The organism is Nocardia sp. NPDC052566, assembly GCF_044547285.1.
GTDB lineage: Bacteria > Actinomycetota > Actinomycetes > Mycobacteriales > Mycobacteriaceae > Nocardia.
In genome coordinates this window covers 225,573-337,796 of the sequence record NZ_JBIUAF010000004.1, presented here as the reverse complement: position 1 = coordinate 337,796, position 112,224 = coordinate 225,573, and the positions used below count along the sequence as shown (strand labels likewise).

Annotated in this window: 117 protein-coding genes, 1 tRNA gene and 1 pseudogene (2 of these 119 running past the window's edge); 83 read left to right on the top strand and 36 right to left on the bottom strand. The window is 65.0% G+C overall.

Going from position 1 to position 112,224, the window contains the following annotated elements; genetic code table 11:
• From ACIG5A_RS21315 to ACIG5A_RS21305, 3 genes are all read left to right on the top strand, one after another.
• Positions 1-573: the 3' portion of a TetR/AcrR family transcriptional regulator gene (locus ACIG5A_RS21315; protein ID WP_397242527.1), read on the top strand. The gene continues 27 nt to the left of window position 1, outside the view; 573 of the gene's 600 nt are visible here — the last part of the coding sequence; its start codon lies beyond the left edge, outside the window; it ends in the stop codon at positions 571-573.
• 139 nt (positions 574-712) lie between these two features.
• Positions 713-2,134, top strand: a complete 1,422-nt coding sequence (locus ACIG5A_RS21310) for a DUF5685 family protein (protein ID WP_397242525.1) — start codon at positions 713-715, stop codon at positions 2,132-2,134.
• A gap of 57 nt (positions 2,135-2,191) precedes the next feature.
• Positions 2,192-2,419 carry a hypothetical protein gene (locus ACIG5A_RS21305; RefSeq protein WP_397242523.1) on the top strand — a complete coding sequence of 76 codons (228 nt, stop codon included), beginning with the start codon at positions 2,192-2,194 and terminating at the stop codon, positions 2,417-2,419.
• Positions 2,420-2,483: 64 nt separating this feature from the next.
• On the opposite strand, the gene ACIG5A_RS21300 is transcribed toward ACIG5A_RS21305, so the two are convergent.
• Complete coding sequence (locus tag ACIG5A_RS21300) at positions 2,484-3,350, bottom strand: MaoC family dehydratase (protein ID WP_397242521.1); 867 nt, start codon at positions 3,348-3,350, stop codon at positions 2,484-2,486.
• Positions 3,350-4,708, bottom strand: coding sequence for a 3-oxoacyl-ACP reductase (locus ACIG5A_RS21295; RefSeq protein WP_397242519.1), 1,359 nt, complete (start codon positions 4,706-4,708; stop codon positions 3,350-3,352). Before ACIG5A_RS21295 ends, ACIG5A_RS21300 begins: the two co-directional genes overlap by 1 nt.
• 280 nt (positions 4,709-4,988) lie before the next feature.
• Between ACIG5A_RS21295 and ACIG5A_RS21290 the strand changes: the two genes are divergently transcribed.
• Positions 4,989-6,311 carry an acetyl-CoA C-acetyltransferase gene (locus tag ACIG5A_RS21290; protein WP_397242517.1) on the top strand — a complete coding sequence of 441 codons (1,323 nt, stop codon included), beginning with the start codon at positions 4,989-4,991 and terminating at the stop codon, positions 6,309-6,311.
• A gap of 229 nt (positions 6,312-6,540) precedes the next feature.
• Here ACIG5A_RS21290 and ACIG5A_RS21285 read toward each other — a convergent pair whose 3' ends face one another.
• The 3 genes from ACIG5A_RS21285 to ACIG5A_RS21275 all read right to left on the bottom strand — a co-directional run bounded on the left by ACIG5A_RS21285 (position 6,541) and on the right by ACIG5A_RS21275 (position 9,453).
• Entirely contained in the window at positions 6,541-7,269 is a 729-nt protein-coding gene (locus tag ACIG5A_RS21285; protein WP_397242515.1) for a type II toxin-antitoxin system HipA family toxin, read from the bottom strand.
• Complete coding sequence (locus tag ACIG5A_RS21280; protein WP_397242513.1) at positions 7,266-7,466, bottom strand: helix-turn-helix transcriptional regulator; 201 nt, start codon at positions 7,464-7,466, stop codon at positions 7,266-7,268. Before ACIG5A_RS21280 ends, ACIG5A_RS21285 begins: the two co-directional genes overlap by 4 nt.
• A gap of 232 nt (positions 7,467-7,698) precedes the next feature.
• Positions 7,699-9,453, bottom strand: coding sequence for an SDR family oxidoreductase (locus tag ACIG5A_RS21275; RefSeq protein ID WP_397242511.1), 1,755 nt, complete (start codon positions 9,451-9,453; stop codon positions 7,699-7,701).
• Positions 9,454-9,849: 396 nt separating this feature from the next.
• Between ACIG5A_RS21275 and ACIG5A_RS21270 the strand changes: the two genes are divergently transcribed.
• The 3 genes from ACIG5A_RS21270 (at position 9,850) to ACIG5A_RS21260 (ending at position 14,118) form a co-directional block, all read left to right on the top strand.
• Entirely contained in the window at positions 9,850-11,169 is a 1,320-nt protein-coding gene (locus ACIG5A_RS21270; protein WP_397242509.1) for a lipase family protein, read from the top strand.
• Between the two features lie 359 nt (positions 11,170-11,528).
• Positions 11,529-12,794, top strand: coding sequence for a hypothetical protein (locus ACIG5A_RS21265; protein WP_397242507.1), 1,266 nt, complete (start codon positions 11,529-11,531; stop codon positions 12,792-12,794).
• Between the two features lies 1 nt (position 12,795).
• Positions 12,796-14,118: a lipase family protein gene (locus tag ACIG5A_RS21260; RefSeq protein ID WP_397242505.1), complete on the top strand. Its 1,323-nt coding sequence runs from the start codon at positions 12,796-12,798 to the stop codon at positions 14,116-14,118.
• A gap of 2 nt (positions 14,119-14,120) precedes the next feature.
• Here ACIG5A_RS21260 and gnd read toward each other — a convergent pair whose 3' ends face one another.
• Complete coding sequence (gnd, locus tag ACIG5A_RS21255; RefSeq protein WP_397242503.1) at positions 14,121-15,149, bottom strand: phosphogluconate dehydrogenase (NAD(+)-dependent, decarboxylating); 1,029 nt, start codon at positions 15,147-15,149, stop codon at positions 14,121-14,123.
• 312 nt (positions 15,150-15,461) lie between these two features.
• On the opposite strand from gnd, the gene ACIG5A_RS21250 reads away from it, so the two are divergent.
• Together ACIG5A_RS21250 and ACIG5A_RS21245 are read left to right on the top strand one after the other, a co-directional pair.
• Positions 15,462-17,360 (top strand): VanW family protein, encoded by a 1,899-nt coding sequence (locus ACIG5A_RS21250; RefSeq protein ID WP_397242501.1) that lies wholly within the window; start codon positions 15,462-15,464, stop codon positions 17,358-17,360.
• 221 nt (positions 17,361-17,581) lie between these two features.
• Complete coding sequence (locus ACIG5A_RS21245; RefSeq protein WP_397242499.1) at positions 17,582-17,821, top strand: hypothetical protein; 240 nt, start codon at positions 17,582-17,584, stop codon at positions 17,819-17,821.
• A 101-nt stretch (positions 17,822-17,922) separates the two neighbouring features.
• Here the strand turns inward: ACIG5A_RS21245 and ACIG5A_RS21240 are convergent, their stop codons facing one another.
• The gene (locus ACIG5A_RS21240; RefSeq protein WP_397242497.1) at positions 17,923-18,180 is read right to left on the bottom strand and encodes a helix-turn-helix domain-containing protein; all 258 of its coding nucleotides are present in this window, start codon (positions 18,178-18,180) and stop codon (positions 17,923-17,925) included.
• 142 nt (positions 18,181-18,322) lie between these two features.
• Here ACIG5A_RS21240 and ACIG5A_RS21235 point away from each other — a divergent pair, with 142 nt between their 5' ends.
• The 7 genes from ACIG5A_RS21235 to ACIG5A_RS21205 all read left to right on the top strand — a co-directional run bounded on the left by ACIG5A_RS21235 (position 18,323) and on the right by ACIG5A_RS21205 (position 22,256).
• Positions 18,323-18,544, top strand: coding sequence for a helix-turn-helix domain-containing protein (locus tag ACIG5A_RS21235; RefSeq protein WP_397242495.1), 222 nt, complete (start codon positions 18,323-18,325; stop codon positions 18,542-18,544).
• Positions 18,545-18,638: 94 nt separating this feature from the next.
• Positions 18,639-18,866: a hypothetical protein gene (locus tag ACIG5A_RS21230; RefSeq protein ID WP_397242493.1), complete on the top strand. Its 228-nt coding sequence runs from the start codon at positions 18,639-18,641 to the stop codon at positions 18,864-18,866.
• The gene (locus tag ACIG5A_RS21225) at positions 18,863-19,195 is read left to right on the top strand and encodes a hypothetical protein (RefSeq protein WP_397242491.1); all 333 of its coding nucleotides are present in this window, start codon (positions 18,863-18,865) and stop codon (positions 19,193-19,195) included. Before ACIG5A_RS21230 ends, ACIG5A_RS21225 begins: the two co-directional genes overlap by 4 nt.
• A gap of 121 nt (positions 19,196-19,316) precedes the next feature.
• Positions 19,317-20,066 (top strand): alpha/beta fold hydrolase, encoded by a 750-nt coding sequence (locus ACIG5A_RS21220; protein ID WP_397242489.1) that lies wholly within the window; start codon positions 19,317-19,319, stop codon positions 20,064-20,066.
• Entirely contained in the window at positions 20,066-20,839 is a 774-nt protein-coding gene (locus tag ACIG5A_RS21215; RefSeq protein ID WP_397242487.1) for a hypothetical protein, read from the top strand. Before ACIG5A_RS21220 ends, ACIG5A_RS21215 begins: the two co-directional genes overlap by 1 nt.
• 37 nt (positions 20,840-20,876) lie before the next feature.
• Positions 20,877-21,569, top strand: a complete 693-nt coding sequence (locus tag ACIG5A_RS21210) for a hypothetical protein (RefSeq protein ID WP_397242485.1) — start codon at positions 20,877-20,879, stop codon at positions 21,567-21,569.
• A gap of 468 nt (positions 21,570-22,037) precedes the next feature.
• Entirely contained in the window at positions 22,038-22,256 is a 219-nt protein-coding gene (locus ACIG5A_RS21205; RefSeq protein ID WP_397242483.1) for a hypothetical protein, read from the top strand.
• A 44-nt stretch (positions 22,257-22,300) separates the two neighbouring features.
• On the opposite strand, the gene ACIG5A_RS21200 is transcribed toward ACIG5A_RS21205, so the two are convergent.
• Positions 22,301-23,029, bottom strand: a complete 729-nt coding sequence (locus ACIG5A_RS21200; protein WP_397242481.1) for a helix-turn-helix domain-containing protein — start codon at positions 23,027-23,029, stop codon at positions 22,301-22,303.
• A gap of 925 nt (positions 23,030-23,954) precedes the next feature.
• On the opposite strand from ACIG5A_RS21200, the gene ACIG5A_RS21195 reads away from it, so the two are divergent.
• The 49 genes from ACIG5A_RS21195 (at position 23,955) to ACIG5A_RS20955 (ending at position 72,822) form a co-directional block, all read left to right on the top strand.
• Positions 23,955-24,152 (top strand): hypothetical protein, encoded by a 198-nt coding sequence (locus ACIG5A_RS21195; RefSeq protein ID WP_397242479.1) that lies wholly within the window; start codon positions 23,955-23,957, stop codon positions 24,150-24,152.
• A gap of 218 nt (positions 24,153-24,370) precedes the next feature.
• Positions 24,371-24,823 (top strand): hypothetical protein, encoded by a 453-nt coding sequence (locus tag ACIG5A_RS21190; protein ID WP_397242477.1) that lies wholly within the window; start codon positions 24,371-24,373, stop codon positions 24,821-24,823.
• An 86-nt stretch (positions 24,824-24,909) separates the two neighbouring features.
• Entirely contained in the window at positions 24,910-25,830 is a 921-nt protein-coding gene (locus ACIG5A_RS21185) for an Ig-like domain-containing protein (protein ID WP_397242475.1), read from the top strand.
• A 99-nt stretch (positions 25,831-25,929) separates the two neighbouring features.
• Entirely contained in the window at positions 25,930-26,100 is a 171-nt protein-coding gene (locus ACIG5A_RS21180) for a hypothetical protein (RefSeq protein WP_397242473.1), read from the top strand.
• A gap of 26 nt (positions 26,101-26,126) precedes the next feature.
• A complete protein-coding gene (locus ACIG5A_RS21175) occupies positions 26,127-26,453 on the top strand; it encodes a hypothetical protein (RefSeq protein WP_397242471.1) in 327 nt (108 codons plus the stop codon).
• Entirely contained in the window at positions 26,369-26,938 is a 570-nt protein-coding gene (locus ACIG5A_RS21170) for a hypothetical protein (RefSeq protein ID WP_397242469.1), read from the top strand. Before ACIG5A_RS21175 ends, ACIG5A_RS21170 begins: the two co-directional genes overlap by 85 nt.
• A 69-nt stretch (positions 26,939-27,007) precedes the next feature.
• The gene (locus tag ACIG5A_RS21165) at positions 27,008-30,367 is read left to right on the top strand and encodes a glycoside hydrolase family protein (RefSeq protein ID WP_397242467.1); all 3,360 of its coding nucleotides are present in this window, start codon (positions 27,008-27,010) and stop codon (positions 30,365-30,367) included.
• 29 nt (positions 30,368-30,396) lie between these two features.
• Positions 30,397-31,275, top strand: coding sequence for a phage tail protein (locus tag ACIG5A_RS21160; RefSeq protein ID WP_397242465.1), 879 nt, complete (start codon positions 30,397-30,399; stop codon positions 31,273-31,275).
• The gene (locus tag ACIG5A_RS21155) at positions 31,272-32,915 is read left to right on the top strand and encodes a phage tail protein (RefSeq protein ID WP_397242463.1); all 1,644 of its coding nucleotides are present in this window, start codon (positions 31,272-31,274) and stop codon (positions 32,913-32,915) included. Before ACIG5A_RS21160 ends, ACIG5A_RS21155 begins: the two co-directional genes overlap by 4 nt.
• A gap of 34 nt (positions 32,916-32,949) precedes the next feature.
• Positions 32,950-33,387, top strand: a complete 438-nt coding sequence (locus ACIG5A_RS21150; protein WP_397242461.1) for a DUF2744 domain-containing protein — start codon at positions 32,950-32,952, stop codon at positions 33,385-33,387.
• The gene (locus ACIG5A_RS21145) at positions 33,384-34,997 is read left to right on the top strand and encodes a hypothetical protein (protein WP_397242459.1); all 1,614 of its coding nucleotides are present in this window, start codon (positions 33,384-33,386) and stop codon (positions 34,995-34,997) included. Before ACIG5A_RS21150 ends, ACIG5A_RS21145 begins: the two co-directional genes overlap by 4 nt.
• Positions 34,994-35,212 carry a hypothetical protein gene (locus ACIG5A_RS21140; protein WP_397242457.1) on the top strand — a complete coding sequence of 73 codons (219 nt, stop codon included), beginning with the start codon at positions 34,994-34,996 and terminating at the stop codon, positions 35,210-35,212. The genes ACIG5A_RS21145 and ACIG5A_RS21140 overlap by 4 nt, the downstream gene beginning before the upstream one ends.
• Entirely contained in the window at positions 35,209-35,538 is a 330-nt protein-coding gene (locus ACIG5A_RS21135) for a hypothetical protein (protein ID WP_397242455.1), read from the top strand. The genes ACIG5A_RS21140 and ACIG5A_RS21135 overlap by 4 nt, the downstream gene beginning before the upstream one ends.
• 44 nt (positions 35,539-35,582) lie before the next feature.
• Complete coding sequence (locus ACIG5A_RS21130) at positions 35,583-35,945, top strand: hypothetical protein (protein WP_397242453.1); 363 nt, start codon at positions 35,583-35,585, stop codon at positions 35,943-35,945.
• 31 nt (positions 35,946-35,976) lie between these two features.
• Positions 35,977-37,149 (top strand): hypothetical protein, encoded by a 1,173-nt coding sequence (locus ACIG5A_RS21125; RefSeq protein ID WP_397242451.1) that lies wholly within the window; start codon positions 35,977-35,979, stop codon positions 37,147-37,149.
• Between the two features lie 56 nt (positions 37,150-37,205).
• Positions 37,206-38,408: a hypothetical protein gene (locus ACIG5A_RS21120; protein ID WP_397242449.1), complete on the top strand. Its 1,203-nt coding sequence runs from the start codon at positions 37,206-37,208 to the stop codon at positions 38,406-38,408.
• Between the two features lie 167 nt (positions 38,409-38,575).
• Positions 38,576-42,238 (top strand): hypothetical protein, encoded by a 3,663-nt coding sequence (locus tag ACIG5A_RS21115; protein WP_397242447.1) that lies wholly within the window; start codon positions 38,576-38,578, stop codon positions 42,236-42,238.
• Positions 42,235-43,095, top strand: a complete 861-nt coding sequence (locus ACIG5A_RS21110; protein ID WP_397242445.1) for an immunity 49 family protein — start codon at positions 42,235-42,237, stop codon at positions 43,093-43,095. Before ACIG5A_RS21115 ends, ACIG5A_RS21110 begins: the two co-directional genes overlap by 4 nt.
• A gap of 107 nt (positions 43,096-43,202) precedes the next feature.
• Positions 43,203-43,730, top strand: coding sequence for a hypothetical protein (locus ACIG5A_RS21105; RefSeq protein WP_397242443.1), 528 nt, complete (start codon positions 43,203-43,205; stop codon positions 43,728-43,730).
• Between the two features lie 139 nt (positions 43,731-43,869).
• Positions 43,870-44,760, top strand: coding sequence for a DUF6881 domain-containing protein (locus ACIG5A_RS21100; RefSeq protein WP_397242441.1), 891 nt, complete (start codon positions 43,870-43,872; stop codon positions 44,758-44,760).
• A gap of 192 nt (positions 44,761-44,952) precedes the next feature.
• Complete coding sequence (locus ACIG5A_RS21095; protein ID WP_397242439.1) at positions 44,953-45,561, top strand: hypothetical protein; 609 nt, start codon at positions 44,953-44,955, stop codon at positions 45,559-45,561.
• A 21-nt stretch (positions 45,562-45,582) separates the two neighbouring features.
• On the top strand, positions 45,583-46,020 hold the full coding sequence (locus ACIG5A_RS21090; protein WP_397242437.1) for a hypothetical protein: 438 nt from the start codon (positions 45,583-45,585) through the stop codon (positions 46,018-46,020).
• Between the two features lie 37 nt (positions 46,021-46,057).
• Positions 46,058-46,681, top strand: coding sequence for a hypothetical protein (locus tag ACIG5A_RS21085; protein ID WP_397242435.1), 624 nt, complete (start codon positions 46,058-46,060; stop codon positions 46,679-46,681).
• A gap of 127 nt (positions 46,682-46,808) precedes the next feature.
• Complete coding sequence (locus ACIG5A_RS21080) at positions 46,809-47,099, top strand: hypothetical protein (RefSeq protein WP_397242433.1); 291 nt, start codon at positions 46,809-46,811, stop codon at positions 47,097-47,099.
• Positions 47,060-47,476 (top strand): DUF5361 domain-containing protein, encoded by a 417-nt coding sequence (locus ACIG5A_RS21075; protein ID WP_397242431.1) that lies wholly within the window; start codon positions 47,060-47,062, stop codon positions 47,474-47,476. Before ACIG5A_RS21080 ends, ACIG5A_RS21075 begins: the two co-directional genes overlap by 40 nt.
• A 62-nt stretch (positions 47,477-47,538) precedes the next feature.
• Positions 47,539-50,055 carry a hypothetical protein gene (locus ACIG5A_RS21070; protein WP_397242429.1) on the top strand — a complete coding sequence of 839 codons (2,517 nt, stop codon included), beginning with the start codon at positions 47,539-47,541 and terminating at the stop codon, positions 50,053-50,055.
• Positions 50,052-50,951, top strand: a complete 900-nt coding sequence (locus ACIG5A_RS21065; RefSeq protein ID WP_397242427.1) for a phage tail protein — start codon at positions 50,052-50,054, stop codon at positions 50,949-50,951. Before ACIG5A_RS21070 ends, ACIG5A_RS21065 begins: the two co-directional genes overlap by 4 nt.
• Positions 50,951-52,573: a phage tail protein gene (locus tag ACIG5A_RS21060; protein ID WP_397242425.1), complete on the top strand. Its 1,623-nt coding sequence runs from the start codon at positions 50,951-50,953 to the stop codon at positions 52,571-52,573. Before ACIG5A_RS21065 ends, ACIG5A_RS21060 begins: the two co-directional genes overlap by 1 nt.
• A 21-nt stretch (positions 52,574-52,594) precedes the next feature.
• Positions 52,595-53,638, top strand: coding sequence for a hypothetical protein (locus ACIG5A_RS21055; RefSeq protein ID WP_397242423.1), 1,044 nt, complete (start codon positions 52,595-52,597; stop codon positions 53,636-53,638).
• A gap of 6 nt (positions 53,639-53,644) precedes the next feature.
• On the top strand, positions 53,645-54,721 hold the full coding sequence (locus ACIG5A_RS21050; RefSeq protein WP_397242421.1) for a hypothetical protein: 1,077 nt from the start codon (positions 53,645-53,647) through the stop codon (positions 54,719-54,721).
• Positions 54,718-55,773, top strand: coding sequence for a hypothetical protein (locus ACIG5A_RS21045; RefSeq protein ID WP_397242419.1), 1,056 nt, complete (start codon positions 54,718-54,720; stop codon positions 55,771-55,773). The genes ACIG5A_RS21050 and ACIG5A_RS21045 overlap by 4 nt, the downstream gene beginning before the upstream one ends.
• A gap of 75 nt (positions 55,774-55,848) precedes the next feature.
• Positions 55,849-57,153 (top strand): hypothetical protein, encoded by a 1,305-nt coding sequence (locus tag ACIG5A_RS21040; protein ID WP_397242417.1) that lies wholly within the window; start codon positions 55,849-55,851, stop codon positions 57,151-57,153.
• On the top strand, positions 57,153-57,440 hold the full coding sequence (locus ACIG5A_RS21035; protein WP_397242415.1) for a hypothetical protein: 288 nt from the start codon (positions 57,153-57,155) through the stop codon (positions 57,438-57,440). Before ACIG5A_RS21040 ends, ACIG5A_RS21035 begins: the two co-directional genes overlap by 1 nt.
• A 16-nt stretch (positions 57,441-57,456) precedes the next feature.
• Positions 57,457-57,900: a hypothetical protein gene (locus ACIG5A_RS21030; RefSeq protein ID WP_397242413.1), complete on the top strand. Its 444-nt coding sequence runs from the start codon at positions 57,457-57,459 to the stop codon at positions 57,898-57,900.
• Positions 57,901-57,986: 86 nt separating this feature from the next.
• Positions 57,987-58,385 (top strand): hypothetical protein, encoded by a 399-nt coding sequence (locus tag ACIG5A_RS21025; RefSeq protein ID WP_397242411.1) that lies wholly within the window; start codon positions 57,987-57,989, stop codon positions 58,383-58,385.
• Between the two features lie 85 nt (positions 58,386-58,470).
• Positions 58,471-58,869, top strand: coding sequence for a hypothetical protein (locus ACIG5A_RS21020; RefSeq protein ID WP_397242409.1), 399 nt, complete (start codon positions 58,471-58,473; stop codon positions 58,867-58,869).
• 23 nt (positions 58,870-58,892) lie between these two features.
• On the top strand, positions 58,893-59,417 hold the full coding sequence (locus tag ACIG5A_RS21015; protein ID WP_397242407.1) for a hypothetical protein: 525 nt from the start codon (positions 58,893-58,895) through the stop codon (positions 59,415-59,417).
• Positions 59,418-59,508: 91 nt separating this feature from the next.
• Positions 59,509-60,096, top strand: a complete 588-nt coding sequence (locus ACIG5A_RS21010) for a hypothetical protein (protein ID WP_397242405.1) — start codon at positions 59,509-59,511, stop codon at positions 60,094-60,096.
• Between the two features lie 69 nt (positions 60,097-60,165).
• Entirely contained in the window at positions 60,166-60,942 is a 777-nt protein-coding gene (locus ACIG5A_RS21005; protein WP_397242403.1) for an N-acetylmuramoyl-L-alanine amidase, read from the top strand.
• Positions 60,939-61,193 (top strand): hypothetical protein, encoded by a 255-nt coding sequence (locus tag ACIG5A_RS21000; RefSeq protein WP_397242401.1) that lies wholly within the window; start codon positions 60,939-60,941, stop codon positions 61,191-61,193. Before ACIG5A_RS21005 ends, ACIG5A_RS21000 begins: the two co-directional genes overlap by 4 nt.
• 1 nt (position 61,194) lies before the next feature.
• Entirely contained in the window at positions 61,195-61,491 is a 297-nt protein-coding gene (locus ACIG5A_RS20995) for a hypothetical protein (RefSeq protein WP_397242399.1), read from the top strand.
• 74 nt (positions 61,492-61,565) lie between these two features.
• Entirely contained in the window at positions 61,566-61,871 is a 306-nt protein-coding gene (locus ACIG5A_RS20990) for a hypothetical protein (RefSeq protein ID WP_397242397.1), read from the top strand.
• A gap of 142 nt (positions 61,872-62,013) precedes the next feature.
• Complete coding sequence (locus ACIG5A_RS20985; RefSeq protein ID WP_397242395.1) at positions 62,014-65,514, top strand: hypothetical protein; 3,501 nt, start codon at positions 62,014-62,016, stop codon at positions 65,512-65,514.
• Positions 65,508-66,107 (top strand): hypothetical protein, encoded by a 600-nt coding sequence (locus tag ACIG5A_RS20980; RefSeq protein WP_397242393.1) that lies wholly within the window; start codon positions 65,508-65,510, stop codon positions 66,105-66,107. The genes ACIG5A_RS20985 and ACIG5A_RS20980 overlap by 7 nt, the downstream gene beginning before the upstream one ends.
• A gap of 18 nt (positions 66,108-66,125) precedes the next feature.
• Positions 66,126-66,659 carry an SUKH-4 family immunity protein gene (locus ACIG5A_RS20975; RefSeq protein WP_397242391.1) on the top strand — a complete coding sequence of 178 codons (534 nt, stop codon included), beginning with the start codon at positions 66,126-66,128 and terminating at the stop codon, positions 66,657-66,659.
• A 95-nt stretch (positions 66,660-66,754) separates the two neighbouring features.
• Positions 66,755-67,294: an SUKH-4 family immunity protein gene (locus ACIG5A_RS20970; RefSeq protein WP_397242389.1), complete on the top strand. Its 540-nt coding sequence runs from the start codon at positions 66,755-66,757 to the stop codon at positions 67,292-67,294.
• A gap of 850 nt (positions 67,295-68,144) precedes the next feature.
• Positions 68,145-71,561 (top strand): hypothetical protein, encoded by a 3,417-nt coding sequence (locus ACIG5A_RS20965; RefSeq protein WP_397242387.1) that lies wholly within the window; start codon positions 68,145-68,147, stop codon positions 71,559-71,561.
• A 76-nt stretch (positions 71,562-71,637) separates the two neighbouring features.
• The gene (locus ACIG5A_RS20960) at positions 71,638-72,042 is read left to right on the top strand and encodes a hypothetical protein (RefSeq protein ID WP_397242385.1); all 405 of its coding nucleotides are present in this window, start codon (positions 71,638-71,640) and stop codon (positions 72,040-72,042) included.
• Positions 72,043-72,417: 375 nt separating this feature from the next.
• Positions 72,418-72,822 (top strand): hypothetical protein, encoded by a 405-nt coding sequence (locus tag ACIG5A_RS20955; RefSeq protein ID WP_397242383.1) that lies wholly within the window; start codon positions 72,418-72,420, stop codon positions 72,820-72,822.
• A gap of 63 nt (positions 72,823-72,885) precedes the next feature.
• Here the strand turns inward: ACIG5A_RS20955 and ACIG5A_RS20950 are convergent, their stop codons facing one another.
• Genes ACIG5A_RS20950 through ACIG5A_RS20940 form a run of 3 tightly spaced genes read right to left on the bottom strand, consistent with a single transcriptional unit; the run spans position 72,886 to position 75,019 of the window.
• On the bottom strand, positions 72,886-73,488 hold the full coding sequence (locus ACIG5A_RS20950; RefSeq protein ID WP_397242381.1) for a phosphatase PAP2 family protein: 603 nt from the start codon (positions 73,486-73,488) through the stop codon (positions 72,886-72,888).
• Complete coding sequence (locus ACIG5A_RS20945) at positions 73,485-74,537, bottom strand: hypothetical protein (RefSeq protein WP_397242379.1); 1,053 nt, start codon at positions 74,535-74,537, stop codon at positions 73,485-73,487. The genes ACIG5A_RS20950 and ACIG5A_RS20945 overlap by 4 nt, the downstream gene beginning before the upstream one ends.
• Positions 74,534-75,019, bottom strand: coding sequence for a hypothetical protein (locus tag ACIG5A_RS20940; protein ID WP_397242377.1), 486 nt, complete (start codon positions 75,017-75,019; stop codon positions 74,534-74,536). Before ACIG5A_RS20940 ends, ACIG5A_RS20945 begins: the two co-directional genes overlap by 4 nt.
• A gap of 605 nt (positions 75,020-75,624) precedes the next feature.
• Between ACIG5A_RS20940 and ACIG5A_RS20935 the strand changes: the two genes are divergently transcribed.
• Positions 75,625-75,861 carry a hypothetical protein gene (locus ACIG5A_RS20935; RefSeq protein WP_397242375.1) on the top strand — a complete coding sequence of 79 codons (237 nt, stop codon included), beginning with the start codon at positions 75,625-75,627 and terminating at the stop codon, positions 75,859-75,861.
• Positions 75,862-75,955: 94 nt separating this feature from the next.
• Here ACIG5A_RS20935 and ACIG5A_RS20930 read toward each other — a convergent pair whose 3' ends face one another.
• Both ACIG5A_RS20930 and ACIG5A_RS20925 read right to left on the bottom strand, forming a co-directional pair.
• Positions 75,956-77,041, bottom strand: coding sequence for a DUF4185 domain-containing protein (locus ACIG5A_RS20930; RefSeq protein WP_397242373.1), 1,086 nt, complete (start codon positions 77,039-77,041; stop codon positions 75,956-75,958).
• A 168-nt stretch (positions 77,042-77,209) separates the two neighbouring features.
• Positions 77,210-77,518, bottom strand: a complete 309-nt coding sequence (locus tag ACIG5A_RS20925; protein ID WP_397242371.1) for a DUF732 domain-containing protein — start codon at positions 77,516-77,518, stop codon at positions 77,210-77,212.
• Between the two features lie 326 nt (positions 77,519-77,844).
• Between ACIG5A_RS20925 and ACIG5A_RS20920 the strand changes: the two genes are divergently transcribed.
• Positions 77,845-78,957 (top strand): GGDEF domain-containing protein, encoded by a 1,113-nt coding sequence (locus ACIG5A_RS20920; protein ID WP_397242369.1) that lies wholly within the window; start codon positions 77,845-77,847, stop codon positions 78,955-78,957.
• Positions 78,958-79,029: 72 nt separating this feature from the next.
• Here ACIG5A_RS20920 and ACIG5A_RS20915 read toward each other — a convergent pair whose 3' ends face one another.
• Positions 79,030-80,865 (bottom strand): acyl-CoA dehydrogenase, encoded by a 1,836-nt coding sequence (locus ACIG5A_RS20915; RefSeq protein WP_397242367.1) that lies wholly within the window; start codon positions 80,863-80,865, stop codon positions 79,030-79,032.
• A gap of 411 nt (positions 80,866-81,276) precedes the next feature.
• Here ACIG5A_RS20915 and ACIG5A_RS20910 point away from each other — a divergent pair, with 411 nt between their 5' ends.
• Complete coding sequence (locus ACIG5A_RS20910; protein ID WP_397242365.1) at positions 81,277-81,873, top strand: alpha/beta family hydrolase; 597 nt, start codon at positions 81,277-81,279, stop codon at positions 81,871-81,873.
• Between the two features lie 55 nt (positions 81,874-81,928).
• Here ACIG5A_RS20910 and ACIG5A_RS20905 read toward each other — a convergent pair whose 3' ends face one another.
• The 8 genes from ACIG5A_RS20905 to ACIG5A_RS20870 all read right to left on the bottom strand — a co-directional run bounded on the left by ACIG5A_RS20905 (position 81,929) and on the right by ACIG5A_RS20870 (position 90,041).
• Positions 81,929-82,318, bottom strand: a complete 390-nt coding sequence (locus ACIG5A_RS20905; RefSeq protein ID WP_397242363.1) for a hypothetical protein — start codon at positions 82,316-82,318, stop codon at positions 81,929-81,931.
• 272 nt (positions 82,319-82,590) lie between these two features.
• On the bottom strand, positions 82,591-83,277 hold the full coding sequence (locus ACIG5A_RS20900) for a class I SAM-dependent methyltransferase (protein ID WP_397242361.1): 687 nt from the start codon (positions 83,275-83,277) through the stop codon (positions 82,591-82,593).
• 573 nt (positions 83,278-83,850) lie between these two features.
• Complete coding sequence (locus tag ACIG5A_RS20895; protein WP_397242359.1) at positions 83,851-85,104, bottom strand: erythromycin esterase family protein; 1,254 nt, start codon at positions 85,102-85,104, stop codon at positions 83,851-83,853.
• Between the two features lie 176 nt (positions 85,105-85,280).
• Positions 85,281-85,526 (bottom strand): hypothetical protein, encoded by a 246-nt coding sequence (locus ACIG5A_RS20890; protein ID WP_397242357.1) that lies wholly within the window; start codon positions 85,524-85,526, stop codon positions 85,281-85,283.
• Positions 85,527-85,766: 240 nt separating this feature from the next.
• Positions 85,767-86,876, bottom strand: a complete 1,110-nt coding sequence (locus ACIG5A_RS20885) for a DUF4185 domain-containing protein (RefSeq protein ID WP_397242355.1) — start codon at positions 86,874-86,876, stop codon at positions 85,767-85,769.
• A 167-nt stretch (positions 86,877-87,043) separates the two neighbouring features.
• Complete coding sequence (locus ACIG5A_RS20880; protein ID WP_397242353.1) at positions 87,044-87,808, bottom strand: crotonase/enoyl-CoA hydratase family protein; 765 nt, start codon at positions 87,806-87,808, stop codon at positions 87,044-87,046.
• A 51-nt stretch (positions 87,809-87,859) separates the two neighbouring features.
• A complete protein-coding gene (locus tag ACIG5A_RS20875) occupies positions 87,860-88,579 on the bottom strand; it encodes a MerR family transcriptional regulator (protein WP_397242351.1) in 720 nt (239 codons plus the stop codon).
• A 37-nt stretch (positions 88,580-88,616) separates the two neighbouring features.
• Complete coding sequence (locus ACIG5A_RS20870; RefSeq protein ID WP_397242349.1) at positions 88,617-90,041, bottom strand: serine hydrolase domain-containing protein; 1,425 nt, start codon at positions 90,039-90,041, stop codon at positions 88,617-88,619.
• Positions 90,042-90,422: 381 nt separating this feature from the next.
• Here ACIG5A_RS20870 and ACIG5A_RS20865 point away from each other — a divergent pair, with 381 nt between their 5' ends.
• The 3 genes from ACIG5A_RS20865 to ACIG5A_RS20855 all read left to right on the top strand — a co-directional run bounded on the left by ACIG5A_RS20865 (position 90,423) and on the right by ACIG5A_RS20855 (position 93,541).
• Entirely contained in the window at positions 90,423-91,955 is a 1,533-nt protein-coding gene (locus ACIG5A_RS20865) for a thiolase C-terminal domain-containing protein (RefSeq protein WP_397242347.1), read from the top strand.
• Positions 91,956-92,133: 178 nt separating this feature from the next.
• A complete protein-coding gene (locus ACIG5A_RS20860; protein WP_397242345.1) occupies positions 92,134-92,898 on the top strand; it encodes a crotonase/enoyl-CoA hydratase family protein in 765 nt (254 codons plus the stop codon).
• 4 nt (positions 92,899-92,902) lie between these two features.
• Entirely contained in the window at positions 92,903-93,541 is a 639-nt protein-coding gene (locus ACIG5A_RS20855) for a TetR/AcrR family transcriptional regulator (RefSeq protein ID WP_397242342.1), read from the top strand.
• A gap of 108 nt (positions 93,542-93,649) precedes the next feature.
• Here the strand turns inward: ACIG5A_RS20855 and ACIG5A_RS20850 are convergent, their stop codons facing one another.
• On the bottom strand, positions 93,650-94,438 hold the full coding sequence (locus tag ACIG5A_RS20850) for an alpha/beta fold hydrolase (RefSeq protein WP_397242340.1): 789 nt from the start codon (positions 94,436-94,438) through the stop codon (positions 93,650-93,652).
• Between the two features lie 172 nt (positions 94,439-94,610).
• Between ACIG5A_RS20850 and ACIG5A_RS20845 the strand changes: the two genes are divergently transcribed.
• The 3 genes from ACIG5A_RS20845 (at position 94,611) to ACIG5A_RS20835 (ending at position 95,601) form a co-directional block, all read left to right on the top strand.
• Entirely contained in the window at positions 94,611-94,835 is a 225-nt protein-coding gene (locus tag ACIG5A_RS20845) for a hypothetical protein (RefSeq protein ID WP_397242338.1), read from the top strand.
• On the top strand, positions 94,822-95,118 hold the full coding sequence (locus ACIG5A_RS20840; protein ID WP_397242336.1) for a hypothetical protein: 297 nt from the start codon (positions 94,822-94,824) through the stop codon (positions 95,116-95,118). Before ACIG5A_RS20845 ends, ACIG5A_RS20840 begins: the two co-directional genes overlap by 14 nt.
• Positions 95,119-95,262: 144 nt before the next feature.
• Entirely contained in the window at positions 95,263-95,601 is a 339-nt protein-coding gene (locus ACIG5A_RS20835; protein WP_397242334.1) for a hypothetical protein, read from the top strand.
• Positions 95,602-95,645: 44 nt separating this feature from the next.
• Here ACIG5A_RS20835 and ACIG5A_RS20830 read toward each other — a convergent pair whose 3' ends face one another.
• Positions 95,646-95,945 carry a DUF1905 domain-containing protein gene (locus ACIG5A_RS20830; protein ID WP_397242332.1) on the bottom strand — a complete coding sequence of 100 codons (300 nt, stop codon included), beginning with the start codon at positions 95,943-95,945 and terminating at the stop codon, positions 95,646-95,648.
• A gap of 153 nt (positions 95,946-96,098) precedes the next feature.
• Here ACIG5A_RS20830 and ACIG5A_RS20825 point away from each other — a divergent pair, with 153 nt between their 5' ends.
• From ACIG5A_RS20825 to ACIG5A_RS20805, 5 genes and pseudogenes are all read left to right on the top strand, one after another.
• Positions 96,099-96,602, top strand: a complete 504-nt coding sequence (locus ACIG5A_RS20825) for an NADPH-dependent FMN reductase (RefSeq protein ID WP_397242330.1) — start codon at positions 96,099-96,101, stop codon at positions 96,600-96,602.
• Positions 96,595-97,113, top strand: a complete 519-nt coding sequence (locus tag ACIG5A_RS20820) for a flavin reductase family protein (protein ID WP_397242328.1) — start codon at positions 96,595-96,597, stop codon at positions 97,111-97,113. Before ACIG5A_RS20825 ends, ACIG5A_RS20820 begins: the two co-directional genes overlap by 8 nt.
• Positions 97,114-97,317: 204 nt before the next feature.
• The gene (locus ACIG5A_RS20815; RefSeq protein WP_397242326.1) at positions 97,318-98,463 is read left to right on the top strand and encodes a methyltransferase; all 1,146 of its coding nucleotides are present in this window, start codon (positions 97,318-97,320) and stop codon (positions 98,461-98,463) included.
• A 43-nt stretch (positions 98,464-98,506) separates the two neighbouring features.
• Positions 98,507-98,689, top strand: a pseudogene (locus tag ACIG5A_RS20810) (SgcJ/EcaC family oxidoreductase); the annotation flags it as partial.
• Positions 98,690-98,705: 16 nt separating this feature from the next.
• Complete coding sequence (locus tag ACIG5A_RS20805) at positions 98,706-98,906, top strand: SgcJ/EcaC family oxidoreductase (RefSeq protein ID WP_397243930.1); 201 nt, start codon at positions 98,706-98,708, stop codon at positions 98,904-98,906.
• Positions 98,907-98,995: 89 nt separating this feature from the next.
• On the opposite strand, the gene ACIG5A_RS20800 is transcribed toward ACIG5A_RS20805, so the two are convergent.
• Together ACIG5A_RS20800 and ACIG5A_RS20795 are read right to left on the bottom strand one after the other, a co-directional pair.
• A complete protein-coding gene (locus ACIG5A_RS20800; RefSeq protein ID WP_397242324.1) occupies positions 98,996-100,288 on the bottom strand; it encodes an alpha/beta hydrolase in 1,293 nt (430 codons plus the stop codon).
• Between the two features lie 325 nt (positions 100,289-100,613).
• Positions 100,614-101,174, bottom strand: a complete 561-nt coding sequence (locus ACIG5A_RS20795) for a phosphatase PAP2 family protein (RefSeq protein WP_397242322.1) — start codon at positions 101,172-101,174, stop codon at positions 100,614-100,616.
• A 60-nt stretch (positions 101,175-101,234) separates the two neighbouring features.
• On the opposite strand from ACIG5A_RS20795, the gene ACIG5A_RS20790 reads away from it, so the two are divergent.
• Entirely contained in the window at positions 101,235-101,585 is a 351-nt protein-coding gene (locus ACIG5A_RS20790) for a hypothetical protein (protein ID WP_397242320.1), read from the top strand.
• Here ACIG5A_RS20790 and ACIG5A_RS20785 read toward each other — a convergent pair whose 3' ends face one another.
• Genes ACIG5A_RS20785 through ACIG5A_RS20770 form a run of 4 tightly spaced genes read right to left on the bottom strand, consistent with a single transcriptional unit; the run spans position 101,586 to position 104,783 of the window.
• Complete coding sequence (locus ACIG5A_RS20785) at positions 101,586-101,780, bottom strand: hypothetical protein (protein WP_397242318.1); 195 nt, start codon at positions 101,778-101,780, stop codon at positions 101,586-101,588.
• A complete protein-coding gene (locus ACIG5A_RS20780; RefSeq protein WP_397242316.1) occupies positions 101,777-102,985 on the bottom strand; it encodes a sugar ABC transporter permease in 1,209 nt (402 codons plus the stop codon). Before ACIG5A_RS20780 ends, ACIG5A_RS20785 begins: the two co-directional genes overlap by 4 nt.
• Positions 102,982-103,719 (bottom strand): ATP-binding cassette domain-containing protein, encoded by a 738-nt coding sequence (locus tag ACIG5A_RS20775; RefSeq protein ID WP_397242314.1) that lies wholly within the window; start codon positions 103,717-103,719, stop codon positions 102,982-102,984. The genes ACIG5A_RS20780 and ACIG5A_RS20775 overlap by 4 nt, the downstream gene beginning before the upstream one ends.
• Positions 103,716-104,783 (bottom strand): sugar ABC transporter substrate-binding protein, encoded by a 1,068-nt coding sequence (locus ACIG5A_RS20770; RefSeq protein WP_397243928.1) that lies wholly within the window; start codon positions 104,781-104,783, stop codon positions 103,716-103,718. Before ACIG5A_RS20770 ends, ACIG5A_RS20775 begins: the two co-directional genes overlap by 4 nt.
• Before the next feature lie 103 nt (positions 104,784-104,886).
• On the opposite strand from ACIG5A_RS20770, the gene ACIG5A_RS20765 reads away from it, so the two are divergent.
• On the top strand, positions 104,887-106,062 hold the full coding sequence (locus ACIG5A_RS20765) for an ROK family protein (protein WP_397242312.1): 1,176 nt from the start codon (positions 104,887-104,889) through the stop codon (positions 106,060-106,062).
• 44 nt (positions 106,063-106,106) lie between these two features.
• Here the strand turns inward: ACIG5A_RS20765 and ACIG5A_RS20760 are convergent.
• The 4 genes from ACIG5A_RS20760 to ACIG5A_RS20745 form a co-directional block, all read right to left on the bottom strand.
• Positions 106,107-106,180, bottom strand: a tRNA-Gly gene (locus ACIG5A_RS20760).
• A gap of 217 nt (positions 106,181-106,397) precedes the next feature.
• Entirely contained in the window at positions 106,398-107,936 is a 1,539-nt protein-coding gene (locus ACIG5A_RS20755) for a hypothetical protein (RefSeq protein WP_397242310.1), read from the bottom strand.
• Between the two features lie 323 nt (positions 107,937-108,259).
• Positions 108,260-108,796, bottom strand: coding sequence for a hypothetical protein (locus tag ACIG5A_RS20750; RefSeq protein WP_397242308.1), 537 nt, complete (start codon positions 108,794-108,796; stop codon positions 108,260-108,262).
• A gap of 77 nt (positions 108,797-108,873) precedes the next feature.
• On the bottom strand, positions 108,874-110,058 hold the full coding sequence (locus ACIG5A_RS20745) for a serine hydrolase domain-containing protein (protein ID WP_397242306.1): 1,185 nt from the start codon (positions 110,056-110,058) through the stop codon (positions 108,874-108,876).
• 157 nt (positions 110,059-110,215) lie between these two features.
• On the opposite strand from ACIG5A_RS20745, the gene ACIG5A_RS20740 reads away from it, so the two are divergent.
• Positions 110,216-110,395: a hypothetical protein gene (locus ACIG5A_RS20740; protein WP_397242304.1), complete on the top strand. Its 180-nt coding sequence runs from the start codon at positions 110,216-110,218 to the stop codon at positions 110,393-110,395.
• 35 nt (positions 110,396-110,430) lie between these two features.
• On the top strand, positions 110,431-111,030 hold the full coding sequence (dcd, locus tag ACIG5A_RS20735; protein WP_397242302.1) for a dCTP deaminase: 600 nt from the start codon (positions 110,431-110,433) through the stop codon (positions 111,028-111,030).
• Between the two features lie 84 nt (positions 111,031-111,114).
• Here dcd and ACIG5A_RS20730 read toward each other — a convergent pair whose 3' ends face one another.
• Entirely contained in the window at positions 111,115-111,525 is a 411-nt protein-coding gene (locus tag ACIG5A_RS20730) for a hypothetical protein (protein WP_397242300.1), read from the bottom strand.
• Positions 111,526-111,874: 349 nt separating this feature from the next.
• Positions 111,875-112,224, bottom strand: the final stretch of a protein-coding gene (locus ACIG5A_RS20725) for a helix-turn-helix domain-containing protein (protein WP_397242298.1). It continues 454 nt past the right edge of the window; the window shows 350 of its 804 coding nt (coding positions 455-804); the start codon falls outside the window, past its right edge; its stop codon occupies positions 111,875-111,877.

The following is a 112,224-nucleotide window of genomic DNA, read 5'->3' as shown; positions in this document are numbered from 1 at the left end:
CGTGCGGTTCGCGAGCAGCAGATGCTCGACGCGGCCGTCGAGGTCTTCTCGCGCAAGGGGTTCCACGATACATCGATGGATGCGATCGCTGCGGAGGCGAAGATATCCAAGCCGATGCTGTACCTGTACTACGGCTCCAAGGATGAGCTGTTCCGCGCCTGCATTCAGCGCGAGGGACTGCGCTTCATCGAGTCGGTGGCGCCGGCGGGCAACCCGCTGCTGAGCCCGCACGAGCAGGTCCGCACCGCATTGGAGGGCTTCCTCGGCTTCGTCGATCGCAACCGGCGGTCCTGGCAGGTGCTCTACCGTCAGGCGATCGGTCAGCAAGCGTTCGCCTCGGAGATCGAGAACGCGCGCGAACGCGTGATCGAGCTGACCGCCAAACTCCTGGAGTCCAGCGCCAAACACGCCGAGCCCGGCACCAACTTCGACATCGTCGCGGTCGCCGTCATCGGCGCGGGCGAGGCCATCGCCGACCGGGTCGCCGGCGGCCGTATCGAAGTCGGCGAGGCGGTAGACCTATTGGACGACCTAGCCTGGAGCGGTCTGGCCGGACGCAAGAAAGCGGAGTAACCCACCGAGCCACGCCGCTCCACCCACGCACCGTGGCCGTCCGCGATCGGGGCTTGCTGTTGCGTTAACGGACTGTCAGAGTTCGGGAGATCAACGAGTACGGACCGGTTGCGCCGCAGGCGGCCGGGGGTGGAACGGGGTGGAAGTGTTCGGGTTGCTCAGGCCGTGTGCGCACGGCGCGGGGAAATACGGAATCGACGCCGACGAGTGGCGGACCCACATGTGCGGGCTCTGCCTCGGTTTGCGCGACGGGCACGGCCAACTCGCCCGCGCCGCGACCAATACCGACGCGATCGTCTTGAGCATGCTCACCGAAGCGCAACTGGCACAACCGATGGCCCGCACCGAAGCGGGCCGCTGCGCCCTGCGCGGCATGCGGCGCGCCACCGTCGCCGCCGCTGATTCCCCCGGCGTGCTGCTGGCCGCCACCGCATCACTGTTATTGGGCGCGGCCAAGATTCGCGACCACGTCGACGACGGCGACACCTCACCACTCGCCCGCCACCCCATGTCGCGCGTGTCGACCCGCTGGGCCGCCCGCGCGCAAGCCCAAGCCGACCTCATCGGCCTGAACGTGGAACCCCTTGTCGCGGCGATAAATTCACAAGCCGACCTGGAGCGCCGCGTCGAGCTCGCTGGGCTGGCCGCACAACCTGGCAGGGGGTACTCGACGGGCGCCGACGTACTGAACTCGTCTCTGCTGAGCGGACACTTTTACGCGGCTACAGGGGATTTCGGTGCTGCCGAGGCGAAGAGTGTCCGCTCAGCAGCGTTGGCTCCGCTATCCGTCAATCTGGGCGAGCTGATTTCCCGGACGCGGATCGGCTCGAAGGCTGCCGTCTCTGCCGACGAGCAGCAGTTGCGCGCCGATCGGCCGGGTACCGGCGGCCGCGGCCTCGTTTCCCTGGACGAGCTGACGTCCCCCACGCAAGTCTGTGCGGCCGAATTGTTCGGGCACACCGCGATATTGGCGGGCCGGCCGGAGAATCTCACCGCATTGCGGGATGCGGGCAGGCAGTTCGGCCGGATCGCTCACCTCGCCGACGCCATCGAGGATTTCGACGACGACATGGCGCGGGGCAGGTTCAACCCGCTCGCGGCCACCGGTACCGGCATGCCGGAGGCATACGACCTGCTGCGGCAGTCGGATGCACAGCTGCGCAAGGCGATCGCCGAGGCCGGACTCGACCGCGTCCCGGTCGTTCGCTGGATGCTGCTCGACCCGCTGCGCGCGGTGGTCCGCCGCCTCGGCCGCGGGGTCGGCGCAACGGTCCACGCGTGCAGCGCTGCTCGGGACGGCATCGCGCCCCGGGACACCATGCACGACACCGGCACCGACCACCGCCCGCCCGTGCGCCCCGGCATCGGGGAGGCGCTGGCCCTGACCCTCGGCGTCTACTGCACCGGCTACGCCTGCTGTGCCGATCACACCAACCCATGCTCCGGCGAGCGCAAGGACGCCTGGATCAAACACGTCAACCCCTGCGACTGCTGCAATTGCGGTTGCGACGACTGTGACTGCTGCGACTGTGATTGCTGCGGTTGCGACTGCGGCTGCTGAGCTGCCCATACGTTTCGGGGCGGCTGATTGTCGGTGGGGCCTGGCACGCTCACAGGTATGGATGCTCTTGTGCCGCAAACCGATATCGTCCAGACGATGCACCTGCTCGCCACCGAGGGGTTCGGCACGCGGCACATCCTTCGAGTGATCCGGGAGTACCTGTGTGAACGCGCGGCGCGCGGCGGCGCGGACAACAGTGGCGCGGCGGCCGCGTTCGGCCGCGTCGAGGTGGACGAATTGCGCGCCCGCCTCGAGGTCCTGACAGCCGTCGACCCGGGCTACTGAGTGGGCCGGAACAGCAAGGGCCGCATCCGAATCACGGATGCGGCCCTTGGCCTTACGAGCTGACTCAGCGCAGGGTGGCGGTGAGGTGCGGGTACCCCTTCTTCGGGTTGCGCAGCGCCAGGTCCCAGCCGCCCTCGACCTGATCGGCGTACACGTTCACCGTGGACGGCAACAGGATCGGCTTGCCGAATTTGACCGTGTACGTGGTCTTTTCGGGGACGCGGCCCTCGATGTTGGCGAGGATGTTCGCGGCCGACCACATGCCGTGCGCGATGGGCTTGGCGAAGCCGAATGCCTTGGCACCCAATGCCGAGGTGTGGATCGGGTTGTGATCACCGGAGGCCGCGGCGTACCGGGTGATCGTCTTCTGATCCACCCGCAGCGTGCGCAACGGCGGCGGCGGAACCTCGTCCGGCTTGGACTCGGGCTTCGGCCCGCCCGACAGCGAGGTGCGCTGCTGGTGCAGGAACGTGGTGACCTGCCGCCACACCAGCTCGCGCCCGACCTTCACCTCGGTGATCGCGTCGACGAGCAGTCCCTTCGGATGCTCGCGCAGGTTCTCGATGTGGGTCTTGAAGTCCAGCGGCTCGCTGACCGAGATGTCGCGCGTGCGCTCGATGACGTTCTGCGCGTGCACCGCACCCACCGCGACGAACGGGAAGTCGCGCGCCACCACCAGCTGCATGGCCAGCGGGAAGCTGAGGATGAACGGGTAGGTCAGCGGCAGCGAGTCGCCGAAGCGCAGCCCGGTCGCCCGGCAGTAGGCGGCCAGGTGGTCCGGGTCGACCCGCAGGCCGTCGAGCTGGATGGCCCGATCGGGCAGCGTTGTCTTGCGCGCCGAAAGCAGCGGGACCGGAACCGCGGCGAGCGCGGCCTTGACGAACAGGCTGCTGTTCTTCGGCGGTTCGGTGAGCGTGATCAACTGGGTCATCACGCTCCGATCAGTGCCTGGCCGCAGACGCGAACCACGTTGCCGCTCACCGCGTTCGACGCCGGGCTGGCGAAGTAGGCGATGGTCTCGGCGACGTCGACGGTCTGGCCGCCCTGCAGCAGCGAGCTGAGCAGGCGGCCTGCCTCGCGGGTGCCGAGCGGGATGGCGGCGGTCATCGCGGTCTCGATGAAGCCGGGCGCGACGGCGTTGATGGTGATGCCCTTCTCGGCCAGCTTCGGCGCCTCGGCGTTCACCATGCCGATGACACCGGCCTTGGAGGTGCCGTAGTTGGTCTGGCCGCGGTTGCCCGCGACACCGGCGATCGAGGAAACGTCGATCACCCGGCCGCCTTCCTTCAGCGCGCCACGCGCCACCAGGCCCTCGGTGATGCGGTGCGGCGCGGCGAGATTCACGCCGATGACCGAGTTCCAGCGGCCCTCGTCCATGTTGGCGAGCAGCTTGTCGCGGGTGATGCCCGCGTTGTGCACGACGATATCGATGCCGCCGAAGCGCTCGGTGGCGAATTCGGCGAGCTTCTCGGCGGCGTCGGGCGCGGTGACGTCGAGCGCGAGCGCGGTGCCGCCGACCTTGTTCGCGGTCGCCGACAGCGCCTCGCCCGCGGCCGGGATGTCGGCGACGATGACGGTGGCGCCGTCACGGGCGAACACCTCGGCGATGGTGGCGCCGATGCCGCGCGCGGCGCCGGTGACCACGGCGACCTTGCCGTCGAGCGGCTTGTCCCAGCTGGCCGGCGCCACGGAATCGGCGGCGCCGACCCGGATGACCTGGCCGTCGACGAAGGCCGACTTACCCGAAAGCAGGAAGCGCAGCGTGGATTCCAGGCCGGACGCCGACGCGGACGCCTGCGGCGAGAGGTAGACCAGCTGAGCGGTGGCGCCGCGCAGCAACTCCTTGCCGACGCTGCGGGTGAAGCCCTCGAGCGCGCGCTGCGCGATCTGCTCCTCGACGCCGGACGTCAACTCCGGCGTGGTGCCGATGACGACGACGCGACCGGACGGGGTGATGCTGCGCATCGCGGGCTGGAAGAACTCGAACAGCTGCGAGAGGTCTTCGATCGAGCCGATGCCGGTCGCGTCGAACACCAGTGCGCCGTACTTGGTTCCGGCGCCGGCCGCATCGGCGAAGGTGTAATCCGACAGCAGGGCGCGCACCGGTTCGGCGACCCGGCCTTTGCCGCCGAGCAGTACCGGCCCCGGCAGGGGCGGCTCGCCCTTCACATAGCGACGCAGGGTCTCCGGCTGCGGCAATCCCAGCTTGCTCGCCAGGAACTGGCCCGGCGCGGAGTGTACGAACGATCCGTAGAGGTTGGGAGCACCCTTGCTCTTGCTGGCTGCCACGGTTCCTACCTTTTCTGTGTTGTATTGGCGACGTTCACCGGCCCTGCGTGGTTACGCAAGCTGCCTCCTCCTGGCCTGAGGTTCACGTCGCAGTTTCGGGTGTCTGGGCTCGCCCCGGCAGTCGTCTGGTGGCACACATTTGCGGGGTACGGTGTCGACAATAAACTTACTCCAGAGTAAGTTTAAAGTAAACCAACCGCGACGGGGCGCCGATCAGCGTGGAGACCTCCGCGCCGACACCGGGGCGCCGGACACCCCCTCACGAGACCTGGAGACTCGAGTGACAAGCAAAGCCCGTTCGGCGAAGACCACCGCCAAGACCGTGAAGACCCCGCGCCCGGTCGCGATCGTGGGCGGCAACCGGATTCCGTTCGCTCGCTCCGACAAGGCGTACGCGCACGCGTCCAACCAGGATATGTTCACCGCCGCCCTCGACGGTCTCGTCAGCCGCTTCAACCTGCAGGGCGAGCGCCTCGGCATGGTGGTCGGCGGCGCCGTCCTCAAGCGCGTCGGCGAGCACGGCATGATCCGCGAGAGCGTGCTCGGCAGCAAGCTGAGCCCATACACCCCGGCCCACGACCTCCAATTGGCTTGCGGCACCGGCCTTCAGGCGATCGTGACCGTCGGCGACGCGATCGCCGCAGGCCGCATCGAGGCGGGCGTCGGTGGCGGTACCGACACCACCTCGGACGCACCGATCGGCGTCAGCGAGGGCATGCGCGAGTGGATGCTCGACGCGAACCGCGCCAAGTCCAACAAGGACCGCCTCAAGCTGGTCGGCCAGCTGCGCCCGTCGATGCTCGGCATCGAGATCCCGCGCAACGCCGAACCGCGCACCGGCCTGTCCATGGGTGAGCACGCCGCGATCACCGCCAAGGAATTCGGCGTCGCCCGCGAGGCGCAGGACGAGCTGGCCTACCTGTCGCACAAGAACATGGCGGCCGCCTACGATCGCGGTTTCTTCGACGACCTGATCACCCCGTTCCTCGGCCTGACTCGCGACGACAACCTGCGTCCCGGCTCGACCGTTGAGAAGCTGTCCACCCTCAAGCCGGTCTTCGGCGTGAAGGCGGGCGACGCCACCATGACCGCGGGCAACTCCACCCCGCTGACCGACGGCGCCTCCGCGGTGCTGCTGTCCAGCGAGGAATGGGCCGCCGAGCGCAACCTGCCGGTGCTCGCGCACCTGGTGGACAGCGAGGTCGCCGCGGTCGATTACATCCACGGCCCCGACGGCCTGCTGATGGCGCCGACCTACGCGGTGCCGCGCATGCTGGCCCGAAACGGCCTGACCCTGCAGGACTTCGACTACTACGAGATCCACGAGGCATTCGCCTCCGTCGTGCTCGCGACCCTGCAGGCGTGGGAGTCGGACCAGTACTGCAAAGAGCGGCTCGGCCTCGACGGCGCGCTCGGCTCGATCGATCGCAGCAAGCTCAACGTCAACGGTTCGTCGCTCGCCGCGGGCCATCCGTTCGCCGCGACCGGCGGCCGCATCGTCGCCTCCACCGCGAAGATGCTGGCGGAGAAGGGATCCGGCCGCGCCCTGATCTCCATCTGTGCCGCCGGTGGCCAAGGCGTCGTGGCGATCCTGGAGCGTTAACCGCGAAAGTAGCCCGACAAGAAGGTGGCATTCGGCCGTTCCCCCGCCCGAATGCCACCTTCCGTCGTTTCACGCAAGTTTTCCGAGTTCTGTTCGCCGCAAACGGAGTTCGCGTTCGGCGTGCCGCAAGGGAGCTCCGCTGAACGGAAGCTCCGTGTAACTGAGAGCCGACGAGGCGCGCAGAGCGAGCTCGTTCGCCGAGGCGGCAGCCCGCTCAGGTAGCCCGATCTCAGCGGCGAACCCGGTCCAATCGCGTGCGCGAAGCCGTCGGGTGCGCGCTCATGCGCACGCGGTCGAAACGACCGACCAGCAAACCTGTTTCGCCATTGCGGTCGGTGACCAGTTGCGCATCGGCGACCGGCAGCTTGAGTTGCCGTGCGGCCGTCAGGTGTACGGCCTCGTTCTCGACGAGATAGGGATACTCCGGTTGCGACAGCTCGAGGATGAAGGGGCCGTAGTGCGCCGAGAGCGGCACGCTGATCATCGACGCGCTCGCTTTTCGCTGTACTCCGGGAATCGCATGCGGGTCGACGTCGTCCACGAGCGCGGCGAAGTCGAGTTCGCCCGGTGAATCGCCCTCGACCAGTGCGGCGGTGCCGACCAGCGGCTGGTTCGCTGGAACGACCTGCACATCGCCAGGCGCGTCCGCGCCGACGGCGAGCAGCAGGCTCAGTTCATCGTCGACGCTCGTCTTGACCGCGCGCCGCAACACGGTGAGCCGGTGCCCTTCGGGAAGCAAGTCTTCGAAGAACGGTGGAATCGAGCCGGCGATACTGTGAATCGGATCCGTTCCGAGTGGCAGTGTTGTCGCGACCGGTGCACCGCGTCCGGCCAGATATTCACTCCGGTAGCGGAATTCGGTGCCGCTGTCCGCGGTACGGGCGAGGGTCGCGGCCAGCTGCCCGGCTTTGTAGACGTCCGCGCGGGTGACATGCCGGAAGTCTTCGAAGCTGGTCAATCAAGAACTCCCAGCGTGAGTCCGACGACGCCTGCAACGTCGGCGACGGTGCCGATGCTGGTGGAGCCGTTGCCGCGTTCGATCTCACGGACCGTCCGGGTTGAGGTGCCCGCGAGCTCCGCGAGCTGCTCCTGCGTCAGTCGATGCCTGCGTCGCGCGGTGCGGATCGCCTGACCGATGCTGGTGATCGCTGACATGCGCCTCCCATAGCGGCAGGATTCTGCCGATTTCCGGGTCGTGCGGTCGAGCTTACCGGGACGACAGGCCATATCGGCAGAATCTTGCCGATATGGCCGATCGGTGGGTGGATCTGGTGGGTCCAACGCGCCAATCGGCAGAATTTTGCCGATATGGCCGATCGGTGGGTGGATCCGGTGGGTCCAACGCGCCAATCGGCAGAATTTTGCCGATTTGTTGCGGACCCAGCCCTCAGCGGATCAAACTGCCTCGGGCGATGGCGAAGCGGACTGCTCCGGGTGCTAAGCGGCCGAAGGTGTACTGCAGCCGGGCTTCGGGGGTTACCGGGACTATCTGTTTGTTCTTTTCGACGGCGCGCACGATTTGCTCGGCGACCTTGGCGGGGCCGTAGCCGCGTAGGCGGTAGAGGCGGTCGTAGAGCTGTTGGCGGCGGGCTTCTTCCTCGGGGGAGACGCCGGACATTCTGGTGGTGCGAACGATGTTGGTGTGCACGATGCCTGGGCAGATCGTGCTGACACCGATTCCGCGCCCGGCCAATTCGGCGCGCAGGCAGTCGGAGAACATGAAAACCGCTGCCTTGCTTGTGGAATAGGCGGAGAAACCCTGCTGCGGGGTGTAGCCCGCCATGCTGGACAGGTTGACGATGTGCCCGCCGAGGCCGCGTTCGGCCATCGCGCCCGCGAAGGCGCGGCAGCCGTTGACCACGCCGTTCAGGTTGACGTTCAGCACCCGCTGGAAGTCCTCGGACGAGGTATCGAGGAACTTGCCCGCCTGGCCGATACCCGCGTTGTTGATCAGCACATCGGGCACGCCGTGTTCGAGGATGACGCCCTCGGCATGTTTGCGCATGGCCGCCTCGTCGGCGACATCCAGTTCGTAGGCGTGCGCGCGGCCACCGGCTTGGGCGACGAGCGCGACGGTCGCCTCGGCCGCGACTCCGTCGATATCGGACACCACGATCTCCGCGCCCGCCCGCGCGAATGCCAGCGCGGTCGCCCGCCCGATACCACTGCCGCCGCCGGTGATCACCACCAGCTGGTCATCGAATCGCCTGCGCGGCACGCCCATTCGCGCACGGCGCAGGCCGCGGGACGGCACCTCGCCGATCGCCGCATCGATCAGTTCGACGGTGGCGGTGGCGAGCAGCCGCGGATGCGAAAACGGCAGCCAGTGCCCGCCTTTCACCACGCGCAACCACACCTCGTCGGCCCAGCGCGCCTCGTCGGCATAACTCGACTGCCGCACCGCGGGATCGCGGGTCCCGACGATGATCTGCACCGGGATGGCGGTGTATTCGTCGCGGGCCCGCAGCGGATTCGACGCCCAGGTGGCTCGGTAGATGCGCAGTCCGTTCGCCATATCCTGCCTGAACGTCGGTGCCAGATGTATCCGATCCGCAGGCGCGCCCTCGGCCGCGGAAAGCCCGCTGCGCCAGCGCTCTTCGGTGACCGCGAGCTTGATCGCCGCTTTCGGCAGTAGCGGCAGCGAGAAGACGGTCGAATAGGCGAACGACCCGAGCTGGGCCAGCGGCATCGCGATATTGCACGGCGTCGGGCGGGACAGCCTGTTGCGCGCCCAGCGGGCGGCATGCGCCAGGCTCGGGCCCGAAACCGAAGTGAACGACGCGACAAGACGTTTCGCGTCGGGGCGGCAGATGACCTCCCACATCGCGACGCTGCCCCAGTCGTGCGCGAGCACGTGCACCGGCTTGCCGTTGCCGAGCTGTTCGATCACCGCGACATAGTCCTCGGCCAGCGCCTGCACCGAAATCGCCATGGCGCCTGGCGGATTGGTCGACTCGCCGTGGCCGCGGTTGTCGACGCCCAATATCCGGAAGCGATCGGCAAGATCGGGAACCACGTTGTTCCACAGCCGGTGAGTGTCGGGCCAACCGTGCAGTAACAGCACTGTCGGCCCCGTGGGATTGCCCTGTTCGAACACCGCGATATCGACGTCGCCATTGCGGACGATGTGTTTGTCGACCATGGAGTCACCCCATCAGCTGCGGCCGCGGGCGCCGCCGTCCGCGGACACCGTTCTTCGATCCATTCTGTCTGAGACGGTGGAAGTAGGGTAGTTCTCGCCGGCGACTGTGACCCGCGCCACTTCTGCGAGATCGCGACCGATGTTATCGAGTTCCTCGAATGATCGTGAGAGCAGCAACTATTCGGCAAATTGCATGCTTCTCGAGTCCATCTCCGGTGCGCCGACTCGGCATTCGGGTCTTGTCACTCGGTTGAACTGTATGTTTAGGTTCTGGTCACGTGCTGGGCTGTCGGGGCTCAGGGAGCCGGAAACGCTCTCCTTCGCGTCTGGTCATGCCACATTCGAGCCATAGCTATCGGCGGGAAAAGAACCAGTCACAAGGAGGCGGAACGACTGATGCGTATTGTCGCGCTGGCTGCCGCGCTCACCGTCCTTGCGGGGTCCGCGCTGGCTGCCGCCGACCCCGCGCCGATCCAGACGCCGGGGCTGGACCGGGTATTCAACGGATTCGTGGTCGGCGCGATCCAGGGCGCGAACCCGGTCGATCCGATGCAATCGTTCCAGGCGCTGCTGGCCGATGACCCGTTCTATCAGGAGCCACCGCTGACCGGCGCCGAAAAGCCGGGCACTGTGCTGAAATCCAAGAGGGCCGACGTCATGTTCCTCGGCAGCACGCCGCCGAATGTGCTGGCCTACAAGCTGATGTACGTCACCACCGGCCTGGACGGGGTCACTCCGATCATCAGCACCGGCATTCTGATGATTCCCGTCGACGGCGAGCCGGTCGCGAGTAAGCCGCTCATCTCCTACCAGGAGGCCAACGACAGCGTCGGCTGGTCGTGTCACCCGAGCACCCAGTGGACCGGCGGTGATCCGCTCGACGGTTCGTCCTGGTCGGCGCTGGGCCCGCTGGCGCTGATGTTCGGCAAGGGCCACGCGGTGATGATCTCCGACGTCGGCAACGACGGGGACCGCCGTCCACACGGCGTCTTCGCGGGCAAATTCGCCGGCCATGCCCAATTGGACGGCGCCCGTGCCGCTGTGAATTTCCGCGAAGCCGGACTGAATCCGGAGGCGCAGATCGCGCTGTTCGGCATCGCGGGCGGCGGTGTCGGTGCGGCGTTCGCGGCCGAGATGCAACCCGGCTACGCGCCCGAGCTGAACGTGAAATCGGCGCTGCTGGAAGGCATGGTCGTGAAACCGCGGAACTTCATGCGTGTCGCCGACGGCTCGGTGGGCTCCGGATTCGCGCTGGCGACTCTGCTCGGGTTGGAACCCTGGTACCCGGAGATGCGGGTGAACGCCAAGATGAATCCCGTCGGCGCCGGTATCGCGAACCTGTTTCGCACCCAGTGTCAGACACCCGCCTACTTCGGCATGCCGTTCTTCCCGCTGAACACGCTGTTCAACTCGGGGCGAAGTCCGGCCGACGAACCCGACTTCCAGCGGGCATACGACGACAATGTGCTCGGCCGCACCGGCACGCCGAAGGCCAAGGTGCTCATCACCTCGTGTGCCGCGGACGATTCGCCGATGTCCCTCGTGCCCGCCGCCGACGCGAGGGAACTCGCCGAGACCTACCGCGCACGCGGCACGGACGTCACCTACCAGCCCTCCGACTGCAGCATGCAGCGCCTGATCACGGACCTCTACGGCTGGGGCACCGACCTTTTCGGCATGCAGACCATCGACTGGATCGACAGCACCTTCGACTGACGGGACGACATCACCATGGCGTTTGTGTACGGACTCGGCTATCTGCTCTTCTTCGGGCCATTGGCGGTGGCGAAGCTGGCGCTGCAGGCGCTCGGCATATGAGCGCTCAGCCGTTCATGGCAACCATATGGCGATCAGTCGCGGGCCTGGCGTGAAATCTTTCGCTGCGGACCAGCGCGTCTGGCTTGCTACTCGCCTGAACTCTGTGTTTACAGTGCATTCCACTGCTGTTGGGTCGGTTCTCCGGCCGCTGGATTCCGCTTCGTCGGCTGCTTCGTTCGATAGATAGCAACCGTCAGGTAAGCGCCTCGCTCCGAGCTCGTCGATTCGAACCAAGCCGAGGAAGGCTGAACAGCTTGATGCGTATGGGGATCTCGTTACGCGCGGTTGCCGTCGCGCTCGCCGCTGTCATCGGATGCGCGCTCGCCTTCGCCGCACCCGCCGCCGGAGCGGGCGAAGTGGACCGCTACCTGGATCTGCCGCTGGTGAACCGCAAAGCGGCGAACGGCCCCGGCGGAGTGAATCCCGAACTCCCCTACGATGCGGCGCACCTGCGCAGGTTGCTGGACGAGGCGCGCGGACAAGGCATCGCACCGACCCGTTACGCCGCACTGCTCTATCAATACTGGCTGGTGGACGCGACGAATCGCGCGGGCATCGATCTGAAGTCGTGGGATCCGCGCGCAGGTGTTCAGGCCAATCGCGACAACCTGATCAAGTCCTACCGCTACTACGAGGACCTGCAACTCGCACACCGCGAACTGCAGTGGGCGGGCATGGGCGGACAGGTCGGCGCCGATTTCGGTGGCGGCCTGGAGGATTTCGAGCTGATGACCACGCTCTACAGCCTGCCCGGCATGTCCGAATCCGCGCGCGGCGTACTCGCCGCGGTGAGCCAGGCCGCGGGACCGCAAGCGGTGGCCCAACTTCCACCGGGCCTGCTCGCCTTGGCCACCGCCGGACCGCTGATCACACCGGAGGACCTGCGCTTCCTCATCGGGCTGATCCTGGTGATGCAGAAGAACATCTTCTCCGACCTCATGCCGATGCACGACGCCTATGTCACCGAAGGCCTTCCGGCACTGGAGGAATTCCAAGCGGCCGGACTGTTCGGCGCCGACATCATGGACGCGTGGCGTGACGTCGCCTCCGGTGACCCGAATCGAATCGCCACGGGCAACGGCACTCTGCTGCGCAGGGAGCAGCAATGGGCGATCGGCAGCCAGTGGGACGAGGCCCGCGCCTACAAGGGGCCGGTCGGCGAGGCGATCACCTACGTGAGCGGCGCGGCGGGCTCACCCTCGGTGGCCGGTGTTGCCCCGCCCCGCGAATTCCGCCCGGTGCGAATACCTTTCACCATGTCCGACGGCAGGCCCGCAGTGCTGACCCTGCCACTGCCGGACTGGAATTGGTCGGTGCTCGACGCCCGCTGGGACTACATCACCTCCCAGCTGCTGCCGAAATACAAGTACCAAGTCGAATACAACTGGCCCGCATTGGAATCCGTGATGCGCACGCCCTACGACGTGCAGATGGAATCGCACCGGCCGCTGCTGAACATCCCGCAGCTCCTGGATTCGGCAGCCCGCGAAATACAGGTGACCCCGATTGCGGAGGTGCGCTGACATGAAACACCTACTGGTCGCCCTCACCGCGTCGGCGGCACTTCTCGCTAGCGCGGGAACCGTTGCGGCGGACCCGGTTCCGCCGCGCACCCCGGGTCTCGGCGAGGTCTTCAACGGCTACGCGGTCGGTGCGATCCGCGGCGGTACTCTCGGCTCGCCGCAGGAGATCTTCGAAGCACTGCAGGCCGACGACCCCTTCTATCGAGAACCACCGCTGACTGGGACGGAGCGGCCGGGGCAGGTACTGAAGGCGAAGAAGGTCGACGTGCTCTTCACCGGTCTCAAACCGGCCGATCTCGACGCATACAAACTGATGTACATCACCACCGGCATCGACGGCGTCACCCCGCTGATCAGCACCGGAATCCTGATGATTCCCCGCGACGCAACGCCGACCTCGGCCAAACACCTGGTCTCGTATCAGGAGGCCAACGACAGCGTCGGCTGGTCGTGCCACCCGAGCACCCAGTGGACCGGCGGAGATCCGCTCGACGGTGCGTCCTGGTCCGCACTGGGCCCGCTGGCGCTGATGTTCGGCAAGGGCCACGCCGTGATGATCTCCGACGTCGGCAACGACGCCGACCGCCGCCCGCACGGCGTCTTCGCCGGAAAATTCGCCGCGCACGCGCAACTCGACGGCGCCCGTGCCGCGTTGAATTTCCGCGAAGCGGGACTGGATCCCAAGGCGCAGGTAGCGCTGTTCGGCATCGCGGGCGGCGGCGTCGGTGCGGCGTTCTCGGCCGAGCTCCAGCCCGCCTACGCACCCGAGCTCGACGTGAAATCGACAGTGCTGGAAGGCATGGTCGTCAACCAGCGGAACTTCCTGCGGGTCGCCGACGGCTCGGTCGGCGCCGGTTTCGGCTTCGCCACCCTGCTCGGCCTGGAACCCATGTATCCCGAAATGGCCTTGGACAGCAAGCTCAACCCGGCCGGACTCGCGATCGCGAACATCTACCGAACCCAATGCCAGGACGCCTATTTCACACTGCCGTTCCTGCCACTGCGCGCCCTGTTCAACACCGGCCTCAACCCTGCCGACGAACCCGCGTTCCAGCGCGCCTTCGACGACAACGAGCTCGGCCGCGCCGGTGCACCGAAATCGAAGGTCCTCATCACTTCTTGCGCCCGAGACGATTCCTTCATGTCCCTGGTGCCTGCCAGGGACGCAAGGGAATTGGCCGACAACTACCGCGCACAGGGCACCGACATCACCTATCAGCCCACCGACTGCAGCATGCTGAAAATGCTCACCGACATGTACGGCTGGGGCACCGACCTTTTCGGCATGCAGACCATCGATTGGCTCGACAGCAACTTCGAATAGTCCTACTTACCGGGCAGCTCGTTGTGCCCGCCGAATGCTTTGCGCATCGCCGAGAGCATCTTGTCCGCGTACAGCGCCTCGCCACGCGAGGAGAACCGCGCGAACAGCGCCGCCGACAGCACCGGCGCGGGTACGCCGGTGTCGATCGCGGCGTCGACGGTCCAGCGTCCTTCGCCGGAATCGGAGACCCGGCCGTCGAACGAATCCAGGTTCGGGTCGGCGTACAGCGCGCCTGCAGTGAGGTCCAGCAACCACGAGGCGACCACCGAGCCGCGACGCCACAATTCGGTCACTTCCGGAATGTCGATGTCGTACTGGTAGTACTCGGGGTGCTCCAGCGGCGTCTCCTCCGCGGAGAACTCGCCGTCGTGCTCGGCGCCGTAGTTGGCCTTGTGCAGGATGTTCAGGCCCTCGGCGTAGGCGGCCATCGCGCCGTACTCGATGCCGTTGTGCACCATCTTCACGAAGTGCCCCGCGCCCGCCTTGCCGCAGTGGAAATAGCCCTGCTCGGCGGTCGACGGCTCACCCGTGCGGCCGGGGGTCCGCTCGGCGGCGTCGACGCCGGGCGCGATGGACTTGAGCAGCGGATCGAGGTACTTCACCTGCTCGGCCTCGCCGCCGATCATCAGGCAGTAGCCGCGGGTCCGGCCGAAGACGCCGCCCGAGGTGCCGATGTCCACGTAGTGGATGCCCTTCGGGGCCAGCTGCTCGGCCCGCTTGATGTCCTCGTGGTAGCGGCTGTTGCCGCCGTCGATGATGATGTCGCCGGGCTCGAGCACCTCGGCCAGCTGGTCGATCACCGCGCCGGTGGCGCCCGCCGGGATCATCACCCACACCACACGGGGCGTCTGCAGCTTCGAGACGAATTCCTTCAGATCGGTCGAGCCCTGGAAGCTGTCGCCCAGCTCGCCGCTCAGTTCTTCGATGTGCTTCTGCTGGCGTTCATAACCGACGGCCGTGTGCCCGTCCTCGACGATCCGGCGCACGATATTGGCGCCCATCCGGCCTAGTCCGATCATTCCCAGCTGCATGCCATCCATCTCCCTAGTTCGTCCGAGCCCGTGTGGTGAGAGTCGACTCGATTGTCCCGCGTCTTCCCCGACAGCTGACGTTCGGCATGTGTAACGCCACGGGCGCGGCTCCGATAGACAGATCGGCTCCGCGTAGTTGCCAGACCCCCGACCCGGCAACTGCGCGGAGCTCTTCCATGTGGCGCCGGGTTCTTTGCACGCGATTTGCTGCAAGTCTCGTGCTCTGCCGACGGTGGTCGGTAGCGGCCACTATCGTTGGCGGAGAGCGCGCGCCGTGCGAGCTCCACATCAACCGAGCGGGGAGGACGGTTCGTGACGAGCGAGTCGACTACCGAACGCCGCGGTCGCGGCCGAAAGCAGGGCGACGAAGTCGGACTGCGGCGGCTGCTCGAATCGAACCGGGTCGACGAACCCGAGGCCGCCACGGAATGGGATGACGCGTCGGCGCCGACCGTGCCGCTGGTGGTGCAGCAGCGCGCCGAGCCCGCGGACGGCCGCTGGGCCACCCGCCCTCCGAGGGAGGAACCCCCGAAATCCCGGCTGAGCTCGCCTGTTGTCAAGCGCGTCGGTATCGCGGTCGGCGTGCTCGTCGCGCTCACCGGGCTCGCGTATGTCGTCGATCTGGTGCTTTCCTCGGGTGAGGTTCCGCGCGGCGCGGTGGTGGCAGGCGTCGATATCGGCGGTATGAGCCCGGGATCCGCCGACGCCAGGCTGCGCGCCGCGCTGGAGCCGCGCGCGGGCCAGGAGCTGCCGGTCCAGATCGGCGATATGAGCTCATCGATCGTGCCGAACGCCGCCGGTCTCGAAATCGACTGGGAGACAACCTGGTCGCGCATCGGCAGTCAGCCACTCAACCCGATCACCCGGCTCGCCTCGTTCTTCACCACTCATGCGGTGCCGGTCGCGAGCACGGTCGACGATGTCGCGCTCAATCGCCAGATCAGCGCGCTGCGGGTGCACGACCGGCCGACGGTCGAGGGCACCGTCGTCTTCGAGAACGCCAAACCCGTTGCGGTACCGCCGGTTCCGGGTCGCGTGCTGGACGTGGACGCGGCCAGGCGGATGCTGATCGAGCAGTGGATGCTCGCGCGTCCGATCGACCTGCCGGAGACCGCGGCGCCGATGACCGTGCGGCCCGAGTCCGTCGGCAAGGCGCTGCGCGAGATCGCCGAGCCCGCGGTGCGCGCGCCGATCACCTTCGCGGGCAAGGGCGCCGCGGCGAAGCTGGAGCCCGCGCAGATTGCGACCATCCTGTCCTTCACTCCGGACGGCCAGGGCGGCCTCGCTCCGACCTTCGATCAAGATGTCGCTATCGGTTTGCTGGGTCCGCAGCTGGCGAGTTCCGAAATCGAGGCGAAGGACGCCACCTTCGCGCTGAGCAGTACCACGGCCAAGGTGGTGCCCGCCGTCGTCGGCGACAAGATCAATTGGCCGAAGACGCTGGAGCAGTTGCCCGCCCTGATCGTCGCGCCGCCGGACCGGACGGCGCAGGCGGTGTACGAGAAGGTGGAACCGAAACTCACCACCGAGGCCGCCAACGCGCTCGGGATCACCGAGGTGATGGGGACGTTCACCACCAGCGGCTTCAGCGGTCCGTCCGGCGTGAACATCCGCACGGTCGCCAAGAAGGTCGACGGAGCGATCGTCAAGCCCGGAGAAACCTTCTCGCTCAACGACTTCACCGGTCCGCGCGGCACCGCCGAGGGGTACGTCGAATCCGGCATCATCGATCACGGCAGGCCGAGCACCGCCGTCGGCGGCGGGATCAGCCAATTCGCCACCACCCTGTACAACGCCGCGTACTTCGCCGGGATGGAGGACGCGGGCCACACCGAGCACAGCTACTACATCTCACGGTATCCGGCCGCGCGCGAGGCCACCGTCTTCGACGGCGCCATCGATCTGCGTTTCAAGAACAACACCCAAACCGGTGTCTACATCGAGACTTCGGCCACCGGCTCCGAGATCACCGTGCGGCTGTGGGGCGTCAAGACGGTGAACGTCACCTCGGTGACCGGCGAGCGCACCAAGCCGACCGAACCGACGACGGTCAAACTGCCGAAGGGCAAGGACTGCATCGCCGCGGAGGGTGCGCCGGGGTTCACCATCTCCGACACCAGGGTGATCAGCGACCGCAAGACGGGGCGCGAAATCTCGCGCAGCACAAGGACAGTCAAGTACGACCCGATCCCTGTCGTGAAATGTGAATAGCCGCCGGAACTCTCGCCGCCAACCCCTAGGCGGCTAACATTCGGCAATCGCTTGTCGAGTCATGAGTTTGCTTGTGGCGCAATGAATCCCGATGACGCCGCGCAACTTTGGTGAGCAACCCCTTCGCCGATGGGATATAACTACGCCAGATTCCGGGACGTCCGTTCTGTTCTGTTCCGGAAGCTGGGCTCAAGGTAGAGCGAGTGAAGGGGAACTTGGTCGTGGACCAGAACAACTCAGTAGCAGAGTTCGTGCCGGCGCGAACCGCCAGCGCCGCAGCAATGCTGGGTACGGCTATGGGTGAAGAGGCAGCCCTGCGGGTTGTGCAGGGCAAGGCGACGCTGTGTGACGTGGTGTTGGCGGCGTGGTCGATGGAGGTGGATCCGGTGGAAGCTGTGCTCCAGTACGCGGAGGCAGCCGCGGGCATCGCGGACGTCGATGCCAGTGAACGCTGCGCGTAGCGCCGACTGATCGCACGGCCGTTTCGGCCGTCGCCGTTCCCGACACGGCCGTCAGTTCGCCGCGACCCATGGGGTGGCCGCGGCGTCTCCGCTGTGCCGGGCTAATCCTCGGGGCGTTCGACGTCGCGTAGCGCGAGCGATACGAAGTCGCGCATGGGGATATCCAATGCGGTGCACAGCGCGTGCAGCTGTTGCATGTCCGGCGAGCGGTCGCCGTTCTCGAAGCGTTGAATCGTGCTGACCCCCAACCCGGTCAGCGCCGCGAGTTGCGGACGCGTCAGATCGCGCCGCGCGCGTGCGGCCCTCAGTTCGTTCCCCACCGCGCGGTTGATGTCCGAAGCCACCTTTTTCACACCCATACGGACCATTCTGAGGTCCGAACGGCTACCTGGCAAACGACATGCCCGAAACCGGCGGGTTTTACGCAGCGTGTCGGCAATCTTCCGTTTGGTAGTCCGCAATGAGTTGCAACAGGTCCAAACGGACCTTAGTGTGCTCCGTATGGAACATCTCGACCGCTTGGTTGCCGAGAAGGTGCGGCACGCCATGCTCGAAGCGGGGCTCAGTCCGGACGAACTCGTGCGCCGGTCCGGTCTCCCGGCTTCCGCGCTACACAGACGGCTCGCCGCACAGGATTCGTTCGATCTCTTCGAACTCGTTCACCTTGCGGCCGTTCTGGATTGCCGCGTCGCCGACTTGGTGCCCGCCGAAGAGGAGCTGTGATGGTCATTCGTCCAGTCCTCCGCGCGGCGCGCCCGGCTTCGCCTAAACATACTGTGAGACAAATCACTTCTGATTTCCCGGCCGGATGGCGGTCATGAGCGACCTGTCAGCAACCGCCGCGAGCGCGGTGGATCGTGCCGCGCGGAGCATGCCGCGGCTCGACGGATTCGGGGAGTGGCGCGCGGGCGTATCGGGTCTGCCGTACCTATCCGGCACCGAGCCGCACGCCGTCGCGCTCGTCATGATTCACGATCCGCGCGATGCGCGGGTGCGCAGCACGACACTCGTCGCCCTGCCGTCCGGCGAACAGGGCGCCGAATGAAAGCCCGGTGGAGTCCGCCGCGCAGACGCGCCGTCGACCCCGCGCTCGAGCCGTTCCGGCATCGCATCGGCGAGCGGGTGGTGTTCGTGCCGCCGACGCCCGCGGGCGAGCGCGGTGGCATGGAGTACGGCGTCATCACCGACGTCGACCACCGGATGGTCTACGTCGACTACGGATATCCCAACCCCATCTGGGCAGAACTCGGTAATTCCATCGCCACCCATCCTGCCAATCTGCGATTCGAATCCGTTGTCCCGCAGTCCGGTTCGTGTGATCACTGCGGCACCCACGGGGCCAGCCACGGCCCGATTCTCAGCGCTGCTCGCTGAGCGCGATTCATCACTTCATCGAACCCGCGAGCGTTCACAGCTCGCCGGGTGAGTTCGTCATCGAAACGAAAGGCCCTGAGCCATGACAATTTTCGGGTCATTCAGTCGTCGCGTACGGGACTTGACCAGCACGGCCGAGGTTTTCGACGTCTTGATAGTCGGCGGTACCTGGAATCCGAATGGGGAGGGCGTCTCGCGCACCTTCGCCGACGCGCTGGATCCAAAACGCTTCGCGCCACAGATGGTTCCGTATCCGGCCGATTACGGTAAGCAGGTCACCTACCAGGACAGTGTCGCGGCGGGACGCCGCGCGCTGATCGAGGCCATCGAGGCGACGCCGAACCGGGTGGTGCTCGCCGGATACTCCCAGGGTGCGGCGATCGCTGGGAACGTCGCCGCCGAGATCGGCCGCGGCGAGCTGCCGCACCTCGAGGTCGTCGCCTGCGCGTTGATCGCCGACCCGCTGCGCCCGGAGGGCGCGTGCATCGATGCCGATCCCGGTGGTTTCGGCATCGTCGGCCAGCGACCGGTCACCGGGGTGCCGACGTATTGGGCTGCCGCGAAAGGTGATCCGATCACCGCGCTGCCCGCGGGCAACCCGCTGCGGCTGGTCGCCGACCTCACCGGATACTTCAGCATGGCCAGCCCGCTGGCGATGCTGCGCTGGGGGCAGAGCCTCGTCGACGTCGCGACCCGCCGCGAGCTGCAGCGCTGGTGGTCACCGGCGCACTGGCGCACCTGGGGTGGCGCCGTGGCATACGCGCGCGGTTACCTCCTGGACGGACGGCACACCGACGACTACATCCGGCACGGCCACACTCGGCGGCTCGCCGAGGTGATCAACCGTGAGGTGGTCGAGGGGGCACGCTGATGCCCTGGTTCCAAGTCGACGACCAGCTCGGCTTCCATCCGAAGGCGATCGCCGCCGGCAATGCGGCCATGGGGCTGTGGGTGCGCGCGGGGTCGTGGTCGATGCAGCAACTCACCGAGGGCTACATCCCCATCGCGATCGTGCGCGGACTCGGTTCCTCCGCACAGGCGAAAAAGCTTGTGGACGTGGGGTTATGGGTCACCGCCGACGGCGGCTACCGATTCCACGGCTGGGGCGAACGGCAGATGTCCAAGGCCGAAATCGAGGACAGGCGGCGCAAACGCGCCGAGGCCGGACGCAAGGGTGGGCAGATCTCCGGGCGGCTCCGGCAGCAGAAGGCGCAAGCACTTGCTTCACCACCTGCCGAAGCATCCGCTTCCGTTCGTGCCAAGCAAACGCCGAAGCGAAATCCAACCCCTGTCCCTGGCCCTGACCTTGGAAAAGCTTCAGGGGGCGCCGCGGCAGCCTTCGAACCACCTGCCCGCCGTTGCCCACAGCATCGCACCCACTCGGCGCCACCGCCCTGCGGCGCGTGCGCCGACGCTCGCCGTCACCGCGAGCGATGGGACGCCTTGCACAGCAGCGATATTCGCGCCGACGCGGTGCAACGCCGCGATGCCGCCCGCCGCTGCTCGATGTGCGACGACGCGGGCTGGCGGCATCCGCCCGCCGAACTGCTCGCCGTGAATCCGGACCCACCCGTCCTGCGCTGCGACCACCTCACCGTCACCTCGCTAGACCACTGGCATTCCACAGAAGAGGAAACATCATGACGACCACCACGTGCCGGGATGCCCACGGGGATCGGCGATGACCGAGAACCCCAACCACCTCTACATCGACCGCGCCGATCTGCGCGCCCTAGCCGATCTGCTGCGCGAGATCCCGGATCTGGCCGAGGATCTCGCCATCGCACGGACCAGACAGTCCCGGCTCTCCAGCCGCGGCGACTACCGGATGCACCGCAGGCCGAGCGAGCAGCCGCTGCCCTACAACCCAGCGGCAGCCCGCGCCGCCGAGGAGATGCACGCGGTGCTCGTGTCCTGGGTGCGGTTGGTGTGCGAGCAGCGCGCGCTCGAATACTCCGGTGCGTCATCGACTTCCGGGCTGGCACGCTGGCTGGATCGGAATCTGATCGCGCTGGCGATGACCGAGGGCGCCGATGGGGCGCTCGGCGAAATTCGTACGGTGTGCCGAGCCGCGCTGAACATCATTTGCCCGCCGCAGGCGCCGGTGGTGCTGGAGCAGTCCGAGGTCGAGCGGGCGCGGCGGCATCGTTTGAATGCTTCCGGGATCGCGGCGCTGGCAAAGGAATTGGGTGAGCCGTTTCGCAACCTCACTGTTCGCCGGATCCAGACATTGCGTGACGCGGGCAAGATCGCGCCGCTGCCCGGGCCGTGGGCGCTGGATTGGCCGGAGCTCTATGCGGTCGGGCAGGTGCTGGATGAGCATCTGGCACATCCGGTTCGGCGTCGCGGCCGCTCCGAGAAGCGTTCAGCCTGACCTCTATAGATGACTGGAAACCCCTGTGGGGCACAGTCTTACGGATTCGTCTATGAGGTTAATCACAGTTTAACCCATGGGTAGCTGCATCCGGACGGTTGTTCAACAAGGCGGTCGTCCCATGTATGTCGGCGCGGGGGTGGTTGCTCGCGGGCGCCGTAGCCGTGTTCGTGATGAACCGTGAAATCTGCTGAAGGTGGGTCGAATACGGCGCCGCCACGCGTCGGTTTCGTGGTGTGATCGCACGAAGCGCCCATGGAAATAGGGGCAGGGTGCGCACTTGTGCAGGCGTCAAGTCGATGGATCACACAGTGAGAGACCCGTTATCGGTCAGCAACGATCGCTGTTCACTTGGCGGGTGCGGTCCTTACTGCACGGTTAATTCGTGTGATAGAAAAAGTCGGTCGATCGCACCGCGGGCGTCGGCGGAGGGCAAATTCTTCGGCATACTTCTAGGGGAAGTTTTTTATGAGCAAGATTCGCGTGTTCGGTATTGCATTCGCCGCTACCGCAGGCATTGTTTTCGCTGGCGCGAGCGTGGCCAACGCCGCCCCGACGATCCCTCTCGATGAGGCTCCCGTGGCGACTTCGGTCGGCGATGACACCACCACCACCGGCTCGAGCTCGGCCATCACCGAGCTGGCCAAGACCCTTGTCTCCATTTCCGCGGGCAAGAAGACCGATTAGTTCGAATAGGCGGGCCGCCCCGGACATCAGGCGGGGCGGCCGGTTCAACCAGCGGGAATGACCCGATACAGCCACCACGGTCTGGTCGGAAATTCCGGACTGTACAACCGCATGATCATCCGCCGGATCTGTTTCGACACCGGGTCCTGAATCAGAACCCGATCTCGCACGATGTGCTCCGGCGGAACCTCGGCCGTCCACATGTAATTCCACTCCGGCGCCGCGCGGCATCGTTCCGCGATCTCCGCGACCCGCGAGGTCGGCACCAGCCCGGGTGCCAGCATGCGAAACGCGAAGACCATCAAATGCGCTTCCTTGTGCCACTCCGTCATGACGGTTTTCGCCACCGGATCCAGGAACATCCATTCGATGACATTCGATCCGGCCCCCAGGCCCGGGAATGTGCGAGCGAAGGCGGCGTTCACCGCGACCAGGTCATAGCTCGGCATCTTTTGTAAACAGGCCGGATGACCTAGGCTTTCGAGATCGGTGATGTCGTCGGGAGTCGGCACACCCGGCCCGGGCCCCATCGAGTTCTCGAACATATTCGGCATCGTCAGCGTAAGCACGTGCTTCCGATACGGGATCGGCACCAGCAACGCGTCGAATAGGTGCCCGAGCGCATTGATCGTCGGCTCCCGCGAGCCGAGCTCGACCTTCTCGATCAGCGATAGCGACAACTTCGTGCGATCCGCGAGCTGCTGACGGGTCAACCCGGACGCCTCGCGTCTCTCGCGGATGTACTTCCCGATCGGGGAACGCTGGTCAGCCACCCCGCTCACCTCCCAGCATCGATCCCGCACACTTTGTGCGGGTCGGCCGCACGGACTGTGGGGTTTAGGGCAGTTGACAGATGAACTACGCAAACTCGAAACTGATACCGCTCGCGAACAGTAATGGCTCCGAGCAAGGGTGTGTTGCACCTCCGGGGTGTCGTCTCCTACTTGTTATGGACGTCACCACGGAGGTCTTAGGTGCGTGGAGTTGCCAGGTGGATGAGAAGAGTGGGTTAGTGTTCGCCCATTTGTTTGATGCGGAGTCGTTGCACCGGGTGCGCGAGGGGTTGGGTATCGACGTGGAACGTCGAATTTCGCAGGATCGAGCCACACTGTGTGACCTCATCACAGCGGCCCTTTTGTTGGGCCGGGATCCCTGTTCGCTGTTTGCGTGAGAGTGTGCCGAGGCCCAGCCTCGGCACATTGCCTGTCTGCTCCTTTGTCGGGGAGGAGCAGCCGGGCTGTGAGCCGAGTCGAGTGCGCTGAAAAGTGCGTTCTACCTGCATATTTCCAGAGGTTTTGTATTCCGGGGTTGACATCGTGGCGCGCTTAGGTGAAGCTGAGTGCAGCGCCAGAGCTGCGCCCTCATCCGGTTTCTCCGGAACCCCCTGACTTCCAACATCTTTCATAGACACGTTCGGCTTCGGCCCCGTCTCACTCCGGTGAGCCGGGGCCGAAGCCGTTCCACGCCAGGGCATCTCAGCCCTGCCCAAAGACTGTGGCACGCCCCCGAAACCTCTTCGAAGACGATGAAAGCGGGCAAGAGCCTGCCACATACCCGCCCCGAAATCACCGCTCCCATCTCCCGCAGCAGCCAAGCGCGCGGTAGCAGAAGGACGAAGCGCTCGGGGCGTCGCGCCCCACCCCCGGTAACCCCTCACCGGGGGTGGGGCCACCTACCCCACCCACCCGAAGGGCTGCCATGGACGACGAGGTCCTCGAACTACTGGAAATGGGCAAGCACGCCACCCCCACGGCCCCGCTCACCATCGACCAGGCCCACCAGATCATGCGCGTCCACCGCGCCTGCGCCACCGACTACTGCCGCCGAAAAGACCTGGCCTTCAAGGCTTTGGTAGAAGCGGGCCGAGTCGTCCCGGATTCCTCTCGGCACCACTGACTTTCACGAACGAGAGGAGGTGAACCCGATGGGCACCGTCATCCTCGCCCTGCTCGAGCTGGTTATCAAGATCGCGCCCGTGATCTTCCCGCTGCTCGGCCTCTGACGTCTTCGTCCTCGATTCCTGGAGAGATCATGACCGAACACCACGACACCGAAGCCGACGACGAAGGCGATGCCAACTTCGGCACTCTGCACGTCGACGTGCAGGTGAAGCAGTGACCGCGCCGTATCCGGCGCCCGGCGAATTCCCCGATTTCGAGCAGCTACTCATCGATCTGCTCACCCCGATCGCGATCACGGCGGCATCGCTGCCCGCGACCGGCCCGCTGGTCGATGCCGCGTTGCCCATGATTTGGGTGCGCAAACTCAGCGGCAGCCACGACATCAACAAGGTCACTTACATTGCCAAGGTGCGAGTGGTCGCCATTGCGCAAACCCGCACCGCCGCCGCGAAACTCGCCGCGAAGGTACGGGAGGCGGTGCTCGGTTCACCTGGCACGCGGGTCAACGGCGTACTGGTCGACTGGTCCGAGGAACTCGATGTCGAGGGCGTCGCCTATCACCCGCCGACACTGCAGCGCAGCCAGGGCACCGCGGACTTCCCCAACCTCGATCCGCTCGACCGGATGGTCGAGCTCGGGTTCGTACTGCACGCCCGCCGCCAGTAGCGGTCGGTCGCACCCCCGTACCTCATGCGGGGGTGAATTCGTTTGTATCCACGCCCGGGGTTACCGGGCCCCTGAAGGAGATACCCTTGCCCGCCACCAATCTGTCGGACCTCAAGGCCGCGAAGAACTCGCTGCTGCTCAAGCCGCTCGACGCCGCCGTCTTCCTCGCGCCGTGGTACACCCCGGTGCCGTCGGCCTTCACCGACTCCACCGGCAAGCTGCAGACGCTGCCTTCGGATTTCCAGTCGGTGGGTCTCATCGACAAGAAGGCCGGTGTCGCTTTCGCTCGCGCTGTGACCGCCTCGCCGATCGAATCGTATGGCGAAATGCAGCCGACGCGCGACGATATCACCAGCGATATCACCACCATCGAGTTCGAGCCGCAGCAGACCAGCGCGCTCAACATCGCGCTGACCACCAACGCGAACCTCGCGCAGGTGCGAGCCGACGGCCAGTCGGGCGAGGTCCGCTTCGCCCAGCCCGCCGCCTCGCAGATCACCTACTACTCCGCGATCGTGATCGGCAAGGACGGCACCGACGCCGACCCGATCTACATCTTCAAGGTGATGCCGAAGGTCGCCGTCACCAAGTGGGCAGGTGAGCAGTGGAATCCGACTACCGTGCTGTCGCAGAAGCTCACCCTCACCGCGTTCAAGGATGACAACGCCGGCTACGCGGTGGCACACGGCTACGGCGGCACCGGCTGGAAGAAGCTGCTCGCCAAGTCGGGCATCCTGTACACCGTCAGCTCGATTGCCGTTGCCCCGAAGACGCTTTCGGTCGCGACCGGTAACAACTCGGCCCCGCTGACCGTCGTCGACCAGCTCGGCGGCATCCTGCCGACCTCGGCGGTGACGTTCAGCTCGTCGGCCGCGGCGAAGGCGACCGTCGCCGCGAACGGTGTGGTCACCGGCGTCGCCGCGGGTAGTGCGACCATCACCGCGTCCTACACCCCTGTTGGTGGCGGCGCGGCCCTCACCGATACGTGCAACGTCACCGTCAGCTAGCCCGAGGGGCTCGATCGTGACTGCGTGCCGCGCTTCTCCGGTCGCGGTACGCAGTCACTTCTTCCTGTACTCGCATCGGAGAGAGAGCTAAGGCATTCGATGTCCGCAATTCCAGTCAGCTACCCCGTCACCATGACCGACGGCACCGACGAGTACGAGGTGTTCGACGCCACGTCCTACGTCAATGCGGTCTACTCGCTCGGCCATCGCCAGGCGGAGACCACGGCCGCGCCTGCCGCGACCGGCAAGCACGCGCGCAACCGCGACTGACACCAGCACCGAACCGGAGATCCCCTATGGCAACTCGCAAGTCCGTCCCGTCCGAAGAAGTCGGCCGCTTCTATGAGCTACAACAGGAGCTGGCCGAGCGCCGCAGAGCACCGTATCGGTTGACGAAAGACATTGTCATCCAGCCGATGACCCGCAAACAGGCGCGAGCCATGCGGGACGCGGAGGGTGATGATGCCCAGCTGCGAATCCTGCTGGGTGACCAATTCGGAGCCGTCGAAGCCCTTTACGATGAACGGCCCTTCGACGAATGGATCGCCTTCCAGCGGGACTTGTACGCCTACTTCTACGGCGCGGGATCGACGGAGCTGCCGGGGGGATCCTCGGGCTCGTAGAGTTCTGGGATCGCTTCGGTGCCGCGCTCGACTACGACCTGCTCGAGCGCGGCATCGACATCCGAGACTGCTTCGGGCCCAACGACTTACGAACCCGTGACTGGCGCACGATCTGGCGCTTCAAGGATCGGCTGCCGCGGGGCTCGCAATACAAGACCGCGCTGGCGATGGATCGCGCGATCGCCGAGGAGATCATTGCACTCGAGCTGAACGGCGACGGTGAAGGCGAAACCTCCGCTGAGGAGCCGACACCCGACGGGTACACCCTCGACACCTACCTACTGCTCGGCATCATCGACGCGGTCCAGGGGGTGCAGGCCGCGGTGATCGCGGCCGCGGGCGCCGACCCGCCTGCCATCAGGCCGATGCCGCGTCCGATCACCGCGCTGGACACGGTGCGTGAGGAAGCGCGCCTGCGGTCGATGCAGAGCTTGATCGACGAATTCATCGTGCCTGCGTCGGTTGACGCGGACCGCGCCGTTTGACGCACTCCGCGTCGAAATCATCCACAACTCAATCGAATACCTGCGATCCGATCAGGCGGTGCGTAAATCATGGCGGATAACAACGGTACGCCGGATCCCGGCAAGATCATGGCGACCATCCAGCCGAAGCTGATGGACGGCTTCCGTGACGCGGTGCAGTCTCAGCTGAACGCCGTCGGTTCGACGTTCGAGGCGGATGTGCGGCTCGATACCACCAAGGCGCACGCGCAATTACGGCAGCTGCAGGCGGCCACCAACGAGCTCAGTGTCGGCATCGATACGAGTCACGCCGTCGCGCAACTCAGAGCGCTGTCGTCCATGCTCGACGAGGTAAGTATCAAGGCGCGCACCGCGATTCCGACGCAGTACGCCGTCGATGGATCACCCACAGCGCCTTTCGCGCAGGCAAGGGCCCTCGGCGGCGCAATCCAAGGGCCCGGCGGTCCGCGGGACGACATGATTCCCGCTTGGCTGTCCAACGGGGAGTACGTCGTGAACGCCGCGGCGACCGCGGCGAATCGTCCACTCCTGGAGGCAATCAACAGCGGCGCGGCGAAATTCGCCGACGGCGGGATGGTCGAATTCAAGTCCAACCCTCCGATCGACCAATCGATCGCCGCCTCGATGATTGCCTTGGTCAAGGAGAAGTTTCCGAATTTGCCTGTCAGCAGCGACTTTCGGGAAGGCGCGAGCGACTGGCACGGTAAGGGCCGGGCCGTCGACTTCTCGAATACCCCTGGTGGCAGGGACGCCAAAGACACACCCGAGATGAACGCTCTGGCGAACTTCATCGCCGACAACTTCAAGGGGCAGACGCACGAACTCATCCATGATCCGTTCGACCGCAATATCAAACAGGGGGAGTTCGTCGGCGACGGGAAGAGCTTCTACGGCGAAGGCATGATGGCCGACCACCGCAACCACGTGCACTGGGCGGCAACTGGACCGGTCACCGCTCCCGGTGGGGCGCAGGCCCCCGCAGCGCCCGCACCGAATCCACCGACGGAAGCGCCTAAAGAGGGCAAACCTGTCGAGCAGAAGCCGGATATAGGGACGGGAGCCAATCCTGGTGCACCGAAACAGGTGCCTGCCGCTCCCGCCGCTACCGCACCCGCATCGAGTTTCCGGACCAGCCAGAACGGCCGCGAATTCATCAAAGCGCACGAGGGCAACGGCAAGCCTGGGCGACCGTTCTACGCCTACCAGGACGATGGACAGTTCCACGCCTGGACCATTGGTTATGGCCATACCGGCGACGACTTCGAGCACAATGTCGACTACAAGATCACATCTGAGCAGGCCGACGAGTTCCTGCAGAAGGACCTTGTCCGGTTCGAGGCCGCGGTCAAAGACAACATCACGGTGCCGCTCAACCAGAATCAGTTCGACGCACTGGTGTCCTTCGCCTACAACCTCGGTGGTGGATGGCTGCTCGAGTCCAAGTCCGACCTCACCAAGGCGCTGAACCGAGGTGATTACGAGGGCGCGAAAAAGGAGTTCATGGGGTTCGAGCTGAAGCAGCGCCGAGCGGATGAAGCGGCGTTGTTCGGCACCCCTGTCGAGGCGGGCGGTCAACCGGCCGCTGCCGCACCGGCGCCGCCTGCCGCGCCCGAAAAGACCGCACCGGATGCGAAACTGCGGGGGAAGAACCTGAAGCCGCTCGAACGCAGCGGCCAGCCAACCGATCCGCCGCTCGGTGAACCGAAAAAGGATGAGCCCGCCGCAGGTCCGACAGGCATGGCGCCGGCCTCCGAGTTCAGCGCCAGTTCCAAACTCGTCGATCTGCTGAAGGGCTTCGAAGGCAACGGCAAACCGGGTCGCCCGTTCTACGCCTACACCGATACCAACGGAATCTGGACCATCGGCTACGGCCACACCGGAAACGATGTGCCGCACGATACCGAAGCCAAGATCACTCCGGAACAGGCCGAAGAGTACCTGCGCAGCGACACCGGCTGGGCGCAGGACGCGGTGCGCACCAAGGTGAAGGTGCCGATCAACCAGAACCAGTTCGACGCCATGGTCAGCTTCACCTACAACCTCGGCGCGGGCGGCTTCGGTGGATCCGATGTGCTCGCCAGGCTGAACGAAGGCGATTACGCGGGCGCTCAGGAGAAGTTCGGGCTGTTCGTCAACGATTCGAACGGTCGCGTCGAGGGACTGGTGAAGCGGCGCCAGGCAGAGGCGGATCTGTTCGGCAGCGCCGTTGTTGTCGCCGGCGACGCGCCACCCGCGCCGAATCCCGCGCCGCCCGCGCCTGCCGCCAACCCGGCTCCGTCGGCGCCCGCTGAGAAGCCGGTGGAAAAGGGCGCACCGCAGGCGAATCCAGCTCCGACCGGTTCGATCGGCGACGCCATCGTGGCGGCCGCACGTAGCCAGCTCAACGTCGACTATGCCTGGGGTGGCGGTGGACTCGATGGGCCGAGCCTGGGGACAACCGACAACGGCGGTGACGCAGACCGGAACCGGGACTTCGAGAAGACCGGTTTCGACTGCTCACACCTTGTCGAGTACGCCGTGTGGCAGGGTACGGGCAAGAAGATCGATCTCCGCCCCAACACCGTCAATCAGCTTGCGCAGTCGCGGGATTGGGCGGTCTCGATGGATGAGCTGCAGCCGGGCGACGTGATCTTCGGCGAATTCGGCCCCAACGGTCCGATGCATGTGGGCATCGTCGCGAGCGACACTGCGAATATCATCGACGCACCCGAATCGGGCAAGAAGATCCGAGAAGCCAAGCGATGGGGCGGATTCGACAAGCCTGCCCGCCCCGCCAAAGCTGTCCAGTTGGCCGACGGCGGCTTTGTTTCCGGTCCCGGTGGCCCACGTGAGGACAAGATCCCAGCACTACTGTCCAACGGTGAGTTCGTGATCAACGCGGCAGCCACTCAAGTGCACCGGCCGGTGCTCGAAGCGATCAACAGCGGTGACGTGGCGCGCCGTGCCGACGGTGGACCGGTCTACTCGAGCTGGTCGCAGCTTGCTTCCGCGGAGGCGAAGAAGGGCTTCCTCAACCTCTTTCCCGGCCTGGACAAGGAAAAGGCCGGGACGGCGGGCACATTGGAGAACGGCATCGGCAAATTCGGCGATGTGGTCGGCGCGTTCATCGGCGGAAACGCCAAGGATGCGCTCGGCTTGGTCGGCGCTGATTCGATTCCCTACGCGTTTCAGGCCCAAGCCCAGGCGACGAACACCATCAACAGCGCGTTGGCGAAGAAGGCTGCCGACGACGCCGCCAACCTGGCGGCGGTCAATCAGCAGCAGACGGTGGTGGAACGCCCCAGCGGTGCCCAGCAGGGTGGGGCACCCGGTGTGGTCGACCAGTCGATGGTCATCAACATCTCCACCCCCGACGTGGATACCGCATTCCAGAAGGCGAAGACGTTCGAGGCACAGCGGGCGCTGACCTATACCGGCCGCTGGACCTAATCTCAACAATCGAACAGAGGTGAAGTGACGTGGCCGAGGCCGCACTCATCGAAGTGGATGGCGTCGACGGGTCCCACTGGACGCTCTCCGGCGCAGGACAGGCCGCCGAGGGCGTCGAGTTGGCCAGCGCGCCGACCGGGCTGTACGACGCGCCGGTGAAGACCATCTGGAATTCGTCCGCTTTCCAGATCGGCGCCACCTACGGTGGCACGAATTGGCAGAAGCGGGACGTCGTCTTCGGTGTCAACATCTTCGAAACAGATTCGGCCAGTTGGGAATCGGTCGATTCGGCTTGGCGCAAGGCCTGGGCATACGACCGCGACTCGCGCCTGACGATCACGACCGAATATGGTTCGCGCACTCTGCATCTGCGCATGGCCGAGCAGCCGGAGTTCAAACCCAAGCTCGATCCGCATCTGAAGCAGTGGGGGCAGGTCGTGATGACTTGCACCGCGGGCGTGCCATGGTGGGTCGAAGCCGATGTGACGGCGACGGCGACGACCACCACCGACACGCAGGCCGCGGGCCGGTCCGAAACGTTGTGGTTGACGGTGTCGAATCCGACGGACCAGCCGTTGTGGCTGCGCTGGGTCGCGACCGCGCCGGGTGTGTGGACGCTTCCCGACTTCTCCTGGAAGAACGACGACTTCAAGAACCGAGTCATCACGCTGCCGACATTGGTTGCCGGGCAGCACGTTACGGTCGACACGGATCCGATGCAGGAGATGATCGTCGCGGCCGACAACACCTCGGTGTGGGCGCGGATGAACGGCAAGATGTTCCTGCACTCGGTGCCGCCGTGGACCCCGCCGACGAAGGTGCCGGTGACGGTGACGGGTGCGCCTGCCGGTGCGAAGGTCCAGGTGCGCTGTCCGCGCAACTGGTCGCGTCCGTGGGGGTTGCAGTGACGACCGACCTGGAGGTTGTCTACCGCGACGCGGTGGCGGCGCGAAAAGAACGCAAGGACCTGCGAATTCAGCCGCCGCTCATCCGGCTGTGGGATGGCGATTGGAACCTGCGCGGCATCTGCCGCGCCGAGTACGCCGCCGACTTCAAGTGGCTGCTCAACGAATCGGGCACCGGTCTGCTGGAGTTGCCCGCCGACCACTACCTCGCCAAATGGGTGATGGACGCACGCCATCGGACAACACAGAACGTGCACATCACGGTGGACAAGGACGGCGCCCGTTGGGGCGGCCGAATGAAGACCGCCACATTGCGCAAGACCGAGACCGGATTACACACCGTCGCAATCCAATTCATGCACGACTACCACGAGCTGAAGTTCATCCAGGCATGGAGCAACCCGTTTCTGCCCGCGGCCATTCAGTTTCCGCGGGTGTTCATGCTGGCGGGCCCGTCCCGCTGGTGTCTCAAGCTGGCGCTGTTCCTCAACGTCCTGCGCAAGGAGGCAAGCCTGTGGGCGCTGCCGGATGATCCGCTCGATCCGGCGCAGTGGTTCAACCTGGATCAGTCGACGTGGTCGATGGTGGTGGCGCCCAATGACTTCCTGTCCGACACCTCGGTCTGGACGGTGCTGTCCTCGCGCTGGAAGACCTGGCACGACATGGCCGCACCCACCTTGGACGACGCACAGCTCATGGTCACTTGCCGCCGCTATCTCGACGGCGACCCACCGCCCTGGCCCGGCGCGAACCTGCGGCACGGCTGCCTGATCTTCGACATCGTCGACAAGTCGGGGTTCTATGACGGGACTTCGCAAGGCGGCTCGGTGCTCGACGGTCTCCTGCACACATTCCAGAAGTTCACCAAGGACTTCCTGGAGCAGGACGAGAAGGAACTACCGAATCCCAATGCCCCGGCCGAATACAAGGAACCCGGCTGGTTGGGGACGCTGCCGAGCAGCCCGTGGGTGGTCTATCGCGAGTCGGAGTACACCGGCATCCAGACGTCCGAATTCACCATATCGCCCGCCACCGCGGTGCAGATCAATACCGGTGGCCACAGTGCGTACGGTGTCAACGAGGGCATCTCGGCGGCGGTGAACATCGCGGGCGACCTGATGGCCAATGCGATTCTCGGTGTCACCGGCGTTCCGCTCGGCGGTGCCATCGACGCGTTCCTCAAGCCACTGTATCGCGACACCATTCTCGCCTGGCTGTCGTTCAAATCCCCGCAGCGCGCCCCGCGAATGGGGTGGTCGCACTACTTCGAATACTTCCAGAAGGGCGCCGAATCGGGCTACTCGCTGTCCGGTCTGGTGGCGTTGCGTGCGGGCTTGTGGGCGACTCGGTCGTTCACCAGCCACAAGCTCACCGTCGCCGACGGGGCGCCGTACCTGATCGGGGAGAACGGCCAGGGCCATTTCTTCCTCGGTGACCGGGTCGGCGCGACCATCGCGGGCATGCCGTCGGGACAGATTTTCGTCGATCAGGTGACCGCGCTCGAGCTTTCATGGCGGCGCGGCGTGACGCCCGCGTGGTCGATCACCATCGGCGACGACAAGGCGCTCGAAGAGCCGGTGTCGCGCGGCTTGCGGCATATCCAGTCCATCATGAGCGACCTGCAAGAACTCGGCGTCATGTAAACCAGCGCAGCACAATTCGAGACGGAGACAATCGATGGCGCTTCCATTGCAGCACGAATGCGATCAAAACGATCCGCACGAGGCATTCGTCTGGGCACTGGTCGGTTTGCCCGGCCCGCGCAACGGGCCGCTGCTGCTGCCGCCCCAGGTGCTCGGCCAATGGTCCAAACACCTGTGGGACTTGGGCTTTCGGCACTATCCCGAGGATCAGACATTGGAATATCAACCGGCGGGCCGCGATGGTGAGCACTGGCTCGGCCAAGCGGGACGATGGGTGCCGATCGGCACACCGCCGCCGGTCGAGGTGACCACACCCTCGATCGCGGATATGTCGATCGATGAACGCCGTGAGCTGGTGCGGCAGTTGCGGGAGTCCGGCGAGCTGTCGCATCTGGTCGACGCGCGCGAGCTGGAACCCGATGTGGCGCAGGAGGGTACGTTCGAGCCCGGCGCGTCCGAGGCAACCCCGTGACCTCACCGAACCGCGAACTGCCGAAGGGTTCCTATACGGGCCGGACCGGCGAGCAGAACATCGGCGGCCTTTCGAAGGTCACCAAGGAAAACGCCATGGCGTCGATGCGCGCCGATGTCCTCAAGTCCTACAACCCCGTTCAGGTCAACATGGGCCTGGTGATGCAGGCAGGGCTGGAGATGTTCGTCGCGAACATCTGCGACGCTGTCACCGGAGCCACCGGCGGCCTGATCAACCTTTCGGGCTGGGCGAAGGTGCTGCGTGACGACGCCGACCGCGCGATGCGCAACGCACGCAACGCACAGCAGTCCGCGGACACCGCGCAGCAGACCGCCGACGGCCAGACACCGGTCATCAAGGCGACGAATTCGCGCGTTCAGGTGGTGGTGGACGGACTTCCGGTGCGGCCGTACTGGCAGACGATGAATCTGACCGAGGAGTCGTCGTTTCCGCGTACCCTGCTGCACACCGCGCTGTGGAGCGTCGCGTCCGGGGCGATCGCCGGGTGGGATCTGCTCACCTTCCCCGCGGGCAACGGAGTCGCGAACCTGTGGTGGCTGCTCACCCCGAGATACACGCCGCCGGCGAATTCGATGGAGGGCGCGTTCATCCGTTGTCTGTACGACGGCGGCCGCCGGGTTGTCACCTATATCCCCGACGACGTGAGCAGCCCGTGTGAGCTGTACGTGGTGGTCGGCCGGATGCTGAACACCGGCGACGTCAAGATCGAATGGGTGTCGGACAACCAGACACCGCTGATCACCAACTCACGATTCGAACGGTCGATACAGCTGCCCGCCGACATCATCTTCGCGACCGGCGAGACCGCCTTCGTCGGCATCCACCAGCGCGGCAGCGGCAATCCTCGTCAGCTGCTCGGTATTCCGTCGGTCGATATCCCTCGGTCGCCGGAAGTGTGGCCGCCGCAGATCAAGTCGAACTTCGCCAGTGCGGCGGCACTGACCGCCGGAACCGTCATCGCCGGCAGCAGCCTGCGATTCACTTCGGTGTACACGCCTTACGTTTCGATCGGCAAGGCGCTCGTCACCGGGGACCCGATGAAGCTGATCTTCTTCGAGGACTTCGAGGAGGGGATGCCGGAATCGCTGGTCCGGATGTCGGCCCGATACGCCACCGTCGAGGACGGCGTATTCGTCGCCTACGGCGGCGACGATGGTCTGCGCCGGTACATCTACGGCCGCAGCCTCAACTACGACGACCAGATCGTGACCGGTCGCCTGCGATATCCGACAACCAGGGCCGCTTGGCTGGTCGTGCGCTCCGATGTGACCAATCAAAGTTATGTCGCAATGGGCGCGGGCAGTGACGGTTTCGCCATCTGGCGAGTCACCGGCAGCGACACCTTCACTCCGCTCGTGAGTGCGGACGCGAATGTCGCCGACAACACCGAAATTCGAATCAAGGCGATCGGCAACGTTTTCACGGCCGAGAAGAAAGTCGACGGGGCCTGGGTACAGGTTCTGTCCTACACCGACCAGACCAACGTCTTGCCCAAGGGGCCCGCCTATCGCTACGTCGGCCTCGGAACCCAGCGTGCCAGCTGGGTCAACGGCGGCGGTTGGGGTGACTGGAGAGCAGAGGATCTATGACCACCCTCGTAACGATCGACGGCCACGAGCTGTCGCTGACCCTGACCAACGGGCTGCTGACGGTGTCCACCGACAGCGGCGCAGGCCCGATCCCGCGCGGCAGCCTGTTCCTCGGCGACCTGGAACCGGTTGCCGAGCCCGTCTTCATCGAGCCCGATGCGCACGAACCCCCGGTCGAAGTGATCGGTGTGGCGCAGGTGGCAGGAGCATCATGACCGAACAGAAACAGCTCGGGTACGACCCGAGCAACCGAACTCTGGTGCTGTCCAAGGGCGCCGACTTCGTGCACACCGTCGCGCTCGCCGACGGCGGGGTCTTCCCGACCGGCTCCGTCGTGCGAATCGTATTGCTCGACGCTACGGAGACCGTGCTCGACACATGGAACGCGGCGATCGCCCAAGGCGAGGCGCGGTTCGTCATCCAAGCCGAGCTGGCCGACTTGATCCCCGCGGGCGCGAAATACCGCCTGTACGTGTCCTATCCGACCACACCCACCACCGAATATCTGTGGTTCTACGGCGTCGTCCGCCGCAAGCAGTAATCAATCCCGTTGCTGCTCAATCTCTCTCGTTTCAGGAGTTCATCATGGCTATCGCTGTTGCCGCCACCCGTCAGGTGCTGGCCGACGCCTACAAGACCATCGCCGGCGCCTCGGGCGCGTACGTGAGCGTGCACAAGGCCGATCCGGGTGTGGACGGCTCGAACGAAGCATCCGGTGGCGCACCGGCATACGCCCGCAAGCAGACCACGTGGACCTCGGGCACCGGCGGTGTCATCAACGGCTCCCAGGTCACCATCGACCTCCCCCCGGGCACCTACACCCATGTCGGCCTGTGGAAGACCGCCACCGGCGGTGTCGCCGACTTCATCGACAAGGTCGCGATCAGCTCGACCACGCTCGGTGGACAGAGCCAGCTGCTGATCACCCCGACCTTCACCCAGTCCTGATCGGAGTGCCGGGGTGGCCGCACATTCCTTGGTGCGAGCCGCGGCGCCGACCCCGTCGGTGAATCGCTCGCCAGCACCGAAAAGCACTGTGTTCCAGGCATTCACGCCTGCGACGGCGACTTCCGTCGTCGACGACGAAGTTCCGCTGATCCGGCCGTATCTCGTTGCGACGTTCGGCGGGTCGGCGACCATGTCGGCCGAACCCGGTGGCGCCCGTATCGAACCAGCCATGGTCGCCAACGGTCGAGGCCGGTTGTCGATCACCGAATCGGCCCGAGGCGCAGTGGTTTCCGGCGCCGACGCGGAGGGCATCGCAGCCACGCAAGTGGCCATCAGGTCGGGACGTGCCCTGGTACCGGCCGCGCTGGGCGGATCGGGCGCGGTGACATGCGCGATTTCCGGCGTGCGGCCACTGGCCGCCGCGGGGTCCGACGGCGCGCTGGCGGCGTCGTCGGCGGTTGTCTCCGCAATCGACGTCGGGTTCGGCTCGGACGGTCATTACTCGGCTGTGCCGCCGCAAACCGCGAATCACACCGGCGATGGCGGGCTGACGACCTCGAACGCGGTGATCGGCAGTATCGCTGTTGCCGCACCGTTCTCCGGTGTGAGCGCTCTCGCGGGTCTGGTCACGACGCGAGCCTCACTGTCGGGCCAAGGCTCGCTCTCGGTCGCGGCGTCGCAGCCCGCAACTCTCACGGGCGCAGGAACCTTGGAGTCCGCGCTCTCCGCGCGTGTCAGATCGGAAGCGGGACACTCGGCCGCCGGAGCGCTGTCGGTAGCGACCGCGCTGAGCTTCAGACCGGCGCGGATGACGAAGAGCGGCGACTGGGCAAAGATGACCAATGCCTGGAAAACCATCCCCGGTTGGGTCGCCGATACCGGTTCGACCGTGTCCAACGACGGTTTGGTGGTCCAGGGGCCCAAGGCGGGTGCTTCCGTAAGCGCATCGATTGTCTTCACCGGCACTGGTGGATGGTCCGGCCATACGGTGACGCTGCGCCTGCTCGTCGGCAGCACGGTCGTGGTGACCGGAGCCGACACAGATGTCGCGACCAGTGGTGACACGACGGTGCAGATATCGAAAACCAACCTGGCCGTAGCCGCGGGCGATGTCGTCACGGTGCAAGTCAAGGGCGATGAGAGCGCGTCCGAGGACAACGCGAAAATCAACAGCAACGCCGCCTCTTACGTGCGAGTCATCTGACGTCTTCGGTCACGGAGTGCGTCCGTATCCAGCCGGATTCGACCAGGAGGGCGGCAATGGCCACTCAACTCGAGACAGTGATCGCTTTCCGGCCGACAACACCGATCACCGTCGCGGTTGCACCGAAAACCTCTATCGCACAGACGCATTCACCGGTCATACCCACGACCTTCGTCGGCGGGATAGTACCGGTGATCCGCCCCTATCTGATTGCTCGGTTCGGCGGATTCGCGGCGATCGCCGTGTTACTCGATGCCGTCCAGACAATGCTCGACGTGGGTACGGGAGGGATCGGCGCACTATCGGCATCCTGCTCATCGCGGCAGCCGACCCGGCCGGGCGCCGCGGGCATCGGCGCCCCCGGTGCCGGAGTCTCCGTGAAGTCCGGTCGTGTGCTCGTGGCCGCCGCGCTGAGCGGCGCTGGAGCGGCTGCCGGCGTGCTCAGGGCGATCGGCTCGGCCGCGACTGCCGGTGCGGAAGGTGCTGCAGGCACAGCCATTTCGGTAGTCACCACGGCCGAAGCGCTGTTCGGATCGGAAGGTCGCTATTCGGGGCTGGCACCGCTGACCGCCGACGGCGTCACGCATGGTGCACTGAGTATCGAGACCGGGGCCATAGGTGCTGTCTCCGTCCGTGCTGTTCAAGAAGGCGCAGGCCAACTTTCGGCCGCGTCGCTTTCCGGCGCGGATACGGTCGCCTCCGGTTCGGGTGCACTGTCGGTGACCGTTGCTCTGCCAGCCAAACTGTCCGGAGCCGGCACGTTGACGCACACTCACACCGCCCGCGCCAGCACGCCTGCCGCTCTCGCCGGTGCGGGCTCGCTGTCGTTGGATGTGCGAACAGACTTCTTGCCTTCGTCGATGACGAAAAATGGCACCTGGTCGGCGATGAACGCGACCTTCAAGCCCATCACCGGCTGGCTCGCCGACACGCAGGGATATCCGGGATCCACACTGTCCGGCGACGGCTTGGTCGTCCAAAAGCCGAAAACCAATGCCCTCCTTGATGCTTCGATCGTTCTCACCGGCCGCAACCGAGACGTCACAGTGACGCTCCAACTCCTGGTGAACAACAACGTCGTCGTGACAAACCTGGGCCAACCAGTGGGCGGCACCGGCACCACAACGGTTTCCGTCTCGACCACCCAGTCCGTCGCACAAGGCGACGTGATCACCCTGCAGGCAAAGAGCAGTCAGAACGTCACCGCCTTCAACCCGACCGCCACCACAAACCCCGCGTCGTACGTGCGCGTCGTCTGATCGATCGTTGATTCGTCCGACCCGACCCGCTGTCGGCGGTCGAAATAGCCGGACGCCCAGCGAATTACGCGTCCAAGTCTTTCCGTTGATACGCCAACCGTCGCCGCCGATTCGCCTGAATCGGCGGCGCGGCGGTTCGAGCTGCCAAATTTATGTGAGGTGTTCAAATGGCGACCGACACCGTTCGGCCCACCATCGATGATCCCGCCCCATGGGCTAGCAGTCGTACCGCAAATCTCTCCGCGATGTCGAAAAATGGCCTAGCGGATGGTTATTCGGCATCCGACGCCGCCCGCGGTGGTCGGGTCAGGAATTTCTATGGGATGACGGAGAAGTCGTCCGCGCAGCAGGTTGCACGGATCGACAACGGCTATCAGCTGATCGATTCGGCGGTTGCGAATTCGATGACTCTGTCGGAGGACCAGCCGATCAATACGATCCCGCAGGCCCAGTTCATCGGCGACCCGGTCACGACAACCCCGGCTGTCCCACCAAAGGTGGAGCAACCGGCTACGTCGGCGCCAACGGTGCCCGCGCAACCGAATCCGGTTCCGACTGCGCCGGCCGACCCGCAGGCCAAAGAGCGTGAGGCACAAGCCAAGAAAGAGGCGGAAGCCAGGAAGCGGAAGCAGGAGGCAGCCAAAGAGGCGGAAGCCAAGCAGCAGCGGACAGCGACCCAGCCGGGTGTGACGACTGAGCAGCCAGGCCCCTTGCTGCCCGCGAACGGTCAACCGCAGAATCAGGCAACCGCGGAGCCGGAGCTCAAAGAGGCCACCTACAAGGGGCCGACGATGTTCGACATCGGGAACGCCCCCGAAGGGCAGGCCGAGGATGTTCCATGGGTAACGCAGACCGAGTTGGGGACCGCGACCAGCAGGATTGTGCCGGGTACCGGCGGTCAGACGGTCGATACCACGATCGTCGGGCGCGACGGTAAGGAGATCACGCTCCGTCGGACAGCCAATGATTTGGGTGGCTACAACCTTTGGATGAATTCGGGCGGCACCATGTCCGTGGCCTATTCACCTGGCACGAACGGTGCAAAGGCCGGGGAGATACTGCAATACACAGTGGTTGCTGGCGATGATCCCTCTCGGCCATCGATCGTCTCGATTCTCCGCGACGGTGGGCTGACCACGGATTCGCTCGATACCAGAACTGGCACCATCTGGCGCACCACGCAACTGGACAACGGTGAGCAAGAAATCACGCAGCTGGAGGCCGATGATGTTCAGCGGTCGTACCGTACCTACACCGACGAGATGGGTAATCGGGGAACCAATTTAGTCGGTGAAAGACGAGCGGATACTACAGGGTGGTACGCAGGTACCGACGGTTTGACTCGCACTTACAACCCTGATCGCAGTATTGATATTTCCGGGATGGACAGTACCCGCACGCAGCAGGAACTGCATATCAATCCTAAGGGTCAGGTCAGTGGCACGCTGATAAATGACTTGAAGAACCGGTTCACCACGATCAACCTCACCGATGACGGCTCGTACGAGCAGACCCGTGACTTCTCCGGCAGAGTTCTGCACACCACCTCCCGGAACTTGAAGGGAGAGATCGTCCGCGAATTCTCCTACGACGACAAGGGGAAGCGGACAGAATTTCTGCGCAATAAAGACGGCAGTACGACATTCTTCCAGCCGGATGGCACCAAGATCCAAGTCAAAGACTATTGGCATTACACGGTTTGGAAAGTCGACGGATCGCACGAAGATTTCGACATAACTCCGAAGATTGATACAAGAAGCTCCGGCGAAAAGATTCTCGACGCGCTAGACAACTACAGGTCGGGAGCGTGGGAGCAAGCAAAGGGTCTTGGCGTAGGCCTTTTCACGATGAGCGGTGTCGGCTCGTATATCAACACGTTCGGCGGCTGGCTCGGGTACGAGCCGAATCTACCGTCGCTTTCGAAGGATCTGACGGGCCACGACCTGTTGCTGCCACCAACGATCAGCGCCGGCCTCGGTCTAGCCATCGGAATTGGTTCCGGTGTGATCGACAATGTCGTGTCGGATTTCAAATTGGCGATGACTGCTGGGAGGGCGACCGCAGGGTGGCTGACCGGACAGCAAAGCTTCGGCGATGCTACCCACGATATCTGGGGCGGTCTGCAGAGCAGTATCAACGCCCGCTCCAAGTTCCTGCTGATGACCGACCTAGAGGGATCCACCCGCCATCCCGCGCAAACCGCGGGTCAACTCACCGTCGGCGGGCTCACCTGGTTCATACCCGTCAAGGGGATCGGCCGAGGAGCAGGCACTGCCGCAAAGGCGAGTGCGGCGGCCGCAACCAAGGTGATGGAAGCCGCCAGCCGTGCGATTCGGCAATCCCGCGCCGGAACCGAAGCAGTCACAGAGGCCACCCGTGTCGCGCTCGCGGATGCCAGGCAGACCGCCGCACCAGGCCTACCTGCGGGGCGAAACTCGACACGTTTTCCGGTGTCCGCTCAGCCCGTTCCGGCAGTCGGTGAAGTTGGCGGAGTTGTGTCCACCGCGCCTGTGCATGCCGAGCAGGCGGGGAGCCGGCAGACCGCTCAGGAAAGTGCACGTCTTCATGCGACCAGGTTCGAGTCCTTGGCGGCGACATCTGGATTCGTCAGTGATGGCCTCGCGACCGTCAAGCTGATACCAGAATTTGCCAAGATTGGCTCAGAGGTACTCCGAGGCGTTCCCGATAAGCTTCGAGACGGTGTATATAAGAAAGTCGGAAGCCGCTCGAAACAGCTAGACGTGCTGTATCAAGCCACGATTGAATCGGTCATAAAAGAAGCCGCAAAGATTGAAAAGGGGATAAGGTCCGTCTCGGGGGCAGCCTTCGCTGAATCGATGGGACGGTTTGATCCTGGGTCACCTACTGTAGACGGATTGGCAACGAAATATCACGCAAACAAGCGTGGTGGGGGTGTTGATGCTCGTCAGGTTCCTCTTACCTACAGCGATTTCGCGAAGATGCCTCGCGAATTTCCAACGACTACCGAATATCAGACCTGGTTGGCGAATAATTATACCAAATATTTCGAGAAGTACTACACAAGTGATGGTCGTCGTTGGCGCGATAATATACCAGATCACACTGGAACGGTGCCGCCGCATCTAGTGCGGAAGTCGCCCAGTCATCCCTGGATTGAAGCGGATGCTGGTCCGAAACCGTTGAAGCCCGGATATCTTCCTGCGAAAACGAGTAACAGTTCGGGTGTGGATACGGGCTGGGGTGCTCGAAAGGTCTTGGATTACTATGCTCATACTCGACAAGCTTCGATTGATGCAGTTATGAAGGCTGAGAAAGCCAAGGCGGATGCAATTCTGAGAAATGAGCTGAGCCCCAGTGTGAGGAATATGAAGAAGGAGGCGGAAGCAAGAGACGCCTACAGTGCCGCGCAGGACAAGATGACGAAATACGCGGAACGGTATGGTGAGAAGGTGGGCAGGTTTGCGGCGCTTCCGGAAGTATTTCCGGACGTTGAATTGGTGGAGCTTGGTGGCCCAAAAAATGGCAATGGTCGATTCGATGAAGGCGGCTACGGGAAAGATGGCGAAGTGTATGTTGTTGAAGATAAGAGTGACATACGTACCCGCCTAGGATATCGGACGCTGGCGGATGGAACAAAAGTGCTCGAAGGCACGAGAGAGTACTTTTTCGAAATACTTCGTTTGATGAAGGAGCGGGGCGGACGTGACCTTAAATTCGCAGAGCGCGCCGAAGCGGCGTACGCGGTCGGCAAGCTCCACTACCTTGAGATCAGGGGGCGGAACGACTCGGGCAAGTATGCTGGCTACCAGGTGAAGGAATTCGACTTGAGCAAGGGGGGCATCCCGTGACCGTAACGGTCGCCCGGCATGGCACGCCTGGACCCGACGACCAGCGTCTCGTTGCGGACGCGGATACGGAGGCCTCGGCGTTCATCGCTTCGCTCGAGAAGTCGCCAGGCTTGATCGGCCGAGCCTTCGATCTCGCTGTGCGTCATGCACAGGCTCGGTGCCTAGTGGATCCGAACGCTGATCTGATCGAGACATGGCGCGCGGTGGTGACGGCTATGCAAACAGGATCGGCGTTGTTTGCCATGACGAGCGCCAGCGAGGACAGCGTTGTACGTCGCATCGGCGACAAGGTGCACACATTGCCTGTGACCGGACCGCAGGCGAGCGCCAACGTGGGAAACTGGCTCACTGCTTTCTACCTGGCCGCTGTTTGTCGTGAGCAGCAGCGTATTACCGCGCTCTGTGAGATTCCGGTGGATGCGTTGAGGTCGGCCAGTGCTGGAGCCGACGAATTCTTGTTTTTGTGGGTTGACGTACTCCAGGCGTTCTGGCTTGGGCGGGAAGGCCTGGCGGAGAAGCTGAGCGCCACGATTGCCGCATCTTTCCCCGAGGTGGTGCGCAATACTCCGCAGGTGGAGTTGCAGCTGATGCTCTACCCCCCGATAAACCTCCTCCACGCGCTGCTCTTCAAGGGGCCGGAGAGCTTCAACGAGGCGCTCGCGGAAGCGCTCGAGCTGCACCGGATCTACTGGACATCGGACGTGGAACGCCTCCATGATGTGGCAGGCAGCCTGGCGCTTGCACCGCTCGCTTTGGCGTGCTTCGCTTACGACACTGAGGTACCGGTCGAGGTCGAGTCGGACTACATGCCGGGAGCATTTCTGGATCGCTCCTGGCTGCTCGAGTTTCAAACCTAGGTACCGATATCGCAAGGCTTCCCGGATGTGAGGTTATGGAGATAGCGCCAGTCGCGTTCCAGACCGAATGGCTGGCCGCAGGAGATGGTGAATGACTGGAGTCTGACGTGGTGATCGATTGTGTTCGGTCGATTTTCGAGGGAGTCGTGGCGGACGGTCTCCGACGTGGCTCGGTACGCGGGGCGTCGGACCCGGAGATCGGTCGTTTTGCAGCGGCGCAGGGGCTGACCTCGGTGTCGGTGGCTGTCCGCGAGGTGCTGCGGTTGATCGGGGCTCAGCAAGGTTTGTGGTCAACTGGTAGCGACTTCGGAGTCATCGGTGTTGCTTCGGATGCGAAGAGCTGTACGGTAGAAGCGCTTTCGGCATTGGACAACGATTTCAAGGATCTGGCGGGGCTACTGGTGCTGAGTTCGCACCAGGGCTATGCCTATTACGTCATCGATGGTGCGGATCTCGGTTTGGATGATCCGCCGGTGTGGGACGTGGTCGCGGGAGAGAGTGCGGGCAATGGATGGCAGAGTGTGTCGTCGTGGTTTGCGGCGACCGCCCCCGACGTGGAGGATCTCCGGGATGTTATGGAGTCGATGGCGGAAATGGTAATCAACCGTCGTGGGCCGACGATATCGAGCCGCTGAGTTCCTGACCACAGGTGTGAACTAAATTGTCAATAAGCGCTGGCCTCGGGGAGAATTGTGCAAGGTAAGGATTTCATGTCCTTGTCTTATCATGTAGGGTATCAGCAGGTCACCGAGATCTCTTGGAGCGAGGCGAAAATTGCCAACTGATGACTTTGGAGACGGTGTTGAGTCGTTCGATGTTGCTCGACAGCAGGAGCTCATGGTAGAGGTCGCCGAAAATGCAGTTCAACGTGCTCCGGATAATTGGGTGAGCATTGATTTGACATACATTCTGGTTGGGCGGTCGATGGAATTCGAAGTGGCGGTCAACACTACTGACGGTCCGTACATGCAATTGGGTCGTATCGGCTTTCCTGACGCTGTTCAGCAGTTGCGGGATCTCATGTACGTTCCAGGGCAGGGTACTTGGTTCACGATGCAACTGCTGATCAATAGTGCCGGCGAAGTCAGCACCGTGTTCGGATACGAGCGGCCCGAGGATGAGGGACTGCTCGGGTTCGATCTCGAGCAGGACCTGCAGATGTATCCGCGTGATGTCGTGCCGCAATGGATGCTGGACGAGATTGCCGAGACTCGCCGATTGGTCGACGAGAACGGTCAGTTCGTGGGGATTCGTCCAACGGACCTCGACGACTCTGACGACGCGGATCTCGGTGAGATGGACGGTGTGCTCGAGCTCGAGGATCTGGCAGTAGATCGTGAACGTGCTGTGCTCCTTGCCGCTGATTTCACCCCGATGGAACCAGATATGTGGTACATCAAGGTCGTTCGCGAGTCCGGCTCGGCCACAGAGCCGCTCACGACGTTCAGCGAGGTTCGATCTGATGGTCGCGAGCGACGGAAGGTGAACGTCTTCCAAGACGGCAGCACTGGTTTCGCGAGTATCTCGGCCTACACCGACGGAACCGAACTGGATCGCACCCCGATCCTGTCAGCCGACGAAATTTCGCTTCGTCCAGGCCATGAAGCAACCAAGATCTCGCCTGCGGACTTCCAGGTGGAGTGGCTCGTGTCGGGCGGCTGGTAGTCGGCTTCGGTGGACGAAGAGCTCTGCGCGGCAGAACATTCCGAAAACTTGATCTTGCGTTAGGTGAAGCCTTCCTGTTAGGCTGAAGCCATCGGCGGAACTTGTACCCGCACTCACATACTCTCTCGAAAACCCAATCCCGTTGCCGGGGTTGGGTTTTTTCATGCCCACCTTCGGAGGCAACGAACATCCATGTCTGACAAGGAAATTGTCGAATCCGTCCAGTTCCCGAATCATCAGTCGCCGCCGGAGTACGTGCAAACCGATACCGGGCAGCTGGTTACGCCGCAGTTTCTCGCGTTCATCCAGCAGGCTTTGAGTGGGAAGCTCGCCGAATCCGAGGCTACCGCGGAGCTGGATCCCGAGGTGAAGGCGCTGGCCGAGGAGCTCTCGGTCATCCATTTGCCCGCCTGGCAGAGCAAGACCTCGCCGAAGACGGCGGAGGCGACGGTGACCGGGATCAAGCAGGCGACGCGGGTTGCCGAATATCTCGTAAAGCGTGGTGTGCGTGTGCATTCCGAGCTGGTGGAGATCCGCTGGGTGCCGACGCCGGGCGGTCAGCCCGGTGCGTTCGACACCGGAATGCACGTCACCAAGGACGACAACGGTGAATGGCCCGCGCTGGATCCGGAGGAGTTCTACGACCTGGAGGACATCAAGGTCAGCCAAACCGATGACGGCCTCTGGTACGCCGTGCATCCCCGCGGCCTGTCCTTCGAGGCCGCGACCAAGACCGAAGCCTATGCGGGACTTGTGGATCAGCTGCGTCAGCGGATCGCGCAAGCCCGGCAGGAGCAATAGCCACGAAAGGGTGGTAGCGCGATGACTGAACGAATCGTGTTCCCCGACATCGAGAAAACGCTGGTCGAATTCCTCACCACGGAACTCACCACGCTGCACGACACGGCGAAGGTGGTCACCAAGGTGCCCGATCCGCGTCCGGCGCGCATGGTGCGGGTGGTGCGCAACGACCGCAGGATCCGCATGGACCGCGAGGACCGTGAGGGCCGCCGCGGTGCGAGCCTGGCCATGGACCGTCCGCGCGTCGTCTTCGAATGCTCCGACGATTCCGGCTCTGGCGCTGAGCTTCTCGCGCTGGTCCGGGCGATCGTCACCGCGGCCGCGCCCGGCTACCTCGGCACCGTGTGGTGCGACTACATCGAGGATGCCGGCGAGGACAACATCACCGAAACGGCGACCGCGGCCCCTCGGCACGCGTTCATCGCCGACATGATCGTGCGAGGCAAAGTCCTCGCCTGACTCCCTTCCGGGAGCCACAACTGAATAACCCCATCCCATGGGCCTGCGCAACAATCCCAAGGGAGAAATCAAGATGGCTCTGCCTTCTAGCAAGTACATCGGCGCCGGCACTCCGGTCTCCGTTTCCGGTGGTGTGCTCGTCGCCCCGATCAACACCGTGCTTCCTGTCGGCGCGAGCGCCGCCCCGGCCGCCGGTTTCAAGCCCCTCGGCTACGTCTCCGAGGACGGCATCGAGTCCAAGGGCGAGCGCAAGATCGAGCAGATCAAGGACTGGAACGCCGACATCATCGCCAACCTGCAGACCGAGCACTCGGTCCGGTTCGGCCTCACCCTGTACGCGGTGTGGGACGAGGACGTCCTCAAGGAGGTCTTCGGCGATACCAACATCACCACCACCGCGGCCAGCGCCAGCAGCGGCAAGCTGTACACGGTCAAGGAGACCGGCACCGTGCTGCCGCGTCGCGCGTGGGTCTTCGACATGCTGAACGAGAGCAAGAAGCTGCGCATCGTGCTGCCGAACGCCTCGATCTCGCAGGTCCAGGAGCGCAAGTTCGTCTCGAACGAGCTGGCCGGCTTCACCATCACCGTCGAAGCGTTCAAGGACGACGCCGGCGTGAAGGCCTACCGCTACCTGGACGACGGCATCAAGACCGCGTCCTGATAGAGCCCCCAACGGCGGCGGGTCAAACACCTATGCGCAGGCCCGCCCGCCGCCGTTGGGCCCCTTCATTTTTCACCGAACAACAACCGCCTGCGTAAGCACATGTCATGAAAGGGTCTGCGAACCAATGACTTCCCCGAAAGCTCCGATCACCATCAACCGGCCCATCCAGGTGAAGGACGATTTCGTCACCACCGTGGACGGTGTCGAACTGCACCTGCCGTCGCTGTCCTACCTCAAGCCGGGCCTGATCCGCCGGATCCGCCGCCTCGGCGACGTCGACGCGATGTACACGCTGCTGGAACTGACGCTGCCGCCCGAGTCGCTCGCCGTCATGGACGAGATGGACCCGGAGGCGTACCACGAACTGCTCGATGCTTGGCGCACGCATTCGGGAGTCAACCTGGGGGAATCCTAAGCCTCGATGCTCTTCTCGAAGAGCATTGCGAGGCAATCGAATACGACCTGATCACCCTCGGCCTGCGACTGGCTCACCTCGGCACAGAGGCGCTCGGCTGGCACGAGCTGAAGGCGATCGTGAAATGGCTGCCCACCGAGTCCGCGCTGTATCGCGCGATGAATCCCGACGGCCACCGCTGGCAACTGGACCAGTACCTGCTCGCCGATATCACCGATTCCCTGCGCTGGCTCGTATGGGCGAAAACCGAAGATGCCAGGAACGGGCGCAACCGCCCCGAACTGGTGCCAAGGCCCGGCGTCAAGTCTGGTCGCGAGCGAGTCGGTACGGCGGTCGGCATCAACGAGATGAACGAGTTCCTCAGCTGGAGTGAGTAACTGAGCACGGGTGCTGGTCTGCGGACGCGGCCGAGAAAGTAGATGCGAATGTGGAGAAACAAATGAGCTCCGATGTGCGGACTCCGCCGGACTCGAAGCGCCCTGAGCAGTCGCGCCCGCCGGTGATGGCTATGCCGGACATCCTGGCCATGACCACCAACGGCCAGCCCGCTCCCGGCAAGAAGGTCACACTACCGAGTGGCGCCGTCTGGGAGGGCGGAAAGACCAGCGGCACCTCGATCATCACCCTGCCCGGCGACGAACCGATTCTGGTGGCCGGTGATTCGGCCGAAGGGATCACTGGTGATTCCGTCCAGGTCGGTTCGCTCGCGCAGGCTTTTCATCAGATCCTCGGTGCGGTACCGAGGTTCTTCGCCAATTGGATGTCCTCCGGTGCGCTCAACCGCTACAGCCCGGACGGCAAGGATGTAAAGACCCGCACCAGGGTCGTCCGGATCAGTTCGAAGGCCACGCTGTCCAACCCGGCGCGAGATCGCCACGGCGACAGCGATTCCGACGACGAGATCATCGACGAGACCGGCTCCGGGTCGGAAATCGCCCGCCGCACACCGCGGTTCGCCAGGGGCGGCCGGGTGTACGGCGAAGGCGGTCCGCGCGAGGACAAGGTCCTCGCCCGGCTCTCGCCCGGTGAGTTCGTGGTCAACGCGGCGGCGACGTCGAAGGCGCTGCCGCTGCTGGCCGCGATCAACGGCGGGTGGGTGCCTTCGCCCACCTACCTCGACGGCATGCTGCCGGGCTTCGCCGACGGCGGTCTGGTCGGCGCCTCGAACTCGAATGCGCAGTCGTGGCGCGACCTGCTCCGAAATCCGATGGGAACCACCGGATCCGATGGGGCGTTCCGCCCACAGGACTTCGGCCTGTTCGGTCTGGTGGCAGATGCCTTGGGCGGCATCGGAAATGCGGCTATCAACGCCGGTGGCGCCGCCGGAGCCGCCATCGGTTCGGTGATTGCACCGGCTTTCGGGCCGGGTGGTGTGCTCGGCACGCTGTTCGGGTCTGATGCGTCGAACAACGGCTCGACCACAGCGGCGGAAACCCGCTCCAAGCCAGCCGATCTCGGTGAGCCCAACCCGCTCGATGCCTCGATGCAGGTGAAGACCGAGGGCAATCCCGCGGCGCTCGGCCTCGGCCGCGCGTACCAGGCCCCGATGGGGTCGTTGCAGATCCGCAATGAGGACCGCCAGAACGAAGGTCTACAGCCCGAGGGTGTCAACCAGCTCGGCAGTTTGTCCAGCGCGCTCGCGCAGGGCATAGTCGGTGCGGCGACCGAGGCGGGCAGCCGGGTCGGTTTCGCCCTCGGCTCGGCACTCGCGCCCGCATTGGGGCCCGACGGACAGTTGGCTCCGGAGATCGGCGCCCAGCTCGGCAGCCTGATCGGCGAGAAGTTCGGTGGCAGCCTCACGGCGTCGATGACGTTGAGCGGCCAGACCGGCGGCCCGGCCGCCGGCGGGGCGAACAGCCTGGTTGTCGATGGCTCCGGAGATGGCGGTATCGGTGGTGACGGAACTTCTTACGTCCCTAGGTCGTCGGAGTCGGGTGGCGATGCCGGTGGCGGCGGAAGCACGTATTCCGTTGGCGGGGGCGGTGGTTCGACCATCGTCGCTGGCGGGTCCGGTGGTACGCAACAGTCCCCAGCCAATTCGCTCATCGTCCGGAACCGCAAATCGAACAACGGGCTCCAATCCGGTCAGCAGACCGATTCGGACGGAAACGTCATCCCTGTGGACACGAGCCTCGGCGAGGGAGCGTCCCCGACCGACGGTACCCCCGCGGCGTCGATCCCCAGTGCGCAGACCTTGGAGCTCGGTAGCGAAATCTATGACCCGAAGACGGCTAGTTTCAAGGATTATCTGAATGCCGCGGGCGGCAAGGTCGCAGGGGACGCCGTCTCCTCGGTACTGACGCCGATACTCGGCGACAACGCCTCGGGGCTCGTCGAGGCCGGTGCCACGGAGGGTGCCAAGGCAGCCGACTGGCTCGGCGATCTGTACAAGTCCGTCGATCCCGACGGCAATTGGTCAGCGCCTATTGCCGCGATAGTCAAGAAATACACCGGCGTCGAATGGACCCCGACGAACAATACGGGCAAGACGCCCGAGATGACCGACGACCAGAAGAACGGACTGGCCGCACTTCAGGGCGGCATCAGTGGCTTCCAGCAGCACGGCATCGTCGGCGGCATCACCGGTGCGATCAAGGGCGCGGCCTCGAACATCGGCAGCACGCTCGGTACCGCCGCAGGCACTTTGGTCGCCCCGTTCCTCGGCCCGCTCGGCGCGATGGCACCCGCGGTCGGTTCGATGATCGGCTCGATGGTGGCCAACACCGCCGCGGAATTCATCACCAAGCCGATCGAGGTCATCGCCAGCGGCATCAAGGAGGAGGTCGGCAGCGGCTTCGGCCTGACCGACCTCGCCAAGGGCCCGGGTGGACGCACGATGCGCGGCGACATCTTCAACTTCAACGGTATGGACCCCAAGAGCGCTTCTATCGCGGTCGAACGGGTTCGTCGGCGTCGCTCGTTGGCGCAACAACGCGGAGGAGGGCTCGGACGATGACCCACCAGCTTTTGGAAAGCCAGAGTACGAAGGTCGTCCTGTGGGACGTCAACGGCCGGGTGTGGCATCTGTCCGGCGCGAACGCCGGGCGTGAGGGCGTGCGGCTGTCGAATCAGAACGGATTCATGTTCGCACCGGTGCAACTGCTCGTGAACGAGGGCGCGCGCCAGGACGGCGCGACCTTCCAGCGCTCGGTGCGTGCGAAGAAGGAATGGGATTTCATCGCGGTGATCTCCCAATCGGCGAAAAGCACTGGTGTGAGCCCGGTCCGGGATTTCCATGCGGTGCACGACGCCTGGTTCCGCGGCTGGTCCACCGACAAGCCGAGCACCATCGGGTTCTACACCAAGCATCAGGGCTGGCGATTCCAGCAGGTGCAGCTCGACGCCGCGCCGGAGGCCGTCGGCGATATCGATCCGGCGCGCAATGCGATCGCGCTGTACAAGATGTCGGCGACCGCGATGGATCCGCTGGAGCGGCATTTCGACGAGACCTCGGTGTGGACGAACACCTCGGGCCTCGGTGAGGGCAGGGTGCGGGCGCGCAATGCGGCCGATCAGCCCGCGTGGCCGCGGTACACGATGAACGGCCCTGGGCGCTGGGCGATTCAGGACTCGACGACGCTGGTCGACGGCCAGCCGCGTGTGGTGCAGACCCCGCGGTTGGACGCCAACCAGACGCTGCGCATCGATACCCATCCGCGACACCGCACCGCGCGACTGTACTCGGGCACGCAGACAAAGACCCAGAACGTCTGGGCTCAGCTGGCCGGCCGCCGCTGGCTCGCTCCGCTGCAACCGTGGAGCGCCACCGATCTCATCGTGCAGGTCGACGGCGGCAATCTGCAGTCCAGTCTGATCGTTTCGGTCACGCCGCGATCGTCGAGGCCGTTCTGATGACGACTCCGGCATGGGATCCGCAGGCCGAAGCCTTGCGTATGGACAAGGCCTTCAAGGAAGAACAGGAGCAGCAGCGCAATCCCGATGTGCTGGTGCGCTATTGGGACAAGTTCATGCGGGAGGTGGGTGAGGAGCACAGCTACCTTTCGCTGGAATTCACCTACCCCCGCAACTCCGCGGGCGGGCTGAAGATGATCTGCCCGCGCGACATGGTGCATTTCGACCACATCTTCAACAATCTCGAAGACAAAGAAGACGCCACCATCCCGATCACCGTGAACACCAAGGGGTTCCGCTGGGATGGCTACATCACCAAGGCGTCCATCATCCGGGACGAGCACGGTGTGGAAACCGTCGACATCGAGGCGATCCACTGCTGGAATCACATCGCGACGATCTGCTGCTGGGCAAGCCCTTTCGCGCCGGTTCTCGCGCAGTTCCCGCGCCACATGATCCAGTTCGGCCCTGTTCGCACCATCATCACCAACTACCTGACGGCGAACCTGATACGCCTTCAGGCGTCGGACTGGGTGCCGCGGCAGGATGCCGGGAAACCGGAGTGGGGCGGCATCGGCAACTCGCTGTTCCCGATCGCCGTCGTGCCGGTGGATCCGCTGCACGACACCAGCAAATGGAGCGCCGCGTCGGCGCGATTCGATATGGCCGACAAGCTGTTCGCGCCCATGCTCGAGGATTCCGGCGTCATGCTGACCGCCCGGTTCTTCCTGCCGGGCGAGGACGAACAGCCCGCCCCGGATTGGTTCTACCTGGACCGGCCGACGGTCGTCCTGGAGACGGTGGACAAGTCCGGCGTCACCGGCCCGACCGGAACCTTGATCGACGGAATCCTTTCCTGGATCGAGGAATTCTCCGGCGACGGAACCACTCCGATGCGGTACCCGAACCTCGATTCGACCACCGAATACGAGGCGGTGTACGGAGAACGCCTGAGCCAGGGCACTTTCCGGAATTATCCGTGGGTCTGGTACTTCGAAGGCGAGTACTCGGGCATCGGCCGTTCCGAGGTGGCGCTGCACAAGCCGACCGCCACCGACATCATCGTCGGCGGCCGCTCGCCCGGCTGGGTGAACGCGGGCATCGAGTTCGTGATCAAAGGCCTGCTGTCTCTGATCGGCCTCGGGTGGTTGTATCGCGGTCAGCTCAACGATGTGTTCCTGGCCTGGAACGTCTATCGAAATATGGACCGGGTGCATCGCGCCGGTCCGTACGCCTTCCGCGAGCTGTACATCTCGGGCAGCGATAAGGCCTTCAACCTCGACGGTCTGGTCGCCGCCCGCCAGGGCATGCACCTGACCCGCGGCTACACCAGCAAGCGGGTCACCGTCGAAGACAACGCCCCCTACATCCTCGGCAAGGACTACGGGCTCGGCGATCAGATCGGCTTCGCGCTCGACGGCCAGATCTTCACCGACTACGTCACCGAGTTGACCTTCGTCGACGACCGCGAGACCGCCGCGAAATGGCAGATCGTGGTCGGTGACGGGTCCGATGAAGAGGACTCGATCATCAAGGCGTGGCAGCGGCTCGGCCGCGTCGCCGCCGCGATCAAGGATCTGGCCACCGACGTCGGCGCCGATCTCGACCTGCTCATCTTCTGAGCCTTTCGAAGAGGAGAAACCATGGCGGACATATCATTTCCCGCCCACGTAACCATCAGGCGGGAGCTCGACGTTGACGGGCTGCCCGTGCTTTCCGCACAGACGACCGTCTCCAGCGATGTCGCGAAGACCGATCTGCCGCCGGGGCCACTCGGTGAACCCGGCCGCCGTGGCCGCCCGCGCAGCACCTTCCGGAAGATGGGGCAGATCGCCAACGCGGCGGCCAGGCCTACCGGACTCGGGGCGGAGGACCGCGGCAAGTGGTGGCATCGGCTCGACGACAATGGCATGGACGTCTGGACCGGCACCGAGTGGCGGCATTCTCCGGACGCGGTCGGTCCACAGGGGCCAGTCGCCAAGCCGACCACGATCACAGTCACCGAGACGAAAAGCAACGAGAACCTGACTATTCCGGCGGTCGAGTTCAGCGGCGCCGGCACGGATCAGAAGCTGAAAGTGACTGTCCCCGCCGGACTTCCCGGCCCGAAGGGGCCCGCAGGCGCGTCCGGAAAGGTCACCGAGTCACCGGATTACGACAAGACGCGAGACCCTGGCAACGGCAGCGTTTTCGCCTACGACCGGTCGAGCCGGAAGTTCCGGGCGGTGGCCGCACCACTCGGGGCCGGTCCATGGTCGTGGTTCCAAGAGGATTTCGCGGCTCAGCGGCTCGAGGACACCGGCCGTGTCGAGGCCGGTACGTACACGATTCCGGCGCTACCCTTCCGCTGGCGTCCCGTCGTCTACGGGCATTGCTTCAACATCGCCCTCGAGAACAATGCCTCGGTCGCCGCGGAAGTAACTGTGCGGCTGCACCATTCGCAAGGCGAGATCGTCGCCACGTCGATCGCGGCCGCGGGCGGCTGGTTGTACATGCCGATTACCCCGTGCTACCGCGATGGCAGCACTTCGAAAGTCCTTTCGCCGACCTCGGATTTCGCCGTGGTCCCCGCCGGACAACCGGCGAATCTGGTGGTCGCGACCGAACGGGTCGGCGGTGGCGGCGTCAAAATCGGGTTCTCTCCCGAACGCGCGTCGCTCGTCGTATTCGCGGAACCCATCGAGTGAGGTGAGATGTCCACTGTAGGCGAGTATTTCGCATCCACACAGATTCGGGGCATCGACGAAGGCGTCGGTGCGCCCGGTGTCGTGCAGTCCATGCACGGCACACCGCGCGACGGTTCGCTGGAGTTGATGACCGGCACACCGGGAAAGCAGGGCCCGCAGGGCGAGCCCGCGAGGCCATTCCGCTGGGAAGGCGACATCGCGGATCAGAACGCGCTCTCGGCGCTTGCCCCCAAATTGAATATGGCACAGGCAGGTAAGGCGTGGCGGGTACTGTCCACCGGCGCGCTGGTGTACTGGAACGGCGCCGGATTCGATGAATTCACCGATGCTTTCGGCGCACCGGGCCCGGATGGATTGCCGTGCACCGTCGCCATCGGCGCGGTCGACACCGGACCCGTTGGGTCCCCGCTTCAGGTGACTGTGACGGGAACGCCACCCAATCTGACACTGAATCTGACGGTTCCGCGCGGCGAGAAAGGCCGCAAGGGTGATCCCGGTGGTCCGGGGCCGATCCGCAAGGCGCCGGACTACGCCGATGGCACCCACAACGACCGGAACGTGCCGGTATGGAGCACGACCGCTGGGCAGTGGAAGCCACGGCCCTACCCCGGTTTGCGGGGCCCGTGGACCATTCTCGAGGGGCGTTCCTGGGACGGCGGCCCCGGCTTCGTCGCCTCCGCGTCGGGCATCAACACAGCCACGAAAACTGTTGCCCAACTAAATATTCCACCACAAGATACCGACTGGCGTCCGATCGTCACCGGTGGTGTCGTTGTGCGTTCCAACGAGAACTGGAATCAATTCACCACGCGCATCGACGCGGAGGTTCGCATCGGCTCGCCGACCGGCCAGATCGTCGCCCTCGGTTCCGGTTTGGTTACCGGCGCCAGCACCCGCGCTCGATTCCAGCCCTACTACGCCACGCGCGGGCTCACTCCGGACAGCATGGTCGGCGTCGTGGCAGCCGGCCAGCCGGTGACGCTGTATGTGGTGTTGAACAGGACCACGGGCGAGGCCGACTACGAATACTTGCAGGCCGACGCACAGATCGTGTGCATGGCCCGACCCGTGGGGGCACCGTGAGCACCGAAAATACCGCTGACGCACCGTCGACCGTCGTCTACGACGACGACATCATGATCACCATGCGTGGGGTCGCCGATTCGATCGGACTGCCCTACACGGTGAACCCGTTCGACCTGGTCGATCGGCAGGCCCTGGTCGAACTGCGCGAGGGCGGCCAAGGCGCGACCGGGCCTGAAGGCGAACCGGCGTGGCCCTGGCTGTGGCAGGGCGACATCGCCGACGTGGCGGCGCTGACCCAGCTCAAGCTCACTGTCGCGGATGCCCGCAAAGCCTGGCGGGTCGTCGCCGAGAACGCCATCTACTACTGGACCGGTATGGAACTTGTCGCGTTCGGCAAGGCCTTCCGTACCGCCGGTCGGCCGGGCGCGCCGAACCTGCTGACCGGATCCGCCGTCGCAGGCGCCACAGGTTCGGCCGCGGCCGCCCGGGTCACCGGCACGGCACCGGCCCAGCAGGTGGAGATCACCTTCCCCCGTGGCGCGACCGGCGATGTCGGAGATCCCGGTACCGCAGGCAGGATCCAGGACGCCTCGGATGTGCTGATCAACGACGAACGCCCGCTCGGTCAGAACTATGTCCTGTCCTGGGATGCGGCAAGTCAGCGGTTCCGTCCGATACCGTCTCCGCGGCCGGTTGGACCGTGGGTGATCGGTGAGAAGCAGTTCGCCGCCAGCAAGGGAATCACCGATCCCACGAGAGTCATTGCCACCATGACGATTCCAGCGCAACCCATGGCATGGCGCCCGCTGGTCGAGGGTGGCGTGCAGATCCAGACCGAATCGCCGACCCGCTGCAACGTCGAGGTCCGTGTCGACAGTCCCACCGGCGATCTCGTCGCGGTCGGTTGGAGCCACCGGGTTTCCAGGATGGCGTACTCGCTGGTCTCGCCCGGCTTCGAATTTCCGGCGCAGCCCAGCGCGAAATTCGGTGTCATACCAGCGAATAAGACGGCCACCCTGTACATCGTCGCGCACCGCGTCGAAGGCGACGGCAGCTACAACATGTACGCCACCTACTCGCACATGAACGTGCGCGCGCTGCCTGTGTAGCGGGACCGAGCGCGTCAATCCTCCTCAAACCGGTATGCCGCTTCCGGCTGCCCGCTGTCCGAAAGGCATTGATCCATGGCCGATCTGCCCCCGTTGAAGTACGGCAAAGTCGTCGGGCGCTTCCTCGCGAACGTCATCGACGGCGCCGACATCGGCGACACCCCCGAATTCCTGCCGCTGACCGGCACGCTCACCTTCACCGCCGACGCGCCGAAAGTGCTTGTGCCAGGCGCGCAGTTGGGCCCGGCGACCTATGTCCAGCTGCCGAGCCACTACGAATGCCAGCTGGATTCGTTCGGCTTCATCACCTGGCGCGGCAAGCCAGGTGTGCGGCTCGTCGCGCCCGGTCCCGCCACCAATCCGTCGCAGTGGACCTGGCGGGTGTCGTTCGATCTGTCCTACGACGGTGAACGAGTTCCGATGGACTCGTTCAGTTTCACTGTGCCCGAGTATATTCCGGGCGCCGATCCGGAGAACCCGGATGCGGGTTCGACCGGGCTGGTCGATCTCACGCTGGTCTCGCCGGTGCCGGCCTCGCCGGGCAACGCTGTCGTCATGGGACCTCGCGGTGAGGGCATCAAGATCGACGGTCAGGTCGGCACCTACGCTCAGCTGCCCGCGACCCCGGCCGAGGGTGCGCAGTACGTGGTGAAGGCGGACGGGCTGCTGTACGTCTACCACGCGGCGGCGGGCGGCTGGCTGCCGAACGGTCAGGGTGTCGTGATTCGCGGCCAGGCGGGCACCACCGACTGGGCGGGTATCACCAACAAGCCCGCGACGTTCGCGCCGATCATCGGCGACACTTCGACGACCGCGGTTGCCGGTGACGATCCGCGGCTCACCAACCCGCGTACCCCCGTCGCGCACACCCACACGGCGAACCAGGTCACCGATTCGACCGCGCTGGGCCGATCGGTACTCACTGCGGCCAACGCCGCCGCCGTCCGCACCGCCATCGACACGATCGCGAGCACGGACACTCGGCTGACGGATGCTCGCACACCGACGCCGGCCGGTCAGATCTACGACATCGCTTTCAAGTCGCACAGCGGAACTCGTGCCGCGGGTGCGGGCAATGTGATGCCGGAGGGCCTGCGGATCGAGCGGAAGATCACGGTCAGCTCGGTGACCTACCGTGGTGAAACCGCGGGCACCGCGAACCTTGTCGTGGAACTGAAGGTGACCAACGGGAGCGGTACGACCACGGTCGCCGGCTCGTCGGCGACCATCGCCCCGGCGAATCAGACTGCGGATACCACGATTACCCCCGGTACGCCGTGGACTTTCAACGCGGGCGATCGGGTGACCGTCGTCATCACCACGCTCGACACCGGCGCCGGTAAGGGCCTGCAGGCGAGCCTCAAGGGGGTGACCGTCTGATGCCGGGCATGTCCGCGGGCTGGCCGCAGCCCGACGAATCGTCGAATGGCAATGAAGCGCCACTGGTCGAAACTCCGCCGGGTGACGGCCAAACGCCGTCGGAGCCGGGCACTGCCCCTTCGACGGGGACCGGAACGGTGCAGCGGACCGAGCTGTTGCTCAACGGGTCGGTCCTCGCGTCCGGTCCGGTGTCGAGTGGTCCGGCGACCACGTTGACCGCGTCCGCCGATGCCCAGATCGCCGTGGGATCTGTTCTCGAACTGCGGATCTCGGAGATCCCCCAATAACAGGTGGTGATCGACAATGCCTTTCCTCGTCGCCGCCGGTGTCACAAATGTCGTGACACCGATGGGCGTCAACAAGAACGGCGACCAGACCGTCGCGGGCGGCACCACCAACGTCAAGCTGACCGGCTGGACTGTGCGCAGCGGCTATCCCAATACTGTGATAAACACGGCCGATGAGCTGGTCGCCAACGGACCTGGCGCCGTTGTCATTCGAGGACGCATCGAGGTCGTGGGAAATCTGCGCGTCAACGAGTCGCGCAGCTTCGACGTGATGCGCAACGACGCCCCCATCCAGACATTCACCAGTCGCGAACAGTCGGTGGTCATCCCGGACACCAATACGACTCTGGCGCCCGGAGATCGGGTGTGGGTGCGCATGACCGGTACTACGTTTACCGGCTACACCGCGACCATCAAAAGCGGTGCGACCCTCACCTATCTCCTTTTCGACCTCGATTAGCCGGATCTCGGCGACCTTCCAGCGATAGGTGGTGAACAACCATGCCTTTCATCATTGCCGCTGGTGTCGCGTATGCCGTGACACCGATGGGCGTCAACAAGAACGGCGACCAGACCGTCGCGGGCGGCACCACCAACGTCAAGCTGACTGGTTGGACTGTGCGCGGTGGCTACCCCGATACCGTCCTCAACGCGGCCGGTGAACTGGTAGCCACCGGATCTGGCTCCGTCGTTATTCGTTGCCGCATAGAGGTTGTCGGATCTATGCAGTTCGGCGAAACGCGCAGCTTCGATGTGATGCGCAACGACACCCCCGTCAAGACGTTCACCAGCGGTGAACAGTCGGTGATCATCCCAGACACCAATGTGGTTCTGGCACAGGGAGATCGCGTGTGGGTGCGGATGACCGGGACCTCGTTCACCGGCTACAACGCGACCATCAAGAGCGGCGCGACCCTGACCTACCTACTTTTCGACCTCAGCTAGCCACCTGCATGGTGGCCTTTTCCGAACGGAGCACTGAATGCCGCTAATGATCATCAGCGGTGCGGATTCATCCCCACCATCTGCGATGACAAAGAGCGGCGCCCAACCGATGGGATCGAGCTGGAGTCCGGTCAAGGGCTGGACTGCCGACACGATCGGGTATCCCGGATCCACGGTTTCGGGTGATGGGTTGCGCGTGCAGAGCAGCAAGATCGGCGCTGTCGTGACGGCAGTTCTACCGTTCTCCGGCGGCTCCGGCGGTTTCAACGGCACGCTCACGCAGCAGGCCCGTTTGTGCCGCAACGGAAACCCGGTTCAGCTCGGCGCCGAGGTAACCGGTACGCCGGGCGTGCTGCGAGTCACCGCGACGTTGGACCTCACCGCAGGTGATCTGCTCACGGTGGAGACCATGTGCACCTTCGGGTTTCAGGGTGCGGCCGGCTCCATTACGGCCGGGGCGGGCACCTACGTCCTCATCATCTGATCAACCGCGCACCACGGACTTCGATGGCAGCTGAGCGGTCCGATCTCGAAATCGCGAGAAATCGCTCACGCCATCTATTTTCGGAGTTCTTGATGTCCTTGATCATTGTTTCAGGAGTATTGGCGTTCGTGCCGTCCGGTATGACGAAAAATGGTACGCAGGCAATGCCCACCGACTGGGCGCAAATCACGGGTTGGACCGCTGACGTCGGTAACTATCCCGGCTCTGTTGTTGTCCCACCGAATAATTCGGGGCTCAAGGCGCTCGGCACGAAGCAGCCCGCTTCGATCGCCGCCGCGGTGAAGTTCACCGGTGCCAGTGAGGGCTGGGGCGGAGTCACCACACTGCGGGTCCGCGTCCGCGTCAACAGCACCGTTGTCGCCGCCAGCGATCCGATCAACGGGCCCGACGGGACATTGCTGCTCAACACGCCCGCCAATATCGCCGAGGGGGATGTGGTGACCGTGGAGTGCATGGCCACAGTCCAATCCGGCGGCCAGGCGGGCACCATCTCGTCCGGTGCCACCACCTATCTGCGGATCCTCTGAAGCCCGTAGGCGAATTACCGGTCTTATCTGTCCCGCACTAGATTTACGAATATCTGTAAACCCGGCCCTCGAAATGGATACGAGACTTCACATGACCTATCGCGCTGTCACTGTTACCGGACTACCTAGCCTATTGAAATATCATATCCCTGGTTTTGTCCGTATTGATGAGTTCCGTCAGATCAATAATCGCGGCGACTGCGAATTCGACATTGTTTTCGACGACACCAAGGTCCACGAAGTGACTGAAGTCAGAATTAAAACAGACTCCTCCTCCCCAGAGCTTCCGCCGAATGCGTACGACAAGCGACTGGGCACCATCCGCATCGCTAGCGGGACCATTCACTACTTGTACTGGTTCGGCCAAGTCGTTCCGCCCGAGTACGACGGTGTCAGTGTCATGGTTGTCGCCGGTACGCCGGACCGGCTCGACTTCTATGTCCCCGGATTCATGCGTATCGACCACTACCGGCAGCTCGAGGACGAGCGGGTGGAGCTCCATGTCGTATACGACCCGAAGCGCACCAGCGAAATCCACCACTTGGCGTTCAGGACCTGGGACAACGACCCCGATCCGGTTCCTTCGCCCAGCACACTGGGTATCTACTATCGCCGCGCCTACGGCGGCTGGTCCTACCTGCGCTACGAGGACACGATCGTCGCGCCGCCCGCGAACTGAGCCCGCGGAATTCAGCTCGCCCACGGTGTTTCGGGCGCCGCGATGTCGATCGAGAAAGTGAGAACAACTATGTCTTGGACCGGTGATCCGGTATGGCTCGCGGACGTGCTCCGCGAGGAGGGTCTGCGGGTCGTCGAATTCCCTGGCTGGCGTGAACGCGGCCACGGCGACTTCGGTGACATCTGGGGCATCGTTGCCCATCACACCGGCAGCTCGAATTCCCCGGCGACCGAAATCGCCTATGGCATCCCCTCTTTGGAGGGGCCGCTCTCGCAGCTCCATCTGGCGCAGGACGGCACGGTGACCGTGGTCGCGGCCGGTGTCGCCTGGCATGCGGGTGCGGGTTCGTGGCCGGGGCTGCCCGAGGACAACGCCAACTTCCACACCATCGGCATCGAGGCCGTCAACAACGGCACCGAGGGCTGGTGCGAAGCCCAGTACGACGCCTACGTGGGCTGCTGCGCGGCGATTTTGCGCAAGCTCGGCCACGGCGCCGATCGCGTGATCGGCCACAAGGAATGGGCCGGACCCAAACAAGGCAAGTGGGATCCCGGCGCCATGGATATGGACCAGTTCCGCGCCGATATCGCGGACCGATTGAAAGGCAGTGCACTGATGGCACTTTCGGATAATGAGCAGCGCGAGTTGCTCGACAAGTTGCGCCGGGTGCACTTCGAGCTCACCTACGGCTTCCAGTCCCGGGTCGCCGACTCGGAATACCGCGACACCATCGCGGGCTACGTGCTCAACTCCGACGCCGCGGACTACCGCAACGAACAACGTTTGCGCGCACTGGAACTCAAGCTCGACCGGCTGCTGGCCGCCGTCACGGAGGTGAAGCAGTGATCCGCGACAAGCTGATGGTCGCCATGGCGCACCTGATTTCGTTGCGCCTCAACAGGGTTCCCGAACCGGCTCTGGTGCGTTCGGTGCTGGTCGCGGTCACCGGCGTGCTCGCCTATGTGCTCGGCCGCCAGATCGACACCTCCTGGATCGAGTCGGTGCTCACCCTCTACGGCCTGCTCACCCCGGTGATCGCGGGCGCGCTCATCCGCCCGGCGGTCTCGCCTGTCGTCCGTCCGGACGGCGGGAGCTGATGTGGGAGCACTCGTAGAACCCGAGCTAATTCAGGCCGGCGGGGTAGCCATTGCCTCGGTGATCGGCGCGGTCACCGCATGGCAAGCCCGCGAGGTCACCAAGCTCCGTACCCGCGTCGAATCCCTGGAAGCCCAAGCGGCAGACGACAAGAAGCGTTTCCGCGACGCCATCCGCCTGATCCGCGCCCTGCAGCAGCACATCGACGAGCTGCGCACCTTCCTGCGCTTGCATCTCCCCGGTCAGGAACCGCCCGTGGCCAGCTATCGAATTCCCGCGTCTCTCCAGGAAGAGATCTGAATTCCACCGGCGTTGTCGGCGCAGCACCATCGTCTCACCGGCTGACTCGGTGACCTGACCTCAGGAGGCGCCCAATGGCGTTCAAAATCTTCCTCAACCCGATCGAAATCTGGGCCTCGGCACCGGGCACCTTCCCGAGCGGCGTCTACGCCAAGACCTCGGCGCTTATCTTCGAGGGCGACGGCCCGGTCCCGATCCCCGGCACCGGCGCCGTCCCGAACTGGCACGGCCAGACGGACCTGCGTTCGTCCGACAGCACCATCGATCTGTCGAATACCAGTCTGCGCCAACGACTCGTTGACCAGATCAAGCGCGACTTCGAGAGGTCGACCGGCCGCACCGGCACCTACGAAGTCGTGTGGGTCGACAAGCTCTGGTAACCCAGACTTTCCCCTGTCCAACCTGAAATACAAAGCGGCCCGGCCTGTTCCGGGTCGCTTTGTCGTATTTGCCGTCGAGTTCGAGGGGTTGAAACCGCGGCCTGTCCCTGTTTCCCAATTTCACAGTGCATGAGGTCCCGATATGGCGAGCAGCGATACCGTCCGTCCGCAGCAGACCGAGGCTGCCCCGTGGGCTGGTTCTCGTACCAATTACCTGGGTTCGCTGTCGCTCAGTGCCGATGAGATCGGTGGTTCCGCGGGATCGGTCGGCGGCAAGGTCTCGACGTATTACAACCAGAACCCGGCATCGGCGGCGCGACTGGTCGACCGTATCGATGTCCGCAAGAACCTGTATGCGCCCGAAATCGTCACTGTCGCAGATTCTTTCGAGACCCCACCGGCCGATTCCGCGCCGGTGGTTCCGGCGGCGGGTATCCCTCAGGCCAAGCCCATCAACGAGGAACGCGGTCTTGGTATGCCAGGTCCGACCACCAAGGAAGAGTCGGATGCCCAGCAGCGCCAGGTTGATGAGCTCGAGGCGCGGATCAGGGCACAGAACCAGCCGCAGAATCCGCAGGCCGGGAATCAGGCACCGGCACAGCCCGTCCAAAACCCGGTTCCGCAGCAGAACCCGCAGCCCAGCCAGCCGGCCCAGAATCAGGTGCCGCAGCAGAATCAGCAAAACGGCAACCCGCAGAATGGGAACCCGCAGGCAGGCGCGCCTGCCCCGGCTCCCCAGGCAGCCCAGCCGATCGCGTTGCCAGAAGAGGGTGTGCCGTGGGAAACGAAGGCAGACAACGGCGCTGTCGCGACGAGTGTGATCGTCCCGGGTACCGGCGGGCAAACAATCGACACCACGATCCGCAATGCCGACGGCACGATTACGCAGGTGCGATCCGTCTCCGACGGAAACGGTGGCGTAACGACGTGGACGGCCAACGCTGACGGCTCCTATTCGGTGCGCTACCCCGATGGGACTAATGGCGCTCCGCCGGGACAAGCGAAGATCTACACGGTTCCCGCCGGTAAGGATCCGTCCGGTTCGGCGCCGATTTCGAGCGATATCAGCGCCGACGGCAAGAACGTCCATACCGAATCCGTCAATCCGGACGGGTCGGTATCGCAAGCGGATTCGTGGACGCGTCAAAACGGTGCAGTCGAAACCGAGCATATTAATCCGGACAACTCGAGATATGTCACCCTGGCCACGCCTGGTCAAAACGGCGCAATCGCGACAACGAATATCGGCCAGATCGACTCGAATGGTTTCGGCTGGCGGATCGACGAAGACGACATTCGATGGGATATCACGCCGACGCGCCGAGAGGGCTATGACGCCAAGAATGAAAAGTTGCATGTGCTGGAAAAGGAAGGGGACAACTACCGCGAGAAGATCTACGACAGATATGGACGTCCGGTCAGTGATCAGGTTTACGGGCCCAATGGTTCTCTCCTGTCCGGTTGGGCCAACACGGAAGGCGGCGGCAGGGCGGACGTCTGGTCACTACAGGACGCGCAAAGGAAATTCGACGAGCTTGTCATAGCAAAATACACGAACAATCCACTGTTCAGGGTCAAAGATTCGGACATTCTTGATGCTGCACAGCAACTCGCACTGATCAAATCACTGAGTGTCGACCCTGCCGCGAGATTCCAAGTAATGGTTAAGGACGGCAAGCTGGTTCAGGTCAGTCTGGCGAGCCTGGATGGTATCGAACGTACTGCCCTGTGGGATGAGAAGAAGAAGGAGCCGTACAAGTTCGATCGGTATCCGAACGGCAAGATAATCGACCAGGACGGAAATGAACTATTTGTAGTTAACGGTAGTTTTGTTCGAGTCGGCAAAGATAATAAGGTAATCATTCCGGATAGTCGTATCTCGGATGCTGTTCCCAGTCGATTCATCGAATCGAGGAGTGATAAGTACGAACTGGCGCCGAACAGTGATCCGCTGCACAAGTTCGATGCCTGGTTCGTTTACCGGCCAGCCGACCAGACTTATCATGAAATCACCGAAATAACGCCTCCTGGTGGTGTGTCTGCGGCGAAGTTCTATGCGGTGCAAGGCGGGGGCGTACTCGTTCAGGAATCTCCGGGGAGCGATCCAGGACGCCCTGGAAATCTGAAATGGGCGACCGACCCGGGTCGGGTGCCCAGCTTCGGTGAGCTATACAAGGGCACTCTTATAGAGGCGGCCTGGCTCGTCGCGGGTGAGGGCATTGGCTACCTCGCCGTCCGGGCAGGCTCGAAGATTATTTCGGCCTTCCGTAATGCGCGCAGCGGAACATCGTCGGGCGGCGTCGGAGATGCGGCCGCGCAAACAACAGCCCCGCGTGCCGGACTGGTACCTGGTGGTGCGAACGGTTCAGGTTCCGGTTCGCAAGTCGTTGCGGCGCCACGTGGGCCGCGGGCCGGGCAGGCAGCGGACGGCGTGAATGGTCCAGGCTCCGGTTCGCAAGTAGTCGCGGCGCCTCGCGGGCCGCGGGCCGGGCAGGCGCCCGATGGTGCGGATGGCTCGGGAGTCGGTTCGCAGGTGACCGGCGGGTCGCGCCAACCGGCGGCCACCTCGACACCTGCCACCCCTGGCAGAGTTGGCGGCCCAGAAGCCAACCCGCACACCACGTTCCCGTCGCAGCCCGCACCCACCCGGCAGCTGCCTTTCGACGGCCGGACACCGTCGTCGGCGAACAGCATCGTCCAGTCTGAAGAAGCATTCGCCTCGATATTCAACCGGGACGTATTCGAATTCGAACTCGAAGCCCAGTTGATGATCGCCGCCGAACGGCAGGCGATTAGAGCCGGCGGCCGCGTACCGGAAGTAGTCAACAGTGCCAGGACGCCACCGAGGCCGGGCAGTGGCACGCCACCAGTTCGCAGTGGAGGTACACCTGGCGGTGGCGTTGCGCGGGGCGGAACTGGTGGTGGCACTGGGAGCAGCGGTACCGGTGGCGGAGCTGGTCGCGGTGGTACGGGCGGTGGTACGGGTCGTGGTGGTACGGGCGGTGGTACGGGTCGTGGTGGTACCGGTGGTGGTTCCGGCGGCGGCCGACCACCATCATCAGGGACATCGCCTCTGTGGAGGCAGATCAAGCGAAAGCGGCTGAACAAGAAGGCAGATGTCGAGCCGTCGCGCGATCCGGTACCGACTATGAATGCCGACGGGTCCTATACGATCCGACTCGAAAGGAAGGACCACTGGAGCAAGAAGGATTTTCGGCGCAAGGTTGCCGTGCTGAAGCGAGCTTCCGACGACGGAAGACTGTCCCGCAAACCTGACTCGGTCGCCGCGCGCGGTGGAAATTCTCAGAGTACTCTCCGCACTAAGTTCAAGAAGGGCATCGAAGATGACTTCAATGCCGAGATACGGAATATTGAACGACGGTACCAACGAAAGTCGATAACTCAAACCGAACGTGATACGCTACGCGCTGAGGCGGAGGCATTACGGGATCGGCGCTTGGAGAGGTTCAAGACGAAAGAGATGGACCACCTGCAGGAGCTTCAGCTGAACGGCGCCGATGATATTGGCAATCTCGGGCCCATTGAGAACATCACAAACCATGGCCTCGGGCAGCAGATCAGGAATCAGCTCGCTAATGTGCCCGATGGCGCCAAGGTAGTAATTGAGGTATTGAAATGGTGAGCCCGTTGCGATCAGAAATCGCGGAGAAAGTCGATCGACTTCGATCGCTCCTGCCCGAAAGAGGCGAATCGGACTTTTTCGCTATCTTTCCGCCTGGGGCCGATCTGGATAGTGACGGTATCATTGCTGATTATTGCCAGTATATGAATTTCCTTATTGACTCGGATGAGGTTTCGATTGCCGTAAGGCCCGGTCTGGATGATCTCCGATTGCCTGATGCCATGGTTGAGCTGTATCGGATTACCAGTCATCCGGACGCCGATGTTATCGAACTGTTCAGCCAGTTCGATAAAGGTGAGATCATGGATTCCGGCGGCGAGGTTCACCGTTCGGAAGAACACTGGCTGACAATCGGGTTGATCGGCAACGACCGCCTCCTTGTCAGTTTGGTAACTGGCGAGGTCATGTTCTCGGACCAGTATTTCTGGCGATATGGTGAGGAAGACTCCTCTCGAGTAGTTGCTCCGGACATGCTCACCTTCTTCAATGAATGTATGATAGGTGCGAGATATGCAGAATTTGTGCATCCAGATGAACTCGAGAATCCGGCGGGCTGGTATCGTTTTCTTCGGGACAATCGATTCTTTTCGTGAATCGATGGCTGGCTGATAATGGCAACTGAAGACAACTTCTGGACCGTCTGGGGCGGGGCGGAGGGTACCACTCCGGCTCCGATAGCCGAATGGAAATTTGAGTTCAAAGCACCGATCGAAAGTTACCCAGATGTAGATTTTCTCCCGAATTCCGTATCGTATATCTATTCGACATTGCAAGGCGAGATGACTCTGTACAGCAGGCTGCAACTGCAGAGTCACGCGGATGATGAAGAGTTTGTGATCTCGACGATTCTGCTCGGTGTGGTTCCGGACTGCGCCGAGATGCTCTTTCTTTTCGATGCCGATCGCGGGGCAGTTTTGTTCCTTGACCTGACGGATGGTATCCCGGAGCTGGTTAACTCGAGCCTTCGGTCCTTTGTCGAGTTCCTCTACAGGTTTGCGATCTTCGTCGAGGGTGACCAAGGTAAGAGTAGTCGCGCAGATCGTGCGCGTGAGTTGCGTGCCATCCTGGCAGAGATTGACGGCGAGGCATTCGACGATCCTATGAGTTGGTGGTCGCTCACTTTCCAAGAGCTGGAGCGGGCGTGACGGCCGTACCGGGGATATAGGCGGCGGTCACCGGCATCGGCTCTCAGCTTCGGGATTCGCAGGGCCGTGATGAGTGACCAGCATTGGGAGGTATCGTGATCGATCATTGGGATTATCTAGAAGCGTGGGGTGACGATAATATCATCCGATTTCCGCGCTCTCAATGGATTGAGGAGTTTCCGGTGCCATCGGAGGCGTATCCGGACGTAGATTTCATTCCGATTGATATGTCAGTCGTGTTCACCTCCTATCTCGATGGCGGGCGGTTTGATTTGTATGACCAAATCAACCTTAGGCTGAGTGACGACGAAGTCATGCCTCTTATAGTGATCGGGGCTGTACCGGAGAATCCCGACTCCGCGTTGTTCGCATTCGAGGCGAACGGTGGTCGAGTGGTTCTGCTCGGCGTCGATGAAGGGGCGCTAGAGTTGGTGAACTCGACCTTCAAAGCGCTGGCGGAGTTCCTCTTTCATTTCGCACGATTTGTTGACGAGGACACGGGCATCGATGGTCGAGCGCGCCGGGCGACCAAACTTCTCGAGATACTTCGAGGTATCGATGAGGCGGCGTTCAAGAACCCTGAATCGTGGTGGGCGATCGCCCTTTCGAAGCTTGGCGCGACCTCTGTTGGATAGCGCCGTGGACTGTCACGGCTTGGCAAGTAGCCATCGACACACTGCCATTTGGTGAAGAATCCGGTGGTAAGCGCCGGTATTTAGGCGGGTGTACGAAATGCAAACGACCTGGATTATACCAGGTCGTTTGTCGCATCTACCGTCGAGTTCGATAGGTTAGACCGTATCCTGCTCCTTGGTCGACTCCTCGATGAGGCAGCCTGTTGGTCCCGGCAGTGTGCTCGACCGACCGAGCGCAGATCATGTGGATAGCGCGAATTGACGTTTTCGCCCGACGGCATGAGGAACCTGTTAACCACAACTGAAAATCTGTGGCGGTCCGAATCATTCGGTCGCCGCTTCATACCTCTGTCATGGGAGTCGAGGGCCTGCGCAGCTTCTCGTACCAATTGACGTATTGAGGTGCCGAAATGGCAAACCAGGATTCCGTTCCAGCCTGGGGCGGTGCGCGTGTCGCGAACCTGGCGTCTGTGCCATGACCTCGGCGCTCATCTTCGAAGGCGATGGCCCGGTCCCGATCCCCGGCACCGGCGCCATCCTGAACTGGCACGGCCAGACGGACCTGCGTTCGTCCGACAGCTGTCAAATACCGGTCTGCGCCAACGACTCGTCGACCAGATCAAGCGCGACTTCGAGAAGTCGACCGGTCGCAGCGGCTCCTACGAAATCGTGTGGGTCGACAAGCTCTGGTAACCGAGCGCCCATGGAAGCCGTGACTTCCACCTAACCAACCTGAATCGACAAGTGGCCCGGCATGTTCCGGGCCGCTTTGTCGTATTGCCGCCGAGTTCGAGGGGTTGAAACCGCGGCCTTCATCCGACTTCTGATTTCGAACTCCTGAGGTTTCATCATGGCGAGTACAGATACTGTTCGGCCGGCGCAGTCGGAAGCAGCTCCGTGGGCCGGCTCGCGCACAACGTATTTGAGATCGTTGTCGCTCAGTGCCGATGCGACGAGTGGTTCTGCGGATTCCGGCGCCGGCCGAACCGTGAACTACTACAACCAGACTCCGGCTACCGCGGCCAACCAATACGGTCGCATCGGCGTCCGCCAGGACCTCAAACCGAACACGGAAGTAACCTTCGTCGACGCGCCTATCAACGAGCCAGGTGCTGGCTCGCCGGTCCCAGATGTGGTGTTGCCCGCGAACGCGCTTGTCGCCGACCCGGATGCCTTCTCGAAGCTCGACGAAAACGGATATCGGATCCCGACCCCGGGAACTGTCGCGAATCCGGGTCAGGCAACGCGGCCATCGGATCAGCAGGGCGGGAATCAGCAACCAACGCAGCCTGCCCAGAATCAGGTCCCGCAGCAGAACCAGCAGCCGGTCCAAAACCAGCAGCCTGCTCAGCAGAATCCGCAGTATGGGGTCGACCCCAACACCATGGGCGCGCAGACGCCGGTCGATCCGAAGACCCAGCCGGGCCGGGTGGAAGGCCAGCCGATCGCACCGGCGCAACCTGCTGAGCCGCCGCTCGAGGAGGGAGTACCCCGGGTAACCCCGGTGGGCGATGACGGTAGCTATAAGTCGACAGTCATGGTCGAAGGCACGGGCGGCCAGACCATCGACACCACGACGTACGACGCGCAGGGCAACCCGATCGAGACCCATCGGGCGGTGGTCAACGACCAAGGCGGTGTGACGGTATGGACCGCCCATGCCGACGGTTCACATTCGGTCACCTATATCGGATCTGATGGGAAGGCCCTGGAGAGCTATCGCGTGCCTGCTGGTGGCGATCTGGTCAATGGCGCCACCGAGGTCACCACCAGCGCAGGTGATGGCATTTGGGTGACCAAGGGCGTGAACCCGGACGGGACGCCGTCGACCAAGGTCGTTGAGAGGCTGCCCGACGGCATCACCTACTACGAGACCGAAGTTCTGCCCGGCGGCGGAAGTGTCACTACTGCAACGCGTCCCGGGTCGCGTGAATTCAGCACGCCATGGGTGGTCGGCGAAAGCAACCCGGACCGTTCCGGTTGGATCTACCTACCCAGTGGCGCGAAGGAGATTACGCGCCCCGATGGTTCCACATACATCGAGGGCCAGCTGGCCAACACGGTCGCGGAACTGAACGACCCTGGTTTCTCGACCAGTGAGCGTACCTCCGCCGGCGACACGATCACGATGATGCCGTGGGAGGAAGCTCGTCGCATCGCCGACGCCGATGCCGGCAAGGCATGGTCCGACGCCAAGAGTAGAGACCGCGGCCCGATGCGGGATCCCGGATATATCGACACACAGTGGCGGCTGTACGCACTGGAAAAGCTCAAAGGCGGCGATCCAAACGTCCTGGTGAAGGTCACCGTCAGCAAAGACGGAAAATATCAATACAGCGTGGTGGATTCGATAACCGGTGCCGAGCGCATCGTGACCACCATCAACGACGAATTCGCCCAGCATGAACCCTTCGAATTCACCAGGCAAGCCAACGGCGACCTAACAGATCGCAATGGAAACCGCCTGATCACGGTCAACGGTCGACTGCTCCACACCGACAGCAGCGGCAATCTCATCATGCCCGACAATCCGAGTGCTGAAGATGTGTACGTTCACGGGTACGCTAATGGTTCCGACAGCGTTCATGAGATCGGGTTCAGTGTCAATGAGCGGGCCGCTCTAGGAATCGGCCCGTATTTCTCCAAGGACAGCAAATTTGTCACGCGCGCTGACGACCCCACGCATTACGAGATTGCTCGAATTCCGGTTCCTGCGGGTGTCAACGCGCTCGAGCTCTACAGAAGCGCTGATGGCGGACTTTTGTACAAAGATGCCAGTGGTTTGCACTGGGCCACCGATCCGGGCATGGCGCCGACTACCGGTGAGGTCATCCGGGCGGCTGCCCTCGAGCTGGTACTCCTTGCGGCGGGTGAAGGTGTCGGTTGGGCCGTAGGTAAGGGAATAGCGTACGGCGTCAACGCAATCCGTGGTGTCCGCACCGCCGCTCAGGCTGCGGCGGATACCGCCGAGACCGCCGCAGCATCGTCGGCCAACGCTTCTGTCCGCAATGGCACCGGAGCCACCGGCAACGGTGTTCCGGCCGCGACCGGTCCCAAGCTCGTTGTCACACCGCCTGCTACGAACCGAGTGGTAAACCCAGCGCCCGCGGAAGTCCCGCCCGCGATCGCGAAGACTCCGCCGGTGCCGGTCGAGGTGACGCCAAGTGGATTCAACGTCGGTAGGGCCGGCACCCCGGCGAACCCGCACACGACATTCCCTACTCAGAGCGCATCGATACCCGCCAGACAGGTGCCGTTCGAGGCGGGTCCCCCTGTCACGAACAGCATCGCTCAAACCCAGGCAGCCGTTGCCGGAGAGCTGAAAGTCGTAATCACCCAGGCCGAAACCCTCGGCCGAGCCGAGGCAAACCAACTCGTCACCGCTGGCGGCCGCAACGGCGCAGAGGTCATCAATATGGCAGGCAGGCCGCGTGGCGGCGGCACTCCCACGCCCCGCAGTGGAGGTAACTCGGGTACCGGCGGTTCGCCGTCGGCTCGGGGTGGAGGTAACTCGGGTACCGGCGGTTCGCCGTCGGCTCGAGGTGGGGGAAATTCTGGAGGTGCAACCGGTGGTGGCGGTGGTGGCGGAACTCCCCCGTCCGGACCTAGTTCGCCGTTCCCCCCTATCTACAACAGAAAGGGGGGATTAGTCCCCCGAGTGGACGTGCGTGACCCCAGGCTGCGTCGGTGGCCTCCTTTGACGACCCAAACATACCAAGGTCGCAAATATATCATCGACAAGTATGGTGTGCCGCACAGGCTTGGTGGCAGCGATAAGTTGGAAAATGTCGACGCAGTGACCAGCATGGCCTATCTGAATCGAGAACTTCGGAAGTCCGGGCTGTATTATGACAAGGTGTCGGGCAGTGGATCAAGGTACCTGATTCAAGACGAGGCTGCGCCGCTGATCGAAAAAGGGCTGCTCGACGATACAGTTGTCGGATCCACGTCCGATCTGATTAAAGTGACTTGGAAGAACGGAAATATCGTGCGTGTGGAATCCTTCGACTCCACTGGAACGGCATTGCCCAGCGCTAATCGTTCTGCAGCTCGAGTTTTGCAGTCTGCCATTGATACCGTCACCAACAAACTTGCGTTCAACGGTAAATATCAAACACAGAATGTTGTCTACGTAGCCAAGAATGAGACGCAGGCGCGTGAGGTTTTTGCTCATTTTGCCGACAATCCGAACGTTCGAGTGATACATCCCGCGTCCGGTTTCGACAGGGTAGGGTTTGCGGGTCCTCTGCCGAGGCAAGGGCCATAGTGGATCGATCGCTGGTTGCGAATTATGATCGAAGCTGTCAATATTGCAGAGGTCGACGTTAGGAGATGTGTGAGTCGTGAGCAGATTCGCTGAGGTTATCGTACTTGCCCGCGATGCCGAAGACGTTATGGAACATTTGACGGAGCCCGATGAGGCCCGGGCGTGGCATCAGTGCTTTACGCGGGTCGATGACTCGGTGTTCGCGGGCACGTATGGCGGTTCGGGGCAGTGTTATGCATGGGTAATTCAGTTCGCGCGAAAGACGTGGGGTGGGTTGCTTCCTCATCTCGAGTCGCTGGATTGGCCGCGTCCCGAGTCGGTGCAGGTGCTGGTGCGTGATGAAGAGGATGACTGCTTCGGATTGTGGATGATCTACGACAGTAAATTGGTCGAGGTGCCATTGCCTCGCACGCATCGGGAGGAGTACTACGACTCGGTCACCGGGGTCTTGATCAGGACCGATGCCCCAGATCCGGCGTAAGACCGCTGCCCTGATCCTCTCAGGATGAGGGATGGCTGTGATCTATTAGAGTGCTCACCAAGGTTGTGTATCGGTTTCGGAAAAACCCGGATGGCCGCTGGGATTTTCGAGCGGATTACGCATTCGCTCACCGGTCGAGTCGCTGGCAATTGATTCTTGATGATCTGCACGCGCGTCATCAGTCCGGACGAGAGGCTCCTTAAAAGAGGGGAGGCTCCTTAAAACTTGCCCGAGGACGACAGGAAGAATCGTCCACTTCCCGTTCGATCGTAAAGCAATTCGGTCAAGGGCAGGTCAGAGATCAGATCGGATCCCGTAGGTGAGGCCTACTACCGGTGGGACTAGCTTCGATCTGCCGCAGAAGATGGACGAATCATGAGCAGATTTGCTGAGGTTATCGTTCTTGCCCGAGAGGCTGAGGGCGTGATGGAGCACTTGACGGAGCCTGATGACAGTCGTGCCTGGCACCAGTGCTTCACGCGGATCGATGATTCGGTGTTCGCGGGCACGTACGGCGGGGCTGGGGAGTGTTATGCGTGGGTGATTCAATTCGGGCGTAACACATGGCGTGGGCTGCTTCCGCATCTGGAGTCGTTGGCTTGGCCTCGGCCGGAGTCGGTTCAGGTGCTGGTGCGTGATGAAGAGGATGAATGTTTCGGGTTGTGGATGATCTACGACGGTAAGTTGGTCGAGGTGCCGCTGCCTCGTACGCATCGGGAGGCGGATCCGATCTCGGTGTCCGGAGTTCTCAGCAGGACTGACCGTCCGGATCCAGCCTGAGGTCGCCCACAGCGAGGTCTTTGCCCTCGGTAGTCCGGGCAATCAGAAATCTGCCGAAGAATCCTAGGACGCGAGTAGGTAGGCCGCTGCGGCCAGGATCGGGCCGATGATGGAGCCGATGAAAACCTGCCCGCGGGTATGGTCGCCCAACCACACTCGGGACCAACCGATTACGGCGGTCAAAGGGAGAGCGGCGAGGAACCAGGGGGAGGCGAGTAGGGCTAGGAGGATGGTGGTGCCCGCGCCTACTGCGGTGTGAACGCTGACCTTCCAGTGGGCGAGGACGGTGATGATGCCGATGCCGATCAGGACCACCAGGGCGGCGATCGTCCAGGCGATCAGTTGGCGTGGTGCGTCTTTGGTGATTTCGATGGCTAGGCCGAGGCCGACGATGGTGAGGATGGCGGGGATTACCCAACGGCGGCCGTCGATTTCGGTGACGTGATGATCGCTGGCTATGCCGCGTTTGACGCCGGTGAGGATGACGGCCATGGGGATGATGCCGGTGATGGTGGCGACGAACAGGCCCCACCAGACGGCGTCGATCGCGGCCCCGGCGATGAGCGAGGTGATGATGTTGATCATCCAGGGGGCGCCGAGTTCGGTGATCGCTCGGGCGGCGAATGCTTGGACGGTACGCGGCTGCGTTGCCGTTGCTTCGGTCACGCCAGTGCCTTTCGCTTGCTGTGTCGGTATGCGTGGGCGAGGCTGAGTGCCCAGCGGTGGTCGTCGGTGGTGCGAATGTTGGCGCGGCGCACGGTGTTCGAGCGTTCGCCGTGGACGAGCCAGTCCGCGAGTGCGGCGGCGACTTCCGGGCTGGATTCGGCGGTGTCGAAGTCGGCGGTTTCGAGGCTCAGCGCGTCGAGTAGTTCGGTGATTCGGTCGCTTGCCTTTTCGTCCGCGCTGCAGCCGCGGCGGGATGGACGCAGGACCTCGGGCCGGCGGGTGACCAACTCGGCGCGCAGTGGGCCGATGGCGTGCATGACACGTCGTGCTCGCACCCAGGAGACGATGGGGGACAGCATCATGCCCACGAAGATCACCAGAACCCCTGCGGCGGCGATGGCTCGGGTCGCCTCGAACAGTGCCGGGTGCGGTGCCGCGTCGCCATATCGCACATGGAGGAAATAGGTCAGGCGCAGCCATGCCCAGGTCGTGGCGGCGGCGAGTCCGGCGGATAGCAGCGTGAGGCTCCACCCTGTCACGGTGCGCACATCCGCTGCGCGCGAGGCGATCACCATCAGGGCCGGGCACAGCAGGGCAGGGAACAGCGCACCCGCTATGCCTGCCTCCGCGTAGCCGGGCAGATGGCTGTAGGCCTGATCGAATTCGAAACCGCCTGCGGCTCTTGGTACCGGCGGTGTTGCGACGAAGATCGTCAATGCCGCGACCGAGCCCGCCGCGGCGATGCCCGCCAACCAGCGGGCGCCTTTCGCTACGCGGGCCGGCTCATTGGTGATCGCGAGCATCAGTGTGCCTGTCGATGCCGCCATCAGGTTGAACAGCACCATGCGTAAGGCTGTGGAGAAGTTCGGAATCGGCTCTATGGCCTGCGTGAGTGCTTCGGCCGCAGGAATGTTCAGCGTCAGGTGCAGCCCGACGACTGCCAACGCGACCGTCGTACTGCCGAGCACCCAGCTGCGCGACCACCACCAGCGCCATGCGCGGGTAGCCGCCGCGAGCCACATCAGCGGCGCCAGGATCGTTGCGATCACCCGAGCGCCTCGCCCCAGCGTGAGCGCAAACGCGGTGCACCGCGACCCAGGCTGCGCAGCCGGTTCAGCAGCAGACTCGCGAATTGTTCGGCGGCGAGTTCATCGTCGGCGGCAGCCGAGTTGCCACACTCGCGCTGGAGGACAAGTACGGCCAGATCGTGCATGTCGGCTGGCAATAACGACTGTGCCACTTCGAGTACCGGACTGCCGGTATGCCCGAGCACGATATGGCCGAGCTCGTGTGCCACCGTCCGGTCGCGCGTTTGTGCCCAGGACGCGTAGGACACTTCGTCGCGGTCCGTGAAGCGGATCCAATGGCCGAATACGCCCGCGGGCAGGTCCGGGTTCTCGATGATTCGCAGCGGGCGCCCTCGATGCCGGGATACCGCCTGTAGCAGGCCATCCAGCGTGTGGGATTCGGCGGCCGTCGCCACCGCGAATACATGGTCGACTGCCGCACCGACCGAGGCAGGGCCATGCATGGCGTCATTGAATCACGCGAAGGCCGAGCGCTCTACCGGAAGTGGTGCCGACGGCAACTGGAAGTGGCTTGCTATCACGGGGTTTCATGGAGATGCACAAGTTCGATCGGGTGGCATTGGTCGGATGGCGGGGTCGTTGCCGAGTATCCGCCGGATGAGAACCGCGTAGCGATGGAGTGCGCGGCGAGTATTCGTTCGCAACTGACAAAGTGTTACTTGGTTTCTGTGGGAGATGGATCACCCCATAGCCTGAAAGTTGCGGCCAATTCAATCATCTCGCCCGGGTGGTGACACATCGCGCACTGCGTATTTCCGGTTATCGCGATAGAGTTGACGCAGGGGTGGGGTGATCTTGCTGGTTCGAGCGATCGGCACATGTGCAACTGGTCGGAAAGCCCGCAGAATCATGGGCGTGCCAGAGCTGGAGCTATGCGAGAGCATCAAAGGTTCTCGGTGTTGCTATTCGTTATCGCAGAGCTATCGATGCACCATGCTGCCCACAGAAATAGTGGGTCGTTGCACAGTGAAACCCGCTGGTAGAAATTCGGTCGTCGGCTTCAAACGTGTTGTCGGCCATGAATTTTCTTTCAAAGGGAAGTAGCTAGATGAGCAAGATGCGTGTGTTCGGTGTGGCCCTGGCGGCGGCAGGCATTGTGATGGCGGGCTCGGGGATCGCGGCGGCCGCGACGATCCCGCTCGAGACCCCCAGCGCGACGGAGATCATCGCCCCCGGCGAGCCGGACCCCTCGGGCGGCACCGGTTCCGCCAAGGGGCTGACGAAGGCGATCGAGGCGCTGTCCACCGGCTCCTCGAAGGCGAAGCCTGCTCCCACCACCCCCTAGCCCACTGAGAGCGCTGGTAGTTCATGCGCTCCCCGGTATGGCTCGGCGCTCGAATATGAAGCGGCCCGGAGAAATCCGGGCCGCTTTCGGCGTTTCAGAGCGGGGTGCGCATCAGGATGACGTTGTACTGCTTGTGCACGGTGAGCAGGAAGTACAGATCCCCGCCGGTCTGGTACGGAAAGATCATGGGCGCGTACGCGGTCGGCAGCGAGGGCGCGTCGATCAGTACGCGCGGTTCGCTCCAAGGCCCCTCCGGCGCCGAAGCCGTCCGCAGCACAACGGCATTCGTCGGATCGGTCGTCATCATCACGAACTTGCCGAGATGTTCGTTCCACATCACCGACAGTTCCCCGACGCCGCCGACCACCGGCGCGGCGGCCTTGGGATCATTGAGCTTCCACTCACGACCGTCCCAGTATTGATAGGCATCGATGTTCGCGATGGCGAATTCCGGTACCCGCGAGACGAATCCGTCGTGATTGCGCCCTGCGGGAGTGCCGTAGCGATAGACGTACCCGTCGTCCTTCACGAACGCGTTCTGCTGAAACTTCTCGTACCCGTCGACATTCGCGCGGCGGGTGGTGGTCAATTGTGCCCAGGTTTGCCCGCCGTCGCCGGACGCGGCGAGGGTGGAGAAGTTGGTGTCCCACTTGCCTGGATCACCCCATTCACGAACGGACATCAGGCTCATGTACTGCACGCCGCCGACGGAAATGCCCGCGGTGGGGATGAAGCTGATCTCGATGCCGGGAATCTTGGGGCTCGGCAACGGGTTCGGGATGACGCTGTCGAAAAAGATGCCACGCGAAGGATCGTGGGTGCTGCTGCGGAACAGCACGTTGCTCGTCCACGCCCAGACGCTGCCCGCGAACAGATTCGGGATGCCGAAGCCCGCGCTGTCGCCGAAAGCCGTGATCATGCGGCCGTTTCCGTCGTCCCACATGATGCCGAGATCGGCGCCGAGCACGTTGACGTTCTCGGTCCGGTTCGGGCTGTCCATCCCGGTCACCTGGAAGATCGCCTGCGTCGGCCCGGCCAGCTGCGGTAGCCCGCGTGAACCGTTCAGCGCCGGAATCGGATTCACGTCGTTGGGATCGGCGGTAGCGGATCCGGACAGGGCGAGCGAGGCGACGGCGGCGAGAGCGCCGGCTCTGGCGAGGGCGGACAGCGAACGATTCATCCAGACATTCCCTTCTGGTGGCGCGCGATCACGGGCAATTGTGCACGCTCTGAATGAATCGGTGTGCTGTCTCGCACTATGAGGCCCGCCACCGCATTACTCGGCCCGCCCCGCGCCGAGGTGTGGAAGGTTCGCGCCGGCCGCGGGAAGTACGGCACGGCAACCGGCCTACTGCCCGCAGAGATCCTGGGCCGCGGTGTTCACGAAGTGCCGCATGTCCTCGAGCGTGAAGTGCACCGCGCCCCGGGCCTTCGTGTTGGCGTTGCGCTGGAAGTCCCGCGCGACGGTTTCAGCGGGCGTGCCCTTCTGAAGATTCGCGCACACCAGATACCCCTCTGCGAGCATCGTCTCCGGGGACTTGTTGACGCCGAACTCGAAAATCGGGTGGCCGTCGACGATGTCGCGCAAGAACGCCTGGGTGTCCTGGTCGGCCTGTGCGATTCCAGGCAAGCTCACGGACAGCGCGACAGTGAACATGGCCGCACCGAGGTAGCGCGTGATGGCAGACAAGATCGAATCCCCCCTCTTTCCCGGCCAATCATATTGATCGTGTCGCTTGAGTCAATGGCTGTCCGGGGGGCGAAAACCCTTGGGTCGCTTCGGGTGGTCGTTGAACTTCCAACCAGCCTTCCGTTTGCCGATCCCTCGCGTAAGATACCTGTAACAACACGTAGCAGGATCCTTGGCTATGAACTGGACAGGCGATACAGTAACGCTGTGACCTGGTGAGATTTCAATGACGCAGTCTCGCGCTTGGCGTTAGCGAACGGCTTTTCTCCCGATCTCGGCGCTAGGTGGTCCCTATGAGCGACGCCCGCACGATGCTGACGGCTTGGTGGCAAGATCCTGTCGACTACTGCTGGCAGGTGCACACGCTCGTCGCCAATTCGGCGCTCGGCGGCGTCAAGCTGGTCGTGGCCTCCGGCGGGGTGTTCATGGCGGTGATCGGACTGCTCGCATCGTTCTCCAGTGCGGGTCCGCGCGGGCTGATCGGCGCGACGGTCGTCTACATCGTCTTCGCCTATGCGGTGTTCTGGGCGCTGCGCTGGGCCCTGCGCCCATGGCCGACGGCGCGCGAATCGCTGGTACTCGTCGGGCTCGCCGATCTCGCGATCACGGCGTCGGTGCTGCAGAACAACGATCACAGCTATGGCGTGACGGGGCTGATCCTGCTGATGGTCACCGGCGGTTATCTGGCGTTCTTCCACAACGCGAAAGTGCTGGCGTGGCACGCGGGCTGGGCGCTGTTCTCCGTGGTGCTGCTGTCCGCGCTGCTGGTCATGCAGGGTGCGGATCTGCTGCTCGCCGTCGCGGAGGTGCTCATCATGGTGGCCGCGGTGGTCGTCGTGCTGCCCACGCTGCAATTCGTCTACTGGCTGCTGCGCACCGAGACGATGTCGGACCCGTTGACCAAGCTGCTGAATCGCCGCGGGCTGGAATACCGGATCGCCGGAATGCTCGACGGCCCCGGTGCGATCGGCGTGATCAGCGTCGACCTCGACCGATTCAAGACGGTCAACGACACCTTCGGCCACCGCGTCGGCGACGAGGTCCTGGTCCGTATCGCGCAGCGATTGCGGTCGGCGGCCGAACCGTGCGCGGTGGTGGCGCGCATCGGCGGCGAGGAGTTCTTGATCGTCGGACGCATGACCGCGCGGTCCGCGCGCGTCGAGGCGGAGCAATTCCGCCGGGCGATCGCCGAATCGGATGAACCGATCGGCATCACCGCCAGCATCGGCGTCGCGATCGCGGACGGGGGCACATCCACCTTCGAATATCTGCTGCAATGTGCCGACGCGGCGATGTATCACGCGAAGCGGTGCGGCGGAAACCTCGTCGTCGTGAACGAATTGAGTGCGGACGCAGTGGGTTCGGCCGCGCATCTGCGGGCCCCGCAGGCGAAACCCGTTTCCTGATCACGAAAACCAGGAAGCGGCCCGGATCGCTCCGGGCCGCTTCCTGGCGTATTACGTTGTGGCGCTACCGCATCAGAACGCGGCTTCGTCCAGCTCCATGATGTCGTTGTCCAGGTTCGACAGGATGGCGCGGGTGGCGGTCAGCTCCGGCAGGATGTTGCGGGCGAAGAACTGCGCGACCGCGACCTTGCCGTTGTAGAACGCCTCGTCGGCGCCGGTGGCGCCGTTGTCCAGCGCCGCGATGGCGACTTCGGCGCCGCGCAGCAGCTGCCAGCCGATGAGCAGGTCGCCGACCGAGAGCAGGAAGCGCACCGAGCCGAGGCCGACCTTGTACAGCTCCTTCGGATCCGCCTGCGCACCCATCAGGTGGGTGGTCAGGGTGGCGGCCATGCTCTGCACATCCTCGAGCGCGGTGGCGAGCAGCTTGCGCTCACCCTTGAGGCGACCGTTGCCCGCCTCCGACTCGATGAACTTCTGCACCTGGCCGGCCACGTGGGCCAGCGCGACGCCGCGGTCACGGGCGATCTTGCGGAAGAAGAAGTCCTGCGCCTGGATGGCGGTGGTGCCCTCGTACAGCGAGTCGATCTTCGCGTCGCGGATGTACTGCTCGATCGGGTAGTCCTGCAGGAAGCCGGAGCCACCGAAGGTCTGCAGCGATTCGGTCAGGTACTGGTAGGCCTTCTCGGAACCGACACCCTTGACGATCGGCAGCAGCAGATCGTTGACCCGCGCGGCCACATCGGCGTCCGCGCCCGAAACCTGCTGCGCCACATCGGCGTTCTGGTGGGCGGCGGTGTAGAGGTACACCGCGCGCAGGCCCTCGGCGTACGCCTTCTGGGTGGCCAGCGAACGACGCACGTCCGGGTGGTGGGTGATGGTGACGCGCGGGGCGTTCTTGTCGGTCATCTGGGTCAGGTCGGCGCCCTGGACCCGGTCCTTGGCGTAGTCACGCGCGTTCAGGTAACCGGTCGACAGGGTGGCGATGGCCTTGGTGCCCACCATCATTCGCGCGTGCTCGATGACCTCGAACATCTGCGCGATGCCGTTGTGCACCTCGCCGACGAGCCAGCCCTTGGCCGGGATGCCGTGGCCGCCGAAGGTGACCTCACAGGTGGCCGAGACCTTCAGGCCCATCTTGTGCTCGACGTTGGTGACGAAGGCGCCGTTGCGCTCGCCCAGCTCGCCGGTCTCGTGATCGAAGTGGAACTTCGGCACGAAGAACAGCGAAAGACCCTTGGTGCCGGGGCCTGCGCCCTCGGGGCGGGCCAGTACCAGGTGCATGATGTTCGGGAACAGGTCGTCGGCGTCGGCCGAGGTGATGAAGCGCTTCACGCCCTCGATGTGCCAGGTGCCGTCTTCCTGCTTGACCGCCTTGGTGCGACCGGCGCCGACATCCGAACCGGCATCCGGCTCGGTGAGCACCATGGTGGCGCCCCAGTTCTGCTCGGCCGCGATCTGAGCCCACTTCTTCTGCTCATCGGTGCCGTTGTTGTAGAAGATGTTGGCGAAGCCCGCGCCCGCGGCGTACATGAACGCGGCAGGCTGCGCACCGAGGATCAGTTCGGCGATGGCCCAGTAGGCGGCACGCGGAACCGGCAGGCCGCCGAGCTCCTCGGCGATACCCAGCTTGTCCCAGCCGCCCTCCTGAAGGGTGCGGTAGGACTTCTTGAACGACTCGGGCAGCGAGACCGTATGGGTCGCGGGGTCGAAGACCGGCGGGTTGCGGTCGGCGTCGGCGAAGGACTCGCCGAGCGGACCCTCGGCCAGGCGACGCACCTCGTTGAGCATCTCCTTGACGGTGTCCGCATCGAGGTCGCCGTAGGCGCCGCTGTCGAGGATGGAACCAAGGCCCAGGACCTCGAAGAGGTTGAACTCCAGGTCGCGGACGTTGCTCTTGTAATGACCCATGTCGGTACTCACTCTCCGTTGAGTTGGTGCGGTCGGTGGTTTGCCGTTCCCGCCCGTTGTCGCCTCCGGATAGCGCGAGCTGTTTTGCGCATGCTACTCGCGGGTAACTTAGCTGCCATATTACCGGCGGGTAATGGACTCGGCCAAGCGTCTGACGGGCAATGTGACGCGACGAACATCGGCGCCCGCCGTGTCGCGCGCCGGTTGCGGCGCCGCGGATTCGCAATAGTGTCGATGACCTGCGAAAACCGGCAAATCGGGCCGCACACGAATGGCGTCCGCGCGGTGAGCTTTTCGGTAGCTGGGAATTGGCCATGACTCGCGGCCGCAAGGGCCTTGGTGACCTGCGACGATATCCGGAATCAGCAGCGTGTGACCGCTCTCTGGTGAGCGGACGGGTTACGGTGAGGTGTGCGAATCGAGACGAGCGCTGGACCCGCGGAGATCGAGCTCGACAAGCCTCGCAAGGCTGCCTTTCTGTTGCTGCTGACCCACGGATCCGGTGGTGGGGTCGACGCGAAAGATCTACTGACGGTGCGCGATACGGCGGTCGAGCTCGGCGGCGCGGTCGCGCGGGTGACCCAGCCCTACCGAGTTGCCGGCCGCCGCGCGCCCGGGTCGGCGATCAAGCAGGACGAAGCCTGGCTCGAGATCGTGGCCGATCTGCACAAGCGGTTCACGAAGATTCCGCTGATCCAAGGCGGGCGCAGCAACGGCGCTCGCGTCGCCTGCCGCACCGCCATCGCGGCCGAGGCACGCGGGGTGATCGCGCTGTCCTTTCCTTTACATCCACCCGGCAAGCCGGAAAAGACCCGCCGCGACGAGCTCCTGGCTCCCGGCGATATCGAGGTCGTCGTCATCAACGGAGCCAGCGACCCATTCGGCATCCCCGACCCCGCCGACGCCGCCGAAGTGCGCGTCATCCCGGGCCAGCCCCACTCCTTCCGCACCGGCTTCGACCTCATCGCCGACACCGTGACCCCCTGGCTCGAACGCTGGACTGCCTAGCGTCCTGGTCGAGAACGGTCGCCTCGGGCGCGTGGTGCGCCGTTGTCGACTCGGATCAACTCCCCGCCTGGCTCGCGAGTCCCATAGCCGCGAGACCGGGGCCGCCGATGGATGGGGGAACGAAGCCGACGAAGATCTTCCCGTCCGTGCTGTCGGCCGACCAGTTGACCGCGGTCGAGAAGTCGGTGCGAATTCCGGGGGCGCTGTCGTCAGGAACGATGATGGCCGACCCGTAGCCGCGCCAGAGCGGATCAAGCATCCGGGGGAGCGGTGAATTGCGCAGCGCGACCGTCTCCGAGTGGTCGAGCTCGACGACGTAGAGGCCGCTCGCCGGATCGACCAGGAACGGCGTGACCGCGGCGGCTTGGCCTGCCCCGAAAGGCGCTGCGATCATGGCGATCACCGCCGCGATGCCGAATGCTGCTGCGGCGGAACGGATGTGCATGACGAAATCTCCAATTGGCCGACCCGCCAACAGGAATGACGTCGGCCTTAGCTGTGGCACCGCCGGACGCAGTGCACCTCAACCTAGCAAGGGAACATGCGGTCAGCGGCCGTTTCGCTCGCCTTTGTGCGAGCCCTGGCAGCACGTGTCCGCCCCGATCCGCATTCGGCATGAGGGGTGGAATCAGCGCCGCCGCTGCCGAAGCCATTGCTCGAGTGGCTATCCGAGGTGCGTCGGAAAGACGTCGATTGTGTCGAGATTCCGCCCGATGATCAGGCGGGTAGCTCCGGTGCTGGGGGGCGGGTGGCGATGACGAGGGCGTCGATGGCGTCGCGCTCCTCGGTGGGGCGCAGGACGCGGTCGGCGAGGCGGATGCTGATGCGATTGGCGGCGGCGAGGGGGCCGAGGTCGGCGATGATGTCGTCGGGGGTGAAGAGGACGGACGGGTCTTTGGGGCCGCCGAAGCCGTCGGTGAAGTTGGTGGTGTCGTGGCCGAGGACCAGCAGGGTGCCTTCCGGGGCGAGCAGTTCGGCCGCCTTGCGGACGACGGCGCGGCGCTGGTCGGTGGGTAGGTGCAGGAAGACCATCAGGACCAGTTCGTACGGGCCGGTGACGGTCTCGTCGAGTTCGGTGACATCGGCGCACTGCCAGGTGATACGACTGCGCACCGACCGGGACAGGCGGGTCGCGACCGTGCGGCCCTTATCGATACCCACCTGGGAGTAGTCGACGGCATGCACCTGCCAGCCGTGCGTGGCCAGCCACAGCGCATTGCGACCTTCGCCGCAGGCGAGATCGAGCGCGCGCGGCAGTTCGGGTCGTTCGCCATCCGGCCCGCCCGCCCCGAGCGGACTCCGCCGCTCCAGCCCGTACACATGCTCCACCACGGTGCTGTTCGGCGGCGCACCCCAGACCAGCTCACTCCGCGAATACCGCTCGTCCCACTCCGCCGCGTCCATGCCAGCGAGTCTATTGACCACCCCCGAGCCCGCCCCCCGGTGCCTGCCCCCGCCGAACGCAGTCGAATGGCCCAGCGACACGCCGCAACCAGCGGCCATTCGACTGCGCTCGCCGACCACTACCCGCCGAGGCCCGCACCGATTGCCCCGCCGCGCACCGATTGCGCCGCCGCGCACCGATTGCGCCGCCGCGCACCGATTGCGCCGCCGCGCTGCGATCGCGCCGCCGCGCACGGAGTGTGGTGGCGTGTGCTGATTGCGTCGCCGCGCTGCGAATGCGGCGGCATTCGCTGCGCGGCTCCATGTTGATCGCGTGCCACTATCGCCCGCGCGGCGCGGGTGCTCCGGTCGGCGGCGGGGCCGCCGTACTGCCGTCGGTCCGGGGCCGCGCTGATAGTGCTGCCGCGCACGGAGTGTGGTGGCGTGTGCTGATTGCGTCGCCGCGCTGCGAATACGGTGGCATTCGCTGCGCGTCGCCATGGTGATTGCGCGCCGCTATCGCCTGCGCGGCGGGTGCTCCGGTCGGTGGCGGGCCCGCCGTACTGCCTCGGGGCCTGTAACTGCCTCGGGTCGTTATATAGAGGCCTCGGGGAGCCAGTGGACCGGGGTTACCTCGCGGATGTGGATGAGGTGGTCGAAGGCGGCGGCGAGGGTGGGGACGGTCAGGTTGGCGGTGGCGTCCTTGGCGGGGTCGTAGACGCCGCTGATGGTGCGGGCTTTGGCGGGGGTGCGGCGCCAGCGGTCGACGGAAGGCGGTGCGGCGGTGTGGAGATCGATGGTGAAGGCGGGGAGGTCCACTTCGCCGAGAGCAGCATCGATCAGTTCGGGGGCCGGGTCGGGGGCGGTTGCCATGCCAAGGTCGCCGTGGTGGAAACCGATTGCCACGGAGATGTATTCGGGGCCGAAGTGGGTGCGCAGGTAGCTGCCCGCGCCGCGGAAGTCGGAGTCTTCGGCGGCGCCGGTGCCGAGGGCGAGTGCCGAGGTGTGGGCTATTCCGTCCCAGTAGGCGATCTTCGCGCCGGTCTTGCGGTGCCATTCGACAATGGCCGCGGCCGAACGTATTTCGTCCGTGGCGAAGCTGCCGGTGCCCGCGACGCTGTGTTCGTGGAAGTCGGCGATGAGGCGCGCGTGGGTGAGTGCGATGTCGCGCTCGGGTGTCGCGGGCAGCGCTTCGAGCAGGGCGAGTGCGTCGCGCGCGTGCTCGGCGAACGGTCGGCCGGGGTGGATGCCCTGGTGGCGCTGGACGTGTTCGTCGACCTGGTGTGCGGTGCGGATGGGCGTCAGGTGAATCGTCAACGCCGCCAACTGTTCCGGCGCGATCAGGCTGACCTGTTCAAGTACCGCGTCGTAGTCGGCGGGTTCGGCGCGCGGCGGTTGGATGCCGAAGATCCGGATCTGATCGTCCGGGTTGGCCTCGTTGAACGCGCGGATCCAGCGCAGCGCACCGGCCATTTCGGTTGTCCGCCATGGCCGCCACGCGCCGGCGAGCACCGCTTCGGGATCGCCCGCACCGGTGCGGACATATTCGTCGAGACGGGCGCCCGGCCGCGCACCGTCCTGCACCGCCAGCGCGCGGAAGCCGTGCTCGATCACCAGCGCGCGAAAAACGCGCTCGCGGATGCCGAAGGTCTGCTGTGCGAATCGAGTCGATTCGCCGAGTCCGATCACGGTCGCGGAGGCGAGCCGATCGGTCAGTGGGGTGAGGTCTGTCCCTGTGGCGTCGGAGGCGGTGTCGATCACGGGATGTGCGTTGGCCCGCAACCATTCCCGCAATTCCGCGGCGTCGGTCGATTCGCTGGTGAAGCTCGGTGCGGAGGTAGTTGTCACGGTTACTCCTGAAGCGCTCGACGATGTGTGCGCCCCACAGCCTCGTACATCAACCATTGTTCAGGTCAAGCGCTGCCCGTTGTGCAACGTTCCCCGTAGTGACGGAATCGCGATCATCTCCCCGAAAAAGCCGATTCCGCCACTGTTTGGCACTAGCGATCAGATCTTGCGTGCACTCAGATCTGGCAGGCAGGGCTGGGGTTCAGCAGCCAGCAGAAGATCGATCCGGGGCGCGCGGACCCGGAGGCGGAGCCGGTGCCATCGGCCACGGCCTGGGAGGTCGCGGCCGGCGCGGTCGCCGGTGCGGGGTCGAGGGTCAACGGTGCCGCCGAGGCGGTAGCGCCGCCGACGACGAGGGCCGCGCCGACCGCGACGGTGCCGAAGATGGTACGAATCGAGTTGCGCGACAAGCGATGTGCCATGTCAGTAACTTCTCCCTGTAACCGAACGGGTGGATCTGCCGCCCCGACCGGGGCGGCCAAAGTTACTGTCGGAAAGCAACTTACGGGCGTTACAAGACGCCAATTGCAGGGTCGTGCCGTATCGGCTCACTGCCGTGGGCTCGGCTGCGCGGACAGCTATCGGCGCTATCGGCCCGAAACTCGCCGATAGCGCCGAAAACTGTCCGTTCAGCAGGCCTGACCGCTGAAACAGGTCAGCGGCTACAGCGTCGTCCGCATCAGCACCACGTTGTACTGCGTGTGCACCGTCGTCATGAAGTACAGTTCGCGGCCGGTCTGGTACGGGAAGATCGACGGCGCGTACGCGGTGGGCAGTTCGCGCGTATCGATCAGCACCTCCGGCTCGCTCCACGGCCCGGTGGGTGAGGGGGAGCGGCGCATGACCACCGAATTGAACGGATCGGTGGTGAGCGCGATGTACTGCCCGAGGTAGTTGTTGTACATCACCGACAGCTCGCCGACGCCGTGCATCACCGGCGCCGCGGCGTTCACATCGCCCTTGCGCGACCATTTGTCGCCCATCCAGTACTCGTATTCGCCGAGATTCTGGATGTCGTTCTCGCGCACCCGCGCGACGAAAGCGGGGTTGTTGCGGCCGGATTCGGTGCCGTACTCGTAGACGAACCCGCCGTCCTTCAGGAAGGCGTTCATCTGGAAGTTGCCGTTCGCGCCGTCGTTCGGCCGCCGGGTGAAGGCCAGATCGGCCCAGGTTTCGCCGTTGTCGGCGGAGGCGGCGAGCCCGGAGTAGTTGGTGGTCCACTGCCCGACGTTGTCCCAGCTCTTCACCGACATCAGGCTCATGTACTGCACGCCGTTGACCGCGATGCCCGCGGTCGGGATGCGGCTGATCTCGATGAACGGGATCTTCGGGCTCGGGATCAGGTCGCGCGCCTGCCCGAAGATGTCGCGCACCACGCTGTCGAAGTAGATGCCGTTGGCCGGATTCTGGGTGTGGCTGCGTACCAGAATGTTGCTACGCCATGCCCAGGTGCTGCCCGCGAGCAGGTTGGGGAAGCCGAGGCCCGCGCTGTCACCGAAGGCGGTGAGCATTTCGCCTGCCCCGTTGTCCCACATGATGCCCAGGTCGGTGCCGAGGACGTTGTAGGTCTGGGTGTTGTTCGGGCTCGCCATCCCGGTCACCTGGAAGACCGCCCTGGAGCGGCCGACCAGGTTGGGCAGGCCGGTGGTGCCGTTGAGCACCGGGATCGGATTGATGGCGTTCGGGTTCGCGGTGGCCGGTGTTGTTGCAGCTAGGAGCAAGGCCGAGGCGCCTGCGAGTGCGGAAAGCAGGATCGATGCGGTCTTGGTCAAAGTCTGTGAGCCCTCCCGTTTCTCGCCGAAGGGAGCGCGATACACAGACCATCCGCAGTGTGTTTCGCACTACATTTCGACTGGCTGGCAAATCGCTGGACATGCTAACAGCCATGACGGGAGAATTGGTGGCTTGCGGACCTTACCTGCGGAATTTTCTGCGGAAGTTATTGCTGTTTAGCTGATTTGTTGCCCTGGGTGGCGAGCCGGATGATCAGCGGGAGTTGGGTGGCCCGCTCGATGCCGAAGGTGCGTCGCGCCGAGGCGTGCCAGGAGCGTTCGAAAAGTCGCTTCGCCCCGGCGACGGCATGCGGTGAGCGCACCGCGATACGGTCGGCGAGCTTCTCCGCGGCCGCGATCGGATCCGCGGTCACCTCGGTGATCAGGCCGATGCGCTCGGCGTACGCGGCGTCGACGGTATCCGCGGTCATCGCGAGCAGCAGCGCCTTGTCGGCCCCGATGAGCCGGGACAGCGTCGCCGCACCGGTCATATCCGGCACCAGCCCGTGTTTGACCTCCATCACCGAGAATTCGGCGTCCGGTGTGGCGAAGCGGACGTCGGCGGCCAGCGCGATCTGTAGCCCGCCACCGAAGCAGCGGCCGTGCACCGCGGCGATCACCGGCACCGGCAGCCTGCGCCACGCCCAGCAGGCCTCCTGGAAGGTGTTGGTGCCCCGCCACGGCAGCGGCAGGAAGCTGCGCACGATGCCGAGCGGATCGCCGGTGGTCTTGGCGACGTCGAGGCCGCTGCTGAAGCTCGGCCCGTTGCCGGACAGGATGACCGCGCGCACGTCCTTGCGGCCCGCGATGGTGTGCGCCGTGTCGACGAGATCGCCGAGCATCTCGATGGTGAGACCGTTGTGCTTATCCGGCCGGTCGAGGGTGACGTAGGCGCGGTTGCCGTCGAACCGCAGCGCGATATTGGTGCCCATCCACAAATCTTACCCGCGAGTCAGTTCTGTGGAACCGACTGGATGGCGACGCTAGCCCTGCATGAGCTGGGCGAGGCGATCCCATGCCGGGGACGACGCTCCGGGCTGGGACTGCGCCGCCAGCCGGGCGACGGCCGCATTGTGGACAGGGTTGGCTTCGGATCGGCTGCGCCGGTTGGCGAACCAGTTACGGGTGCGGTCCGCGAGGGCGGGCAGGCGTGGATCGTCCGGCGACCAGTCGTAGGCGGCGTCGTGTTCGAGGATGAGGGCGCGGAACTCGGGATTCGTGATGAGCTCACACTTTTCGGTGATCCACACGGCGGCGTCCTCGGGGGAGACGGTCTGCATGAGGATCCAGCCGTCGCGTTCCATGCGGATATGGCGCTCGCTGATACCGAGCTCGCGCAGCCCGTCGAGATAGTCGGCGACTTCCGGAGAGACGAAAAGCCGGTCGCCGCCGCGCAATTGGGTGAGTTGACCGCGGGTCTGCCGCAGCCGCGCGATGCGGTCCCTGAGGTCGCGGTCGATCTCGGTGATGGCGGTCGCGAGCGTGTCCTGGTCGGCGTCGATGAGGTCCTTGATGCGGGCCAGTGGCACGCCCGCCTCGGCCAGGGTTCTGATCTTGATGAGGTCGATGGCGTCCTGGGCCGTGTAGCGCCGGTAGCCGGACGAGTCGCGGTCGGGCTCGGCGAGCAGGCCGCGCTGGTGATAGTGGCGGACGGCTTTGATGGTCACTCCGGCGTATTCCGCGAGCTTGCCGATCGTGATCATGGCGGCCATCCTTCCACTCGCCGGTCGGCCGAAACGGTCAGGCCCGCCTGGTCAGCCGGCCGCCGCCGTTGCGGAAGCGCGCCTGGCCATCGCGCAGGTCGTGGTAGGAAACCAGCAGTAGGCGCAGGTATCCGTCGAACATCTCCAGCGGATACCCGGCGGGTGCGAAGAGGCCGGGCCGGATCGCTACGTAGCGCTGCGGTGGCGCGGAGGTCGCGCCGCCCGCGAACTCGGTGAAGATCCGCTCCTGCGACTCGTCCGCCGGTTCGTAGGTCATCCGCTCCTCGAGCTGGCCGTCGACGATGCTGACATCGATGCGGAGCTGATCGGAACGGTACGTGCCGACGTAGGGAGTCAGGTCGACGTCCTGCTCGAATTCGGTGATCAGCGTGGGGATTCGAACGTTGAGATGTTCGCTCAGCAGCCACCGCAGGATCTGGTCCTGGAGCATGATCGCTCCCGAGGTGTTGCCGAAGGCGGTGAAGACCAGGTCGTATTCGGGCACGACGCACAGGAGGGATACGCCGCCGGGCGACGCGCCCGACATGGCGAGGACGGTCGTATCGCCGAACGGATACAGCACCCAGCCCAGGCCGATCGGCGGAACATTCGGGCTGTCCATATCGAAGGCGACCTGCCGCATCAGCGCGGTCGACTCGGGGGAGAGGACACGTGCGCCGGAGGGGGACACGCCACCAGCGAGGTGTGTGCGTCCGAAGGTGAGCAGATCAGCGATGGTGCCGATCGGCGTGCCGCCCGCCGGACCCCAGGTGTCGGGCAGCGTGAACATGCCGGTGGGCTCGGCCGCCATGGTCTCGAGGTTGTTGAAGTGGCCGATCGCGGTGCTGCGCAGGATGGCCTGCTCGGCCGAAGTGCTGGAGTTCCGCATGCCGACCGGTGCGTAGATATCGCGTTCGAGCAGGGCGGGGAACGGCAGGCCGGTCACCACTTCGAGCAGGCGGCCCGCGACGATCATGCCGCCGTTGGAGTAGCTGAGCTGCTCACCGGGTTCGAACAGGATGCCGCAGCTGCCCGCGAGGCCATCGATGTAGGTCGCCAGGGCGTCGCGGCCCTCGGCATCCGGGAAGTATAGGTCGGCATCGATGCCGTTCGTGTGCGAAATCAGGTGCCGGACAAGGATTTCAGCCGCCGCGCCCGGCACGGTCAGCGCGAATTCGGGAAGGTATCGCACCACCGGGGCGTCGAGATCGAGGAGCCCGCGCTCGACCTGCTGCAGGACCAGCGTGGTCGTCATGACCTTGGTGACCGAACCGAAGAGGAAACCGGTGTCTTCGAGCATCGGCGCGCCGGTGGCGACATTCGCGGTGCCGTGAGCGACGACGATCTGCTCGCCTGCGTGGTAGACGCCCGCGACGAATCCGGGGACGTTATTGGCAGCGCAGTAGGCGGCGGCCTGCTCGCGGATCTGGGCTTCGATGGTGTGCAGTGCGTTGCTGTTCATGTGAACTATCGTCAAACCTTGACCTAGGGGCAAGGTCAAGCTAATCGCGAAAATGATCCATGAGCTGCGGATTCGTGGCTCACGCAGCGTTCGAATGCACCGGCTCTGCGGCTTTCGGTGTCGTCGACGAACTTCTGCGCTTCCGAGCCGTCGATCTCGGTGTGCGAACCAGTGGTTTGCCGGTGCGCCCCTTGGTCTCACGCATGGTAGACGGCAGTGTCTGCTCGGCATTCGGGTGAATTGTTCGGTTTCGCGGGGACGCGTGACCCATTGCTCGGTGGGCGGCGCTCTGCTCTAATCGGTGCAAGTTACCGTCAATTCTGACGGTAACTCGGGGTGCAGAGGCGCGGTCCCGCGAGCGGGCCTCGGACGGAGGAACGCATGCTGCCAGCAGGAATGGATCCGCGAACGCCGGTGCTCGTCGGTGCCGGGCAGGTTGTGCATCGCACGGGTGAACCGGGACTTCCCGGTCCCGTCCAACTCGCCGCCGAATCCCTGCGCCGCGCGGGCGCCGACAGTGGCAGCGGCGACCGGCTGCTGCGCTCGGCCGATCTCGTCGCCGGTATCGCGCCGGTGAGCAGGCCGTACGGCGACCTCGGCGCGCTCGTCGCCGCCGAACTCGGTGCGAGCCCGAAGCGCACACTGCAATCGGCGCGATTCGGCGGTGACGCACCGCAGCGGATGGTCAACACGGTCGCGCAGGCGATCGCCGACGGGCGGTGCGAGGTCGCGCTGCTCGCGGGCGCCGAATCGGTGGCGTCGTGGAATGTGGCCACGCGGACCGGTGCGACGTTGGACTGGCCCGAACAATCCGAGGGTGTGGCGCCGAGCGAGATCATCGGATCGGATCGCGGGCCGAATTCGGAGATGGAGACCGCGGCCGGGATGTGGGGGCCGGTGTACTTCTACGCGCTGATGGAATCCGCGCTGCGCGGGCGGCTCGGATTGTCCGAGGCCGCGCATCGGGAGCGGATCGGCGGGCTGTGGTCCCGGCTTTCGGCGGTCGCCGCGCGAAATCCCTACGCGTGGCAGCCCGTTGCGCGTTCTGTCGCGGATCTGGTGACGCCGTCGGCGGCGAACCGGATGGTGTCGACGCCGTATCCGAAGCTGCTCGTCGCCAACCTGTCGGTGGATCTCGGTGCGGGACTTGTGCTTTGCAGCGCGGCCGCCGCCGATGCGGCGGGTGTGCCGCGGGAGAAGTGGGTCTTCCCACACGGTGGCGCGACCGCCACCGACGAATGGTTCGTCACCGAGCGCGCGGATATGGCGGCCTCACCCGCCATCGCCGCGGCCGGGCGGGCGGCGCTCGGCGCGGCGGGGATCGGCATCGACGACGTCGCGCATATCGACCTGTACTCCTGCTTTCCGGTCGCGGTGCAGGTGGCGGCCGAGGCGCTCGGACTGCCGATCGACGATCCCGCCCGGCCGCTCTCGCTCACCGGCGGGCTCAGCTTCGCGGGCGGCCCCGGCAACAACTACACCACCCACGCCATCGCGACCCTCGCCGGGCTGCTGCGCGAGGACGCCGAATCCTACGGTCTGGCAACAGCTCTCGGCTGGTACATCACCAAGCACGGCGTAGGCGTCTACTCGGGAAAACCGCCGGCGCGACTGTTCCGTGCCGTCGAGGCCGAGGTGCCCGCCGCCCGCCGCGTCACCGCCCCCGGCTACACCGGCGCGGTAACCGTCGAGGCCTACACCGTGGTCTACCGCAAGGGCCCCGCGCCGGACCACGCCGACGAACCCGAAGCGGTGGTTGTCAGTGGGCTCGATCCCACCGGCGCACGCACCCTGCTCCGAGTATCCGACCTCGAAACCATCACGACCTTCGTCGACGCCGACCCGATCGGCACCAGTGCCGAGATCACCGCCCCAGGCACCCTGACCCTGCACGCCGACCGGCCCGCCCGATGAGCAGCCGATTCGGCCTGTCTTCCGTGAAGGGTGAAACCCGGTGTCCTAACCCGGCATTCGGTACATTCGCAGCGCACTTCCTGGTGCGCGGCAGGTGCCGAGAGGACTGCTGTTCGCGCCACCGCTCGGATCTCGGTGACCGCCGGGGCGGGGTGGCGACCTATCGAGAGGAAATTCGATGACCGAGCTGGTGCTGGTGGAAAAGCGCGATGCGATCACCGTGCTGACGATCAATCGGCCCGAGGCGCGCAATGCCATCAATCTGGCTGCCGCACAGGCCATCGAGGCCGCCGTCGACGAGTTCGAGACGGATGCGGCGGCGCGGGTGCTCGTGCTCACCGGTGCGGGTGGAACCTTCAGTGCGGGCATGGATCTCGTTGCCGCGTCGAAGGGGGAGATGCCGATGACGCAGCGGCGTGGGCCGCTCGGTATCGCCGCGAAACCCCCGGCGAAGCCGATGATTTCGGCGGTGGAGGGTTTCGCGCTGGCCGGTGGCTTCGAATTGGCGCTGTCCGGTGATCTGATCGTCGCGGCGAGCAATGTGCAGTTCGGGATTCCCGAGGTGCGGCGCGGGCTGGTCGCCGCGGGCGGTGGTGTGCTGCGGCTGACGCAGCGGCTGCCGCGGCCGATCGCCGCCGAGCTCGCGCTCACCGGTGGGCGGATCGGCGCCGAGCGGCTCTACCAGCTCGGCCTGGTCAACCGGATCACCGAACCGGGCGAGGCGTTGGCGGGCGCCCTGGCGCTGGCCGCCGAGATCGCCTCCGCCGCACCGCTTTCGGTGGCCGCGAGCAAGCGGATCATCGACGAATCGCCCGACTGGACCGTCGCGGAGGGTTTCGCCAAGCAGGGTGAGATCGCTTTGCCCGCACTGTTTTCCAAGGACGCCGCCGAGGGGGCGCTGGCTTTCGCGCAGAAGCGCGAGCCGGTGTGGCAGGGGCGCTGACGCCGTGACGGTCCGCGTCCGGGAGACGCAGGCGCAGCGCCGCGGTCGCATGCGCACCCGTCTGCTGGACGCGGCCGTGGACAGCCTGCTCGAGGTGGGCTTCGCCGGCACGACCACGCTGGCGGTGCAGAAGCGGGCGGGTGTGCCGCGCGGCACCCTCCAGCATCACTTCCCGACCAAGGCCGATCTGCTGGCCGGCGCCGTCGAACATATCGCCGCGCGCCGATCGGCGGAACTGGCACAGGAATTCGAGGCGATCCCGGCGCAGGCGGACCGCTTGGAGACCGCCGTCGAACTGACGATGCGGATGCTCAGCGGCCCGTCATTCCTTGCCGCACTGGAGATGTGGGTCGGCGCACGCACCGATCCCGATCTCCTCGCCGCACTGCTGCCGCTCGAGCAGCGAATGTTCGAGCTGATGCACACCGGCATCCGTGACGTCTTCCGCACCGAGTTCCCCGACGACCCGCGCGTGCCGACCATCACCGAATTCACCATCGACATCATGACCGGCCTCGCCCTGCGCGCGCTGCTCACCGGCGATGTCGACCGCAACCGAATCCTGCAGCACCGCTGGCGAAACGCCGTCCGCATCCTGCTCGGCACCCAACCGCCGGATACCCTCACCGCCCCACCCCGTTAGCCGCTTCGGCGCGGAAGCGCAGCCGCACACCCTTTGTTTCCCGCACGCCGACGTGCCGGGCCGACACGCGCGCGAATACTGAAGGCGTGCGGCTGTGGTGCCTCTCGATCAGGGGAGCAGATCGAGGAGCACTCGCGCGCACGCGGCGGGGTCGTCGTAGAACGGTGTGTGGCCGCTGCCGTGCAAGGTGATGTGGTTGGCCTTCGGGAGAACCGTTCGGGCGCGGCGGCTTTGGGTGGCGTAGGTGAGCAGGATGTCGCGGTTTCCCCACGCGATAGTGGTGGGTGTACTTGCGAGAGCAGTGGTTTCGTGGAGCTTCGCGTCGGCGAAGGAAGCCAGTGCGTCGTCGAAGCCGGGCGCGTCGACGGCGCCGGTGGCGGTGTCGACGGCGATCTGCGGGGTCACCGACCAGGCCTTGCCGAACACTAGGCTCAGGAAGGCGGTTCGGCCCGCCGAGGTGCCGAGGATCGTCGGCAGCGCGGGGCGCAGGGTGCTGGCAAGGGTGCGAGCCTTGCCGAGGGACTGCTGGCACCAGATGCGACCGGGCTTGTCCCAGAAGCCGATCGGTGAGTACGCGGTGGCCGTGCGGGCCAAGCCGCGCGCGGCGAGGTTCAGCGTGATCAGGCCGCCCATCGAATTGCCCGCCACGTGTGGCCGCTCGAGGCCTTGGGCGGCGAGGAAATCGGCGACCGCGTCGGTGAGGGTATCGACCGTGGTGCGCGGTAGCGGATCGGAGCCGCCGAAACCAGGGAGATCGATGGCGATCACCTCGAAGGATTCGGCGAGCGCGGGGAACAGCGGCTGCCACACCTGCCAGCGGCTGCCGATCCCGTGTATCAGCACGAGGGGTTCTCCGGAGCCGGTCCGGTACTGGTTCAACGCCGCCATGTTCGCCATCCCAACCTCGGCCCAACGTGCACACCCTTTGTATCAGCAGCATCCCCTCTTGTAGTGGGCATGTTGCTGACCGCGCGGTGCGCCAACCGTAACAGCAGTCACCTGACCTCAGTTGCGAGGTCGATATCTCGTCCAGGTGCCCGGGTCGCGGGACATGGGTACGATAAAAGGTATGGCAACGCGTAAGGTCACCCTTTCGCTGGACGAGGCCGCCTGGTCCTTCGCCGAACAGGCCGCGGCCCGCGCGGGTATGTCGCCCTCGGCGTGGATATCGAAGGCCGCCCGTCGTGAGGCGGTGCGCACTGGCGTCGGCCCGATTATGGATGTGACGGCACTGGCCGCGGCGGACGAGGCCGAGCTGGCCGCCGCCGAGGAGGCGATGCGTGCGCAGGGGTGAACTGTGGATCTATCACCCTCATGGCTCGCCGCGGCGGCGCACGATCGTGCTCATCAGCAGTGACGGCATCAACGAATCGCCACGTCCCTGGTTGATCGCGGCCGAGGTGATGGACGAGAACCCGCGCGACATCCTCGCGGTGCCGGTCGTCGGCCACGGCTGGGTGCATGCGGGCAATATCGGGCGCATCTATCGCGACTGGCTCGCCCACCGGGTCGACGAGATGGAACCCGAGGCGCTCGATCGCCTGGACACCGCGCTGCGCGCCGCGATGGATCTCTGACTCGGTCGAACATGGTGCGTTGACGCGTTTTTCACTCCCTTCGCTGGTAAAACGGTGCGATCTGTCGATGGTCGGCGGTGTGCGGCATTATCGTGTGCGGCGCCCATCGGTGGCTGTCTGGTCGACTACGAGAAGAGGAGTCAGGTGCGGATCTTCCTGATCACCGCGGCACTCGTCGCGCTGCCCGCGCTCGCGGCATGCGGTAGCGGCAAAGAAGCGGCGCCGCCCGCCGTGACCCAGGCCGACCTCGCGAAGTCGCTACAGACCAAGGGGCTGCAAGACAAGAAGTTCGCCGATTGTGCGGCGAAAATCTATGTGGACCAGGGTATTTCGCAGGACGGACTGCGCGCCATGATCGGCAACGAATTCGATGGCAAGGTCGCCGACCGGGATACGCTCGGCATGAGCAAGGAGGACGCGGAGAAGGCGCGCGCCGCCACCAACAAGATTGTCACCGAGTGCATCGCGGGCGCACCGCGCTGATCGGAGGCATCGACCGGCAGGCAGCGCCGCGGCGTTGCCCGCCGTCAGATCGCGACGACGAGTTCGACCTTCGCCGGTGCGCCCGCCACCAGATCCTCCGCGGTGCGCACCGACTTCTTCACCGGCAAGATGTAGGTGGCCTGCGATTTGTCCGGGAACAGCGAGGTCGACCACTGGCTCGCCCCGATGGTCACGTCCACGCGCACCGAACCCCAGCCACCCGCGCGATGCGCGTACTTCTCCTCGATATCGTCGGCGATCTCCTCCGGTAGCGAGACGAAATGCCAGGAGCCGCCGGAGTGTTCCCACACCTCCGCCGTGAACGAGTACCGCGATCCAGCCATATCGTGACGGTAGCGCGCGGCACCGACAAACACCGCCGCGGCGACTATCCGATCGCCCGGATTCAAACCCTCGCCCCGTGCCGGTTTCGATGGTGAACTGGTTGATGTGCCGGGTGCCTCGCCGCACCGCCGCCAGCGAAGAGGGATACGAATATGACAGTGACCGTCGTCGTCGGCAATCCGAAACCCGCTTCCCGCACGCTGACCGCGGCCACATTGGTCGCCAAGGCGCTGCGACCCGATGCCGAACCGGCGGTGATCGACCTCGTCTCCTTCGGTCCCGCCCTGCTCGGCTGGGGTGATCCCGACGTCGGCGCCGCGGTCCGCGCGGTGCGCGAGTCCTCGCTCGTGGTGTTCGCCAGCCCGACCTTCAAGGCCACCTACACCGGACTGCTCAAGCTGTTCCTCGAACAGTTCGACGGCGCAACCGGATTGGCCGATGTACTCGCCGTTCCGGTGATGCTCGGCGCGGGCCCCGCACACGCGCTCGCACCGGATCTGCTGCTCAAACCCGTACTCGTCGAACTCGGCGCCACCGCCGCGCTGCCAGGTCTTTACCTGTCGGACAGCACGTTTCAAGACGATGGCGTGATCGATCGGTACGCTGAACGCTGGCGTCCGGTGGCACAGGCGCTGGAGGTGGTCGATCATGCATGAGCTCTTCGAATTTCCGGCCGACGGCAGCGGATTGCGCCGCGCCTTTGCCAATTTCCCCAGCGGTGTCGTCGCGGTCTGCGCCGAAATCGACGGCACGCCATATGGTCTCGCGGTGAGCACCTTCGTTCCGGTGTCACTCGACCCGCCGCTCGTCTCGTTCTGTGTGCAGAACAGCTCCTCGACGTGGCCGAAGCTCGAGGCGGCCACCCATCTCGGGTTGAGCCTGCTCGGCACCGATCAGCAGGATGCCGCCCGCGCGCTCGGCACCCGCGACGGCGATCGCTTCGCCGGAGTCGACTTGCATCGCGGCCATGGCGACGCGGTATTCGTCGACGGTGCGTCGGCCTGGATCGAGGGCGTGCCGGAGGCGCGGGTGCCCGCGGGCGATCACACGGTGGTCATCCTGCGCATCCATCGCCTGGCCACCCGTGCCGACGTCGATCCGCTCGTCTTCCACGGCAGCAAGTTCCGCCGACTACACGCGGTCGAGAACCGCGAGATCGCGAGCTGAATCCGCCCTGGTCGACCACATCGGTTGGCTCCGTGCGAGACTGGGTGCATCTTGAGGAAGGTTCGGTCGTGACATACGGCATGGTTCTCGGCGACATCGGTTCAGGCGCTTCGACGCGGGAACGGTAGCTACGCCCTCTTTTGCGCTACTTCTCGTCGAAGCGCTCTTCGTGCCCATGCACGTTCGATCGCGAGGAGTACCCCCATGTCCGCCATCGACTGGACCGAACTGGACAGTGCCCGCTGGCATTCCGAGAACGAGACACCCGCGCCCATACGGGTGATATCGGCCGACGACGCCATGAACGCCGACACGGCATACCGGCTCGCCTGCGAAGGTACGGCGCTGCTGTGGACGGGCGATTTCCACAACGCCCGCCAATTGCTCCAGGCGCTCGGCCGCCGCATCGACCGGAAAACCCCACGCCCCGTGGATGATCCGGCCGAGCAGTTCCACCTGCACCGGCGTGCGCGCAGCCACCGCGCCAGGGTGCTCGGGCGACTGCTCGTGCGCTTGGCCGACGACCATTCGCTCGAACTGCGCAGGGCGCCCGATATCCGTCGGGCGTGCACCGAGGCGTACGGGCCACCGGACGGACCGCGAATCATCGCGCTCACCGAGCTTTTGGGTGTGCTCGGCGCGCACCAGTGGCGAATGACGGGTGTCGACATTCCCGCGCTCGGCGCCCGTATCCACCCGCACTACGGCGTATTCTCGCCGGTCCGAGGCGAATACGTCGACCTGGTCGCGCACGCGCCCCTGCCTGCCCGCACCGGCACCGCCTTCGATCTCGGCACCGGGACCGGTGTGCTGGCCGCCGTGCTGGTTCGGCGCGGCGTCGACCGAATCGTGGCGACGGACAACAGCTCCCGCGCGCTGACCTGTGCCCGCGACACCGTCGAACAGTTGGAGTTGGCGCACCACGTCGATATCGTCGGCCCCGCCCTCTACCCGCGGGGCCGTGCCGATCTGATCGTCTGCAACCCGCCCTGGCTCCCCGCCCGCCCGTCCTCGGCGGTGGAACGCGGCGTTTACGACCCGGACAGTGCCATGCTCCGCGGCTTCCTGAAAGACCTGCCCGCGCACCTGGAACCGGGCGGTGAAGGCTGGCTCATCCTCTCCGACCTGGCCGAACGCCTCGGTCTGCGCAGCCGCGCCGACCTCATGACCGGCTTCGACGGGGCGGGCCTGCGCGTACTGGACCGAATCGACACCAAGCCGACCCACCCCCGCGCCCGCGATACCAGCGACGCCCTCCACACCGCCCGCGCCGCCGAGATCACGTCGCTGTGGCGGCTTGCCCCAATCGGTGAACACCCGGGCGATGAATCGAGCACGGTCCGCCGGTAGGTACTCGTGAGCCGCTCACCGCGGCCGCGACCAAGGAGGAACCATGACCGATACCGCTCTGCACACTGACCGCGAGGCCGTCCTCGATGTACTGACCAACCTCTACCGCGCCTGGGCCGCCAACGATGCCGATGCTTTCGTCGCCGACTACGACCCCGACGCCACCTCGATCCTGCCCGGTATCGTCAGCTCCGGCCGCGCGGCCGTCCGCGCTCGGATGGCCGCCGGGTTCGACGGGTCCGCTGCGCGGCTCGACAACCGTGGACGAGCCGCAGATCGTCCGTTTCCCCGCGCCCGATATCGCCGTCGTCGTCAGTCGCGGCGCCGTCATCATGGCGGCCGAAACCGAACCACCCGCCGACCGCTGGGTGGTGGCCACCTGGACCCTGATCCGCCGGGACAACCGCTGGCTCCTCACCGCGTATCACAACTGCCCGGCCTGATACTGCGGCAATGCTCGGCGGTCTATGGATCCTCCGACTCATAGACCGCCGAGCTCACCGCCAGGAACCAGCCCGAGCATCGGATTCGGTTAAGCGGCCGGGCAATTCGTGACGGCTGGGACAGTGCGGGAGGTGATGTAGGTGTCGACCGCCGTGATCGTGCACGGTGTGCGGTCGTAGGCGCCGTGGCCCCAGCCGTCGTAGGTGAGCAGAATGGCGCCGGAGGTGTTGGCGGCGACGGCGCGGGCCCACTCGTGCGGGGTGGCGGGGTCATGCTTGCCGTTGACGATCAGGATCGGTGGTGCGCCCTCGACCGCCGGACGGTGCGGTGGGTTCGGGGCGGCGATGGGCCAGCCGGAGCAGACAGTGCCTGCCGCCCAAGCGAAATGGGCGCGCAGAGTGGGGCTGTTGGCGTTCTGCTCGCGCCACAGCCGGGTCCAGCGATCCTGGTCCGGGATGTCGAACCGCCAGTCGGAGCAGACGATGATGGCCGCCATCGGGACGGGGCGGCCCGATGCCTTCGGCGGCTCCTGCGCGATGGGTGCGGCGGCGGGTTGCCCGGTCAGCGCTTGGAGATCCGTTGCGAGGCGCTGCCATTCGGGGGCGTAGAGCCGTTTGATCGTGAAGGTGCTCAGATCCAGTGCGCCCAGCGATTTGTCGGGGGAGGCGGGGTCGCGCAATTCGCCGCGCGCCGCCCGCTCGTAGAGGGCGCCGAAGGTCCGGTTGAGGTCCGCGCCATGCAGGACGCACGCGGTATCGCGTGCGCACCACGCGGCGAATTCATCGAAAGTGTCCTGCGCGGCGCGTGATTCGCTGGCCAGAAATCCCGCTCCGTCGAGGCTGTGATCGTCCACGCTGTCGAGCACCATCGTGCGCACCCGCTTCGGGAACAGCTCCGCGTAGGCCTGCGCGGGCATCGTGCCGTAGGAGCGGCTGTAGATATCGATCCGATCCTCGCCGAGTGCCGCGCGCAGCGCCTCGACATCCCGTGCGACGCTCACCGCGTCCACGTGATCGATCAGCGGGCCGGTGTACTGCCTGCAGCTCGCCGCGAGTTCCTTTGCGTAGGCGTGCACCTCGTCGATGCGACCGCCCGCGTCCGGCACCATGTTCGGAAAGTGCTCGGCGAGCCCGGCATCGCAGCGGACCGGACTGCTGCGCTTCACACCGCGCGGATCGAGGCTGACGATGTCGAAGCGGGCACGCAGCTCGGCGGAAAACTGGTTCTCGCCGAGTATCTGGTCGACACCGGACCCGCCCGGCCCGCCCGGCAGCGAAACCAGCGTGCCGATCCTGCGCGCGGGATCGTCGGCCTTGTCCCTGATCACCGCGATATCGATCGTCGCACCGGTACGGTCCGACCAGTCGATCGGCACCGGCACGGTCGCACAGTCGAAGTTCCCGTTCTCCTGGCACGGTTGCCAATTCAGGCTCGGCGTCTGTGAAGCGGCCGGGCCGCAAGTGATAACGCTGGCGCACAAGGCGGCGGCGCTGGCCCAAAGGGTGATACGGCGAAAGAGCATGCGGCAATGGTCGATCGCCCGACCCGCACCCCACATCACCCCGGCGACCGACCTGACCTCCCACTCCGGTACTGCGCCCGAAGGGTCTCGCGGTGGCACCGATTGTCGGTGGTGTCTATCTCGCCGTCTGTCGATCTGGTCAGCCTCGGCCCGGACACAGGCGCGAGGTCATGGGTGCTCGCGCTCACCGCTTGTGGTTTGTGACAAGTCGGGTCAGCCGCGGATGACAGACGGTGACCAGGCGGACGACAGCGCCGCCGACGCCCGCTCCGAGTATCCAGCCGACCAGCACATCGCTGGGCCAGTGGGCGCCGAGGTAGACCGTCCCGGAGCCCGCCGCGATCACGAACACCGTCAAAACCGTTGCCGCCGACCACCGTACCCACGACGTAGGCCAAGTAATGCTCAGTAGCAGCGCGGCTGCCAGCGCCGCGGTCATGGCGGCGACGGTGGACGGCATCGACCACGCGCCGACCTGGACCACCGATAGGTCCGCCGGTGGCCTGGGGCGGGCGATGATCGCTTTCAGCAACCGCGCGACAGCCTGAGCGACCAGCACCGCGCCGCCGACCGTCAGCCCGACCCGCCACCACCGACCCGCGACCACGACGACGAGACCGGCCACACCCCATGCCGCGATCGCGATATCACCGGTGCCGATGTACATCGCCCCACGCGCCACCGTGGTCAGCACCGGATCTCGATGATCGTCGAGAAAGACCATGACCGTTCGATCGAGGCTCACCTATCCATACTGCCGATACGCGGGAAGGGACCCATCGGTTTGGGTGGCTAGGCTGGTGACGTGCCACTGATCGAAGTCACCTACGCGCCCCATGTTCCCGAGGCGACGCTGCGCAAGCTCGCGGATGAGCTGCCGCACCTGGTTTCGGTCGCAGTGGAATGCCCTGAGGAGCCCTACGACGGGGATCTGCAGCCGGGCGATGTCGAGATCCGGTTCCGTCAGCTGGGCCCGCTGGATCGCAGCGGGCTCGATGTGGTGATCGAGGTGCGGTCGAAGTACTTCGAGAGCCGGGCCTGGAATCGCCAGGATCGCGTCGATACCCTGCACAGCCTGATCGATGACGTGGTCGACCTGGACGAGTTCGGTGTGTACCTGTCGCTGCCGGTCGCCGCGTGGGCACAAACCGAGTAGCTACTCCGGCGACCACAGTTCCGCGCACGGTAGCGGCGGCAGGTCCTCGTGCACGTGGTCGTCGATCGTGACCTGTGCACGTAGTTGCGTCCCAACGTCTTTGGCGAACAGCTCGGCGGCCGCACGGTCGGCGCGATAGTCGAACGTCAGGCAGCCGTCGACGGTCATGTGGATGTGGCACTGCGGTTTTCTCACTGCTGCGCGCCCCTTCGGGCCACCGAATCGATGGCGACGGAGACGGCGAGGACGGTGCCTGTCACCATGAAGCGCACCGAGGAATCGACGTTGAGCAAGAGCATGCCGTTCGTAATCGACTGGATGACAAGGATTCCCAGCAGCGCCGCATAGGCGCGCCCGCGCCCGCCGAAGAGGCTGGTTCCGCCGATCACGGCCGCCGCGATCGCGTTGAGCAGGATGTCGCTGCCGCCGGAGCTCTGGTTGACCGCGACGAGCCGGGACGCCGCGAGCATCCCGCCGACCGTGGCCAGCGCGGAACAGCCGACGAACGCGGCGATCCGCACCCACGTGACGTTCACGCCCGCGCGCCGCGCCGCCTCGGCATTGCCGCCGACCGCATAGATGCGGCGCCCGAATACGGTGCGGCGCAACACCAGATCGACGGCGACCACCAGGCCGCCGAAGATCACCAGTGTCAGCGGCACCCCGCGATCGGAATTCAGCACGAGCACGGTCACCGCGAGCAACAGCGCGAGTCCGCCGGAGCGCGCCGCGAGCCACCACGGGGCCGCGACGGCGAGTTCCGCCCGCACCCGCTGCCGCCGAGTGAACAGCCCGGCCAGCAGATGCCCGCCCGCGAGCAGCGCGACGACCAGCCAGCCGATCGCCTGCGGCAGCCAGGTGTCGCTGATGGTCGCGATGCCGTGGTCGAACGGCAGGTTGACGGTGCCTTCCTTGCCGAGCAGATACAGCATCAGCCCCTGCCAGCCGATCAGCCCGGCCAGCGTCACCACGAACGACGGCATGCTGAGCACGGTCCGCATGAGGCCGTGCAGCAGGCCGATCGCGGCGCCGACGGCGAGCGCGGCGAGCACCGAGAACACCGGATTCCAGCCGTGATGCACATAGAGCAGCGTCATCGCCACGGCCGTCAGCCCGCTCACCGAGCCGGCGGACAGATCGATCTCACCGAGCAGCAGCACGAGCACGATACCGAGCGCGATGGTGCCCGTTGCGGCCATCTGCAATGCCAGGTTGGTGAGGTTCTCGGCGGACAGGAAGTGCGGGTTGAGCCGGTGGAACACGATCGCGATCACAACAAGCCCGATCGCCACCGGCAGGGAGCCCACTTCGCCCCTGCGCAGCCGGTCCGTCGCCGAGTCGATCAGCCCGCGTGCCGGATTACTCTGCAATGCAGGACCTTTCACTGCGATATCACTCATGCCGACGCTCCCGTGATCGCCGCGACGATGTCCTCCTGGGTGGCCTGCGCGGTCTGGAATTCCCCCGCGTTGCGGCCGAGCCGCAGCACAACCACCCGATCGCTGACCGCGCGGACATCGACCAGATTGTGCGAAATCAACAGCACCGCAAGGCCGCGCTCGCGCAGCCTGCCGATCAGCGCGAGCACCTGCGCGGTCTGCTCGACGCCGAGCGCTGCGGTCGGCTCGTCGAGTATCACCATCTTCGGATTGCCAAGCAGCGCACGGGCGATCGCGACCGATTGCCGCTGCCCACCGGACAGTGCCGCGACCGGAGCGCGCACATCCTTGATCCGCACATCGAGCGACGCCAGCAGATCGAGCGCGGTGCGCTCCATCCGTATCTCGTTCATGACGGTGAAATGCCTTGTCTCCGTGCCAAGATGCAGGTTCGCGACGACGTCGAGGTTGTCGCAGAGCGCCAGATCCTGGAACACCGTGGTGATGCCGAGCGCCTGGGCGTCGTGCGGGCGGGTGATGCGCACCGGCGCACCGGCGAAGACGATCTCCCCCTCGTCCGCGACGATCGCGCCGGAGATCGCCTTCACCAGTGTCGATTTGCCCGCGCCGTTGTCACCGACCAGCGCGACCACCTCGCCCGCGCGGACCTCGAGGTCCGCGCCCGCGAGTGCCTGCACCGCACCGTAGCGCTTGGTGATGCCGCGAGCCGAGATAACCGTTGTGGCAGCGCTCATTTGATCCCCGCGGCCTGGCAGGCGGCGGCGACATCCGGCGTGCAGATATCGGCGGCGGTGTAGAGGCCGTCCTTGATGATGGTGTCGGCGATATTGGCCTTGTCCACCGCGATGGCCTCGAGCAGGAACGACGGGATATCGGCCTTGCCGTTGTTGGTGGTCACCGGCGCGGCGGGCTTGTCGCCCTTGGCCAGCGCCACCGCGAGCTCGGCCGACTTCTCGGCTTGGGCCCGGTAGTTCAGATAGATGGTCATGGTCTGCTCACCGGTGAGAATCCGTTGCACGGCGGCCAATTCGCCGTCCTGGCCGGTGAGCGGCGGCAGCGTGGTGTAGCCCGCCCGCTTGAGCGCGGCGATCGCGCCGCCCGCCATCCCGTCGTTGGCGGAGTAGACGCCGACGATCTGATCCTTGCCGAGCGCGATGATGGCCTGTTCCATCTGCTGCTGCGCCTTGTCGGGTGACCAATCGGGCGTGTCGAATTCGCGGCCGATGCTCACCTTGCCATCGAGCGCCTGGTGCGCGCCCTTCTTGTAGTCGCCCGCACTCGGATCGGTCGGCGCGCCGTTCAGCACCACGATCTGACCTTTGCCGACGGTGCCGCGCTTGACCAGCTCGCTGAGCAGCGCCTCGCCCTGCACCTTGCCGACCTTCACATTGTCGAACGAGACGTAGTAGTTGTAGTCGATGCCGGAGATCAGCCGGTCGTAGGCGATCACCGGGATCTTCTTCTGCTTGGCCTTGTTCACCTGCGGCGCGACGGCATCGGCGTTCACCGCGTCGAACACGATGACGTCGGCGCCCTGGGTGAGCGCGGATTCGAACTGGCCCTGCTGTTTCGCCGCGTCCTGATCGGCATTGAAGTACAGCACTTGGCATTTGGCGCAGAGCTGCTTGACCTTCGCCTCGAACAGCGGCTTGTCGAAGGCTTCGTAGCGGGTGGTCTTGGATTCCGGCAGCAGCAGCGCGATCTTCGGATTGTCGCTGCTGCCGCCGTCGCCGGAGCTGCAGCCCACGGCGAGAACGAGTGCGGCGGTCGCCGCGAGAACGAGCTGGATTCGACGCATGTTGATCACCGAGCTGGAGAGTGATGGGGCGCACATTTGAGCGTTGGTAAGAAAGGTAGTTTACTAACTCCGACGTGTCCAGTGGTGCGGGAGGACGGAATCGATGACCAGGGTCGGCAAGCCGCAGTTGCTGCGCACGATGAACGAGCGGGTGCTGCTCGACCACCTTCGGATCAACGGGGCCACCTCGCGCGGTGCGCTGGCCAAGGCCAGTGGTCTGTCCAAACCGACTGTGTCCGCGGCACTTTCCGGTCTGGAGGAGGCGGGACTGGTCCGGCTGGTCGGTTCGCTCAGCGGCAGGCCGGGGCCGACCACCGCCATTTACGACGTGAACGTGCGCGCGGGTTTGGTGGCCGGGGTGGATATCGGCCGGTATTGGATTCGGCTCGCGATCGCCGACCTGCGTGGTGAGTTCATCGGCCGCCGCGATCTGCGCAACTCCGCCCGGTCGGCGGCCGATCTGGTGCGGCGGGTGCGCACGCTCGCGCACCAGGTCGCCGCCGATGCCGGAATCGAGTGGGCCGCAGTGAATTACGCGGTCATCGGTAGTCCCGGTGTGATCAACCCGAGCACCGGAAGGCTGGATTACGCGCCGAACCTGCCCGGGTGGGGGCGTGCCGGGCTCGTCGAACAGTTGCACGCCGCACTCGAAGTGGAGTCGGCGATCGAGAACGACATCAACCTGGCCGCGGTCGGCGAGCTGACCTCAGGCGCCGGCGCCGGTGTGCGCAACTTCGTGCTCGTCTCCATCGGCACCGGCGTCGGCATGGGCATCGTCATCAACGGCGAACTGTATGTCGGCAGCACGGGTGCGGCGGGCGAGGTGTCGTTCCTGCCCGCCACCGAGGTCGACGCCGAACCCGTCGACACCCGCGAGCGCGGCATGACAGAGACCGTCGCGGCCGCGGGCGGGGTGGCGCGCGCCGCGCAGCAGGCCGGTCTGTCCGCCGGATCGGCCAAGGAGATCTTCGCCGCGGCCGCCGCGGGCGATGCGCGGGCGCGTGCCGTCGTCGACGCCGAGGGCCGCCGCATCGGCGCCCTCATCACCGCCGTCGCCGCCATCCTCGACCCGGAGCTGGTCGTGCTCGGCGGCGGCATCGGCCACAACGTCGACCTGCTCGGCGACGCCATCACCCGCCGCATGGCCGAACTCGGTCCCCTCCACCCCCGCATCGTCGCCAGCGCACTCGGCGACGACGGCGTCCTCACCGGCGCGGTCTCCCGTGCGCTCGAGGTGGCCCGAGACCGCCTCTTCGAACGCCGCTCACCGACCGCGTAGCCCCCTGAAACGACGAAATCCCTTGCATAGCAAGGGATTCCGGATGGAGCCGATGACGGGAATCGAACCCGCGCTGTCTGCTTGGGAAGCAGAAGTTCTACCATTGAACTACATCGGCACTGCGTCTGTGCGCGTCCGCCACCTTATCAGACCGGCCATAACGCCGCGCAAGTCCCGCCGTGTTGTGCCTGGTGCCGGGCCTCCGAAGCGGCATGGCACCGCAGTACTGGCGTAGCTGCGGGATTGTGCCGGTCGAATCCCGTTGCGCCAGAAGCCCATGGTGCGACGGCAAGACCGCTGCCTCCTGCGATGCAGCGGTCTGCTCGGTCGAGCCGCTATCGGCCGGTCACTTCGATGGCGCGGAGGTTACGCAGGGTGCCGTCACCGGCGTCTTCTTGGGACCGATAGAGGATCTGGACGTTCACGGTCAGTCCCGCACCGGGCTCGATGGTGTGCTTGTCGTCGGGGGTCGCGAGGATGACGGATCCATCGGCGCCGTCCTTGTCCACCCGGTACCACAGGTGGTCCTTTCCGACCGGGTTGACCCGGGTTCGGCCCGGTGTGTCGAAGGGAGGTACGTCGAAGCCGATCTCCCAGTACACCACTCGTTCCTGGTTGGCGGCCAGCACGAGGTCGTAGCTGACGACCCACCCCCTCGCGTCCTCGGGCCACGTCTGGTGCCATCCGCCGACGATCACGGGGGTGACGCTGATGGGAGGCAGTGCGACGGTCGTCGTGACCGAATCGGAGTGCCGCTCGGCGATGTTGGCGCGCGACGGCGAGGTGATCCGGCTGGCACACGTGAGCGAGCCCTCGTACTGGGGGTCGATGGTGCCGGTCAGGGTGATCGTTGCCTTGCTGCCTACGGGCAGGTTCACCGGTATCCAGGGCTGGCTGTTCTGTCCCAGGAAACCTTGGCCGCAGACGGCGCCGTTCTCACCTTGACAGCTGGTCTCCACATCGGTCAGCTCCGCCGGAACGGTGGCCTCCACCATGGCGTCGGGGGTGTCGTTGGGGCCGTGGTTCTGCACGTCGATGGTGTAGGCGATCCGGTCCCCCGATTGCGCGGTCTGCGGGCCGCTCATCTCCAGCGGCATATCCGCGGGCAGCGTCACGGTGAGGTTCCTGACCCGGTGGGACGCGGTTCTCGCGCCCGTTCCGGCCGCGAAGCCGAGCTTGAAGGTGTCGGGCATCCGCGGCTGCCCGGTCGCGCCGCCGAGATCGAAGTCGTCGATCAGCACGGTGCCGTTCGGGTTGGCCGTGTCGGCATGACGAACGCTGAGCCTGCCGCCGATGACGGAGATCTGGATGTGGGCGCCGCGTTCCCACGCCGCGCGGAATCCGCCCGGCACCGTGACGCCGGTCAGCCAGCCGAACCCCTGTCGCAGGTTGCCCGCGCCGCGGACCCCTGCGGTGTTGGGTCGTGGGTCGCCGCCGCCGGTGCCAGCGCCGGTGGTGGCGAAGTTCCCGTGGTTGTCGAATCCGATGCCCACGTACCCGGCGGTGACGCCCGACGCGACGATGCTTCCCGAGGTGTCCCTGGTGAAGGAGTAGCCGAGTGCGCCACCGAAACCGCCGGGCTGAGTGGTCTGGGCGCCGTCGATCAGGTAGACGCTGAACCCGTCGCCGAGCGTGGCGCCGCCCTCGCACGAGTAGTCGAAGTCGATGGTGACGCCGAGCGTGGACGAGAACGGTTGATCGAGGAACGCCGTTCCCGCCTGAGATCTGTCGTTGGGGGTCAACTCCAGGCTGCCGCCGTTCATTCGCGCGCTGCCCAGCAGTTTCCAATACGGATTGTCCGGAGTTGGCTTGGTGAACGATTCGATGATCGGGAACTGTGCTTGCTGAGTGGCGGTGGAGACATGCGTCGTCATGATCGAATCCCTTGCCGGAAGTGCTATGTGGTGAATAGGTGTGACTGATAGGCGACACCCCCACGACCAAAAGGCGCATGCGACTACCACTTCCGGCATCGCCGCGTCGATCGAATCACGGGGTGACACGGGGCCGGAGCGAGATCAACGATGATCGAATAGCAAGGCCCAGAAGCGTTTTCGCGATTCAAGAGCTATTCAACTGTAACGCGGAAGTGTCGGTGTCGGGCCCGCATCGATCAGGAATGTCGAATCCGGTAACGCACCGAAAGGTTCGCGATACACAGTGTCGCGCAATATCTTTCGGTGTCATGGCCACGGACTCACGCCTTTCGCAGCATTCCCTTCATGATGACGCCGTCATCGAGTACGAGCTCGTTCGTCGGCTGGAAGCCGAGCCGTTGGGCGAGGGCAGCGCTCATGGGGTTGGTGGCGACGACGAAGATGTCGGTATCGCTCGCCTCCAGGCGCGCCGCGACCAGTTCGGATACCAGCCCCTTCCCGCGCGCCCGCGGTAACCGGCCACCGACCGCGAGGTAGAGATGGGGAGTCTCCGGCCGCAGCCCTTCGATCCGCCGAGATGCCGCCACAGCGCGTGGCGCCGCCGCACCGAGAGCGCGAATCAGGCTGAAGGGCCTGGCCATTGGTGACGCGACGCCAGGAAGTTCCCACAGCACAACCCCGACAACTCCCTCGCCATCGGACACGGTATCGACGATCCCTCCCCGCCGCCGCGCCTCGACCCGGGACTCCCAGAACAGCGGCAGTGCCCGCCGTCGTCGCTCGACCCGCGGCCAGAAGTACGTCATCAGCGGATCGTCCGCGAATGCCTCGGCCAGTACCAACGCTTCCGGCGTCATGCCGTCGAGGCTAGTCGAGTTGCCTGCTCGGCGGCGCTGCGAAACTCGGTGTGCCGCAGTTGAGGTGACGCACCTGCTCAGGCGAGCGCATCGTGTAATGCCGCGGTCCAGGGAAGCCAGCGGGGATCGGGTTTGGTTGGGTCGTCGGCGGTCATATTGGTGCAGGTGTAGGCGACGGCGGTGGCTGATTCGGGGTGGGCGTAGGCGATTCGCCCGCCGGTTCCGGTGTTGCCGAGCGATCCTGGGCCGAGCATCGGGGTGGCGGGCCGGGCGAGGCCGTAGCCGTAGCCGAAGGAATGGGTCACCGGCAGTATCTCGAGCGGGGACGGTGCCTTCAGTCCGTCGGTTTGTGGTTGCCGTGCGCGTTCGACGGTCGCGGGCGCCAGCAGTCGGATGCCGTCGACTTCGCCGATCGTCGCCGCGTACATCCGTGCCAGTGAGCGGGCATTGCCGATCGCGTTGCCCGACGGGACCTCGGCCGCATGCCCTTCGCGGGTGTTCAGCATGGCGATCCCGGACTCCCTGGTCGCGAGGGACGCCAGGGTCGCCCGAACCAATCGCGCACCGACGTCGATGCCCATGTTGGCCAGCACTGCCGCCACTTCGACGGGGCCGGGCCACTTGTGGCGGGTGAATTGTGGGATGACTCGATATTCCTCGCTTTCGGGCAGGCCGATCCACAGGGCCAACCCGAGCGGTCCGGCGATCTCGGTCGCGACGAACTCGCCGATGGTCTTGCCGGTGACACGCCGCACGAGTTCACCGGCCAGGTAGCCCTGGGTGAGGGAGTGGTAGTACATCGCGGTGCCCGGCTGCCACAGCGGTGCCATGGTTTCGAGGGCGGCGATGCACGCCGACCAGTCCGACAGCTCCGCGGCCCCGATGCCGGATTCCGGGTCGAAGCTGGACAGTCCGGCCCGGTGGGACAGGACGTCGGTGACGGTGATGCCCGCTTTGCCGTTGACCGCGAAATCCGGCCAGTAGTCGGCGACCGGGGCATCGAGGTCGAGCTGTCCGCGCTCGGCCAGCATGTGCACGCAGGTCGCGGTCACCCCCTTCGATACCGACATCAGCACGGTCATCGAGTCCGCATCCCAGGTTTTGCCGGATATCGGATCTTCCCCGGTCCATAGATCGACGACGGCGTGGCCTTCGCGATAGACGCACAGCTGCGCGGCGCCCGCGTCGCCGTCGTGCGCGTGGGCGAAGGCGTCGCGAACCGCCTCGAATCCGCGCTCCACCGATCCCTGTACCAATGTCACAACGACTCCTCGGCCCGCTCCAGGGCCGCACTGTCGGTGAAACCCCCTGTCCTACAGAGACATTAGCTGTCCGGCTCGTCGAACCGGAGCAACCCTTCGGCGCAGCCTGATTCATGGCCGATTGGCTATTTGGGGCGGATGGGAGGAGGCTCGATGGATGAGTCAGGGAGACGGGCAAGGGTTGTTCAGCCATGACACGGTGCCGCTCGAGGTGAGTGCCGTGGTGGACAACGCGGGTGTACATCATCGACCGGTGTTCAGCGCGGCCGACGACGCGGTATCGACCAGCCAGGAAAACGGGCTGGACTCCGGAGGCGGCGCCCGGCCCACCTCGTGACCGCGCCGCCCGGAGCAGGCGTTACCCTCTTCGGCGTGCTGCTTTCCGATCGTGACATCCGTGCGGAGATCGCCGCTGGGCGTCTCGGGGTCGAGCCGTTGCTGGAGAATCTCATTCAGCCGTCGAGTATCGACGTGCGCCTGGACGGCCTGTTCCGGGTCTTCGACAACTCGCGCTACACCCATATCGATCCGGCGCAGCGTCAAGACGAGCTGACCAGTCTGGTCGAGCCCGCGCCCGGTGAGCCGTTCGTGCTGCATCCCGGTGAATTCGTGCTCGGCTCCACGCTGGAGGTGTGCACGCTGCCCGACGATCTGGCCGGGCGCCTCGAGGGCAAGTCGAGCCTCGGCAGGCTCGGCCTGCTGACCCATTCGACGGCGGGCTTCATCGATCCGGGTTTCAGCGGGCACATCACGCTCGAGCTGTCCAATGTGGCGAACCTGCCGATCACGCTGTGGCCGGGGATGAAGATCGGCCAGCTATGCCTGTTCCGGCTGACCAGCCCGGCCGAGAACCCCTACGGCAGCGCCGCGGCCGGATCGAAGTATCAAGGACAGCGCGGCCCGACGCCGTCGAAGTCCTACCTGAACTTCCCCCTCTCCACCGAGGCCGTAACCGCCGCCGAAGCTCGTTAGCCCCGAACGCGAGCGCCGAGCGCAGTCGAATGGCCCCAGCCATCGGCGTGTCGTGGGGCCATTCGACTGCGCTCGACGAAGTAACTAGCTGGTGAGCTCGTCGGCAGGGCTGCCGCGGTGCGGTTCGGGCGAGCCAGCGGACGGGCCGAAGTATCGGCGCGTTGACCGCGGAGCCCACAGAAGCGCCAGGATCGCTACGGATAGTGCCCAGCCTGCGATGAGCGCCGCGTGTACCCCCGCGGTGGGGAACAGCGCCCACACCACACCGCGTCCGGCGATCTGGCAGCCGAGCAGCACCGTGATGGTGATCCGGGCCCAATTCCGGCCGCGCAGAACGTAGTACAGCAGTGCGGCGTACAGCGGCGCGCTGATCAGGTGATAGACGGTGCCCACATTCCAGCCGACCGGCGGAATCAGGTTGACGACAATGTGATTGATCGCGTGAATCCCGATACCTGCGGCGGCCACCTGTACGGCTGTCGGAGTAGTAGGCATCGCGTGCGGCCCCTTCGCGTTCGAGACATGGTGCCCGAACGCTATGCCGCGCCTCGACCCGCGGTCTTGGACGAATCGGCCAGGCAGCGGTGAACCCTGCGCCACCCTGGCGGCGCTGTACCGATCAGCCACCCCCAGCGGCGCTCAGTCGATCGACCGCCCCTGGCGGTGCTCAGTCGACAAATCGTCCGGCGGCGCTCGGCCGAATAGCCACCCGGCGCGTTCGGCCGACAAGCCATCTGGCGCATTGGGCCGAGAAGCCACGCAGTGCGCTCGGCCGACTAGCCACGCAGCGTGCTCGGCGGACAAGCCGCCCGGCGCGCTCAGCGACAAGCCACCCAGCGGGCACTCAGCCGATCAACCGCCCCGGTGGCGCACCGGCGAACCGCTGGAAATCCCGGCTGAGGTGGGCTTGGTCGTAGTAACCGAACTCGCTTGCCACCCTGCTCATATCGGCCTCGGGCGCGGCGGTCAGTGCTGTCAATGCGGCCGAGAACCGCATCAGCGAACCGTAGCCCTTCGGCGACAGCCCGACGTCTTCGGTGAACAACCTGCGGAAATGCCGCCTGCTCCAGCCGCTTTCGTCCGCAAGCTCGGTGAACGACACGACCCCCGCCGACCGGCGCAACTGCCGCACCGCCCGCGCGACCGCGGCATCGCCGGGATCGGCTGCCCGCGCGGTCCATTCGCGCAGAGCGG

What these genes read in the sequence shown, in the direction of transcription:
- ACIG5A_RS21305 (WP_397242523.1), top strand. Translation starts at nt 2,192, where the DNA reads ATGGATGCTCTTGTGCCGCAAACCGATATCGTCCAGACGATGCACCTG.
- ACIG5A_RS21300 (WP_397242521.1), bottom strand. Translation starts at nt 3,350, where the DNA reads ATGACCCAGTTGATCACGCTCACCGAACCGCCGAAGAACAGCAGCCTG.
- ACIG5A_RS21280 (WP_397242513.1), bottom strand. Translation starts at nt 7,466, where the DNA reads ATGTCAGCGATCACCAGCATCGGTCAGGCGATCCGCACCGCGCGACGC.
- ACIG5A_RS21275 (WP_397242511.1), bottom strand. Translation starts at nt 9,453, where the DNA reads ATGGTCGACAAACACATCGTCCGCAATGGCGACGTCGATATCGCGGTG.
- ACIG5A_RS21270 (WP_397242509.1), top strand. Translation starts at nt 9,850, where the DNA reads ATGCGTATTGTCGCGCTGGCTGCCGCGCTCACCGTCCTTGCGGGGTCC.
- ACIG5A_RS21265 (WP_397242507.1), top strand. Translation starts at nt 11,529, where the DNA reads ATGCGTATGGGGATCTCGTTACGCGCGGTTGCCGTCGCGCTCGCCGCT.
- ACIG5A_RS21260 (WP_397242505.1), top strand. Translation starts at nt 12,796, where the DNA reads ATGAAACACCTACTGGTCGCCCTCACCGCGTCGGCGGCACTTCTCGCT.
- gnd (WP_397242503.1), bottom strand. Translation starts at nt 15,149, where the DNA reads ATGCAGCTGGGAATGATCGGACTAGGCCGGATGGGCGCCAATATCGTG.
- ACIG5A_RS21240 (WP_397242497.1), bottom strand. Translation starts at nt 18,180, where the DNA reads ATGGGTGTGAAAAAGGTGGCTTCGGACATCAACCGCGCGGTGGGGAAC.
- ACIG5A_RS21235 (WP_397242495.1), top strand. Translation starts at nt 18,323, where the DNA reads ATGGAACATCTCGACCGCTTGGTTGCCGAGAAGGTGCGGCACGCCATG.
- ACIG5A_RS21230 (WP_397242493.1), top strand. Translation starts at nt 18,639, where the DNA reads ATGAGCGACCTGTCAGCAACCGCCGCGAGCGCGGTGGATCGTGCCGCG.
- ACIG5A_RS21225 (WP_397242491.1), top strand. Translation starts at nt 18,863, where the DNA reads ATGAAAGCCCGGTGGAGTCCGCCGCGCAGACGCGCCGTCGACCCCGCG.
- ACIG5A_RS21215 (WP_397242487.1), top strand. Translation starts at nt 20,066, where the DNA reads ATGCCCTGGTTCCAAGTCGACGACCAGCTCGGCTTCCATCCGAAGGCG.
- ACIG5A_RS21210 (WP_397242485.1), top strand. Translation starts at nt 20,877, where the DNA reads ATGACCGAGAACCCCAACCACCTCTACATCGACCGCGCCGATCTGCGC.
- ACIG5A_RS21205 (WP_397242483.1), top strand. Translation starts at nt 22,038, where the DNA reads ATGAGCAAGATTCGCGTGTTCGGTATTGCATTCGCCGCTACCGCAGGC.
- ACIG5A_RS21195 (WP_397242479.1), top strand. Translation starts at nt 23,955, where the DNA reads ATGGACGACGAGGTCCTCGAACTACTGGAAATGGGCAAGCACGCCACC.
- ACIG5A_RS21180 (WP_397242473.1), top strand. Translation starts at nt 25,930, where the DNA reads ATGTCCGCAATTCCAGTCAGCTACCCCGTCACCATGACCGACGGCACC.
- ACIG5A_RS21175 (WP_397242471.1), top strand. Translation starts at nt 26,127, where the DNA reads ATGGCAACTCGCAAGTCCGTCCCGTCCGAAGAAGTCGGCCGCTTCTAT.
- ACIG5A_RS21170 (WP_397242469.1), top strand. Translation starts at nt 26,369, where the DNA reads ATGGATCGCCTTCCAGCGGGACTTGTACGCCTACTTCTACGGCGCGGG.
- ACIG5A_RS21165 (WP_397242467.1), top strand. Translation starts at nt 27,008, where the DNA reads ATGGCGGATAACAACGGTACGCCGGATCCCGGCAAGATCATGGCGACC.
- ACIG5A_RS21150 (WP_397242461.1), top strand. Translation starts at nt 32,950, where the DNA reads ATGGCGCTTCCATTGCAGCACGAATGCGATCAAAACGATCCGCACGAG.
- ACIG5A_RS21140 (WP_397242457.1), top strand. Translation starts at nt 34,994, where the DNA reads ATGACCACCCTCGTAACGATCGACGGCCACGAGCTGTCGCTGACCCTG.
- ACIG5A_RS21135 (WP_397242455.1), top strand. Translation starts at nt 35,209, where the DNA reads ATGACCGAACAGAAACAGCTCGGGTACGACCCGAGCAACCGAACTCTG.
- ACIG5A_RS21130 (WP_397242453.1), top strand. Translation starts at nt 35,583, where the DNA reads ATGGCTATCGCTGTTGCCGCCACCCGTCAGGTGCTGGCCGACGCCTAC.
- ACIG5A_RS21120 (WP_397242449.1), top strand. Translation starts at nt 37,206, where the DNA reads ATGGCCACTCAACTCGAGACAGTGATCGCTTTCCGGCCGACAACACCG.
- ACIG5A_RS21115 (WP_397242447.1), top strand. Translation starts at nt 38,576, where the DNA reads ATGGCGACCGACACCGTTCGGCCCACCATCGATGATCCCGCCCCATGG.
- ACIG5A_RS21095 (WP_397242439.1), top strand. Translation starts at nt 44,953, where the DNA reads ATGTCTGACAAGGAAATTGTCGAATCCGTCCAGTTCCCGAATCATCAG.
- ACIG5A_RS21090 (WP_397242437.1), top strand. Translation starts at nt 45,583, where the DNA reads ATGACTGAACGAATCGTGTTCCCCGACATCGAGAAAACGCTGGTCGAA.
- ACIG5A_RS21085 (WP_397242435.1), top strand. Translation starts at nt 46,058, where the DNA reads ATGGGCCTGCGCAACAATCCCAAGGGAGAAATCAAGATGGCTCTGCCT.
- ACIG5A_RS21080 (WP_397242433.1), top strand. Translation starts at nt 46,809, where the DNA reads ATGACTTCCCCGAAAGCTCCGATCACCATCAACCGGCCCATCCAGGTG.
- ACIG5A_RS21070 (WP_397242429.1), top strand. Translation starts at nt 47,539, where the DNA reads ATGAGCTCCGATGTGCGGACTCCGCCGGACTCGAAGCGCCCTGAGCAG.
- ACIG5A_RS21065 (WP_397242427.1), top strand. Translation starts at nt 50,052, where the DNA reads ATGACCCACCAGCTTTTGGAAAGCCAGAGTACGAAGGTCGTCCTGTGG.
- ACIG5A_RS21060 (WP_397242425.1), top strand. Translation starts at nt 50,951, where the DNA reads ATGACGACTCCGGCATGGGATCCGCAGGCCGAAGCCTTGCGTATGGAC.
- ACIG5A_RS21055 (WP_397242423.1), top strand. Translation starts at nt 52,595, where the DNA reads ATGGCGGACATATCATTTCCCGCCCACGTAACCATCAGGCGGGAGCTC.
- ACIG5A_RS21050 (WP_397242421.1), top strand. Translation starts at nt 53,645, where the DNA reads ATGTCCACTGTAGGCGAGTATTTCGCATCCACACAGATTCGGGGCATC.
- ACIG5A_RS21040 (WP_397242417.1), top strand. Translation starts at nt 55,849, where the DNA reads ATGGCCGATCTGCCCCCGTTGAAGTACGGCAAAGTCGTCGGGCGCTTC.
- ACIG5A_RS21035 (WP_397242415.1), top strand. Translation starts at nt 57,153, where the DNA reads ATGCCGGGCATGTCCGCGGGCTGGCCGCAGCCCGACGAATCGTCGAAT.
- ACIG5A_RS21030 (WP_397242413.1), top strand. Translation starts at nt 57,457, where the DNA reads ATGCCTTTCCTCGTCGCCGCCGGTGTCACAAATGTCGTGACACCGATG.
- ACIG5A_RS21025 (WP_397242411.1), top strand. Translation starts at nt 57,987, where the DNA reads ATGGGCGTCAACAAGAACGGCGACCAGACCGTCGCGGGCGGCACCACC.
- ACIG5A_RS21020 (WP_397242409.1), top strand. Translation starts at nt 58,471, where the DNA reads ATGACAAAGAGCGGCGCCCAACCGATGGGATCGAGCTGGAGTCCGGTC.
- ACIG5A_RS21015 (WP_397242407.1), top strand. Translation starts at nt 58,893, where the DNA reads ATGGCAGCTGAGCGGTCCGATCTCGAAATCGCGAGAAATCGCTCACGC.
- ACIG5A_RS21010 (WP_397242405.1), top strand. Translation starts at nt 59,509, where the DNA reads ATGACCTATCGCGCTGTCACTGTTACCGGACTACCTAGCCTATTGAAA.
- ACIG5A_RS21005 (WP_397242403.1), top strand. Translation starts at nt 60,166, where the DNA reads ATGTCTTGGACCGGTGATCCGGTATGGCTCGCGGACGTGCTCCGCGAG.
- ACIG5A_RS20990 (WP_397242397.1), top strand. Translation starts at nt 61,566, where the DNA reads ATGGCGTTCAAAATCTTCCTCAACCCGATCGAAATCTGGGCCTCGGCA.
- ACIG5A_RS20985 (WP_397242395.1), top strand. Translation starts at nt 62,014, where the DNA reads ATGGCGAGCAGCGATACCGTCCGTCCGCAGCAGACCGAGGCTGCCCCG.
- ACIG5A_RS20980 (WP_397242393.1), top strand. Translation starts at nt 65,508, where the DNA reads ATGGTGAGCCCGTTGCGATCAGAAATCGCGGAGAAAGTCGATCGACTT.
- ACIG5A_RS20975 (WP_397242391.1), top strand. Translation starts at nt 66,126, where the DNA reads ATGGCAACTGAAGACAACTTCTGGACCGTCTGGGGCGGGGCGGAGGGT.
- ACIG5A_RS20965 (WP_397242387.1), top strand. Translation starts at nt 68,145, where the DNA reads ATGGCGAGTACAGATACTGTTCGGCCGGCGCAGTCGGAAGCAGCTCCG.
- ACIG5A_RS20955 (WP_397242383.1), top strand. Translation starts at nt 72,418, where the DNA reads ATGAGCAGATTTGCTGAGGTTATCGTTCTTGCCCGAGAGGCTGAGGGC.
- ACIG5A_RS20940 (WP_397242377.1), bottom strand. Translation starts at nt 75,019, where the DNA reads ATGCATGGCCCTGCCTCGGTCGGTGCGGCAGTCGACCATGTATTCGCG.
- ACIG5A_RS20935 (WP_397242375.1), top strand. Translation starts at nt 75,625, where the DNA reads ATGAGCAAGATGCGTGTGTTCGGTGTGGCCCTGGCGGCGGCAGGCATT.
- ACIG5A_RS20930 (WP_397242373.1), bottom strand. Translation starts at nt 77,041, where the DNA reads ATGAATCGTTCGCTGTCCGCCCTCGCCAGAGCCGGCGCTCTCGCCGCC.
- ACIG5A_RS20925 (WP_397242371.1), bottom strand. Translation starts at nt 77,518, where the DNA reads ATGTTCACTGTCGCGCTGTCCGTGAGCTTGCCTGGAATCGCACAGGCC.
- ACIG5A_RS20920 (WP_397242369.1), top strand. Translation starts at nt 77,845, where the DNA reads ATGAGCGACGCCCGCACGATGCTGACGGCTTGGTGGCAAGATCCTGTC.
- ACIG5A_RS20915 (WP_397242367.1), bottom strand. Translation starts at nt 80,865, where the DNA reads ATGGGTCATTACAAGAGCAACGTCCGCGACCTGGAGTTCAACCTCTTC.
- ACIG5A_RS20905 (WP_397242363.1), bottom strand. Translation starts at nt 82,318, where the DNA reads ATGCACATCCGTTCCGCCGCAGCAGCATTCGGCATCGCGGCGGTGATC.
- ACIG5A_RS20900 (WP_397242361.1), bottom strand. Translation starts at nt 83,277, where the DNA reads ATGGACGCGGCGGAGTGGGACGAGCGGTATTCGCGGAGTGAGCTGGTC.
- ACIG5A_RS20890 (WP_397242357.1), bottom strand. Translation starts at nt 85,526, where the DNA reads ATGGCACATCGCTTGTCGCGCAACTCGATTCGTACCATCTTCGGCACC.
- ACIG5A_RS20880 (WP_397242353.1), bottom strand. Translation starts at nt 87,808, where the DNA reads ATGGGCACCAATATCGCGCTGCGGTTCGACGGCAACCGCGCCTACGTC.
- ACIG5A_RS20875 (WP_397242351.1), bottom strand. Translation starts at nt 88,579, where the DNA reads ATGATCACGATCGGCAAGCTCGCGGAATACGCCGGAGTGACCATCAAA.
- ACIG5A_RS20870 (WP_397242349.1), bottom strand. Translation starts at nt 90,041, where the DNA reads ATGAACAGCAACGCACTGCACACCATCGAAGCCCAGATCCGCGAGCAG.
- ACIG5A_RS20865 (WP_397242347.1), top strand. Translation starts at nt 90,423, where the DNA reads ATGCTGCCAGCAGGAATGGATCCGCGAACGCCGGTGCTCGTCGGTGCC.
- ACIG5A_RS20860 (WP_397242345.1), top strand. Translation starts at nt 92,134, where the DNA reads ATGACCGAGCTGGTGCTGGTGGAAAAGCGCGATGCGATCACCGTGCTG.
- ACIG5A_RS20850 (WP_397242340.1), bottom strand. Translation starts at nt 94,438, where the DNA reads ATGGCGAACATGGCGGCGTTGAACCAGTACCGGACCGGCTCCGGAGAA.
- ACIG5A_RS20845 (WP_397242338.1), top strand. Translation starts at nt 94,611, where the DNA reads ATGGCAACGCGTAAGGTCACCCTTTCGCTGGACGAGGCCGCCTGGTCC.
- ACIG5A_RS20830 (WP_397242332.1), bottom strand. Translation starts at nt 95,945, where the DNA reads ATGGCTGGATCGCGGTACTCGTTCACGGCGGAGGTGTGGGAACACTCC.
- ACIG5A_RS20825 (WP_397242330.1), top strand. Translation starts at nt 96,099, where the DNA reads ATGACAGTGACCGTCGTCGTCGGCAATCCGAAACCCGCTTCCCGCACG.
- ACIG5A_RS20820 (WP_397242328.1), top strand. Translation starts at nt 96,595, where the DNA reads ATGCATGAGCTCTTCGAATTTCCGGCCGACGGCAGCGGATTGCGCCGC.
- ACIG5A_RS20815 (WP_397242326.1), top strand. Translation starts at nt 97,318, where the DNA reads ATGTCCGCCATCGACTGGACCGAACTGGACAGTGCCCGCTGGCATTCC.
- ACIG5A_RS20780 (WP_397242316.1), bottom strand. Translation starts at nt 102,985, where the DNA reads ATGAGTGATATCGCAGTGAAAGGTCCTGCATTGCAGAGTAATCCGGCA.
- ACIG5A_RS20775 (WP_397242314.1), bottom strand. Translation starts at nt 103,719, where the DNA reads ATGAGCGCTGCCACAACGGTTATCTCGGCTCGCGGCATCACCAAGCGC.
- ACIG5A_RS20770 (WP_397243928.1), bottom strand. Translation starts at nt 104,783, where the DNA reads ATGCGTCGAATCCAGCTCGTTCTCGCGGCGACCGCCGCACTCGTTCTC.
- ACIG5A_RS20765 (WP_397242312.1), top strand. Translation starts at nt 104,887, where the DNA reads ATGACCAGGGTCGGCAAGCCGCAGTTGCTGCGCACGATGAACGAGCGG.
- ACIG5A_RS20755 (WP_397242310.1), bottom strand. Translation starts at nt 107,936, where the DNA reads ATGACGACGCATGTCTCCACCGCCACTCAGCAAGCACAGTTCCCGATC.
- ACIG5A_RS20750 (WP_397242308.1), bottom strand. Translation starts at nt 108,796, where the DNA reads ATGACGCCGGAAGCGTTGGTACTGGCCGAGGCATTCGCGGACGATCCG.
- ACIG5A_RS20740 (WP_397242304.1), top strand. Translation starts at nt 110,216, where the DNA reads ATGAGTCAGGGAGACGGGCAAGGGTTGTTCAGCCATGACACGGTGCCG.
- ACIG5A_RS20730 (WP_397242300.1), bottom strand. Translation starts at nt 111,525, where the DNA reads ATGCCTACTACTCCGACAGCCGTACAGGTGGCCGCCGCAGGTATCGGG.